Annotated in this window: 102 protein-coding genes, 2 tRNA genes and 1 riboswitch (1 of these 105 running past the window's edge); of the genes, 41 read left to right on the top strand and 63 right to left on the bottom strand. The window is 61.8% G+C overall.

Annotation, left to right across the window (positions count from 1 at the left end; all coding sequences use genetic code 11):
- Window positions 1-815 carry the 5' portion of a CpaE/TadZ family protein gene (locus MU551_RS08700; RefSeq protein WP_247042594.1) on the bottom strand. Its footprint begins 499 nt before the window's first position, so only the first 815 of its 1314 coding nucleotides appear in the window; it begins with the start codon at window positions 813-815; its stop codon lies beyond the left edge, outside the window.
- On the bottom strand, window positions 812-1456 hold the full coding sequence (locus tag MU551_RS08695; protein WP_247042592.1) for a CpaB family protein: 645 nt from the start codon (window positions 1454-1456) through the stop codon (window positions 812-814). The genes MU551_RS08700 and MU551_RS08695 overlap by 4 nt, the downstream gene beginning before the upstream one ends.
- 160 nt (window positions 1457-1616) lie before the next feature.
- On the opposite strand from MU551_RS08695, the gene MU551_RS08690 reads away from it, so the two are divergent.
- Window positions 1617-1832: a helix-turn-helix domain-containing protein gene (locus MU551_RS08690; protein ID WP_045729765.1), complete on the top strand. Its 216-nt coding sequence runs from the start codon at window positions 1617-1619 to the stop codon at window positions 1830-1832.
- Window positions 1833-1918: 86 nt separating this feature from the next.
- On the opposite strand, the gene MU551_RS08685 is transcribed toward MU551_RS08690, so the two are convergent.
- Window positions 1919-2491: a hypothetical protein gene (locus MU551_RS08685; protein WP_247042590.1), complete on the bottom strand. Its 573-nt coding sequence runs from the start codon at window positions 2489-2491 to the stop codon at window positions 1919-1921.
- Between the two features lie 128 nt (window positions 2492-2619).
- On the opposite strand from MU551_RS08685, the gene MU551_RS08680 reads away from it, so the two are divergent.
- Both MU551_RS08680 and MU551_RS08675 read left to right on the top strand, forming a co-directional pair.
- Window positions 2620-3396, top strand: a complete 777-nt coding sequence (locus MU551_RS08680; protein WP_247042581.1) for a LysM peptidoglycan-binding domain-containing protein — start codon at window positions 2620-2622, stop codon at window positions 3394-3396.
- A gap of 38 nt (window positions 3397-3434) precedes the next feature.
- On the top strand, window positions 3435-3950 hold the full coding sequence (locus MU551_RS08675; RefSeq protein ID WP_247042579.1) for an Rv3235 family protein: 516 nt from the start codon (window positions 3435-3437) through the stop codon (window positions 3948-3950).
- A 37-nt stretch (window positions 3951-3987) separates the two neighbouring features.
- Here MU551_RS08675 and secA read toward each other — a convergent pair whose 3' ends face one another.
- The 8 genes from secA to MU551_RS08635 form a co-directional block, all read right to left on the bottom strand.
- Entirely contained in the window at window positions 3988-6726 is a 2739-nt protein-coding gene (secA, locus tag MU551_RS08670) for a preprotein translocase subunit SecA (protein ID WP_247042574.1), read from the bottom strand.
- Between the two features lie 42 nt (window positions 6727-6768).
- Complete coding sequence (locus MU551_RS08665; protein WP_247042573.1) at window positions 6769-8043, bottom strand: winged helix-turn-helix domain-containing protein; 1275 nt, start codon at window positions 8041-8043, stop codon at window positions 6769-6771.
- A gap of 47 nt (window positions 8044-8090) precedes the next feature.
- Window positions 8091-8816 carry a ribosome hibernation-promoting factor, HPF/YfiA family gene (gene hpf, locus MU551_RS08660; RefSeq protein ID WP_247042572.1) on the bottom strand — a complete coding sequence of 242 codons (726 nt, stop codon included), beginning with the start codon at window positions 8814-8816 and terminating at the stop codon, window positions 8091-8093.
- 143 nt (window positions 8817-8959) lie between these two features.
- A complete protein-coding gene (locus MU551_RS08655) occupies window positions 8960-9640 on the bottom strand; it encodes a ComF family protein (protein ID WP_247042571.1) in 681 nt (226 codons plus the stop codon).
- 378 nt (window positions 9641-10018) lie between these two features.
- On the bottom strand, window positions 10019-11752 hold the full coding sequence (locus MU551_RS08650) for an LpqB family beta-propeller domain-containing protein (RefSeq protein WP_247042567.1): 1734 nt from the start codon (window positions 11750-11752) through the stop codon (window positions 10019-10021).
- A complete protein-coding gene (gene mtrB, locus MU551_RS08645) occupies window positions 11742-13592 on the bottom strand; it encodes an MtrAB system histidine kinase MtrB (protein ID WP_247042565.1) in 1851 nt (616 codons plus the stop codon). Before mtrB ends, MU551_RS08650 begins: the two co-directional genes overlap by 11 nt.
- 109 nt (window positions 13593-13701) lie before the next feature.
- Window positions 13702-14376: an MtrAB system response regulator MtrA gene (mtrA, locus tag MU551_RS08640; RefSeq protein WP_247042559.1), complete on the bottom strand. Its 675-nt coding sequence runs from the start codon at window positions 14374-14376 to the stop codon at window positions 13702-13704.
- 320 nt (window positions 14377-14696) lie between these two features.
- A complete protein-coding gene (locus MU551_RS08635; RefSeq protein WP_247042551.1) occupies window positions 14697-14924 on the bottom strand; it encodes a hypothetical protein in 228 nt (75 codons plus the stop codon).
- 71 nt (window positions 14925-14995) lie between these two features.
- Between MU551_RS08635 and MU551_RS08630 the strand changes: the two genes are divergently transcribed.
- The 6 genes from MU551_RS08630 to MU551_RS08605 all read left to right on the top strand — a co-directional run bounded on the left by MU551_RS08630 (window position 14996) and on the right by MU551_RS08605 (window position 21221).
- Window positions 14996-16069, top strand: coding sequence for a DUF7847 domain-containing protein (locus tag MU551_RS08630; protein WP_247042549.1), 1074 nt, complete (start codon window positions 14996-14998; stop codon window positions 16067-16069).
- 5 nt (window positions 16070-16074) lie between these two features.
- Window positions 16075-16770: a DUF4129 domain-containing protein gene (locus tag MU551_RS08625; RefSeq protein WP_247042548.1), complete on the top strand. Its 696-nt coding sequence runs from the start codon at window positions 16075-16077 to the stop codon at window positions 16768-16770.
- Entirely contained in the window at window positions 16767-18017 is a 1251-nt protein-coding gene (locus MU551_RS08620) for a DUF4350 domain-containing protein (RefSeq protein WP_247042547.1), read from the top strand. The genes MU551_RS08625 and MU551_RS08620 overlap by 4 nt, the downstream gene beginning before the upstream one ends.
- Window positions 18014-19081, top strand: a complete 1068-nt coding sequence (locus MU551_RS08615; protein WP_247042545.1) for an AAA family ATPase — start codon at window positions 18014-18016, stop codon at window positions 19079-19081. Before MU551_RS08620 ends, MU551_RS08615 begins: the two co-directional genes overlap by 4 nt.
- A 5-nt stretch (window positions 19082-19086) precedes the next feature.
- Complete coding sequence (locus MU551_RS08610) at window positions 19087-20379, top strand: DUF58 domain-containing protein (RefSeq protein WP_247042543.1); 1293 nt, start codon at window positions 19087-19089, stop codon at window positions 20377-20379.
- A 77-nt stretch (window positions 20380-20456) separates the two neighbouring features.
- Window positions 20457-21221 carry a DUF4166 domain-containing protein gene (locus tag MU551_RS08605; protein ID WP_247042541.1) on the top strand — a complete coding sequence of 255 codons (765 nt, stop codon included), beginning with the start codon at window positions 20457-20459 and terminating at the stop codon, window positions 21219-21221.
- On the opposite strand, the gene MU551_RS08600 is transcribed toward MU551_RS08605, so the two are convergent.
- The 7 genes from MU551_RS08600 to mnmA form a co-directional block, all read right to left on the bottom strand.
- Entirely contained in the window at window positions 21218-22261 is a 1044-nt protein-coding gene (locus MU551_RS08600) for a uroporphyrinogen decarboxylase/cobalamine-independent methonine synthase family protein (protein WP_247042539.1), read from the bottom strand. The two genes, MU551_RS08605 and MU551_RS08600, sit on opposite strands and share 4 nt — an antisense overlap.
- The gene (locus MU551_RS08595) at window positions 22262-22675 is read right to left on the bottom strand and encodes a chorismate mutase (protein ID WP_247042537.1); all 414 of its coding nucleotides are present in this window, start codon (window positions 22673-22675) and stop codon (window positions 22262-22264) included.
- An 87-nt stretch (window positions 22676-22762) separates the two neighbouring features.
- Entirely contained in the window at window positions 22763-24478 is a 1716-nt protein-coding gene (locus tag MU551_RS08590) for an ABC transporter ATP-binding protein (protein ID WP_247042535.1), read from the bottom strand.
- Entirely contained in the window at window positions 24475-25497 is a 1023-nt protein-coding gene (locus MU551_RS08585) for an ABC transporter permease (RefSeq protein WP_247042534.1), read from the bottom strand. Before MU551_RS08585 ends, MU551_RS08590 begins: the two co-directional genes overlap by 4 nt.
- 1 nt (window position 25498) lies before the next feature.
- On the bottom strand, window positions 25499-26590 hold the full coding sequence (locus MU551_RS08580; RefSeq protein ID WP_247042533.1) for an ABC transporter permease: 1092 nt from the start codon (window positions 26588-26590) through the stop codon (window positions 25499-25501).
- A 113-nt stretch (window positions 26591-26703) separates the two neighbouring features.
- Complete coding sequence (locus MU551_RS08575; protein ID WP_247042532.1) at window positions 26704-28335, bottom strand: ABC transporter substrate-binding protein; 1632 nt, start codon at window positions 28333-28335, stop codon at window positions 26704-26706.
- Window positions 28336-28566: 231 nt separating this feature from the next.
- A complete protein-coding gene (gene mnmA / locus MU551_RS08570; protein WP_247042531.1) occupies window positions 28567-29706 on the bottom strand; it encodes a tRNA 2-thiouridine(34) synthase MnmA in 1140 nt (379 codons plus the stop codon).
- A gap of 216 nt (window positions 29707-29922) precedes the next feature.
- Between mnmA and MU551_RS08565 the strand changes: the two genes are divergently transcribed.
- Window positions 29923-31179 (top strand): NAD(P)/FAD-dependent oxidoreductase, encoded by a 1257-nt coding sequence (locus MU551_RS08565; protein WP_247043156.1) that lies wholly within the window; start codon window positions 29923-29925, stop codon window positions 31177-31179.
- Here MU551_RS08565 and MU551_RS08560 read toward each other — a convergent pair.
- Together MU551_RS08560 and MU551_RS08555 are read right to left on the bottom strand one after the other, a co-directional pair.
- Complete coding sequence (locus MU551_RS08560) at window positions 31158-32387, bottom strand: cysteine desulfurase family protein (protein WP_247042524.1); 1230 nt, start codon at window positions 32385-32387, stop codon at window positions 31158-31160. The two genes, MU551_RS08565 and MU551_RS08560, sit on opposite strands and share 22 nt — an antisense overlap.
- A 73-nt stretch (window positions 32388-32460) precedes the next feature.
- A complete protein-coding gene (locus MU551_RS08555; protein ID WP_247042522.1) occupies window positions 32461-33198 on the bottom strand; it encodes a hypothetical protein in 738 nt (245 codons plus the stop codon).
- A 293-nt stretch (window positions 33199-33491) separates the two neighbouring features.
- On the opposite strand from MU551_RS08555, the gene MU551_RS08550 reads away from it, so the two are divergent.
- The 4 genes from MU551_RS08550 to MU551_RS08535 all read left to right on the top strand — a co-directional run bounded on the left by MU551_RS08550 (window position 33492) and on the right by MU551_RS08535 (window position 36570).
- Window positions 33492-34436 (top strand): J domain-containing protein, encoded by a 945-nt coding sequence (locus tag MU551_RS08550; RefSeq protein ID WP_247042520.1) that lies wholly within the window; start codon window positions 33492-33494, stop codon window positions 34434-34436.
- Between the two features lie 55 nt (window positions 34437-34491).
- Entirely contained in the window at window positions 34492-34959 is a 468-nt protein-coding gene (locus MU551_RS08545; protein WP_247042519.1) for a tRNA (cytidine(34)-2'-O)-methyltransferase, read from the top strand.
- A 203-nt stretch (window positions 34960-35162) separates the two neighbouring features.
- Complete coding sequence (sigK, locus tag MU551_RS08540) at window positions 35163-35768, top strand: ECF RNA polymerase sigma factor SigK (RefSeq protein ID WP_247042515.1); 606 nt, start codon at window positions 35163-35165, stop codon at window positions 35766-35768.
- A 1-nt stretch (window position 35769) separates the two neighbouring features.
- A complete protein-coding gene (locus MU551_RS08535) occupies window positions 35770-36570 on the top strand; it encodes an anti-sigma factor (RefSeq protein WP_247042513.1) in 801 nt (266 codons plus the stop codon).
- A 5-nt stretch (window positions 36571-36575) separates the two neighbouring features.
- On the opposite strand, the gene MU551_RS08530 is transcribed toward MU551_RS08535, so the two are convergent.
- The 4 genes from MU551_RS08530 to MU551_RS08515 form a co-directional block, all read right to left on the bottom strand.
- The gene (locus tag MU551_RS08530; protein ID WP_247042510.1) at window positions 36576-37352 is read right to left on the bottom strand and encodes a PIG-L deacetylase family protein; all 777 of its coding nucleotides are present in this window, start codon (window positions 37350-37352) and stop codon (window positions 36576-36578) included.
- Between the two features lie 3 nt (window positions 37353-37355).
- Entirely contained in the window at window positions 37356-38309 is a 954-nt protein-coding gene (locus MU551_RS08525; RefSeq protein ID WP_247042509.1) for an electron transfer flavoprotein subunit alpha/FixB family protein, read from the bottom strand.
- Between the two features lie 15 nt (window positions 38310-38324).
- Window positions 38325-39125: an electron transfer flavoprotein subunit beta/FixA family protein gene (locus MU551_RS08520; protein WP_247043154.1), complete on the bottom strand. Its 801-nt coding sequence runs from the start codon at window positions 39123-39125 to the stop codon at window positions 38325-38327.
- 263 nt (window positions 39126-39388) lie between these two features.
- A complete protein-coding gene (locus MU551_RS08515) occupies window positions 39389-41173 on the bottom strand; it encodes a trypsin-like peptidase domain-containing protein (protein WP_247042508.1) in 1785 nt (594 codons plus the stop codon).
- 285 nt (window positions 41174-41458) lie between these two features.
- Between MU551_RS08515 and MU551_RS08510 the strand changes: the two genes are divergently transcribed.
- Both MU551_RS08510 and MU551_RS08505 read left to right on the top strand, forming a co-directional pair.
- Window positions 41459-43504: a TPM domain-containing protein gene (locus MU551_RS08510; RefSeq protein ID WP_247042507.1), complete on the top strand. Its 2046-nt coding sequence runs from the start codon at window positions 41459-41461 to the stop codon at window positions 43502-43504.
- A gap of 110 nt (window positions 43505-43614) precedes the next feature.
- Window positions 43615-44406: a PspA/IM30 family protein gene (locus MU551_RS08505; protein WP_247042504.1), complete on the top strand. Its 792-nt coding sequence runs from the start codon at window positions 43615-43617 to the stop codon at window positions 44404-44406.
- Window positions 44407-44497: 91 nt separating this feature from the next.
- On the opposite strand, the gene MU551_RS08500 is transcribed toward MU551_RS08505, so the two are convergent.
- The 5 genes from MU551_RS08500 to MU551_RS08480 form a co-directional block, all read right to left on the bottom strand.
- Window positions 44498-45430 carry a cytochrome b/b6 domain-containing protein gene (locus MU551_RS08500; protein ID WP_247042503.1) on the bottom strand — a complete coding sequence of 311 codons (933 nt, stop codon included), beginning with the start codon at window positions 45428-45430 and terminating at the stop codon, window positions 44498-44500.
- Between the two features lie 264 nt (window positions 45431-45694).
- Window positions 45695-45771: transfer RNA gene (locus MU551_RS08495), tRNA-Met, on the bottom strand.
- 166 nt (window positions 45772-45937) lie between these two features.
- Window positions 45938-46011: transfer RNA gene (locus MU551_RS08490), tRNA-Met, on the bottom strand.
- Window positions 46012-46229: 218 nt separating this feature from the next.
- Window positions 46230-49220: a UPF0182 family membrane protein gene (locus tag MU551_RS08485; RefSeq protein WP_247043152.1), complete on the bottom strand. Its 2991-nt coding sequence runs from the start codon at window positions 49218-49220 to the stop codon at window positions 46230-46232.
- 157 nt (window positions 49221-49377) lie between these two features.
- Window positions 49378-50499 (bottom strand): YlbL family protein, encoded by a 1122-nt coding sequence (locus MU551_RS08480; protein ID WP_247042502.1) that lies wholly within the window; start codon window positions 50497-50499, stop codon window positions 49378-49380.
- A gap of 237 nt (window positions 50500-50736) precedes the next feature.
- On the opposite strand from MU551_RS08480, the gene MU551_RS08475 reads away from it, so the two are divergent.
- A complete protein-coding gene (locus tag MU551_RS08475) occupies window positions 50737-52182 on the top strand; it encodes a zinc-dependent metalloprotease (protein ID WP_247042501.1) in 1446 nt (481 codons plus the stop codon).
- A 46-nt stretch (window positions 52183-52228) separates the two neighbouring features.
- Here MU551_RS08475 and MU551_RS08470 read toward each other — a convergent pair whose 3' ends face one another.
- The 3 genes from MU551_RS08470 to nudC all read right to left on the bottom strand — a co-directional run bounded on the left by MU551_RS08470 (window position 52229) and on the right by nudC (window position 56235).
- Window positions 52229-52900, bottom strand: coding sequence for a M48 metallopeptidase family protein (locus MU551_RS08470; RefSeq protein WP_372489821.1), 672 nt, complete (start codon window positions 52898-52900; stop codon window positions 52229-52231).
- On the bottom strand, window positions 52897-55047 hold the full coding sequence (locus tag MU551_RS08465; RefSeq protein ID WP_247042499.1) for an ATP-dependent DNA helicase UvrD2: 2151 nt from the start codon (window positions 55045-55047) through the stop codon (window positions 52897-52899). The genes MU551_RS08470 and MU551_RS08465 overlap by 4 nt, the downstream gene beginning before the upstream one ends.
- Window positions 55048-55143: 96 nt before the next feature.
- Window positions 55144-56235: an NAD(+) diphosphatase gene (gene nudC, locus MU551_RS08460; protein WP_372489820.1), complete on the bottom strand. Its 1092-nt coding sequence runs from the start codon at window positions 56233-56235 to the stop codon at window positions 55144-55146.
- Window positions 56236-56380: 145 nt separating this feature from the next.
- Between nudC and MU551_RS08455 the strand changes: the two genes are divergently transcribed.
- The gene (locus MU551_RS08455) at window positions 56381-57718 is read left to right on the top strand and encodes a macrolide 2'-phosphotransferase (RefSeq protein WP_247042497.1); all 1338 of its coding nucleotides are present in this window, start codon (window positions 56381-56383) and stop codon (window positions 57716-57718) included.
- On the opposite strand, the gene MU551_RS08450 is transcribed toward MU551_RS08455, so the two are convergent.
- From MU551_RS08450 to MU551_RS08440, 3 genes are all read right to left on the bottom strand, one after another.
- The gene (locus tag MU551_RS08450) at window positions 57715-61347 is read right to left on the bottom strand and encodes an ATP-dependent helicase (protein ID WP_247042495.1); all 3633 of its coding nucleotides are present in this window, start codon (window positions 61345-61347) and stop codon (window positions 57715-57717) included. The genes MU551_RS08455 and MU551_RS08450 overlap by 4 nt on opposite strands.
- Window positions 61344-64706, bottom strand: coding sequence for an ATP-dependent helicase (locus MU551_RS08445; RefSeq protein ID WP_247043140.1), 3363 nt, complete (start codon window positions 64704-64706; stop codon window positions 61344-61346). The genes MU551_RS08450 and MU551_RS08445 overlap by 4 nt, the downstream gene beginning before the upstream one ends.
- Window positions 64707-64795: 89 nt before the next feature.
- Window positions 64796-65212, bottom strand: a complete 417-nt coding sequence (locus MU551_RS08440) for an MGMT family protein (protein ID WP_247042493.1) — start codon at window positions 65210-65212, stop codon at window positions 64796-64798.
- 95 nt (window positions 65213-65307) lie between these two features.
- Here MU551_RS08440 and MU551_RS08435 point away from each other — a divergent pair, with 95 nt between their 5' ends.
- The 4 genes from MU551_RS08435 to MU551_RS08420 all read left to right on the top strand — a co-directional run bounded on the left by MU551_RS08435 (window position 65308) and on the right by MU551_RS08420 (window position 68976).
- Window positions 65308-66018, top strand: coding sequence for a 3'-5' exonuclease (locus tag MU551_RS08435; protein WP_247042491.1), 711 nt, complete (start codon window positions 65308-65310; stop codon window positions 66016-66018).
- Between the two features lie 288 nt (window positions 66019-66306).
- Complete coding sequence (locus tag MU551_RS08430) at window positions 66307-67356, top strand: methionine ABC transporter ATP-binding protein (protein WP_247042490.1); 1050 nt, start codon at window positions 66307-66309, stop codon at window positions 67354-67356.
- The gene (locus MU551_RS08425; protein ID WP_247042489.1) at window positions 67353-68024 is read left to right on the top strand and encodes a methionine ABC transporter permease; all 672 of its coding nucleotides are present in this window, start codon (window positions 67353-67355) and stop codon (window positions 68022-68024) included. Before MU551_RS08430 ends, MU551_RS08425 begins: the two co-directional genes overlap by 4 nt.
- Before the next feature lie 109 nt (window positions 68025-68133).
- Window positions 68134-68976, top strand: a complete 843-nt coding sequence (locus tag MU551_RS08420; RefSeq protein WP_247042488.1) for a MetQ/NlpA family ABC transporter substrate-binding protein — start codon at window positions 68134-68136, stop codon at window positions 68974-68976.
- Window positions 68977-69069: 93 nt separating this feature from the next.
- Here the strand turns inward: MU551_RS08420 and hemL are convergent, their stop codons facing one another.
- The 10 genes from hemL to hemE form a co-directional block, all read right to left on the bottom strand.
- Window positions 69070-70419, bottom strand: a complete 1350-nt coding sequence (gene hemL / locus MU551_RS08415) for a glutamate-1-semialdehyde 2,1-aminomutase (protein WP_247042487.1) — start codon at window positions 70417-70419, stop codon at window positions 69070-69072.
- A gap of 38 nt (window positions 70420-70457) precedes the next feature.
- Window positions 70458-71573: an LLM class flavin-dependent oxidoreductase gene (locus MU551_RS08410; protein ID WP_247042486.1), complete on the bottom strand. Its 1116-nt coding sequence runs from the start codon at window positions 71571-71573 to the stop codon at window positions 70458-70460.
- A complete protein-coding gene (hemB, locus tag MU551_RS08405) occupies window positions 71570-72553 on the bottom strand; it encodes a porphobilinogen synthase (protein WP_247042484.1) in 984 nt (327 codons plus the stop codon). The genes MU551_RS08410 and hemB overlap by 4 nt, the downstream gene beginning before the upstream one ends.
- Before the next feature lie 78 nt (window positions 72554-72631).
- Window positions 72632-73594, bottom strand: coding sequence for a uroporphyrinogen-III synthase (locus MU551_RS08400; protein WP_247042481.1), 963 nt, complete (start codon window positions 73592-73594; stop codon window positions 72632-72634).
- A gap of 20 nt (window positions 73595-73614) precedes the next feature.
- The gene (hemC, locus tag MU551_RS08395) at window positions 73615-74613 is read right to left on the bottom strand and encodes a hydroxymethylbilane synthase (RefSeq protein ID WP_247042479.1); all 999 of its coding nucleotides are present in this window, start codon (window positions 74611-74613) and stop codon (window positions 73615-73617) included.
- Window positions 74610-75848 (bottom strand): ferrochelatase, encoded by a 1239-nt coding sequence (locus MU551_RS08390; RefSeq protein WP_247042477.1) that lies wholly within the window; start codon window positions 75846-75848, stop codon window positions 74610-74612. The genes hemC and MU551_RS08390 overlap by 4 nt, the downstream gene beginning before the upstream one ends.
- A complete protein-coding gene (gene hemQ, locus MU551_RS08385) occupies window positions 75845-76546 on the bottom strand; it encodes a hydrogen peroxide-dependent heme synthase (RefSeq protein WP_247042476.1) in 702 nt (233 codons plus the stop codon). The genes MU551_RS08390 and hemQ overlap by 4 nt, the downstream gene beginning before the upstream one ends.
- 99 nt (window positions 76547-76645) lie before the next feature.
- Window positions 76646-77260 (bottom strand): hypothetical protein, encoded by a 615-nt coding sequence (locus MU551_RS08380; RefSeq protein ID WP_247042475.1) that lies wholly within the window; start codon window positions 77258-77260, stop codon window positions 76646-76648.
- A 123-nt stretch (window positions 77261-77383) separates the two neighbouring features.
- Window positions 77384-78784, bottom strand: coding sequence for a protoporphyrinogen/coproporphyrinogen oxidase (locus MU551_RS08375; RefSeq protein ID WP_247043138.1), 1401 nt, complete (start codon window positions 78782-78784; stop codon window positions 77384-77386).
- Window positions 78785-78845: 61 nt separating this feature from the next.
- Entirely contained in the window at window positions 78846-79976 is a 1131-nt protein-coding gene (hemE, locus tag MU551_RS08370) for a uroporphyrinogen decarboxylase (protein ID WP_247042472.1), read from the bottom strand.
- 158 nt (window positions 79977-80134) lie between these two features.
- Here hemE and MU551_RS08365 point away from each other — a divergent pair, with 158 nt between their 5' ends.
- Window positions 80135-81505, top strand: a complete 1371-nt coding sequence (locus tag MU551_RS08365; RefSeq protein WP_247042471.1) for a glutamyl-tRNA reductase — start codon at window positions 80135-80137, stop codon at window positions 81503-81505.
- 15 nt (window positions 81506-81520) lie between these two features.
- Here the strand turns inward: MU551_RS08365 and moeB are convergent, their stop codons facing one another.
- Window positions 81521-82711: a molybdopterin-synthase adenylyltransferase MoeB gene (gene moeB, locus MU551_RS08360; protein ID WP_372489819.1), complete on the bottom strand. Its 1191-nt coding sequence runs from the start codon at window positions 82709-82711 to the stop codon at window positions 81521-81523.
- 93 nt (window positions 82712-82804) lie between these two features.
- Here moeB and MU551_RS08355 point away from each other — a divergent pair, with 93 nt between their 5' ends.
- Genes MU551_RS08355 through MU551_RS08345 form a run of 3 tightly spaced genes read left to right on the top strand, consistent with a single transcriptional unit; the run spans window position 82805 to window position 84076 of the window.
- Window positions 82805-83473, top strand: coding sequence for a TetR/AcrR family transcriptional regulator (locus tag MU551_RS08355; RefSeq protein ID WP_247042469.1), 669 nt, complete (start codon window positions 82805-82807; stop codon window positions 83471-83473).
- Window positions 83474-83531: 58 nt separating this feature from the next.
- Entirely contained in the window at window positions 83532-83756 is a 225-nt protein-coding gene (locus MU551_RS08350; protein WP_247042468.1) for a DUF3107 domain-containing protein, read from the top strand.
- 17 nt (window positions 83757-83773) lie between these two features.
- A complete protein-coding gene (locus MU551_RS08345; RefSeq protein ID WP_247042463.1) occupies window positions 83774-84076 on the top strand; it encodes a hypothetical protein in 303 nt (100 codons plus the stop codon).
- Window positions 84077-84136: 60 nt separating this feature from the next.
- Here MU551_RS08345 and MU551_RS08340 read toward each other — a convergent pair whose 3' ends face one another.
- The 4 genes from MU551_RS08340 to thiO form a co-directional block, all read right to left on the bottom strand.
- Window positions 84137-84817 (bottom strand): 4a-hydroxytetrahydrobiopterin dehydratase, encoded by a 681-nt coding sequence (locus MU551_RS08340; RefSeq protein ID WP_247042461.1) that lies wholly within the window; start codon window positions 84815-84817, stop codon window positions 84137-84139.
- Between the two features lie 90 nt (window positions 84818-84907).
- Window positions 84908-85717, bottom strand: coding sequence for a thiazole synthase (locus tag MU551_RS08335; RefSeq protein WP_281507009.1), 810 nt, complete (start codon window positions 85715-85717; stop codon window positions 84908-84910).
- 43 nt (window positions 85718-85760) lie between these two features.
- On the bottom strand, window positions 85761-85997 hold the full coding sequence (thiS, locus tag MU551_RS08330) for a sulfur carrier protein ThiS (RefSeq protein WP_247042459.1): 237 nt from the start codon (window positions 85995-85997) through the stop codon (window positions 85761-85763).
- The gene (thiO, locus tag MU551_RS08325) at window positions 85981-87300 is read right to left on the bottom strand and encodes a glycine oxidase ThiO (RefSeq protein ID WP_247043119.1); all 1320 of its coding nucleotides are present in this window, start codon (window positions 87298-87300) and stop codon (window positions 85981-85983) included. Before thiO ends, thiS begins: the two co-directional genes overlap by 17 nt.
- A gap of 78 nt (window positions 87301-87378) precedes the next feature.
- A riboswitch (TPP riboswitch) is annotated at window positions 87379-87498 on the bottom strand.
- A 26-nt stretch (window positions 87499-87524) separates the two neighbouring features.
- Here thiO and thiE point away from each other — a divergent pair.
- Window positions 87525-88211 carry a thiamine phosphate synthase gene (gene thiE, locus MU551_RS08320; RefSeq protein WP_247042457.1) on the top strand — a complete coding sequence of 229 codons (687 nt, stop codon included), beginning with the start codon at window positions 87525-87527 and terminating at the stop codon, window positions 88209-88211.
- Window positions 88212-88246: 35 nt separating this feature from the next.
- Here the strand turns inward: thiE and MU551_RS08315 are convergent, their stop codons facing one another.
- Window positions 88247-88960, bottom strand: coding sequence for a ferritin-like fold-containing protein (locus MU551_RS08315; RefSeq protein WP_247042456.1), 714 nt, complete (start codon window positions 88958-88960; stop codon window positions 88247-88249).
- A gap of 41 nt (window positions 88961-89001) precedes the next feature.
- Here MU551_RS08315 and MU551_RS08310 point away from each other — a divergent pair, with 41 nt between their 5' ends.
- The 3 genes from MU551_RS08310 (at window position 89002) to MU551_RS08300 (ending at window position 93384) form a co-directional block, all read left to right on the top strand.
- Window positions 89002-90501: an RNB domain-containing ribonuclease gene (locus MU551_RS08310; protein ID WP_247042455.1), complete on the top strand. Its 1500-nt coding sequence runs from the start codon at window positions 89002-89004 to the stop codon at window positions 90499-90501.
- A gap of 277 nt (window positions 90502-90778) precedes the next feature.
- Window positions 90779-92470, top strand: coding sequence for a DEAD/DEAH box helicase (locus MU551_RS08305; RefSeq protein WP_247042454.1), 1692 nt, complete (start codon window positions 90779-90781; stop codon window positions 92468-92470).
- Between the two features lie 8 nt (window positions 92471-92478).
- Window positions 92479-93384, top strand: coding sequence for a DNA-methyltransferase (locus tag MU551_RS08300; protein WP_247042453.1), 906 nt, complete (start codon window positions 92479-92481; stop codon window positions 93382-93384).
- Window positions 93385-93744: 360 nt separating this feature from the next.
- On the opposite strand, the gene MU551_RS08295 is transcribed toward MU551_RS08300, so the two are convergent.
- A complete protein-coding gene (locus tag MU551_RS08295; RefSeq protein WP_247042452.1) occupies window positions 93745-94593 on the bottom strand; it encodes a PHP domain-containing protein in 849 nt (282 codons plus the stop codon).
- Between the two features lie 112 nt (window positions 94594-94705).
- Here MU551_RS08295 and MU551_RS08290 point away from each other — a divergent pair, with 112 nt between their 5' ends.
- The gene (locus MU551_RS08290) at window positions 94706-96298 is read left to right on the top strand and encodes an aminopeptidase P family protein (protein WP_247042448.1); all 1593 of its coding nucleotides are present in this window, start codon (window positions 94706-94708) and stop codon (window positions 96296-96298) included.
- A 95-nt stretch (window positions 96299-96393) separates the two neighbouring features.
- Here MU551_RS08290 and MU551_RS08285 read toward each other — a convergent pair whose 3' ends face one another.
- Window positions 96394-97236, bottom strand: coding sequence for a YflT domain-containing protein (locus MU551_RS08285; protein WP_247042447.1), 843 nt, complete (start codon window positions 97234-97236; stop codon window positions 96394-96396).
- 77 nt (window positions 97237-97313) lie between these two features.
- Between MU551_RS08285 and MU551_RS08280 the strand changes: the two genes are divergently transcribed.
- Genes MU551_RS08280 through MU551_RS08270 form a run of 3 tightly spaced genes read left to right on the top strand, consistent with a single transcriptional unit; the run spans window position 97314 to window position 100456 of the window.
- Window positions 97314-98597, top strand: a complete 1284-nt coding sequence (locus MU551_RS08280; RefSeq protein ID WP_247042445.1) for a magnesium transporter MgtE N-terminal domain-containing protein — start codon at window positions 97314-97316, stop codon at window positions 98595-98597.
- A complete protein-coding gene (locus MU551_RS08275; protein ID WP_372489818.1) occupies window positions 98578-99318 on the top strand; it encodes a DUF1003 domain-containing protein in 741 nt (246 codons plus the stop codon). Before MU551_RS08280 ends, MU551_RS08275 begins: the two co-directional genes overlap by 20 nt.
- Before the next feature lie 10 nt (window positions 99319-99328).
- Entirely contained in the window at window positions 99329-100456 is a 1128-nt protein-coding gene (locus MU551_RS08270) for an Mrp/NBP35 family ATP-binding protein (RefSeq protein WP_247042437.1), read from the top strand.
- 24 nt (window positions 100457-100480) lie between these two features.
- Here MU551_RS08270 and MU551_RS08265 read toward each other — a convergent pair whose 3' ends face one another.
- The 3 genes from MU551_RS08265 to sigE form a co-directional block, all read right to left on the bottom strand.
- Window positions 100481-100873, bottom strand: coding sequence for a twin-arginine translocase TatA/TatE family subunit (locus MU551_RS08265; protein WP_247042430.1), 393 nt, complete (start codon window positions 100871-100873; stop codon window positions 100481-100483).
- A gap of 78 nt (window positions 100874-100951) precedes the next feature.
- Window positions 100952-101917: an anti-sigma factor gene (locus MU551_RS08260; protein ID WP_247042428.1), complete on the bottom strand. Its 966-nt coding sequence runs from the start codon at window positions 101915-101917 to the stop codon at window positions 100952-100954.
- Window positions 101918-101925: 8 nt separating this feature from the next.
- Window positions 101926-102555, bottom strand: coding sequence for an RNA polymerase sigma factor SigE (gene sigE, locus MU551_RS08255; RefSeq protein WP_247042425.1), 630 nt, complete (start codon window positions 102553-102555; stop codon window positions 101926-101928).
- Between the two features lie 312 nt (window positions 102556-102867).
- Here sigE and MU551_RS08250 point away from each other — a divergent pair, with 312 nt between their 5' ends.
- Entirely contained in the window at window positions 102868-103500 is a 633-nt protein-coding gene (locus tag MU551_RS08250; protein WP_247042416.1) for an O-methyltransferase, read from the top strand.
- Window positions 103501-103587: 87 nt separating this feature from the next.
- On the opposite strand, the gene MU551_RS08245 is transcribed toward MU551_RS08250, so the two are convergent.
- The 4 genes from MU551_RS08245 to MU551_RS08230 all read right to left on the bottom strand — a co-directional run bounded on the left by MU551_RS08245 (window position 103588) and on the right by MU551_RS08230 (window position 106644).
- Entirely contained in the window at window positions 103588-103755 is a 168-nt protein-coding gene (locus tag MU551_RS08245) for a DUF3117 domain-containing protein (protein ID WP_009357720.1), read from the bottom strand.
- Window positions 103756-103985: 230 nt separating this feature from the next.
- Window positions 103986-105188, bottom strand: a complete 1203-nt coding sequence (locus tag MU551_RS08240; RefSeq protein WP_247043115.1) for a putative hexosyltransferase — start codon at window positions 105186-105188, stop codon at window positions 103986-103988.
- Between the two features lie 74 nt (window positions 105189-105262).
- Window positions 105263-105685 (bottom strand): DivIVA domain-containing protein, encoded by a 423-nt coding sequence (locus tag MU551_RS08235; RefSeq protein ID WP_247042415.1) that lies wholly within the window; start codon window positions 105683-105685, stop codon window positions 105263-105265.
- 95 nt (window positions 105686-105780) lie between these two features.
- Window positions 105781-106644 (bottom strand): LOG family protein, encoded by an 864-nt coding sequence (locus MU551_RS08230; RefSeq protein WP_372489817.1) that lies wholly within the window; start codon window positions 106642-106644, stop codon window positions 105781-105783.
- A 161-nt stretch (window positions 106645-106805) separates the two neighbouring features.
- Here MU551_RS08230 and MU551_RS08225 point away from each other — a divergent pair, with 161 nt between their 5' ends.
- From MU551_RS08225 to MU551_RS08210, 4 genes are all read left to right on the top strand, one after another.
- Window positions 106806-107561 carry an amino acid ABC transporter ATP-binding protein gene (locus MU551_RS08225; protein ID WP_247042412.1) on the top strand — a complete coding sequence of 252 codons (756 nt, stop codon included), beginning with the start codon at window positions 106806-106808 and terminating at the stop codon, window positions 107559-107561.
- Window positions 107562-107618: 57 nt separating this feature from the next.
- Complete coding sequence (locus MU551_RS08220) at window positions 107619-108500, top strand: glutamate ABC transporter substrate-binding protein (RefSeq protein ID WP_247042410.1); 882 nt, start codon at window positions 107619-107621, stop codon at window positions 108498-108500.
- 95 nt (window positions 108501-108595) lie between these two features.
- Window positions 108596-109246 carry an amino acid ABC transporter permease gene (locus MU551_RS08215; RefSeq protein ID WP_247042408.1) on the top strand — a complete coding sequence of 217 codons (651 nt, stop codon included), beginning with the start codon at window positions 108596-108598 and terminating at the stop codon, window positions 109244-109246.
- A complete protein-coding gene (locus MU551_RS08210; protein ID WP_247042407.1) occupies window positions 109243-110082 on the top strand; it encodes an amino acid ABC transporter permease in 840 nt (279 codons plus the stop codon). Before MU551_RS08215 ends, MU551_RS08210 begins: the two co-directional genes overlap by 4 nt.
- 121 nt (window positions 110083-110203) lie before the next feature.
- Here the strand turns inward: MU551_RS08210 and dapE are convergent, their stop codons facing one another.
- Window positions 110204-111337 (bottom strand): succinyl-diaminopimelate desuccinylase, encoded by a 1134-nt coding sequence (gene dapE, locus MU551_RS08205; RefSeq protein WP_247042406.1) that lies wholly within the window; start codon window positions 111335-111337, stop codon window positions 110204-110206.
- A gap of 50 nt (window positions 111338-111387) precedes the next feature.
- Between dapE and dapD the strand changes: the two genes are divergently transcribed.
- A complete protein-coding gene (dapD, locus tag MU551_RS08200) occupies window positions 111388-112401 on the top strand; it encodes a 2,3,4,5-tetrahydropyridine-2,6-dicarboxylate N-succinyltransferase (protein WP_247042405.1) in 1014 nt (337 codons plus the stop codon).
- A gap of 74 nt (window positions 112402-112475) precedes the next feature.
- Entirely contained in the window at window positions 112476-113330 is an 855-nt protein-coding gene (locus tag MU551_RS08195) for a hypothetical protein (RefSeq protein ID WP_247042404.1), read from the top strand.
- Window positions 113331-113359: 29 nt separating this feature from the next.
- Here the strand turns inward: MU551_RS08195 and MU551_RS08190 are convergent, their stop codons facing one another.
- Together MU551_RS08190 and MU551_RS08185 are read right to left on the bottom strand one after the other, a co-directional pair.
- Window positions 113360-113971 (bottom strand): hypothetical protein, encoded by a 612-nt coding sequence (locus MU551_RS08190; RefSeq protein ID WP_247042403.1) that lies wholly within the window; start codon window positions 113969-113971, stop codon window positions 113360-113362.
- 63 nt (window positions 113972-114034) lie between these two features.
- Window positions 114035-114706: a TetR/AcrR family transcriptional regulator gene (locus MU551_RS08185; protein WP_247042402.1), complete on the bottom strand. Its 672-nt coding sequence runs from the start codon at window positions 114704-114706 to the stop codon at window positions 114035-114037.
- Between the last annotated feature and the right edge of the window lie 220 nt (window positions 114707-114926).

The following is a 114926-nucleotide window of genomic DNA, read 5'->3' as shown; positions in this document are numbered from 1 at the left end:
ATCTCCCTGGACTTCTCAAGCACAATGGAGAGTGCAGCGGCGCGCAACTCTGTCCAGCGGTCGGCCCGCGTAATTCCGGTTAGTACACGAAATGTGCCACCCTTTGTGACTACCCGCGTGGCTATGCGAAGAAGGGCATCGCTATCGAGGATCCCTTGGTCAGCCAGTCGGCACGCCTGTGCGAGCCCGGCCGTTTCGTCAAGCAATCCCAGCATGGCCGCGACGCTGGCGCCATAGCTGTCTGCGTCGACCAGCAGCACGGACTTGCCCTCAGCCGCCAACTCTCCGGCGATGTTGATAGCGACAAGAGTCCGTCCAGGTGACCCCGCAGGACCCCAAACAGCTATGATCTGTCCTGTCCCCGACGCCGGAGGGACGTCGGCGCCCTCATCCATCCTGATTCGGTTGGAGGCGCCCGGATCAGATATCCCGCTGTCTTGCCTGAACTGGGTCACGGATCCCGTCCCGGACAACAGAGCTACTGCTTCCGAGATCTTTGCTGCCAGCACCGCGGGGTCCACATCCGGCGCCGCACTCAACACACCCATTCCGCGCAGCCTGGTGACCTCGAGCGGATCGTCGGCCAAGGCGACTATTGCCACCCCCACGGCCCTGAGTCGGTCAACCAACGAGGCCGCAAGCTCCTCGCTGCCTCCTGCCACAACGGCTGCCCTGGCCAGCCCGCCCTGACATGCTGCCAACAGCTCTGTCAGCTCTGAGCACCGCCTGACAACTGATACCGGACCATGTAGCCGCTCAAGACCACCGACCAGGTCTTCCTCTGCATCACCAACTGTTACGACCGGGATGCTCACTTGGCAACACCGCTTGGATTCCACACAACCGAGATCTTCGCCTTGTTTGCTTGTGAACCCAAGAGCTTCGGCATCTGGTCGTCTCTGACCAGCACCATCAGGACAGTAGATCGGGAGGATCCGAGAGCAGTTGATCCTGGCGTCACCTGCGCGATTTCAGCACCGGGCAGCAGCATTGCAGGCTCGCTGAAACCATTCCGGGTATCCGGCTGGGCCACCCATACATCAACCCTTGAGCCGGCCCGCGCCTGGTCAGGAAGTGGTTCATCGATGGTGATGGCTACAGGTTTGCGGTCCAGCTCATCCGGCTTCCCCAAGCTCTCCTTGGGCAAAAGCTGGTCCTTGCCGATCCTCTGGACAGCCACAAGCCCTTCGGGGAGTCCGGCTTCGCCAGTGATGTAGTGCTCCTCCAATTCTCCCAGACGTACTTTAGCCCTGGCAGTGTTGTCCGATGTCAGTCTCTCTCCGACGGCGATAGCCTCTCTCGCGACGTAGACGTCAGTCGTCCTGTCGGCAGCACCTACCAGTGAAACGACTCCGACCACAGATGCAAGCACCAGCAGCAATCCGACGAGCAGCCGGGGATCCTTCCACGACGGTTTCTTCAGACGTGCTCCAGCGGATGTTGTGCTCACGCTCATGTGTACCGCTTCCCCCTTTGGGCGCTACCGGATCGGTGGATCGTGCGCCAGACATCCCTCATTGTCATTGGAAAGAGGCGGATCTGAAAGTCACTGCATCAAACTGCATCAAACTGTGGATAACGCACGCTCTTCGCCACATCGATGGCAAAATAAGTACATGCCCAGATTCCTGACGCTCGCTGACGTTGCCGAACAGCTGCAAATCAATTCCCCGGCAGCCTACGCCCTTGTACGAAGCGGTGAACTCAAGGCTATCCAGGTGGGCGGCCGGGGTCAGTGGCGGGTCGAGGAAAAGATGCTGGAGCAGTACATAGAGGAGCGGTACGCCGAGGCAAGCCGCATGATCCAGGAGTCAAAGTCGAAGTCGGTCTGACTACTCGCTCCCTCGATTTCGGCAGGCTCAGTTCCGGCACACAGGCCAGGGACCTGGGTCTTAGTCTTCAGGTCACCACTCAACCCTCAGGCCATCGCGGGTTGGGTGGACCTGATGGCCCTTAAAACTGTGAAGGGAACGGCCGCCATCTCAATGACGTTTGCCGCACGCCTGGCTTCCCCTGGGCCGGTCACGGCGAAGTCCACGTAGTCCCGGCCCACGCGGTCTATAACCCCGTGAAGTGTTACTTCGCCTTGGGATCCGCCAGCCAACGTCAGCGCAAGATTGGACCGATCCCGTGAAAGTGCCCTGAGCGCACGTCCTAGATCTGGCCTCTGCCGTACTACGGACGGTTCCGTCAGAGCATGCCGGGCAAGGCCGCTGCAACGGCCAATAGCCGCGTAGGGAACAAGCACCTGATGCTGCTGTTCATTCAAAACGAGCAACTGGCTGCCTGCATGGCTCAGCAACCCGGCAAGAGTGGATCCGGACACCAGATGCACCATGACCCTGAGGTTAATTGACGCCCGGAGCCGGTCAGCCATGCCCACTCCTGCCGCGTCTATCCGGACGCGCTCAGCAATTTCGGATTCCTGCAGAAGCCGGTTCTCGGCAGCGAACTGGGCCTCCATGTCTTCGAACAGAGCATCCCAACGCATGCCGTCAGCGTAGGTGTCCCTGGTCAACTGGTCAATTCGCAAGGATCCAGAAGAAAAATGACTGGACAAAACAGCGCCTTCTACATCAGACTGATCCAACAGCACCAAATGACATCAAACTGCATCAAATGACATCTAACGAACGGCAGGGGCACTCATTGAAATCCACGGATCACAGGCCTCTGCGTGCGGATGCTGCCTGGGCACTTCTGATTTTGCTGCTGGGTGTATTCCTTGCAGCGACAGGGGATGCCATGACGGGCCGCTGGCAACATTCCGCTGCCCGGAACCAGTCGATGGGCTTTGACGACATGTTGGGGTTCAGTGCCAACATACTTGGCTTGGTCCTGGTTTCGTGGTGGGTACTTTCCGTACTGATCGCTTTTGTTGCAGCTGCTCTTGAGCATTCCGGGAGCCGTCGGGCCGCGGCCATCACGGGTAGTTTCACTCCCCTCTATATGCGCAGGCTGGCACTTGCCGCGATTGGCCTCCAGTTGGTCACTGCGCCTCTGGCAAATGCCGCAACATCCCCCGATTCAGGTTTGACGGCCAGCCAGGGGTCGTCAGTATCAGCTGTCTGGAAGGCTGCACCGCCAGACGGCAACCACAGTCAGCCGTTGGATCCCCGATGGCAGCCGCGCAAGCCAGTTGTGGATCCGGGCCCGCTCGCTGCCACTCCGCTTCGGGCGGTCCACCATGGGCAGGAAACCGGCACCGCGCCGGTAGCAGTTGTGGACGGCGATTCCCTCTGGACCATTGTTGCCAACTATCTTGGTCCGCTCGCCTCTGATGTAGACGTCGCCCGGGAGTGGCCGCGCTGGTATCAAGTCAATCGTGCCGTTATCGGCGAGAACCCTGACTTTCTTAGACCCGGGCAACTGCTCACGCCTCCCGGTGCGGCCTGACCGGCGCTGGCCAATCCACCATCAATTGAAGGAACACTATGAGTGCAGTAACGGTTGTTCGGAGCAAGCAGGAACCAGTAGCCAACAGCGACCCGGCTGTCCAGCGTCTCTCTTCAGTCATCAACCCAGCCGGTCAACAGGCTTCGTGGCCGAAGCCTGCCAAGGAAATCATCAACAGCCCGGTGAGCAGTCTAAAGGCGGCCACCGACCATCGCGAGGTCTGCGCCATTGCCCGAGGAACCGTCCAGGCCGCCATTGAGGTGCTTGCCGGCACCCGTCCTGTCCACCAGCTGGCCCGGCGCCTGGACCAGCAGTGCCTGGCGGCCCTTCAACACCGGGCCGCCCTCATCCGGCTCAACAGGCAGAACATCTCCCCGTCCGCCACCGGTGTCTACCGAAATCCTGCAGTGCGCTCCGTACGCGCCTCAGAAGTGACGTGCGATATATACGAGGCCAGCGCCGTTGTCGTGGATGAGACGCGGGCACGCGCGGTGGCATTGCGGCTGGAACGGAACAATAAGGTTTGGCGGATCACCGTTTTGGAGATCGGCTGATTTCCCTGATTGTCAGGTCAGCGACCTGACTGTCAGGTCAGCGACGCTTCTTCTTGGTGCTCCGTCTTCCGATATCCTGAGCGGCAGCCTTCGCGGGGTTACCTGACCGGCCGGTTGACTTGCTCTCCACACGGGTCTGGCTGGATCCGTCCTCGCTCGGCGCCGTGTACTGCAGTTGGGCCGGTTTCTCGGGAGCTTGCAGGCCTGCAGCCTTTATCTGCGGTGTGTGATGTTCTGTATGCTCCCCGTCGGCATCCGCGACGACCACATCTTCGGCTGGCGTTACTTCGACCTCAAGGTTGAACAGGAATCCGATGCTTTCTTCCCGGATGGCTTCCATCATGGCCTGGAACATGATGAACCCTTCGCGCTGGTACTCAACGAGCGGATCGCGCTGGGCCATCGCCCGGAGGCCAATGCCCTCCTTCAGATAGTCCATCTCGTAGAGGTGTTCCTGCCATTTGCGCCCAATCACCGAAAGGACAACCCTGCGCTCGAGTTCCCGCATGCTCTCGGAACCAATGGATTCTTCCCGTGCCTGGTACACCAGTCGGGCATCGGAAAGAATTTCCTCCCGAAGGAATTCTGCTGTGATTCGTGACTTCCCACCGGCTTCATCGATGATGTCGTGAGGAGTGACGCTGACGGGATAAAGCGTCTTCAGGTTGGTCCACAACTGGTTGAAATCCCAGTCGTCACCGTTCCCTTCGGCGGTAGCTTCATCGATGAAGGAGTTGATGGTGTCTTCGAGGAAGTACTGCACCTTTTCGTGGAGGTCGTCACCCTCCAGGATCCGACGCCGATCGCCATAGATCGCTTCACGCTGGCGGTTGAGGACGTCGTCGTACTTGAGCACGTTCTTGCGCTGCTCCGCATTGCGGCCCTCCACCTGCCCCTGGGCAGAGGCGATGGCACGGGAGACGAGCTTGGATTCGAGGGCAACGTCGTCAGGGACAGAACTGTTCATCAGGCGCTCTGCGGCACCGGAGTTGAAGAGTCGCATGAGGTCGTCCGTGAGGGAAAGGTAGAACCGCGATTCGCCGGGGTCTCCCTGACGCCCGGAACGGCCGCGCAACTGATTATCGATCCGTCGCGATTCATGGCGCTCTGTGCCCAGCACATAGAGGCCCCCGAGGTTCAAAACCTCTTCGTGCTCGTCCTTGACTGCCTGCTGGGCAGCTTCAAAGGCAGCTGGCCATGCAGATTCGTACTCCTCTGAGTTTTCTTCGGGGTCCAGTCCCCTCTTCGCCAGTTCGGCCACTGCCGTGAATTCGGCGTTGCCGCCGAGCATGATGTCGGTACCGCGACCGGCCATGTTGGTGGCCACGGTGACGGCCCCCTTGCGTCCGGCCTGCGCAACAATGGCGGCTTCACGGGCGTGGTTCTTGGCGTTCAGAACCTCATGCCGGATGCCCTCCTTGGCCAGGAGACGCGAAAGGTACTCGCTCTTTTCGACGCTGGTGGTGCCGACCAGGATCGGCTGCCCCTTTTCGTGGCGATCGGCTATGTCCTTGACGACGGCGTCGAACTTCACCGTCTCGTTCTTGTACACGAGGTCGGACTGGTCGATCCGCTGCATGTCCCTGTTGGTCGGAATGGCAACAACGCCGAGCTTGTAGGTGCCCATGAATTCTGCGGCTTCGGTTTCGGCCGTGCCCGTCATGCCGGAGAGCTTGCTGTACATACGGAAGTAGTTCTGCAGCGTCACCGTGGCCAAGGTCTGGTTCTCGGCCTTGATTTCGACGCCTTCCTTGGCTTCGATGGCCTGGTGCATGCCTTCGTTGTAGCGGCGTCCGGCCAGGATGCGGCCGGTGTGTTCGTCAACGATCAGGACTTCGCCGTCGAGGATGACGTAGTCCTTGTCCCGCTTGAAAAGTTCTTTGGCCTTGATGGCATTGTTCAGGAAGCCGATCAAGGGCGTGTTGGCTGACTCGTAGAGGTTCTGGATACCGAGATAGTCTTCGACCTTTTCGATGCCAGCCTCAAGAACACCGACGGTGCGCTTCTTCTCGTCTACCTCATAGTCCCGTTCGGGCTGGAGGCGCGTCACTACTTTGGCGAACTCGCTGTACCAGCGGTTCGTGTCGCCCTGTGCCGGCCCCGAAATGATAAGCGGGGTACGGGCCTCGTCAATGAGGATGGAGTCGACCTCGTCGACGATGGCGAAGTTGTGTCCGCGCTGGACCAGTTCCGACTGGTCCCACGCCATGTTGTCGCGCAGGTAGTCGAAGCCGAATTCATTATTGGTGCCGTAGGTGATGTCAGCGGCGTACTGCTCGCGGCGTACGGAGGGATCCTGGTTCGAAAGGATGCATCCGCTGCTCAAGCCCAGGAAGCGGTATACGCGGCCCATCAGGTCAGACTGGTATTCGGCCAGGTAGTCGTTGACCGTGACGACGTGGACGCCATTGCCGGTCAAAGCATTCAGGTAGGCCGGAGCTGTGGCCACGAGGGTCTTGCCTTCACCGGTTTTCATTTCGGCGATGTTGCCCAGGTGCAGGGCAGCCCCGCCCATGAGCTGCACATCGAAGTGGCGTAGGCCCAGCGTCCGGGACGAGGCTTCGCGTACGGCGGCGAAGGCTTCGGGGAGAAGCTCATCCAGCTTCTGCCCGTCCTGGTGACGCTCCCTGAGACGATCGGTTTCTTCCCGCAGTTCAGCATCCGTGAAGGTTTTGAATGAGTCTTCCAGGGCATTAATGGAATCGGCATAGTTCCGCAGTTGCCTCAGGGTTTTTTTGTCACCCGTACGGAGAAGTTTTTCGATAAGTGATGCCACGTGAAGTTGCTCCCAGTCTCAAGCTGCCGAATTCTGGCGTGTTCAGTCTACGTGAGAGACACTGGCCACGCTGTTAGTGTTCCCTGAGAGCTGATACCCAATCCGGGGCCGCGCCATTTCATCTGCCAAAGCAGGTCCCAGATCCCCAACAGGGAAGACGACCACCTCCTCCAGTTCGAGCCACTCCGCCATGAGCCTCAGCTCGTCGGCAAGTTCGGCAGCAGTGTCATCAGGCGCATTCGGCTCTGCATAAGCTGCTCTCGCCAGCAGTCTTCCTGTTGTGCGGTCCGCCTTCAGGTCAACACGTGCCACGATTCCGTCGCGAAGCAGGAACGGCAGGACGTAGTACCCGAACCTCCTCTTGGCCTCGGGAGTATAGATTTCGATCCTGTAGTGGAACCCGAACAAGGCCTCCAGCCGTTGGCGCTCAAACACAAGCGAATCGAAGGGGCTCAGGAGCGCCCGGCCCGTAACGGCACGTGGAAGCTTGGCCTCGGCATGCCTGTACACGGGCTTATCCCAGCCTTCCACGCTGACAGGTTGCAGACGACCCTGCTCGACAAGACGCTCCACTGAGATGGCTCCGGCACGCAATGGTGTCCGGAAGTAGTCCGCGAAACAGCGTACAGTTCCGATGCCGTGAGCCCTTGCAGCAGCTTCAATGAGCCTGTCCATTGCGGTATCGGGGTCACGATCAGCCGACGGTTCAAGGGATGCTGCCGGCAGGATCTTTGAGGTCAGTGTGTAGCGGCGTTCAAATTGTTCTGTCCGGGACGCAGCCGAGACCACTCCTTCCTCAAACAGGTGCTCGAGTACCCTCTTGACGGCGTTCCAGTTCCACCCCCAGTTGTCCTGGCGACGGTCCTCCACATGGCCGATCCGGGCAGTGAGTTCCCCAGCTGTCAGGGGTTTACCCTTCGAAAGCACTGCCAGCACCTGGTTCGCCACATCCTCACGGAGCAAGGGGTCCATGCCTCCGGCGCCTACCCATTTCCGGTTTTGCCAGAGTACGAGGTCGTGGAAATGATCAGGCAGGATCAAGCAGGCCTCGTGCGCCCAGTACTCCATCATCCGTCGAGGATGGGTTCCGGCCATATGCTGCAGTATTTTCCGGTCATAGTTTCCGAGTCGGGAGAAAAACGGCAGGAAGTGACTGCGGGCCAGCACGTTGACCGAGTCAATCTGCACTAGATGCAGCCGGGCAAAGGTACGGCCCACGGCCCGTGATGTCACGGGGCCGGTGGGCCGTCCTTTGTCCAATTGCTGAGCTGCAAGTGCAATCCGCCTGGCCTGGATCAGGCTCAGCGATGCACTCACATCAGTCCTTTCTTTGGAGGCTTCCTGCAGCCTGGGTTACCGCTGCCTTACGCGTTCGCTGCCTGATCATCAGAGCGGTACGCGATGATCTTGTCTTCGAGCAGGTTTTCGCCCGGTTCGCAGAACTGATCCAGGGTGATGACGCCATAAGTCCAGCCGCGACGCCGGTAAACCACTGAAGGGGCGTTGGTCGCCTTATCGACGAAGAGATAAAAGTCATGGCCGACCAGCTCCATATTGTCGACAGCGTCGTCGAGACTCAGGGAGGCCGCAGGGAAGACCTTGCGCCTGATCAGCACCGGCGAATCACCGGCCGGAATGTCGTTGTCGACGTCGTACGGTGACTTTTCGACCGTAGGCGTGACAGGGGGCTTGCGGTCGCTGGTCTCCGCATAGAGCGGACCGCTGGGGCTTGCGGGTTCCAGTGCTGCAGTAGCTTCCCGGACAGCCTTGGGCGTGTGCCGTCCGTGGTGGACCTTCTTCCGGTCCTTTGCCCTCCGTAACCGTTCAAGGAGTTTGTTGTAAGCCAAGTCGAATGCAGCGAATTTGTCCGCGGCGCTGGCTTCGGCGCGGATCACGGGACCTCGTCCCAAAACTGTGACTTCAACTGTGAGCTGATCGCCGGTCTGCCGCGTGCCGGTCTCTTTCGAGACCTTTGCGTCTACCCTCTGGACCTTGTCCCCCAACGACTCAATCTTTGAAATCTTCTCGCCGGCATATTCGCGGAAGCGGTCTGAAACCGTCAAATTCCGTCCGCTGATCATGAACTCCATGGTGCCCTCCAAATGACTTCGGTGACACGACGGCGGCACTTCCGGGGGCCGATCTGATTGACAGTCGAGCCCCCTTTCGAGCCGCTATCGACAGGTACAACTGATCTTGGTACCCACAACCGACGTTAGTTCATAGCTACCCGTTATTCATCTTTTCGCCGTTTATTTTTTTCTAAGTCCTTGTGGCTATCGCTGACCTGAGGGGCCTCAGAAACCACGCCGCCGGCATCGGGCGCTCGTGTCGCGGAAAGGACCACTGCGCCCACTACGATACCCCCCGCGGCATGCAGTGCCCGGGCTGCTTCGGCCAGTGTTGCACCAGTGGTGAGGACGTCGTCGACAATGATGCAGGGCTGCCCCCGGATCAGCCGACGGCGGGGGGTCCGGGACATCATGGAGCCTCTCACCCGCCGCGCCCGCTGCCCCCGGCCCAGGCCTTTTTGCCCGCTGTGATTTGCCATTCCGGCTGCTCCACGGATTCCCCCCGGCGTCGTGCTTCCTCTGTTGATTCTGCTTGATTTTCTCAGGGCATCGACGACGACGAAGCCCCCCAACTCCCCATGCAGCCACAGGTTGCGCAGCAGGAGGTGGACGGGACTGAAGCCGCGCTTCCTATATGCCGATGCGCTGCTCGGGACAGGGACCAGCCTCACGTTGGCGCCATTTCCCAAGCTCGCACGGATGGCCCGGCCGAGGCCTTTGGCGAGAGCGTTCTCCAGTTGATACTGGCCATGTCTTTTGAAGGACAGGACGGCCTGGGCCATCTCCTCCCGATAAACCGCCGCTGCCACTACCGGCAAAATGACCGAGCCATCCACATCCATCAGCGCCGGAGCTTGGCCTTCAGCCCTGAATGGGGTGCGGGTAAGCCGAAGGATTTGCCGCCCGCATACCGCACAGAGGGAGCTGTCTTCAGCACCACAACAGACACAGTCAATTGGCGATATGAGAGCCAGCAGTTCTGCGAAAGAAGCAGCCAGCGCCTCCCCCCACCTCCAGAACCGGTTGGAGTAACTACCCCGATGCTTTGCGGCCGTCATCACTGAGGACGCCAGATCCGGGTCGGCGCAAACCGTAGGCGACTTCATCGTCCCAGTGTTCTTCCCAGAGGGATCGGATGACAGGGAGAACTGCTCCTGTGTGGAAAACCCTCTTCAGAGCCGGGTCAGCTACCCTCCGCGACATGTCCAGCACGGTTGACGTCAGCCTGGGAAGGAGGGGTCCACCGGTCCTTTCAGCTGTGGCGACCAGCCGTTTCCGAGTCGTTGGAAAATGCCTTCCGGAGACTGGCCAAAGATCTCATCGGCTCCGTTCCCTGCGCTGATGGCGGTCAGTCCCGGCCACGGTGCAAGCTGCTGCGGGGGCGAGGACGTCAACGACAGCAGCTCGGGCGCCACAGCGTCATTCGCATTCACTGCGGTCTTCATGACTGCCACCGTGGTCTCGTTCACCCAGACTCCTTGGTCCGCTTCCTTTGAGTTGACCAAGGTGATCGGTGCGGTCAGGTCACGGGGAGTCCCGTCTGCATTGCGGACGATGCCCGTAATCTGCACGCGTGTTTTCCCGTTCTGCTCCGAGATTACGAGGGCACGGACGCCTTCACGGGACAGCCTGAACTCCTTCACATTCCTGCCTGCAAGCCAGGATGGCGCCAGGGTAACGGTCGGAACCGCACCACCTTCGGCAACATTCACGGGCCGGAATGCCACCACCTCGCTGGAGCCGTTGGCACCGGGGCCGGCGGTCCACACCCAGTCGCTCCGCCCGAAGGATGGATGGGTGAGGGTGCTGCGTGTGGTCAGTGCCCTGGCAGGTTGTCCTGGAAGGATGGAATACAGCGTGGTTCTGCCCCCGTTGAGGAACGCTGCCGTCTGGGATACCGGCGACTCTGCAGGTGACCGTGGCCCCAGCCCACTGACAGACTGCATATCAGGCAGCGGCGAGACCCTGTTGTTTTCATAGCGGACGAGCTCATTGCCGTTGACGGCGATCTGGCGGGCAGGAACATTCACGTCACGAATCGGCGGAAGAACGGACCCGTTGTCTTCGACCCGCACCAGATCCTGATCCGCCCGCAGTTCCACATTGATGACATCTGGTTGGCCGCGGAAGGTCAACGCCAACTGCGTCTGCATCCGCAACCTGTCCTCGGGCGAAGACTCCCTCAGTTCCTTGGCCGTCAGATCCACCTGCGCAGCACCGGAAACGACAGGTACAGACTCACGTGCGAGCCGCATACCGGAAGGAAATGCACTCACCACCGCACCCCGGAGGTACGGTGCCGGGCCGGCCAAGAGCGCACTGGTCATGGCCTTAACCGTCTTCTTTTTGATGAACCAACGCATGTCCGGAACCGCGTAAGTGAAGCTGTGATCATAGAAGTAGATGGGGTAGGCGCCATAGATGATTCTGAAATTCTCTTCCGGGATAGCCGTACCGTCCGGTATCGCCGAAACCCGCCATTCGCCGTCGACCTGTGTCAATGTAGCTGGAATATTTTCCTTGGTCCCTTCGGGAAGGGGCGTGGCCACGCCGTCGGCGTCTACTGTGTAGGACAGGTCAAGCTCATAGTTGTAGACATTCTCAACGGCTGTTTTCACCACTCGGGCCGACCTGAAAACGAGAGTCTTCTGGTCGGGTTTCCAGGAGACGGCCGATGCCTGTGTGAGGAACTGGCGGGCCACCGCGTAGTCGGACTCGTAGCCGCTGCCGGCACTGAAGAAGCCCTCAAGGATGGATTCCGGGCTGGCGCCCTCAAGAGGTCCCGCTGGAAAAAACACCGGTGCGTCCGGATTGCCCGCGCTTTCGTCTGTGCTTTTTCCTACTGGCCCGGACCGGGGAATTTGCGCGCAGGCGGTGACGAAGAGCAACAGCAGGACCGTCAGCGACGCCACAATGGGACGGATGGCACGCCACCCGGGATTCTCAGTACTCACGAGAATCCTCCCGGCTGTTTTCTTTACCGACGGCGTTTCCCCGTACGGGGGCCTCCACAGCGGCTGTGGGACCCGCCGGGGCAGCAGAGTTGAGGATCAGTGTGGAGCGTTCACCGGCACGCCCGGAAAGTTCGACGTCGGCCGGCTCCAGTTGGAGAGGCGACTTTACAATGGCTTCGCCCTGCCGGAGGGGGAGCGTCAACCTGAAGTTGGATCCTGACCCCTTGTTGCCCCAGGCCTGAAGCCAGCCGTCATGCAGCTTTGTGTCCTCAGCTGCGATTGACAGCCCCAGTCCGCTGCCACCGGTGGTGCGCGCCCGGGCCGGGTCCGCACGCCAAAATCTATCGAAGACCCGGGCGGCCTCTGTTGGACTCATTCCAATTCCATGGTCCCGCACCGCGATTGCGACGGCAGACTCATTCGCCGCTACGGAGATGTGGATGGGTTTGCCCTCACCATGTTCGAGCGCATTGAGGACAAGGTTACGAAGTATGCGGTCGATCCGGCGAGCGTCCATCTCCGCAACGATGCTTTTTTCCCGGCAAATGACCACTATTTCAGAGCCGTATTCTGCGGCCACGGGAGCCACCCCGTCCAGCACATGGGTTACCAGCGGCAAGATATCAGTTGGCTCGGCATCAAGCCTGGCCACTCCGGCATCGAAGCGCGAGATCTCCAGCAGGTCCGCCAACAGTGACTGGAATCTTTCCACCTGGTTGTAAAGAAGCTCAGCGGATCTCTTATTAATGGGATCGAAGTCGTGGCGGGCGTCGTACAGGACTTCAGCAGCCATCCGGACTGTTGTCAGGGGTGTACGGAGTTCGTGCGACACGTCTGATACGAATCTCTGCTGCATCTGGGAAAGCGTCGCCAGCTGGGTGATCTGTTCCTGAAGGCTGGCTGCCATGTGATTGAAGGAAGCTCCCAGGCGCGCGACTTCGTCCTCGCCTTTGACCACCATCCGCTCCTGCAGTTGGCCGGCGGCCAGCTTTTCGGATACGAGGGCTGCATGACTGACCGGGCTCACCACATTCCGCGTGACATACCAGGCGATGGCACCAATCATCAGAACCAGGACTGCCCCGCCTGCCCACAGTACGTTTTGGATCTCATCGAGAGTCTTCTGTGCCGAGTTAAGGTCGTAGATCAGGTACAGCTCGTACGCCGTACCGTTGAATGTCACCAGGTTTCCGACCGCAATACCTGGCCGGTCCTCGGTACCGACCGGAAACTCCATCGACGCCCAGAACTGCTCCTTTCCGGACTCCTGCACCGCCCTTCGAAGTTCCGGAGGAATGACGTTTATGGTCAGCTGGTCCGATGCCCGCGATTCCACCCACCGGTTTCGGGGCTTGGTCTGCTCCGGCTTTGCTTCAAAGACGTAGCGCCTCTGAATCACGTTGCCACGGCCTTCGACGGCATTCAGTGTGTCGTAGACGAGTGTGATGACACTGGACTGATTGGTTACCTGCGCGCCGTCGAACGTTTCCTGGACCTGCTTCACGTTGTACAGGGTCTCGGACTCTGCCTGGGTCAGCCGTTCCTGGAACAGGTTGTTCGCGATTTGATTCGACAAATAGGCACCCACAACGGCAAAAGAGCTGATCGAAAGCAACAGCGTGGTAAGGACCGTTCGCAGTTGCAGGGAACGACGCCATCGCCGGCGCAGCGAGCGAAGCAGGAACCGGAACGCGGGCAAGGCCCGGCTTAGCGTGGTTCGAACGAGCCGGAGAATACGCAGCACGACGATTTGTGCCCGCCGCCCCCAGAGCCTGGCACGGAAAGACAGCCCGGCCACATTGGCCAACGCATCCGTATGTTCAGGGGCATGCTCAGGCACCGGCGATCTTTCGGTCTCCGGATGCAAAATTGGTTTGGTGGCGCTTGGCTCGGCAGCTTCAGCCGGTGGCGGCTGGGGGTCCGTTTCGCCGGAGCGTCCCTTGCGAGGCTCAGGAACCTGCTTTATAGCCGACACCACGGACCGTCAATACTACTTCGGGGGCTTCAGGGTCACGCTCAATCTTTGACCTCAACCGCTGGACATGGACGTTGACCAGTCGTGTGTCGGCTGCATGGCGGTAGCCCCACACCTGTTCCAGAAGGAGTTCACGGGTAAAGACCTGCCAGGGTTTGCGGGCAAGGGCCACCAGCAAGTCGAACTCCAATGGAGTCAACGAGATCCGTTCGCTGCCTCGGCTCACCAGATGGCCTGCAACGTCGATGGTGATGTCCGCGATGCGCAAGGTTTCGGGCGCCTTCTGGTCGCCCGGCCGCAGCCGGGCCCGCACGCGGGCCACGAGTTCAGCGGGTTTGAAGGGCTTAGGCACATAGTCATCGGCCCCTGACTCCAGTCCACGGACCACGTCAGAGGTGTCGGATTTAGCCGTTAGCATCACAATCGGAACGTCGGACTCACCCCGGATCTGACGGCATACCTCTATTCCATCGACTCCGGGGAGCATGAGATCGAGCAGCACGAGGTCCGGCTTGGAGGAGCGGAAAATTTCCAGAGCCTGACCGCCGTCGGCACAAAATACCGGCTCGAAGCCGTCATTGCGCAACACAATGCCAATCATCTCGGCCAACGCCTCGTCATCGTCCACTACCAGAATGCGTGCCTTCATAGTTACATATTCCCTTATTGTATTGGCTTTGTCCTGTTGGGTGGCTGGGACGGCATGGCGCGGGTGCCTCGGCTGTCTGCTCCGGTCCCTTTCGTACACCGGGACACCGCGGCTAATTTGGACCCGCAGGCTTGGCCGTGGTGCTATGACGCTGCCCGCTGGAACTATAGGCTGGGGACAGGCCGGGTCTGGCCGGATGACCTTGACCTGGAACCGGAACCGGGACCTTGGATGGCGCGGTGCCTGGGGACGCGGCCGCTTGGGGAGGAACAGCTTGTCAGAAGAGGAACGGAACGCTTCGGCGCCGAGGGAGCAGCATCCTACGGGAAATAAGCCTGCGTGGGGATCCCAGCCTCAATGGGGTCCGCCGGCATGGCAACAAGGTCAACAACCCTGGGCGCCACCACAAGGGCCCGCACCACAGGGCCAACAGCCGTGGCCCGCGCCACAGGGGCAACAGCCGTGGCAGCAAGGCCCACAGTCCGCACAACAGTGGCCTGGACAACCTTGGCCCTCACAACAGGGGCCTGGACAACCTTGGCCCTCACAACAGGGGCAGCATCCCTGGCAAGGACAACCAGGACCGTATGGTTCCCCGGCGGGGTCCTATGGGAGGCCGATGTACATTGCTCCGCCGAAGCCCGGAGTGGTGCCCCTGCGGCCCCTGATGTTCGGGGAAATCATGGATGGTTCCTTCCAGACGGTGCGCCGCAACCCGCAGGCAATGTTCGGCGCTGCCCTGCTGGGACAATCCCTCACCATCATCGCCGCCGCTTTTGTGGGCTTTTTCGGTTTCGGTTCGCTTGGGGAAGAATCCATGCCTTCCTGGATGTCGGGACAGAACCAATCCGAAATCGTCGGCATGTTTATAGGCATAGCAGCCGGCGGTCTGCTGCTGGTCCTCTTGAGCGTGTTCCTTAGCGCTGTGCTTCAGGGTGTCATGGTGATCCCGGTAGCGCGGGCACTGCTCAACAGGCGCACCACCTTTCGTCAGATGTGGCAGTTGGCCAAGGGACGCGTCGGGGCCTTGATCGGGCTGGCCGCACTCCTCCTCGTCGGATACCTGGGAGCAATTGCTCTCCTCGTGATCCTCGCCATTGTCTTGGCGGAGACGATGGGGGGTGTATCGGCGGCGATTTCCGTTCCCCTTTTTATTGGACTGATCGTTGCAATGGTCTGGGTTTACATCCGTTTTATGGTCGCCCCCGCCGCCATTGTGATTGAGGAACTCGGTGTCTTGGGTGGTCTAGGCCGTTCCTGGACGCTGACACGCAACAACTGGTGGCGGATCCTGGGCATCTCGCTGGTGATTTCCATTCTCATCAGCATCATCAGTCAGATAGTTACGATGCCGTTGGGTCTCATTTCTGGTGGCACCGGTTTTCTCACGCCTCATGCAGGCGCAGAAGAAGCGGCTGCGGCCGGCGTGGGTATCCTCATTGCTTCGACCATCGTTTCCGCCTTGGTTGGGGCGGTGGGATATGCCTTCCAGACATCAGTCATGGCTTTGCTGTACCTGGATCTTCGGATGCGCAAAGACGGACTGGACCTGGTGCTGATCCGTTCGCTCGAATCGGGCGAGGACCCTGACGGCGTGCCCGGACGAGGAGCAGCGGTCTATTCTGCGGGCCGGTCCGGCTACCCAGGCACCGGACCCCAATCCGCGGGCGGCTCTCCCCCGATGTACGGATGATCATTATGGCTGCCGCACACCTGGCTGGGGCATTCCCTTCCCTTGGTCCGTACCAGGCAGAGCCGCCGGTGCTTCCCGACCGGGATGAGGCCCGTCGTAGGGCCGAGGAGGAACTGTCCAAGCCTAAATATGCGGAATCAGCTCCTGGTTGGATAGAAGATGCCTGGCGGAATTTCCTGCGCTGGCTGGACTCGCTGGGCAGCAGTGATGGCACCGACACCGGAGCGCTGCCCCTCATCACGGTTGCGGCGGTCATCGTGATTGCCGTGGCGATCGTGCTGGTTCGTCCCCGCCTGAACGCGCGCCGGAAGAACAGCAGCAAGGCCGTTTTCGACGCCGACCCTTCCGTCAGCCCTGACACGTACCGCCAGAGGGCGGCAGCTGCAGCCGCCGTCGCCGATTGGGGAACGGCTGTTGTCGAGCAATTCCGGGCAGTGGTACGCTCCGCCGAAGAACGGACCATTATTGATCCGCTGCCCGGTCGAACGGCTGACGAAGTTGCAGCAAGTCTTGGAGCGGCCTTCAGCCCCGTCGTGTGGCGGCTGGAGCGGGCAGCAAATGTCTTCGACGCAGTCCGCTATGGACATGCACACGTGGACCAGCAGGATTTTGCAGACATCGTGACATTGGACGAGTCCATCTCCGGCCTCCAACCGGACTTCAAGGGTTCACCGTCCCATACGCTGGCGCGTCCGCTGTGAGCCTTGATCTTGAGGGCGGCTCTCCCGATTCGCCGGCTTCGAACCCCCAGGCAAGCAATATTTCCGACGCGTCCTCCCCTCGGCTGGCGGGAGTCATTTCCAACCGTCTGCGCCGGCATCGGGGCCTCATTCTGATCAGCCTCGTGGTCGTTGCCGCCATGGTGTGGACCATCGTGGCTCAGCTGTCGCCAAAAGCTGACGGTGCTGTCCTCTCCATCCGTAATGCCGCCCCTCACGGGGGGATGGCGGCAGCAGGGATCCTTGAGGACCACGGCGTTGTCATCCAGCAGACCGATTCGTTCCAATCCACGCTTTCGGTGTTGGACAGTTCGGCCGACAGGGGCGAGGGAGGCAGTACCGTTCTCCTCTACGATCCCAACGGCTTCCTGGAGGAGGACCGGTTGCAGGAGCTCCTTGAGTCCTCTGACCGTGTGGTTGCGGTGACCCCGCATTTTCAAACGTTGCGGGGCCTCGGTGGTGAAATCCGACAGGCCGGAGTCGCACCCGAAGCCCTGGATACTGTGGAGCCTGATTGCGATGCGGCCGATCCCCGGGCTGCCGGAGACATCTCCGCTGAATCCGCCTTCCTCTACACCGGCGACGGCGGGGGCTGGACCTGCTACCGGGCCGTTGAGTCCGACGGAGGGATCTACGCCACAACCGAGGACGAACGGCTCATCGTGCTGGGGAGTACCGGGATCATCAGCAATGACCTGCTCGAGGAGCATGGCAATGCGGCCTTGGTATTGCGAACGCTGGGAGCTAGCGACACCCTCGTCTGGTATCTTCCCGGCCTCTCAGACATCTCACCTACGGACTCGCCGCCAACGCTCAATGAGCTCGCCCCGAAATGGGTGGGGTTTCTGGGTCCATGGCTGGCCCTGGTGGCCCTTCTGTCCATGTTCTGGCGCGGACGACGCCAAGGACCGCTCGTAACGGAGCCCCTTCCCGTGGTGGTGAAGGCGGCCGAAACAGCGGAGGGCCGTGCCCGTCTCTACCATGACGCCCGGGCAGTGGACACAGCCTCTGAAAGCCTCCGCGCCGGGACCCTGGTACGGCTGGCCAAGTCCCTGAGGCTTGGCGCGGACGCAGAACCGGACGACGTCATCGCCGCCGCGGCCCGCAAACTGGGACGGAGCCCGGAAAGCGTGGCTGAAACACTCAACGGCCGTCCGCGTACTGAAGGCCAGCTGGTGCACTGGGCACAACAACTTCAAGGACTAGAGAAAGAGGTAATCGAACAATGAGTGAGCAGCGTGCGGGGTATCCTGCCAGCGGTATGACCGGAGCGTCACAGACAGTAGCCCCATGGCCCTCAGGACAGCATGCGGCTCCCCGGGATGAGGAGCACGCTCGTCTGGGTGATCCCGTTCGTCAGTCACTGTTGGACGTCCGGCATGAAGTAGCTAAAGCAGTGGTTGGTCAGGACTCCACCGTCACCGGCATGCTGATCGCCCTTTTGTCGCGCGGTCATGTGTTGCTTGAGGGTGTTCCCGGCGTGGCAAAAACGCTCTTGGTCCGCACGTTATCCGCAGCCTTGAATCTTGATACCAAACGTATCCAGTTCACCCCCGACCTCATGCCTGGCGACGTCACGGGATCGCTGGTGTACGACGCCCATTCATCTGAATTCACCTTCAGGGAAGGACCCGTCTTCACCAATATCCTGCTGGCTGACGAAATCAACAGGACACCTCCCAAAACACAGGCGTCGCTGCTGGAGGCCATGGAGGAACGTCAGGTATCTGTGGACGGGGTCTCGCGCCAGCTTCCCGTGCCGTTCATTGTTGCCGCCACGCAGAACCCCGTGGAGTACGAAGGCACCTATCCCCTGCCTGAAGCCCAGCTTGACCGGTTCCTCCTGAAACTCACCATGCCGCTGCCCGGGCGCGACGACGAAATAGAGGTCATCCGGCGACACGCTGCAGGCTTCGACCCGAAAAATCTGGCTGCCGCGGGAGTCCGTGCGGTTGCCGGGATCGAAGAGCTGGAACTTGCCCGGCGGGCCGTCGCCGAGGTAACTGTCGCACCGGAAGTGCTCGCCTACGTCGTTGACATCGTCCGTGCGACGAGGTCCGCGCCGTCCTTCCAGCTGGGCGTATCCCCTCGAGGTGCCACGGCCTTGTTAAGCACATCCCGCGCCTGGGCGTGGCTTTCGGGACGGCAGTTCGTCACGCCCGACGACGTCAAGGCCCTTGCGCTCCCGTGCCTGCGGCACCGGGTGGCGCTTCGCCCGGAAGCGCAGATGGATGGAGTCCACGTTGATGGGGTGCTGGGCAGCATCCTTGCTTCTGTGCCAGTTCCCCGCTGATCCTCATGGCGATTTCCGGACGTTTTGTTCTCCTGGCATTGCTGGGCGTTGTTCCTGTGCTGATGTATCCGGACTGGGGAACGGTCTTACTGGTATGCCTTGTGCTTTGCGCAGTCCTCGTTTTTGATCTGGTGACCGCAGCATCCCCGCGCAGCATCTCGTTCGAACGTTCCGTCGCTGGCAGCGTCACGCTCCTCACAGGCACAGATTCCACGCTCACCATCACAAATTCCGGTCCACGCCGTCTCCGCGCGACCGTGCGCGACGCATGGCAACCATCCGCTGGAGCCCAAAACCCGGTTCAAAGACTGGACATACCTTCCGGAGAACGACGGCGGATGACCGTAAGTCTGCACCCGACCAGGCGCGGGGACCTGAAGGCCGACAACGTCACCGTACGGTCGTTCGGATCATTGGGCCTGGCCGCCCGGCAAAGAACATTCCCGTCCTCCGCTTCACTTCGTGTGCTCCCGCCGTTCCACTCGCGCAGGCATCTGCCGTCCAAACTGAGAAAGCTTCGGGAACTTGATGGCAAGGCAGCGGTGCAGATCCGCGGCGCGGGAACGGAATTTGACTCCCTCCGGGACTACGTTCGCGGCGATGACGTGCGTTCCATCGACTGGCGCGCTACGGCACGACGATCCGCCGTCGTGGTACGCACCTGGCGCCCCGAAAGGGATCGCCGTGTCGTCATCATGCTGGACACGTCCCGGACCGCAGCGGCACGTATCGAGGACGAGCCGCGCCTCGATACCGGCATCGAAGCAGCCCTCCTGTTGGCTGTCCTGGCGGAACGTGGCGGCGACAGAGTGGACTTCTTCGCCTTTGACCGGAGAGTCAGGGGAAGGGCTGCGTCTGCGTCGAGGGGCAATCTTCTCGAACAGTTGGTCCAAGCCATGGCGCCACTGGAAGCGGAACTCATCGAACTGGACTGGAGCCAGATTCCCGGCCAGGTCCGGGCGGTGTCGGCGCACCGCTCCATGGTGGTGCTCCTGACGGCGCTCGATGGCGGCGCACCCGAAGAAGGACTGCTGCCCATGGCTGCGCAGCTGATGCAGCAGCACGTTGTTGTGGTTGCCTCAGTGCGCGATCCGATGCTGGCTGAGATGCAGAACGAACGCACGACGGCGGCCCACGTCTTCCGTGCGGCTGCCGCCGAACGCGCGCTTTTGGAACGGGAGGCCGTGGCGAACCAACTCCGCCACCTCGGTGTGGAGGTGGTGGATGCTGAACCACATCAACTGCCGCCTGCGTTGGCCGATATGTACATCAGGCTCAAAGCGGCAGGACGTCTCTAGCCCGGCTTGATGAGGGCAAGTGTGAACCAGTCTTTGAGTGTTTGAAAGACAAGAATCAGAACTATCAGGAGGCCAGCGTGACAACCCCGATTTACCGGCGTGCCATGGGCAGCGACTTTGAACGCCTGCAGCCGGAGCTGCAGGAATACTTCACGCTTGCCCCCGGAATGGGCAAGTATGGCATAGGCGAAGGGGTGTTCGAGATTGTTGGTTGCCGCCAGTCCTGGCTCCGGCCACTCTTGAAGCTAACCGGCAGCGAGGAGGCCTTCTTCCCCGAGTACGGGGAAGGCATCCGGTTCCGGATCGAAAACCACGCCCACCTTGACCCCTTTGGGCGATCAAGCCTTACTGCGCGGCGAGAGATCTTTTTTCCTGGAATCACGCGTCTCTTCCATGACACTACGAGCCTGGTTGAATCCCCTCAGGGAGCACAGGCTGATTCCCTCGCTGCATCACCACAGGATGCACCGATGGGTCCGCCCCGGAATCCCCGGCTTGTTGACTACGTTGGCCGCTACCGGAGACTCGTAACGGATCTGGACCTCGGAGTCACCGAGGACGGCCGGCTGCGTGGGATTTCCGGAAACTCCCGGCTGTTCCTGGGCCCTCTGCGGATTCCGCTTCCCAAGGCCCTCGATGCAAAAGCCTATGCAGAACAATGGTGGGATGCCTCTGAGCAGAAGCACCGGATCCAGGTCAAAGTGATCCAGCCCCAGGTTGGCCTCGTCCTGGTTTACGCGGGGCATTTCGACTACCGTCTGCTCAGCTATCCTGGGCGCGGCAGCACTCCCGGGTTCCTCCCGGCCTATGCCCAGCCGGACAAGTGGGAAAGCCGAACCTAGCCCAAGGCCAGCTGGTTGAGGCCGTCTGCCACTTGGGTGAGGCGGGTGAGGACCGCTGTTGCGCTTGATGGGGTGTGCCCGGCCAAGCCTGCCGACGGCGTGACGCGGAGCGATCTGAGGCTATGGGCCGGAAGCCCGAGCTGCCGCCATGGCCGCCAGACGTTCTCCACCACCTCCGGCACGCGAGGGAGACGTCCCGAGTGGATTTCAACGGGCAGGACTCCCGCCCATAACCGCTTACCGGATTCCACGGCAGCCGCCAACTGCTCCCACTGGCGGGATGTGAGCGCTTTAAGAGGAACGGAAATACCATCGGCTCCGGCAGCGATGATGCGGTCAAACGGTGCTTCGACTTCCGGAACTGCCACGACAATCTCCACGGCACCCGCAACACGCAGGGCCTCAATCAGCGAGCGCCACGATTCAGTAACTTCATGCCCGGGGACGGAACGGAGGGTCCGGTAACCACTGGACGTCGGGATGGTCCCGGCCATGATTGCAGCAACATCCGGCTCGTCGATCTGGACCACCAAACGGGCACCGGGGACCGCCGTCGAGATCCGCGCGAGCAATTCGTGGACGCCTGCTGCCAACGAGTCAGCAATATCGCGTCGTGCCCCGTAGTCCAACAGGGCCCGCTCGCCATTGTGCAGATGGAGCCCGGCGGCCAGGGTGAGCGGACCAATGAGCTGGACCTTGAATTCTTCGGCCGGGGCCTCTTCTGACCCGGCTACATCTGCGAGCACATTGATATCGGTCGAAAGGGCCGATTCCGCCCTGCGCATGTCCTTGCCGGGCCGGTCCACGATTCTCCAGCCGTAGGGCTGCGCGTCAACGGCCAAATCCACAAGAACGGAGGCAGTGCGTCCCAATGAATCGGAACCAACCCCGCGTTCCGGGAGCTCAACCAGAAACGGCAAGTGCGGGGAACCGAGTTCGCCGCGGACGATACGGCTGGCTTCCAGGGGGTCCTCCCCCGGCCATGGGCCGAGGGCTGTTGCGGTGACCTGGCTTTCCTGCTGTGGTTTGTCGAGCGGCATTTAGGCGTCTACCTGCTGTGATGAGTTCAGGGCGCCGTTCGTGGCCGCTTCATGGTCCTCGGCAATCGCTTCGTGATGGCGGATGACCTCGCCAATGATGAAATTAAGGAACTTCTCCGCGAAGGCAGGATCCAAATGGGCCTCTTCCGCCAGGCGCCTGAGCCTTGCGATCTGGGCCAGTTCCCGCCCGGGATCGCCCGCGGGCAGTTTATGCGTTGCCTTGAGAAAGCCCACCTTTTGCGTGGCCTTAAAGCGTTCGGCCAGGAGGAACACAAGCGTCGCATCTATGTTGTCGATGCTGGACCTGATGGACAAAAGTTCCGCCATCACCGAGCTATCCACCTGGCCGGCGAGGGAACTGGCCGAAGGATCGTAGGATTCAGCGTCGGGGTGGTCATGGTTCTGCTCGCTCATGGTTCCAGTCTAGGGGTACGCCCTACCCCGCCGCCGTCCGGCAAAGAACTGGTCCGGAACGGCGGCGGTTTCCTGCCTGCGCCGGGACTACGTTGCGAGCAGTGCCCGGTTCTCTTCCCGTCGCCGGGCCTGTTCTTCAGGATCAGGCACAGGCAAGGACGCGATGAGCCGCCTGGTGTAGTCATGCTGCGGGGCGCCCATCACCACGTGGCCCAGACCTTGTTCCACCAGCCTGCCTTTGTAGAGCACACCTACCCAGTGGGACAGGATGTCAACGACCGCAAGGTCGTGACTGATGAACAAGGCCGCAAAGCCGAACTCCTGCTGGATCTCTTTGAAGAGCTCCAGCACTTTGGCCTGGACTGAGACGTCCAAGGCTGACGTCGGCTCGTCTGCAATGAGCAGCTTGGGGTTCAGGATGAGGGCACGGGCCAAGGAAGCCCGCTGCCGTTGCCCTCCGGAGAGCTCATGCGGATACCTGCCTGCGTACGACGCCGGCAACTGCACCGATTCGAGCAGCTCGCGAACCCGCTGGCGTACCTGGGCAGGCGTCGGGTCACCATGGATGATGAGTGGCTCAGCAACGCAATCGCCAATGGTGAGATGCGGGTTGAACGAGGCGGCAGGATCCTGGAAAACAAAGCCAATATCCTTGCGGTGCGGCTTGAAAGTGCGCTCCTTGAGGTTGAGCATTTCGTAGCCAAGGACTTTCAGGCTGCCTCCGGTGGCCCGGTTCAGCCCCGCGATCGCCCTGCCGATAGTCGTTTTGCCGGATCCTGATTCACCCACCAGGCCAAAAACTTCGCCCTCGGACAGGGTGAAGCTGACACGGTCCACCGCCTTGAATCCCGGGCTGCCAAGCCTGCCGGGATATTCAATGGTCAGGTCCTTGGCCTCAACCAGCACCTTGCCATGTTGGTGCGCCCGTTCCTTCATGCCCTCGGACGCAGAATTCCTGCCGAGATGGGGAACAGCCGCGAGCAGCTTCTGCGTGTACTCCTGTTTTGGTTGGGCGAAGAGGACCCTGGAAGGAGCTTCCTCCACCACATCGCCCTGATACATGACCACCACGCGGTCGGCAAGGTCAGCCACGACTCCCATGTTGTGGGTAATCAGGACAATTGATGTGCCATAGATGTCCCTAAGGTCCCTCAGCAACTGCAGTATCTCAGCCTGCACGGTTACATCAAGGGCGGTTGTGGGTTCGTCCGCAACAATGAGTCCCGGGTTCAAGGCCAGGGCTGCCGCGATGACAACCCGTTGTTTCTGACCGCCCGAAAACTGGTGAGGGTAGTAGTTGACCCTGTTTTCAGGATCAGGGATGCCCACCCTGCGCAGCGCATCGATCGCCAGCAGTTTCGCCTCCCGCTTGCTGATGCGGTGACCGCCCTCTCCCCTGCCGGCATGGGCGCGAAGACCCTCCGCTATCTGCCAGCCGACGGTAAAGACCGGGTTAAGGGCAGTCGACGGTTCCTGGAAAACCATAGCGACGTCGTTGCCACGGATCTGGCGCAAACGCGCGGCGCTCACGCTGATGACGTTGTTGCCATTGATAAGCACAGCCCCTGAACTGGTGGCGGTTTCCGGGAGGAGCCCAAGGATCGTCTTGGCTGTCACGGTCTTACCGGACCCGGACTCCCCCACAATGGCCAGGACCTCGCCCTGCTTTACCTGCAGGCTGACGTCCTTTACCGCATGCACGTCACCCCCGTCGGTGGCAAAGGTAACCTTCAGATGGTCGATATCAAGCACCGGTCCGGAGCCGCCGGCGTCGTCCTTTATGGGATCGATGTTGATGGTCATAACGTCCTCGCTTCGTCTTCAAACGCAGCCTGGGAAGCGGTGGGAGCATCTGCTCCACCCTTGCCGCCGGCGCGCTTGCGTCCCCGTAGACGGGGATCGTTGAGATCATTGATGCTTTCGCCCACAAGGGTCAGGCCCAGGACTGTGAGGACAATGGCGAGGCCAGGGAATACGCCCGTCCACCAAATTCCCGACGTTGTATCAGCCAGGGCCTTGTTCAGGTCGAACCCCCACTCAGCGGCCGACGTCGGCTCGATGCCGAAGCCCAGGAAGCCCAGGGCCGCAAGGGTGAGGATGGCCTCTGAAGCGTTAAGGGTGAAGATGAGCGGCAGTGTACGTGTGGCGTTCCCGTAGATGTGCCGAGTCATGATCCGAACATTCGAGGCGCCCACAACCTTGGCTGATTCCACAAATGGCTCGGCCTTCAAGCGAATGGTCTCCGCCCGGATTACGCGGAAATACTGAGGAATGAACACAACGGTTATGGAGATCGCCGCAGCAAGGATTCCGCCGATGAGGCTGGACCTTCCCCCGCTGATGACGATAGCCATGACGATAGCCACGAGGAGGGAGGGAAAAGCGTAGACAGCGTCCGCGACCACAACGAGTACCCGGTCCAGCCAGCCCCCGAAGTAGCCGCTCACCAGTCCGAGAATGACCCCGACAAAGAGGGACATCACGACGGCGACGATGATCACCATGATTGCCGTCTGCGTGCCCCAAACAACCCGTGAGAAAACGTCGTATCCACCCACGGTGGTACCCCAGAGGTGCTTGCCGCCTGGCGGTTCCTGCGTAGGGAAGCTGCCGTCGGCGTCGGAGATCTGTGAAAAACCGAAGGGCGCAATCAGGGGGGCAAGGATCGCCGTCAGGACAAAAATTCCCGTCAGCACGAGTCCGGCCACCAGCATTCCGCGCTGGAGGCCGACACTCTTGTTGAAATGCGAAATTACCGGCAGCCGCTTGAACAGGGGTTGCCTGGGATCCGCCGCGATCGGCAGGGGGGAAACTGTGCTCATGTCAGTACCTCACACGGGGGTCGATCAGCGCGGCCGCGATGTCCACGATGAAGTTGGTGACGGCCACGATGATTGCCAGCAGGACCACGATGCCTTGGACAGCCACAAAATCACGGGCAGTCAGGTATGAAGCCAGCTGGAAGCCCAGCCCCTTCCATTCGAAGGTGGTCTCAGTCAGCACCGCTCCCCCAAGCAGCACTGCGATCTGAAGCCCCATAACGGTAATGATGGGGATCAGGGCAGGCTTGTAGGCGTGTTTGGTCACCAGTCTGAATTCGCTGACGCCACGTGAGCGTCCGGCTTCGATGTAGTCCTTGCCCAGTGTGCCGATGACGTTGGTCCGGACGAGCCGAAGGAAGATTCCGGCTGTCAGGAGGCCCAGGGCGATGGCGGGAAGAACGGCGTGGGCCACGACGTCGCCAAGGGCTGCCATGTTCCCGCTGCGGAGGGCATCGAGCCAGTAGATTCCGGAAGGGGCGGACAGGGCAGTCAGCGAAAGCTCACTGGAGGTCGTGGCGCGACCTGCCACGGGCAGCCAGCCCAGCCAGACTGAGAACGTCAGTTTGAAGAGTAGTCCGGAGAAGAACACGGGAGTCGAATAGCAAAGGATGGCGAAAATGCGGAGCACGGCATCCGGTGCCTTGTCACGCCGGTGAGCGGCGATCATTCCCAGGGGAATCCCCACTACCAGGGCAACGAGCACCGCGTTAATGGACAGTTCCAGGGTGGCCGCGCCATAGGTGGTCAGCATCTCAGAAACCTTGCGGTTGTCCGACAACGTAGTGCCGAAATTCCCGGTGATGAGTTGGCCAAGATATTCCAGATACTGCACCAGAATTGGCCTGTCGTAGCCTGCGGCGTGGATCCGCTCCTGCAGTTGATCAGGGGGAAGCCTGCCGCCCAGGGCTGACGTTATGGGGTCACCGGTGATCCGCATCAGGAAGAAAACCATGGTGACGAGGATAAAGATCGTGGGGAAGATCAGGAGAAACCTGACCAGTATGTACTGGCCAAGACCGCCACCCGATGACTTCTTTTTCGACGGGAGGATGCCGTCGGCGTCGCTTGGCGGCGCATCAATAAGGGTTGTCATTCGTACCTAAAATCTAGAGATTCCCGGCGTTGTTGGGGACCGGGCGACCAGCAAAAGGCGGGACGCCGTGGTGGCGCCCCGCCTCCGTGGCTGGTCAGGACCTGATGGGACTCTTACTTGGAAATCACGCCAAGACGGGTCTTGAAGGAAGCATCAAGGGTGGTATCAACGCCCTTGACATTCGCACCGGCCACCATCAGTTGTGCACCCTGCAGGAGCGGCAAGGTGGAGAGATCCTTGGCAACGGCCTCCTGGGCTTCACCCAGGACTTTCTCGCGTTCGGCCTTATCAACGGTGGTCAGCTGCTTGCCGATCAGCTCGGTCACAGCCGGGTTCTCGTAGTGGTTGCCCAGGAAGTTGCCCGGGACGAAGAACGGCGTCAGGTAGTTGTCGGCGTCTGAGTAATCCGGGAACCAGCCCAGCTGGTAAACGGGATAGGCGTCGGCCGTCCTGTCCTTGGAGTACGTGACCCATTCAGTCGACTGCAGGTCCACCTTGAACAGCCCCGACTTCTCCAGTTGCTCCTTGATCATGGCGTATTCGTCGCCTGAGGACTCGCCGTAGTGGTCAGGGTTGTACTGGAGCTTGATAGTCACGGGAGCGGTGACGCCAGCATCCGAGAAGGCCTTCTTCCCCTTGTCAAGGCTGGGCTTGCCGGTGCCGTCACCATACATTTCCTTGAGCGGTTGGGTAGCGCCGACAAAGCCGTCCGGAACAACCGAGTACGCCGGCAGGTACGTTCCCTTGTAAACCTGCGTAGCAAGCGCTTCCCGGTCTACGATGTGAGCCATTGCCTGCCGGACTGCGAGCGCCTTGGCAGGATCCGCATCAGGTGCTTTGGCGCCGAACGGCATGGTGTCAAAGTTGAAAACGATGTACCGGAGCTCGCCACCGGGCCCCTTGTGAACCTTGACTTTGGAATCCTTCTCAAGGTCAGCGACATCAGTGGCTGTCAGGCTGCGGCCCGCGACGTCGATCCCGCCCTGCTGCACTTCCAGCTTGAGGTTGTTGGCGTCCGCGTAGTACTTGATGTTGGCGCCGTCATTGGCCGGCTTGCCCAAGAGGCCCTTGTAATCGGGATTGGGTTTGAGGCTGATCAGTTCGTTTTTCTTGTAGCTTTCGATGGTGTAGGGACCGGCAAAGGGCTTGCCTTTGACGATTTCGTCGTCGGTCATGACCTTGTCGGCCGGGAATACCTCTTCATCGACGATGGGTCCCGAGTTGGCAGCGAGTACACCGGGGAAGACCTGGTCGTTACCGTCCTCCAGCGTAAAGACGACTGTCTGGTCGTCAGGGGTGGCCACGGAGGCGAGGTTCCCCAGAAGGGAGGCCGGGCCGTTGGGGTCAGCGATTTTGACGACGCGGTCGAAGGAGAACTTCACGTCCGACGACGTCAACGCGTGGCCGTTCGCAAATTTGAGATCCGACTTCAGCTTGACGGTGTATTCCGTGGGGCTCGTGAATTCTGCTGACTCAGCGATGTCAGGGGTGGAGTCAGCGGTTCCGGGCTTGGCGTTCATCAGGAACGGGTAGATCTGGTTCATCACCATGAATGAACCGGCATCGTAGGAGCCTGCGGGGTCCAGAGTGACCACCTTGTCAGTGGTGCCATACGTAATGGTTCCACCTCCCGCTCCGCCGGTGTTTGTTCCGCCGCCTGACGGGCCCGTGCAGGCAGTCAAGGCGAGTGCGGAAACGCCCGCAAGCGCGATAGCACTCCGCAGGGCTTTCTTAGTTGTTGGCATCTTTGAACTTTCTGTTCGATGACTACCGCGCGCCGCCTGAGGTACGGCGGAAGTACTTTCTTGCTCGAAAGTTACTCCGTATTACGGCGCGCCGTGCTGATGCCTTGATTCAATCAGAGAATCCGGTACCGAAAGGTCAGATCACGTGATTTGAAACACAATATTTACCGGATTGATGCATGACTATCGTTTTCTTCGGCCTGAAGGTTGACCGGCAGGATATCCCGCGGCTTAGAGGGCTGCGCGCTGCAGGGAACGGGCCGTATCAATGGTCGCCTGACCAAGGACCCGGCTCCCCTGGTACAGAACCACCGTCTGCCCGGGCGCAACTCCCCGCAGGGGGTTGATGAGGGTGACCACGAGGTTTTCCTGGCTGCGACCATCCTCGTTGGTAGAGCGCTCCATCCATGCGCGCGCAGGTACGGGGTCACCGTGGGCACGGACCTGGGCGTGGCAGTCAAAGTGCTCACCTGTATTGACCTCGTCGATGGGGAGGCCGGCCCAGGACACCTTGATACCCCGGATTTCGTCAATGGCAAGCAGCGCCTCCGGCCCCACAACCACTTTGTTTTCCTTGGGGCGGATCTCCAGGACAAAGCGCGGCTTGCCGTCGGCAGCGGGAGTGCCCAGCTTCAGTCCGCGGCGCTGGCCGACGGTGAAGGCGTTGGCGCCAGGGTGTTCGCCTACTTTAGAGCCGGTTTCATCAACGATGTCCCCTGTAGTCATTTCGATTTTCTCAGCCAGCCAGCCAGCGGTGTCGCCGTCCGGAATGAAGCAGATGTCATGGCTGTCCGGCTTGTTTGCCACAGACAGGCCCCGCCGCTCAGCTTCGGCGCGGACCTCGGCCTTCGAGGGCGTATCTGCCAGCGGGAACATCGAATGCTTCAGCTGTTCGTGCGTCAGCACACCCAGCACATAGCTTTGATCTTTGGCCCAGTCTGCAGCGCGGTGAAGCTCCCGGTTGCCGTTCGAATCCTCAATCACCTTGGCGTAGTGCCCGGTGCAGACGGCGTCAAAACCCAAGGCGATGGCCTTTTCCAGCAATGCGGCGAACTTAATGCGCTCGTTGCAGCGCATGCACGGATTTGGCGTGCGGCCGGCGGCGTATTCATCAATGAAGTCCTGCACGACGTCTTCTTTGAAGCGCTCGGAGAAGTCCCAGACATAATAGGGGATCCCGAGGACGTCACAAGCCCGCCAGGCATCGCGCGAGTCTTCGATCGTGCAGCAGCCCCGGCTGCCAGTGCGGAGGGTTCCCGGCATGCGGGAGAGCGCCAGGTGCACACCGACGACGTCGTGCCCGGCCTCAACGGCGCGGGCGGCGGCAACGGCGGAATCTACTCCACCGCTCATGGCTGCAAGAACTCGCATACTGGCTTTCTCCAGGAAAAATTCGGGGATTTCGGGGCGGCTTTCCGGTTTGATATACCGGTAGGTACAGAGCCCGCTTACTTATTCTACTGTCCTTGCGAATCAGGGCCCAAAGTCTCTTGACCGTCGGCTGCCCGTCCTTCTAAAGTCAAAAGTAATAGTTTTAGAAATCAGCATACGAAGGCTGCCGTGTTGCAGCCGGAATCGAGGCGCATCATGGTTGCCGGACGCATCGTTATCGTGGGAGGAGGGCTGGCGGGGGCAACGGCGGCAAAGACACTCCGAGGCGAAGGCTTCGCCGGTTCCCTCACGCTCATTGGCGCAGAGAAGCATCATCCGTACCTGCGGCCGCCGCTCTCGAAGGAATACCTCCTGGGTAAAGAGGGCGAAGAAGCCCTTCCCGTGGTGCCGGAGTCCTGGTACCGGGAGAACGACGTCGACCTCCGCCTGGGCGTCACGGTCACTGAAATCGACCCGTCCGGTCATGGCGTAACCCTGGCCAATGGCAGCAGCCTTCAGTTCGACTCGCTGCTCCTCGCCAGTGGCGCCCAACCCCGGACCATACCGCTGCCAGGTAGCGGGCTTGACGGCGTAACTACCTTCCGGACTGTCGATGACAGCCGTCGGCTCCGGGACAGGCTGTCCGACGGCGGCAGGAATGTTGTGATGATCGGCTCAGGCTGGATAGGAATGGAGTTGGCCGCGGCCGCGAGCACCTACGGCAACCAGGTGACCCTGATCGGGCTTGAGGACATTCCGCTGTCTGCTGCGATCGGGACGGATCTGGGCAAATTCTTCCACAGCCTCCACGAGGCCAACGGCGTAGGTTTCAGGCTTGGGGCATCCGCTGTAGAAATACGAGGAAGCTCAGGCAAGGCAACGGGCGTGCTAACCGACTCCGGGGAGTTCCTTCCGGCAGACACTGTCGTGATCGCCGTCGGAGTAGTCCCGGACGTGGAACTTGCCAAGGAAGCAGGCCTGGAGCTGGACAACGGCATTTTGACTGACGCGTCGCTGCGGACTTCGGCTCCGGACATTTATGCAGCCGGGGACGTCGCCAATGCCCTCCACCCGTTCACCGGCCAGCACCACCGCAGCGAGCACTGGTCCAATGCGTTGAACGGTGGCAAAACTGTAGCCAAAGCCATGCTGGGGCAGGACGCGGTGTTCGACACAATTCCTTATTTCTATACCGACCAGTTCGACGTCAGCATGGAGTATTCGGGATTCCCGTCGCTGGCCCAAGAAAGTCCCGTGCTGCGCGGCTCGCTCGAAACCAAGGAGTTCATAGCATTTTGGCAACGTGAAGGGCGGGTGGTCGCGGGCATGAGCGTCAACTGGCCAAAGGCAGCCAAACCCAAGCCCTCCGCCCAAAAGGTGATTAAAGAACTGATCAGTTCACGGAGGCAGCTGGCAGCCGATACCCTGGCCGATGCCGGAGTGCCCTTGGATCAGCTGCTTGCTGAACCCTGACGGGCTACAGTCGCGGCCGTCTGGATGGAGGATACATGTCCCGCCATACCGGCCTGGGCGGCGCGATTGTAAGCATCAGGCAATGCCTTCAGCAACACATCGACATCCGCGTCCGTGGACGCATGCCCCAAGGTGAAGCGCTGCGCTCCCCTGGCAGTCTCTTCGTCCAGGCCCATGGCAAGGAGCACATGGGAGGGACGCGGAACACCGGCAGTGCAGGCCGAACCTGTGGACGATTCCACTCCCGCCAGATCCAGCAGGAACAGCAGAGAGTCCCCTTCACATCCGGGGAAAGTGAAGTGCGCGTTACCCGGCAGGCGGCCGATGCCAGGCGCCCCTCGCAGGACTGCCGCCGGTATCGCTGCCTGCACTCCTGCAATAAGGCGGTCGCGGAGGCCCGCGATGCGTGCGGATTCGGCCGAAATGTTCCGGGTGACGGTTTCGGCAGCTGCGGCGAAGGCTGCGATGGACGCCGTGTCCAACGTTCCCGAGCGGACGTCCCGCTCCTGGCCTCCGCCGTGCTGCACGGGGGTCAGCTTCACCGATCTCCCCAACAGCAGGGCCCCGACACCCACCGGGCCACCTATCTTGTGTCCTGAAATCGACATGGCATCCAGGCCGACATCCCTGAAGGCCACTGGCAGGGAGCCAAATGCCTGGACAGCGTCGGAATGCACCGGAACACCTGCGGCGTGCGCCAGCTCCACGATCTCCGCAATCGGCTGGATTGTTCCTACCTCGTTGTTGGCCCACATCACCGTGACCAAGGCAATGGAACCTGGATCGCGCGCTAGCTCGGACCTCAAAGCATCCAACCGGACCACGCCGTCACTGTCCACCGGAAGCCAGCAGGCCTCGGCTCCCTCATGTTTTTCCAGCCATTCCACCGTATCCAGGACTGCGGGATGCTCGACGGCGGAGCACAGTATGCGCGTGCGCGAAGGATCTTCGCCGTGGCGGGCCCAATACAGTCCCTTACCTGCAAGGTTGTCCGCCTCGGTACCTCCCGAGGTAAAGATGACTTCTGAGGGGTGCGCTCCGGCCGCTGCGGCAAGCGCTTCACGGGCATCCTCGACTGAGCGACGGGCCCGGCGCCCGGAGCCGTGCAGCGAAGAGGGGTTGCCGGTGCGGGAAAGTTCCCGCGTCAGTGCAGCCAACGCCTCCGGGGACAAGGGCGTAGTAGCGGCATGATCAAGGTAGGCAGGCACATACCAATTCTAGCGTTGGGGCCCCGCCGCTTCGGCTGGAGGCAGCTCAGGGGGAGCCTTATGGAAGGTGGCGTCAGTTCGATGGCGGCACAACGGCCACGCTTTGGACCACATCGGCCTTCGCAGCTGACAACGTCGCCTGATCCGGACAGGAAATGGAGATATAGACGGAAGAGCCGGTCTTGGCGAACATTCTCGCCATTATCGAGGTGGCCTTGGCCCCGGAAGTTGGCCGGCTTTCAAGGACCAGGACCTCCACCTTGGGAGCAGGCTTGTCCGGTTCGCCTCCCCAGCGCAGATTGGCCGGCGTCAGGTAGTCCGGCAGGATGGTGGAATCGAGGTAGGTGAAGAGCTCGGCCGTGGACGTTTTGTCATTGCCGCTGGAGGTCAGGGGCCACTGGTTTGTCCGCACTTTAGCGGCCACAAGACAGCCGTCGGCTTTGATGTACTGATTTTCGCCCGCCACATCCTGCTTCCCGGGCTTCCAACCCGGGGCTTTGGCCAGCCCGTCAGAAATCCCTACAGGAACCCCTGCAGGCAGCGTATCGCCTGCCGCGAAGGGCATGTCCTTACCGGCCACGGCAGCGGCATCGTATCCCGGAGTTATGGTCGGTGTGGCTACTACCGGGGTGGGGGGAACAATCTTGGGAGCAGCAGGGTCCGGTACGTCCAGGCTGCAGCCCGCCACTGTCAACGCCACACCGGCTGAGAGCAGGACAGCTCGAAGAACACTCCCCCGAGGCCCCGCCAGGCGGCCAGCCCGCTTGGCCGATTTATCCCGCTGCATCTCCCGGCGCGTCTTGCCGTTCATGTCCTGCACCCAGTCCCCCCGCTGCCCTGCCGAAGACGCCGTCCTGCACGGGCCTCCGCAAAAGTCTAATCTCCGTCGCCGCCACAACCGATTCGCACGGACCAGCCTCGCCACCGCAGTCGGTCTGCCTCGGCCGCCCCGCCACCTCTTCCAATGCCGCCTGACCCCGCAGCCTGGTCCCGCCGCCACGCGGGAACCAAGAGCGACCGTGCAGTCGTTGTGTTCCTAGCCGGTTAAACTGGCCGGACCGGACTGCCTGAGCGGGCTGGCACCATCAAGAAAAGGATCCGTGGTTGACCCAGGGCAGCAGCTCCCACTATCAGGTTCTCCGTATAGCCGTCACGGCAACGGAGAAGGAGATCAAGGTGGCTTACCGGAAGGCCGCACGCCTGTCCCATCCTGACCAGGGCGGTGACGCCGCCGCTTTCCGCCGGGTTACTCTCGCATACGAGACTCTCATGGATCCCAAACGCCGTTCAGCATACGACCGCGCCTATGCGATGGGAACGTCAGAGGACGACGACGGCGCGCACTTCGACGCTCCAGCGGCAGGCAGCCATGCCGCGTCCACCGTCCGGCGCCCCAACACTCCCCGGAACACGGCAGGTGACCCCGCCGTCTATATTCCGCCGTTCGACTCCCCCGACCAAGAGGGATACGTTCCCCTCATACCCTTTGAATTGGCCCGCCAACAGGTGCATGGGATGCCCCGGAAACGTGGGATCTTCGGAGCCGAGGCCCGTATCCAGCGTGAAATGCGTACCGTCCAGCTGGTCACCCGCCAGATCCTTCCTGCCATTCCCGCCGCCAGGCTCATCAACGGCCTTCAGTCCCCCGCTGACAACAGCCACATCGATCACGCTGTCCTCTCCGGATACCGGCTTGCGATCATCGGATCCATGCTGCTTCCAAAAGGTGCCTATGCGTGGAACGGCAGTACCCTCAACCACGGCGGCCGCTCCATCGCGCCACCACAGCTGGCGCATGTGGTAAGGCGCATGCAGGACATTTTCCCTGAATTGAACGTCACAGGCTGGACAGTCATACACAGCCCCGACGGTAACCTCCATGAGCCCGTCATCGACCACCACCGGCGGTCCCGCAGCAGCCTGGACATGGTGCAGGTGGTCAACGCTGCCGGGCTGGCACGGGGGCTCAAGCAGTTCTTGAGTTCAGGACCGGCTCCCAACACCGTGAACGTGCCGGTACTGGCCAGGCTGCTCCGCGGAATGCACTGACGCGGCGTACACCTGTCCGGCCAACACCGGCGGCAGGGGTAGCTACTATGGGACAGTGTTCCGCATCCTCTTCCATACCCCTGAAATTCCCGGCAATACCGGCAACGCCATCCGCCTGGCTGCCATAACCGGCGCAGAGTTGCACCTCATTGAGCCTCTCGGGTTCGATTTTTCCGACGCCAAACTTCGCAGGGCCGGGCTGGATTACCATGACCTCGCCGTTGTCACCATCCATCAGGACCTCGACGCCGCGTGGAAGGCCCTTGAGCCGGAGCGGGTTTTCGCGTTCACCTCCGACGGCGAGGCGTCCTATGCAGACATCAGCTACCGCCCGGGCGACGTCCTGCTGTTCGGCAAGGAATCCGTGGGACTTCCGGAATCCATCAAGTCCGATCCCCATGTAACCTCGCGTGTCCGCCTGCCGATGCTCCCATCCCTGCGCTCGCTGAACCTGGCCAACGCTGCGTCCATCGCCGTCTATGAGGCATGGCGACAGAATGGATTCGCGGGAGCCAAGCTGTAGGAAACAGCAACTGCCTTCTTCCCATCCGAACTTCCGCCGGCGCCGAATCCCTAGTACGAAAGCGAGCGGAGGGAACGTGATAGCGGAAGGTGAGAATACTGACAGCACTCCCTGGCGGGGATACCGAAACCGCACCTCACGGCAAATCTTCCGTCAGCCTCCGCGCTCCCGCACCGTCTCCGGCCGACATATGCTTGACGGTGATGGACACTCCCAACGCGCCAAACCCTGAGGCCACAGCCTCGGCTGGCACCAGTGTTGAACTGAACCGCCGTCTGAGCTCCCTGCTCGCCCAGATAGCGGCCGGAAGCCAGCCCGCCTTCGCGGAGTTTTATGAGCTCACCTCGAGGCGTGTGTATGGAATGGCGCGGAGGGTGCTGATCGATGCGGAGCTCAGCGAGGACACCACTCAAGAGGTCTTTCTGCAGGTTTGGCAAAATGCGTCGAAGTTCAACGATGAAGCTGGAAGCCCCCTGGCTTGGCTGATGACCATTTCCCATCGCCGCGCGGTGGACAAGGTGCGCTCCACCCAGTCCGCCACCGACAGGGAAGCCAGGTACGGAGCCCGCAGCCAGGACATTGACCACGACTCCGTTTCGGACGAAGTGGACAGCCGGATGGAGGCAGAGGCCGTAGTGCGATGCCTGGGCACTTTGACTGAAACCCAGCAGGAGTCCGTGCGCCTTGCCTATTACGGCGGACTGACGTACCGCGAAGTAGCCGAAAGGCTGAACGCCGCCGTGCCTACCATCAAATCCCGCATCCGTGACGGACTGATCCGGCTGAAGACCTGTTTGGGTGTGAGTTGAGATGACTGAAAACAACAGCGATCGTGATCCGATGATCTTTTCCGTAGACATTGCCACCGACCTGGCTACCGGACGTGCAGCGGAACTGGCTGAACTCTACGCACTGGACGCCCTCAGCGAGGAGGAGCGGGCGGTGGTGGACAGGCACATAGCGGCAGCGACGCCCGAAGAGCGCCAGGCCTTCAACGATCGTGTGCGCCAGGCACGCGAGACGCTCGCCATAAGTTTTACCGTGGAGGAGGAGCCGCCGTCCGACCTCTTTGGCCGCATCATGGCTCAGGTGCCTGCACAGCAGGAAGCTGCCGCCATCCCCGACGCCTTGGCCGCCGCGCGCCAACGGCGTGAGGAACGGCGCCGGCCCGGCTCAATGAGGAACTGGATCATCGGCGTGGCGGCTGCCGCCGCGCTGGCTTTGGGCGGAGTGGGGATCGGAGCTTATAACGCATACCAGAACGATCCCCTCAACCAGGTACTCCAGGCCCAGGATCTCCGTAAGGCGAGCGTGGGTGTAACAGGCGGTGGCACGGCCAACCTGGCTATCTCGCCGTCGAAGAACGCCCTGGTGGTCACCATGGACGGCGTTCCTGCGCCTCCCGAGGGCAAGGTCTACCAGATGTGGCTGATCCCGAAGGATGGTTCTGCGCCGGTCTCAAAGGGACTCATGGACGCGGAAGCCTTATCGAAGCCCGCGGTGGTTGACGGCATTCAGGCGGCTGCGTCGCTGGGTATTACTGTGGAACCGCTGGGCGGGTCCGGGTCCCCCAGCACCCAACCAGTCGCCGAAGCTACTTTGGGAGCCTGACTCCCTCAGAAGCCGGCGATGGTACTGTCGCCGTTGATTCTGACCACGTGGAAGGCCTCAGCGCTGCGACCTTCTTTCATGCCTCCGCGCTGACCGTTCTGCAACATCATTCCGCGCACGGTTCTGTCCATGGCCTGAACATCGGGATGCTGGCTGGTGTGGACATGAATGGCGGCGAGCTTGTCCTCAACGTGGTCTGTGATGTCCACAAAGTGGTTCTCCCGCTCCTCGGGTCCCGCGAAAAGCCATAGCCACGGCAATTTGTACGCCTCAAGCCCGGCCTCGGCCAATTCAGGATAGGCGAACGGGTTTTCGAGGGCCGGGTACACGGCGCGGGTCACGGCTTCCCCGACCGCCAGATGATCCGGGTGGCTCTTCTGGATCCGGTTCCAGTTACGCTCGGGGTGCATGGAGAGTACGACGTCGGGGCGGACTTCCCGGATCACTTTTACCACTCCCCGCATCACGTCATGCGAGGGTTCCAGGAAACCGTCACGCTCGTGGAGGTAGTGGATCTTAGAGACTCCGACCAAGGCAGCCGCCCGGCGTTGCTCCTCCGCGCGAAGGGCCACAATCGCTTCACGTTGGGAAGGGTCGAACCCTCCAGCGTCGCCGTCGGTCATGATGCAGTAACTGACCTCTACACCTGTCGCGGTCCACGCAGCGACCGTGCCCGCAGCACCGAAGTCGATGTCATCGGGGTGGGCTCCAAAACAGAGGACCCGTTCAACCCGGACAGCAGGGTTGAACGGGCTCTGCGCTGATCCAGGATCAGTGCTCAATCATCAGCCTTTGCGTTTCTTGATTTCCGCGGTTGCCTGCGGCAGGACCTCGAAGAGATCCCCCACAATCCCGAAGTCCGCGATCTCGAAAACAGGAGACTCGGCGTCGTTGTTGATTGCCACGATAACCTTGGCCGTTTGCATGCCGGCCTTCTGCTGCACGGCCCCCGAAATTCCGGCGGAAATGTAAAGCTCGGGAGAAACCGTCTTTCCGGTTTGACCCACTTGGGCGTCGTGGCTGATCCAACCGGCGTCGGTAGCGGCGCGGGAAGCTCCCACTGCTGCGCCCAGTGCGTCCGCCAGTTCCTCCACCGGGCCAAAATCGCCGTCCACGCCACGGCCGCCGGCCACCACAATACGTGCGTCCAGAAGGTCAGGACGCCCGCTGGTTGCCTTGTTGCTTCGTCCGGTGATGCGCGCTGCGTTCGCCGTGGCTGCGGCCGGAACCTCGATGGTGACGGACTCTGGCGTCGTTGCCGTGGGAGCAGGTTCAGGGGTCACCGAGTTCGCTTTGACTGTCAGAATCGAAACCGGCGTGGTGGCGCGGCATACCGTTTTATAGGAGCCAGCCAGCACTGATTTGTGAGCCCCGCCGTCTGCTTCAACTCCTACGACGTCGGTGACTACGCCTGCTCCGAGCTTGATGCCCAGCCTCGCGGCGATCTCCTTGCCGTCCGATGAGTTCTCGATGAGCACTGTGCCTGCACCGGTTGCGGCAACAGCTTCGGCCAGGTAGGCGGCCTTCGGAGCTACGAGGTAGTCATCGAGGTCTGCACTCCCCGGACGGTACACAGCAGTGACCCCGTAGGAACTTAATGCAGCCGCGACGTCGTCGTTGAATTCGCCGTTAAATGCCGCAACCGGCTCGCCGAGCGTCCGGGCAATGGTGAGCAGCTCGAGGCTGCTCTTCTTGAGAGTGGGGCTCTGATTGTCAATGAATACAAGTACATTTGCCATATTCGTGGATTCCCCTTAGAGCAGCTTCTGGGCGGCCAGGAAGTCAACCAGCTGGATGCCGGCGTCGCCCTCGTCGGTGATGATGGTGCCGGCGGTGCGCGGTGGACGCGGTTCGGCATTCTGCACTGCTGTCCAGGAACCGGACAGGCCCACCTCAGCGGGATTGACGCCGATATCCGCGAGGGACAAGGTGATGATGGTTTTCCGCTTCGCAGCGATGATGCCCTTGAAGTTGGGGAATCGCGGCTCGTTGATCTGGTCCGTCACGGACACCACGGCAGGCAAAGGGGCCTCAATGGTGTCGTAGTGGGTGTCGCTGTCGCGCCGGGCGGTAATCCGGCCGGCGGAAATCTCAAGCTCCGACGCGAAAGTCACCTGCGGGAGGCCCAGGCGTTCGGCCAGCTGCGCGGGCACGAGGGAAGTTTCGCCGTCTGTGGAAGCCATACCGGTAAGGATCAGGTCGACGGGGCTGCCAGCACTCAAATACCGGACAGTTGCGGCCAGTGCCAACGACGTGGCCGCAGCATCCGAGCCCGCGAGAGCGTCGTCCTTGAGGTGGACGCCCTCAGTGGCGCCAATCTGCAGCGACTTCTTGATGGCGTTGGCTGCCCCTGCCGGGCCCATACTCAAGGCGATGACCTGGTGGCCGGCTCCCTTGCCGCCTTGGGCCTCTGTCAGTTGCAGGGCGGCTTCGAGCGCATATTCGTCCAGTTCGGACAGGATGCTCTCAGCACGGTCTGTTGTGTAGTCCGCGCCGTTGAGGTGACGGTCCAATTGGGCGTCAGGAACATGCTTGACCAGCACGATGATCTTCAATGTCTCTTCCACTTTCTGTTCAGCGGCACTCCATGTCCATGGAACGCCAGCCGGGTGGGGTCATGTCCGCGGATTTCCCAGGGGTGCGGGTAAATCCTAGCTAACCATATAGCGGCTCATACCCACGGCCTGCGTTAACGCCTGTTTCAGACCCATTTGCCGTCCCGGCCTGGTTCCCCACAAATCGAGCGCCCGCGAGCAGCCGCGGACAAAGCGACGGCGGGGCACCAATGGGCGCCCCGCCGTTGTTCCTGCTCGGTTTTCTATTGTTCAGCCGCTGCTCCGAGCGTCACGTCCAGCTGCTGCTCCTGGCCGCCTCGAAGGATGGTGACCTTGACTGAGGCTCCCGCCGGCTGTTCGCGCACCGCCGCCGTCAGCTGGTTCGGATCACTGATGGCAAGGTCATTGAACTTGGTGACCACATCTCCGACCTTGATCCCGGCCTTGGCTGCGGCCGAACCGGACTCCACGGTGGCCACCTCAGCGCCTACTGAAAACGCTGATGCTGCACTACTTGCTGACTTTGCCTTGACGCTGACGCCGAACTGGCCATGGCTGGCCTTGCCGGTGTCAATGATCTCCTGCGCAACTCGTTTGGCGTGGTTGATCGGAACACTGAAGCCGACGCCGATGTTGCCGCTGCTGCTGGAGTCGCCCCCTGCGGAAGCGATGGCCACGTTCACGCCGATGACTTCACCCTTGCTGTTGACCAACGCCCCGCCGGAGTTCCCCGGGTTGATAGCCGCGTCCGTTTGGATCACGTTGAGGGAGATGGAGCCCTGGTCAGCACTGCTCTGGCCCTGCCCGCCGTCCGGTGGTGCGAACTTGAAGCCGCCTTCGTCGTCGCCCTGGGAATCGTCGCCGCCATCCTTGGGTGCGGCAGACGAGGCGACGCTGATGGTGCGGTTCAGGGTGGAGACGATGCCGTCCGTGACGGTGCCGGTCAGGCCCAGCGGGGATCCAATTGCGACGGCGGTGTCCCCCACGTTGAGCTTTGCCGAGTCGCCCAGCGTAGCCGGGATCAGGCCGGAAGCGTTGTCCACTTTGATGACGGCGAGGTCGGACAACGGATCGGTACCGACGATGCTGGCCGGCAAGACCCGTCCGTCGCTCGTACGCACTTCCACAGTGGCATTGGCGGCCTTGCCGTCAAGCGTCACGACATGGGTATTGGTCAGGATATGGCCCTCGGTGTCAAGAATGATGCCAGATCCCGTTCCGCCTTCTCCGCCACCGGTGGCTTTGATGGTCACGACGCTAGGGGAAGCCTTCTGCGCCGCCGCAGTAATAACGTTGACGTCATCCTTGTTATTGACGATCACGGTGCCCTGCTGGCTGCTGCTGACCGCTGCAGGAGAGTTCTCGTCAAGGAAAGCGTCACTGGCCGCTACAACGCCGCCGCCCACAAGGCCGGCAGCCAAGATGCTGGCAACCAGAGTGCCGACGCCGAAGGTTGCCTTGCGCTTAGGGGCGTTTGCGGGGTGGGATACGTGGGCCGGGCCGTAAGGAGGCTGGGCACCGCTTCCATGTGATCCGCTCTGGGAACCGTAGAACGGCGTGGGCTGCCCATACGGGGATCCGTTGCCTCCGTGCGCGGGGTCGTGGCTTTGGTGGCCGGGCGTGGGGCTTTGGTGGCCAAAAGTCTGGCTGTTCGGCGTGTGGTGACCAGCGTGCTGCCCAGTTGACTGGCCGCTTGACTCGGGGGTTTCCGGCTCGCGGGTCGGAGAGGCGAACTGCGCAGTGGGCGCGTCCTGTGCGGGACCCGCCGGCGGGGCGAACTTCTCAGTGGGGGCACTCTGCCCCTCGCCGCCAGTCGGCACATTCGCATCGGCCGCGTGGCCTATGGCGTAGGGCGGCTGCTGGCTGGCGGGGCCGGCAATGTCGCGAGAGTGTGCAGGACCTCCGACTGAACGCTCTTCGCCTGAGGCCACAGCTCCGGCGTCAGGGGCACCCGGTTCTCCTGCTGCCTTGCGGTACCTGGCGTCCTCGACGCCCGGTTCCAGCGGTTCCCGATTCTCGGGCGAACCGCCTTGTGGGTTCTCAGTCATTGGACTTCCTTTCATCCGTGTCTACATTAACTATGGATGCTGCGACTGAAACTAATGCGGACGTTTGCTGGGAGGTTCCTGAAAGACTCTCTCACTGCTGCCACAAGGCTTTAAGCGCGTTTCGCTGGTGGCATATTCCCTCATGTGGACGGCCCAATAGGTGCACCATAGAATCAAATGGAAATGCCTCAGCGACCCTGCGGCTAGACATGCGTGGGGGCGCTGGTGCTTTCTGTGACGGCTGGTTCAGCCTGGACCGGCCGCGGAAGTGCTGAAGGGTTGCACATGCGGTCAAACTATAGACGTGTTCTCGCCGTGATCGGTCTGGCCGGCTTGCTGGCGCTTCCCGCCACCGCAGCCTGGGCCGAAGATCCGGTGACGCTGAATCCGGCGTCGAAGGTTGCAGATTCTGCCGGCGTGTTGGGGAACCGCAAGGCTGATGTCGAGGAAGCCATTAAGAAACTGGGGACCGACCATCAGTTGAACCTCTACGTGGTTTACGTCAAGTCCTTCACCAACCCGGACGACTCGGCCCTTTGGGGCCAGGCAGTCGCAGAGAAAGCGAAGCTGAGCTCCAACTCGCTGGTCCTCTCCATAGCTACCGATGCACGCAAATACCAGCTGACCAAACACAGTGCCAGCAAGATAACCAACGAGCAGCGTCAGAAGGTACTTGATTCCGCCGTCTACCCGCAGGTTCAGAACGGTGACTATGCTCAAGCGGCCGTTAACGCAGCGGCAGCCATCGGTGATGCGGCCGGTGGTGGAAGCGGTACAGTTCCGTCCGGCGGCGGCGCCGGAACGGCTGTCCTCGTTGGAACCGGAGTGGTTGCGGCCGGTGGCGTAGGAACGTACCTGTATCTCCGCAATCGACGGAAAAAAGCTTCCCAGGCATCCAGCGCCAGCTACGGCCCCCAGGGTGCCGAGCTTGACCCCCTGGCTTCGCTGACCGTCGAGGAGTTGCGCCGAAAGAGCGGTTCCCTCCTGATCGAGGCTGATGACGCCATTAAGTCCAGCGAGCAGGAACTCGGTTTCGCCGAGGCCCAGTACGGCGAGTCGGCAGTTGGCAATTTCACCAAGGCCTTGCAGGACGCCAAGGGCCACATGTCCGAGTCCTTCAAACTGCAGCAGCAACTGGATGACCACATTCCGGACACCGAGGAGCAGCAGCGCACCTGGCTGGGCGAGATCATCCGCCGCTCCGAAGCTGCTCTGGCTTCTCTCCGGGAACAGAAGGCAGACTTCGATTTGCTGCGGGAATTGGAGAAGACCGCACCTCAGGCTCTTGCCGCGGTGAATGCAGGAGCCCGAGAAGCAGAGGCGAAAATCGCCAACTCCGAACAGACCTTGGCGGGCCTCAGGGCCAAGTACGCAGACAGCGCCCTGGTGCAGGTCTCGGATAACATCACCCAGGCCAAGGAACGCCTCGCCTTCGTTCAGAATGCCACCGAGACGGCCCAGGAGAAGCTTGGCGTCGGTGAAGGAAGCCTCGCGGCTGCGGCAGTACGTGCTGCCGAAGAGGGCCTACACCAGACGAATGTTCTGATCGATGCCATATCCAAGGTGTCCGGCAGCCTCGACGAGGCCCGTAACGGACTGGAAGCCGCCGTCGTGGACATCTCCCAGGATCTGGCCCAGGCCAAGGCGATGATTCAGCAGGGGGCCCATTCGGAGCTGGCTGGACCTGTAGCGCGTGTCGAAGCTTCACTGGCTCAGGTGAAAGAGGAAATCCAAGGGGGCAAGATCGATCCCATCGCAACCTTGGAGCGCGTGGAGGCTGCCCATCAGTCCTTGGACCAGTCGCTCAGCGGCATCAGGGACCAGCAGGAACAGGCCCGCCGGGCACAGGCTTCCCTTCAGCAAACCATCATGTCCGCCCAGGCCCAGATCAGCGCTACGTCGGACTACATCACGGCGCGCCGTGGAGGAGTGGGGACCGAGGCGCGTACGCGCCTGGCTGAGGCACAGCGGAACCTTGACTATGCCCTGTCCATCTCCAGGAACGATCCCGTCACCGCCCTGACCTACGCCCAGCAAGCCCACGCTTTGGCTGCCCAGGCAGCCCAGCTGGCCCAGACCGACGTCGACCATTTCGGTGGTTACGCGAATCAGGGCTACGGGGGTGGCGGGATGTTCGGCGGAGGAGGAGGCGGCGGCTTGGGTGGCGCCATTCTCGGTGGAATCCTCATCAACTCCATCCTCAACGGCGGAGGCGGCGGCTGGGGCGGCGGCCACAGCGATGGTGGAGGGTGGGGCGGAGATTCCGGCGGCTTCGGCGGAGACTCCGGCGGTGGCTGGGGAGGAGACTCTGGCGGCGGTGGAGATTTCTAGCCCTGAATGACTAGGCGCCGAATGGGCTTGCTCCTTGAGGCGGATAGAGCGGTACATCAACTGTTCACTGAAATCAGTGAGAACAACCGAGCAGGACGAAAGGTAACACCATGGTTAAGCAGTCCATTTTCGGCCGCATGGCGCAGCTTGCGAAGGCGAATATCAACTCCCTGTTGGACCAGGCCGAGGATCCGCAGAAGATGCTGGACCAGATGGTCAGGGACTACTCCAACAACATCGCCGAGGCTGAATCTGCGGTTGCGCAAACTATTGGCAACCTGCGGATGCTCCAAGACGACTACAACGAAGACGTCAAGAACGCTCAGGACTGGGGCAACAAAGCCTTGGCCGCTTCACGCAAGGCGGATGAGTACCGAAGCGCCGGCAATGCTGCTGATGCCCAGAAATTCGATAACCTCGCCAAGGTAGCACTGCAGCGCCAGATCTCCTCAGAGAACGAAGCGAAGTCTGCGGAGCCCAGCATTGCGTCCCAAACTGAAGTTGTGGACAAGCTCAAGTCCGGCCTGGACATGATGAAGGGCAAGCTCAACGAGCTCACCAGCAAGCGCAACGAGCTGGTTGCCCGGTCCAGGACTGCCGCCGCACAGTCCCAGGTCCACGACGCTCTTAAGAGCATCGATATCATGGACCCCACCAGTGAAGTGGGTCGCTTTGAACAAAAGATCCGTCGGGAAGAAGCCAAGGTCCGTGGCCAGCAGGAACTGGCAGAATCCAGCCTGGACTCACAGTTCAACCAGCTTGAGGACCTCGGCGAACAGACCGAGATCGAAGCGCGCCTGGCCGCTCTGAAATCCGGCGGCGCGAAGCCTGCCATCGCCGCCGGAAACGGCTCCAGTGCATCCGAATCAACTGTCGAGGAAGCAGACTTCGACAAGCTCTAGAAAATGTCTCGCGGCTGTCCGCCTGCGAAGTAAAGGCAAAGTGAAGGCCGGGGTTCCAACGGAATCCCGGTCTTCAGTCTTGGAAAATGCGCTAGCGGGTGACCTTGCCCATAAGGGAAGCTATCGGGCGCAGGAAGAGCGGCCTGGCGAGGAACCAGGCGCCGACCATGACGGCTACAGAGACTGCGAATATCCAGAAGCCCACCCAGTTCTCGTCGTCGCTCCCGCCGTACATGTGGTTCAGGTTCCGCAACGCCCCTGTGGCCAGAACCAGGAAAACATGGACCGCGATAAAGGCAACGAAGTAGATCATGACGGGGAAGTGCACTGCCCTTGCCGCCTCGATCGGGAAAAGCCTGTTGAGCGTGGGCGCTTTTTTCGGCCAGACCGACGACATCCTCAAACCCGTGACGAAGGCAAGCGGTGCTGCGATAAAGACTGTGGCAAAGTACGTCAGCAGCTGAAGTGCGTTGTAGTTTATCCAGCCGTTCTCAGTGGGCCAGTTCAGCGACGCATACTGGAGCGCAGCCGAAAGCGCGTTGGGGAAGACGTCCCATGATGTAGGAACAATCCGCATCCACTGACCCGTAGCGAACAGAAGGATGGCGAAGACTACGCCGTTCAGGATCCACAGGACGTCCAAGGTGAGGTGGAACCATAGATCCAGGCTGATTTTGCTCGGGGGGTTCTTGGTCCTGATGAACCCCTTGTTGTTCCTGGTCCAGTGTGCAGCGGGCCTCGCTGTGGTGCGGACCTGCCACCCCGTACGGATGATGAGAAGGAGGAAGAAGCCGTTCAGGAAATGCTGCCAGGCGAGCCAGGCAGGAAAGCCAACCGGAGCCCCGCTCGGGAGCTCTGAATGGCCGGGGTACTGCTCAAGAAAGTCTTTGACCCCGGGCAGCCCCGTCAGCCACTTCGTCAGAAGCACGATCAAGAGCAAGGCAACCAACGCTGCCGGTACGGCCCAATAGCGCTGCACCCACTTGCTCTTCGCGGTTCCGGACTTCTTCGTTGGCACTGACATCGAAAAGCATTCCTCTCGAGAATGATCGACCGATAGTAATTGCTGCTTGCTTCCGCCGGCGGCAGGAGCGCACGGTCTATGCTGACCGCCTTAATAGCTTGGATCATCAAAGGTCGTCGGAGCGAAATATGGCGAGTGCTTCAGTCATGCCCCGCAACATATTCTTCCCCGGCATCCTGCGATCGAGAATACTAGGAAATGCTACTAAATGAGGGATCCAAAGGAGAGGCCCCGACCGGTCGTATTGCCGGTCAGGGCCTCTAGTGGTTGCGGGGACAGGATTTGAACCTGTGACCTCTGGGTTATGAGCCCAGCGAGCTACCGAACTGCTCCACCCCGCGTCGCAAGATCAAGCCTACCCTAGATTTAGGGCCGGAAAGTCCACGTCGGAGATGAGCCCACTCCAGCGGCAGGCACCGCTCCCGCACTGGCCCGAATTCTTCAATCGGGTTGTTAAAGCAGAAAGTCCGGAATGCTTTTTCAAGCATTCCGGACCTTCCTTTTCAGTTGCGGGGACAGGATTTGAACCTGTGACCTCTGGGTTATGAGCCCAGCGAGCTACCGAACTGCTCCACCCCGCGTCGCAAGATCAACTCTACCCGGCGCCCAACGGGAGGCCAAATCGAAGCGGGGTGATGTACGTCTCCGCCCAGGGACTGCTCGTGTTGAGGCCCGGAACGCCCGAGGCTGGGAACACCCGTAGCCGGGACGATGAAGGCCGGCTCTGCCACCACGTTGTGGAGGGAGAACCGGCCTTCTGTTAGTGCCGCGTCGCTACAGCCCGCTAGGGCATGCGGGGTCAGCCGGTGGGGCTGGGTGAGGGTGTCGGCGTCGCTGTGGCTGTCGCAGATGCTGTTGGCGAAGTAGCGGGCGCTGCTCCGGGAACAGCCAACTTAGCCTCCGCATCGATTGCCCTCTTCAACGCTTCGGACAGTTTCTTCTGCTGCTCGCCATAGGCCGCAAAATCGCCGTCAGCCAGTGCTGCCTGGCCGGCTGTGATGGCGGCATTCGCTGCCTCCAGTGCCGCCTTCAGCTCTGCCTTGGCATCCGTGGTGCCCGGCGCCGGAGGGGTTGTACCGCCCGGAGCAGGAGGAGCCTGGCCATTGTTGGCGGAGTCGCCTGCAGCAGCACCTGAATCGCCTCCGAACAGCTGCTTCAGGGCTGCGTCCAAGGTGGGAGCAAAGCCTATCTTGTCACCGAAGGCTACGAGCACGCGCTGAAGCGTGGGGTAGGAGGTCTCGCCCGTGGACTTGAGGTAAACCGGCTGGACGTAGAGGATACCGCCGCCCACAGGCAACGTCAGCAAGTTTCCATTGAGCACATCAGAAGCGCCTTGACGCAACAGGTTAAGGGCTTGCGACACAGTTGGATCAGAGTTGAACTTATTCTGCGCCTGTCCCGGACCGGGCACCTGAGTTTCCGGCGGAATCTCCAGCAACCTCAACTTGCCATAGCTCTCCGCCTTGACGCCCTTCTCTTTGCCGGCATCCGAGTCAGCGGCCAAGAAGCCATAAAGCACATTCCTTGCACTGCCATCAACGATCTGGGGAATGAACGAGGATGTGAGCTGGAATGCTGAATTTTCCTGATCCGGCATCTGGAGCGACATGTAGAACGGAGGCTGCTTCACCTCGCGCTCCACGGTTGGATCATTGGGCACGCTCCATACGTCATCGCCTTGGTAAAAGCTATCGGGCTGGGTGACGTGGTAGCGGCCTAGAAGCTCACGTTGAACCTTGAATAGGTCCTCCGGGTACCTAACGTGACTCATCACGTCTCCGGACATTTCGGAGTAGGGCTTCAGTGATGCTGGGAAGACCTTCTGCCAGGCCTTCAAGACCGGATCCTGGTCGTCCCACGCGTATAGCTCCACCGAGCCGTCGTAGGCGTCGACAGTTGCCTTCACCGAGTTGCGGATGTAGTTCACAGAGCTGTTGGGCAACGCTACAGACCTTCCGGCCACCGTCTGCGAGTCCGCAGTTGCTTCAGAAAGCTGCTCCTGCTGTGAATACGGGTAGTACTGGCTGGTGGTGTACCCGTCAACGATCCACTTCACTCGTCCATCTACAACCGCAGGATAAGCGTTCCCATCCACCGTCAGGTAGGGCGCTACTTTTTCGACCCGCTCACGGGGACTACGTTCGTACAGAATCTGCGACTCGGAGTTCACAGCGTCGGACAGCAGGAGGTCAGAGGACTGGAACTTTATTGAGTAGAGGATCCTGTTCAAGAAATTGCCCACGTTTGGGCCGCCGTTGCCTGTGAAGGTGTACTGGGTGTCCCCACCGCCTTCTCTCGCCGAGGGACGGTCCTGTTCACGATGCGGTGAGCCGTCCGGCGCCCCGACAATGGAGTATTCAGGGGAGTTCTCGCCGAAGTAGATACGCGGCTCGTATGTGGAGTCATCCCCAAGCACGCCCGTGGAAGGGATACCTGCCTGCAGGAAGTCCGGCTTTCCGTCCACTGTGAACTTGTTGCCCTTGGCGGCAACCACGCCGTAACCGTGGGTGTAAACGGCATGCGTGTTCAGCCACGACTGCTGGTTTGCGCTCAGCCCGCCTGGATTGAGTTCGCGGACCGCAATAACGGTGTCCTGGACTTTGCCGTCCACCTCATAGCGGTCCACGTTCAATGTCTCAGGGAATGTGTAGTACGGCCTGTACTGCTCCAGCTGCGCAAATGCGTCCGAGATCAGGTTTGGATCGAGGAGGCGGATGTTCTGCGTTGTCTGGGCGTCCGGGGCCAAAGCACCTGATGTTGCCGTATTGGTGGCGTTGTACCGTTCCACCTGAATCTTGTCCAGACCGTAGGCTGTCCTGGTCATTCCGATGTTCCGCTCGATGAATTCCTTCTCGAGGGTCTGTTCGGATGGCCGGACCTGGAATTGCTGGATCACCCACGGATAAACTCCACCCGCAAGAATGGAAGTGATAACCAACATTGCAGTGCCAATGACAGGCAACCGCCACTTGCCGATGATCGCAGCGACGATGAAGAGGATCGCAACCAGGACGGCTGCCACGGCGAGGATCGCCTTTGTGGGAATGACCGCGTTGACGTCGGTGTAGAGCGCTCCCGCCCAGCGTCCGCCGTTGTTTTGGAGGGCGGTATACCTGTCCAGCCAGAAGTTCACGCCCAGCAGCAGAAGGAACGTTCCGCCGGTTACAGCAAGATGGATCTGCGCTGCCCTGCTGGTAAAGATGCCACGTTCCATGATGCGGATACTGCCGTACAGGTAGTGAGTCAGAATCCCAGCGATACCTGCGACAACAGCCACACTGATCAGGAAACCCGTGACGAATCCCAGGAACGGCAAGGTCATGAGGTAGAAGCTGATGTCCAGACCAAATTCGGGATCAGTTTGACCGAACTGAACCTGGTTGAAGTACAGGAGGACTTTCTGCCACTGGCTTGCAGCGGCACTGCCGGCAAAAAGGCCAAAGAGTATGGGGAGGCCGATCATCACCACCCGGCGCACTGGTTCAAGCTGCGCCTGATAGCGGTTCAAGTTGTCCCGTATTTCCGCGTCAGGAGCGTAAACAGGCCTGGCGTTGTAGGCCACCCGGATGGCGAAGTACATAGCAGCCGCCATGACGGCGAATCCCGCAACAAATATGCCGATGCGGGCCAGGTTCTCCGTCAGGAAGACTTCAAAGTATCCGAGCTGCTGGTACCACAGGACATCCGTCCAGGTGTTGGCGAAGAAGATGAATCCGACCACAACCAAGGCAACAACGATCAGGGTGGGTGTCAGGGCGCTGCGCCTCGACTGAGTGGTTGTGGGCGGCATGGAGCTGGCGGGACGGGACAAACTTTGTACCTCATAGCTGGTCGTCTGAATCGCGGGTGTTGCTGGAGTGGTGCAGGTGCCGGCTCCCGTCCTCAGACTGGCGCTGACTGGTTATATATGCCACGAGTGGCAGTGGAGCTAAGTTCCTCGATTTAGTCTAGTCGGTGGTGCACGTCGGGAGGGCGGCCGTGTCCTGTCCGGCGCCGACCAACTCGACCGCTTTCTTCGCCTCGGCCAGATTCTCGATTTTCACCACCCGGAGGCCATCGGGAATATGGCCCAGAACCTGCTCACAATTTGCCGCCGGGGCAAGGAAGACGGTGGCGCCGGCACGTTGTGCACCCACCATCTTTTGCCCTATGCCTCCAATCGGGCCCACTGATCCATCGGGGGAAATGGTCCCGGTTCCGGCAATCTTCCGGCCGCCGGTGAGGTCGCCGGGAGTCATGGTGTCCACAATGCCCAAAGCGAACATCATGCCGGCGCTCGAACCTCCCACCTCTTGCAGGGAGATGGTTACCTCAACGGGAAAAGTGAAATCGTATTGCAGTTGGACGCCCAGGATGTAGCGTCCCGCGGCGTTCTTACCTGGGGTGATCGTTTCGGTGACACTGTTGCCGTTACGGTCAACGACGACGGTGACCGGCTGCCCTGCCTCTGCTGCCAGTTCATCCTGAATAACCTTCAAGGCCGTCACGGGTTTTCCCCCGACGGACACAAATACGTCGCCGGGTTCCAGTTTTCCTTGCGAGGGAGAGGACTCCGGAACGCCGGCTATCTTCAGCTTCTGGTCAAAGGGGATGTCGAGCTCGTTCAAGGCTGCAGCCACCGCGTCCTCCTGGGACGTAGCCATCGCCACGGCGTTTTCCTGGTCCGACTGTTCTTTGGTGACGCCCTCGGGGTAGATCATTTCGACGGGATAGACGGCCTTCGACTTGTCCACCCAGGCGGCAAATGCCGATAGCACTGAGACGTACCCTTCAGGACCGCCCTCGACGTAGACCGTGGTGAGATCGAGGTTTCCATTCGCCGGGAAGGTTTCGCGTCCCTTAACACTAATGACGGGTTTCCCGGCCTTGTCCACACCGATGGTGTTGTACGTCGGGCCGGGAGTTTCCACCACGTAGGGCACGGGAAGGGTGAATAGCCCGATGCCCAGCACGAGTGTCAGCACGGCCGAGACAGCCATCGCCGTGAACCTGTTGTCCTCTGGCGGTGTACTGCCTTCGAGGCCGGATTCGGGCCAGCCCGCGTGTTGGTCACCCTCAGTTAGCGTCAATGAAGAACCTCTCCCCTACCGGCTTTCGACCCTCGGGAGCGCCGCTGTCAGCGCTACTCATCACAGGGTCACGCGCAATCACAGGCGTGCCTATATGTCCAGCCTCTAACATTACGCGGTCTATCTGCGGGGAGGCTCTTTGCCTAGAGCGAACGAAGCACGCTTTCGGCAGACAGCCTGTCGTTGGCCGGGGTACCGTGAACTTGATCAACAGTCACACCGACGATCGGCGGGATCATGACCTCCAACCCACTCAATCCGTCCAATGGCGACGAGAACCCGAAGGATCCGCTGGCAGAGATGCTGCAGAACCTGATGGGTGGCAAGGGTATGGGCAATATCGATCCCGCGGAACTTGCCAAAGCAGCAGGCCTTCCCGAGGACCCGAACCTGCTGGCCCAGATGTTTTCGCAGGTCCAGGCCATGATGAGCGCTTCCTCAGAAGGTCCTGTCAACTGGCAACTGGCTCACGAGAACGCCCGTAGAGTAGCGGCCAGCGGCTCAGACCCGTCAGTAACCTCGCAGCAGTCCCGCGAAATCGATGAAGCTCTTCGCCTTGCCGAGCTGTGGCTTGACCAGGTCACTGAGCTTCCGGCTACAGGGCTCATCGGCCGGGCCTGGTCCCGCGCAGAGTGGGTTGAAGAAACCCTCGGCACGTGGAAGCGGCTTACGGAACCCGTGGCAAACAGCATCGCCAACGCCCTGACGAACGCTTTGAGCGGTCAGCTTCCCGAGGAAATGAAGTCCATGATGGGTGGCGCTTCCTCGATGCTTCAGAACATGGGCGGGGCAATCTTCGGCATGCAGTTGGGTCAGGCCATCGGCGCCCTCTCAGCCGAAGTGGTCAGCTCTACCGACATCGGGGTTCCCCTGGCCGATCTGGAGATGGCACTGCTGCCCGCCAACGTGGCAAAGTTTGGTGAGGGGCTCAGCCTGCCTGAGGGAGACATCCGCCTATTCCTTGCGGTCCGCGAGGCTGCCCATGCCCGGCTGTTCGTGCAGGTGCCGTGGCTTCGTGGGCATCTCCTGGGAGCCATTGAGGCCTACGCCCGCGGGATCCATATCGACATGACCAAGATTGAAGAGCTGGCGAGGGAACTGGATCCCGGCAATCCTGAAGGTATCCAGGAGGCACTCTCCCAGGGAGTCTTTATGCCCCAGCGGACACCTGCCCAGGAACAGGCCCTTGAGAAGCTGGAAACCGCTCTGGCCTTGGTTGAAGGGTGGGTGGATGAGCTCACTGCGGCGGCCACGGAGAAGATGCTTCCGTCAGCCTCTGCGCTTCGCGAGACGGTCCGGCGCCGGCGGGCAACCGGAGGCCCCGCCGAACACGCCTTCTCCTCATTGGTGGGACTCGAGTTGCGTCCGCGCCGGCTCCGTGAAGCTGCCACCCTCTGGGCCTCCCTAAAGGCCGAGCGGGGCGTTGCCGGCAGGGACGCCATATGGCATCACCCCGATTTGCTTCCCACAGCCGAGGACCTTGATGATCCGCAAGGCTTCAGCAGCCGCCGCAAACTTGCAGAGGCCAGTGAAACGGAAGTGGACGACGCGCTCCAAAAGTTGCTGAGCGGCGGGTTTGATAAGGATGAGCAGGGGAAGCCGGAAAGTTCAGCTGAAGCTGAAGTCAACGACGACGACACCGGGGATGACTCCAACGACGACGCCGGCAACGCCAAGAGCTGACGGGTTTCCGGGCAGCCCGAAAAGACCCGGGTTAGTCCGCAGCTGTTCAGTCAGCGTCGGCGAAGCCTGGATCCACAGCGCCTGACGGTGCGCAGCCGTCTGACGGCTCCCCGTCCGAGGGCGCCCCGATGCCGCGGGATGTGGCAAAGGAAACACCCTCCAGGAAGGCTTTAGCTCGGCCCGTCTCCGGATAGGACTCCAACAACCGCCAGAAGGCGGCATTGTGTCCGGCAACCAGTAGGTGGGCCAGTTCATGGAGCAGGACATAGTCAATAACCCATTGGGGCATCGGTCGGAGCTTGTCCGACAACCTGATGGTGCCATCGGATGGAGTCGCTGAGCCCCACCTCGAGTTCTGGTTGCTGACCCAGCGAACAGACGTAGGAACCGCACGTCCCGCCAAGTAGCGTGCAGACAAAACCGCAGCATGGGCCGCCAGTGCGGTGTCTGTGGCGGGCTTCCGTTTCCCGGCGCCCTCCGACCGACGCAAACCCTGGCGTCGGAGTTTGTCCAGCATCCGGCCGACCCACTCCTTCTCCTGCGCCCGGCTGAAGTGCGCCGGGATCGCCACGACGGCTTTGCCGTCTTCCCAAAAAGCAGCGACAGTCCGACGACGGCGGGCCGAGCGGCGGACGACCACCGGCGCGCCGTCGTGCGTCATCTCCGAATCCGCTTCCCCGGGGGTTTCCGGCTTTTCCCGCGGGCCTTTCGGAGTCATGCGGTGCTGCTTTCCACCAGCACCGCCAGGACAGCCTGGCCATAGCGTTCGAGTTTGGAAGGACCAACACCCGCAAGTTGCGCCAGTTCTTCCAAGGACGACGGGCGTGCCTCAGCAATGGCCGTCAGCGTCGCATCCGTGAAGACGACGAATGCCGGTACGTCGGCGGTCAGCGCAACGTCCTTCCGCCATTGCCGTAGTGCCTCGAAGGTCTGTTCCTCGTAGCTGGGCGGGCACTGGCTGCAACGGCCCACCTTACGTTCGGCTCCTGTTGACAGCATGCTTCCGCACGCCCTGCACATGGACGGTACAGCGGCTTTCCGGCGCGGCGCTGCTCCTGTGCCCCTGGTTGAGGAAGTGACTACGGAATCCGGCCTCAAACCGTCAAGAAAGCGGGACGGTTTGCGGTTGGCCCGGCCGCCCGGCGTCCTGGCAGAGGACCAGGACAGGGACAGGTGCTCGCGTGCGCGGGTGATGCCGACGTAGAGGAGGCGGCGTTCCTCGTCCACCGCCTCCGGGGTATCGGCGAAGGAAATCGGCATGAGCCCTTCGCTCAGACCGACAAGGAACACGGCGTCCCATTCCAGGCCCTTGGCCGCGTGCAAAGACGCCAGCGTGACGCCCTGAACCGTAGGCGCATGCTGGGCGAGGGAACGCTCCTGCAACTCGTTGACGAAGTCGGAAAGATTGAATTGTGGCCCACGGCTGAGCACCAGTTCGTCGGCCAGCGCAACCAAAGCAGCCAACGATTCCCAGCGTTCCCGTAAAGCCCCGCCGCTGTGCGGTGCAGAGTCTGTGTACCCCAGGGAAGCCACGATGTCCCGTACGAGCTGGCCGAGCGGTTCCGCTGCGGACGACTCCGCCGCGGCCCTGGTGGCAGCGCGCAGTTGGAGGATGGCGTCGCGGACTTCCTTGCGGGCAAAGAACCGCTCCCCGCCTCTGAGTTGGTAACCGATGCCTGCAGAGGCGAGCGCCTGCTCATACGCCTCCGATTGCCCGTTTGTCCGGAACAGGACTGCGATCTGGCTTGCAGGCACGCCGGAGTCCAGGAGTGCGCGGATCTTCCCGGCCACAGTGGCTGCCTCCGCTTCATCGTCCGCGCATTCAGTGAACTGAGGAACGGGTCCCGGCGCCCGCTGGGCCACGAGCTTCAGGGGTGCAGCCCAAGCCGCATCTGCTGCCGGTCCCCCGCTCCGACGGTTGGCAAGAAGGTCGTTCGCCAGTTTCACCACCTGCGGCGTGGAACGGTAGTCGCGGATAAGCTTGACCACGTTCGCCGTCGGATACATCGTCTTGAAGCCCAAAAGGTGTTTCGGCGATGCGCCGGTAAAGGAGTAAATGGTCTGGCTGGCGTCTCCCACAACGCACAATTCGTCGCGTCCGCCCAGCCAGAGCTCCAGGAGTCTTTGCTGAAGCGGCGAGACGTCCTGGTACTCGTCAACCACGAAATGCCGGTATTGCTCGCGAACGGTCGCTGCCACCTTCGGATCCTCCTGAAGGATCCCTACAGTGATGAGAAGGACATCCTCGAAGTCGATGACATTCCGGTCCGTCTTTACGTCCTCATAGGACTGGAAAACCCGTGCGACGGCGGTGAGGTCGAACCCGCCAGGGGCCCCTCTGTCCTGCGCATTCTCCAGGTAGTTGGCGGGCGTAAGCATTGAGACTTTGGCCCATTCAATTTCAGATGCCAGGTCACGAATGGACGCCCGGTCCGTGCTCAGCCGAAGGCGCCGCGCCGCCTCCGCAATCATCTGCGCCTTATGATCCAGCAGATTCGGCAACGCTCCCCCCACTGCCTGCGGCCAGAAAAACTGGAGTTGCCTCAAAGCGGCTGCGTGGAAAGTCCGGGCCTGGACATTGCCGACTCCGAGGTCGCGGAGCCTGCTCCGCATTTCCGCCGCTGCCCGGGCGGTAAAGGTGACTGCCAGCAGCCGTTGGGGGCTGTAAACACCGGAATGCACGCCGTAGGCGATTCTGTGTGTGATCGCCCTTGTCTTTCCCGTTCCCGCACCTGCAAGCACGCAGAGGGGTCCGTTCAAGGTGCTGGCGACTTCACGCTGTTCGTCATCCAGGCCGCTGAGGATACGCTCCTCAAGGGTTGCGCCATCGAGGGGCGCTGTTCCGTCCAGGTTTTCTGTTGTCACTTCTGCTGCTCAATTGATGGATGGGCGATGATCGGTGGTGCGCATTGATGTCATGGGAAGCTGCGGTTCAATGGCGCGTTCAAGAGTACAGCCCTTTCAGGAATCGGCCGGGCGGTCCTCGATCAATCCGCCGTACCAGTGCTCAATGAGGGACCTCGAGATGGACAGCCTGCTCGAAATAACGATCTCGCCCCGGAGTACTGCGTCCTGGAGCTCTGCACGGTTAAACCAGCGGGCCCTGGTGACTTCAACGCCGTCGGGCCGTGGCTCGACGTCCTGGGTTAAGGCAGTAAAGCCCAGCATTAGTGAGGCTGGGAAGGGCCAGGGCTGTGAGCCGAGGTACTGGCAGGCAGTTACGCGGACCCCTACTTCTTCATAGATTTCCCGGACCACGGCCTGTTCAAGGGATTCCCCCGGCTCCACAAACCCAGCGAGGGTTGAGTAGTTTTTGGCATCCACTGGACCCCCGCCGCCAAGAAGCAGCCGGTCGTCCGGGCCAATCACCGTGACGATGATCGCCGGATCTGTCCGGGGATAATGCTCAGAGCCATCCGCAGGGCACCGGCGGACCCAGCCGCCGGCCTCAACAATGGTCATGGCTCCGCAGCGGGGACAGTGTGTATGGGTGCTGTGCCAGTTGGCAATTGCGCTTGCCTCGACGAACAGCGAGGTATGCAGCGCATCCAACTGCGCCGCTACATCCCGAAACCCAGCCCACTCCGCTTCCTTCGGGATACCCGGGCTGCCAGGAGCCACGGTATCTGCCAGGACAAAAAGGACGATCCCGGTGCCCGGGGCGATGTGTTCATCCTCCACTGGGGATCCGAGATAAATGGTGTACTCGGGCTGCACGCCCGCCTGGGCCAGGCTTTGCGCCAGGGAGGCAGCATCGAGGAGTACAAGATGGTTTGCCTGTACCAGTGCTTTCCTGCCAGCGAGGATCATGGCCAGGGCGTTTCCCGATTCGATGAGGGCCTGCACCATTCCTGGTTTGAGGCGCTCCGAGGACCCACGGTCCATGAGGGCCGGGCGGACGGGAAGAACGTTGTCCGTTAAGTAGTTGGCCCTGCTGGAGTCTGCCGGAAGCCCGCCCGGCTCCTGCCATTCCGGCGCCCGGTGTTGGAGGGGCGCAGGTCCATGCTGCGGTGCGGGTCCGTGCTGCGGTGCAGGTGGCTCAGCAAGACTCATGTACCTACCGTACTGATTCGGGCTGACAATTGATATTTCGGCCCCTTCACTGAGCTGCGGCGCAGAACTCTGTGATTTATTCCTTATCTCAGGACTCGCCGGACCACATCATTGTCTCGGGCGCGGGTCAATCTACCGTGGAACCGTGAGAAGAAAACCGATCGAACTGGCAGCCGTAGCAACTGCAGCAGTCCCAGGACTGACTCCTACTGCCGTGTCGTCTGCCCCTGACGACCCCGCGGACTTCGACTCGGCTCTTCTCCTCGACTCCGAGGGAAAACGCTGGCGGGTACGTTCCCCCCGGCATGCAGAGGCCAGCACCCGGCTGGAGACCGAGTTTATGGTACTTAAGGCTTTTGCGCCCGGTATCCGGGCAGAGCTCCCCTTCCTGATGCCGACTGTGGCAGGAACGGTGCGGCAAGGCGCGCTCACGACCTTCGTCTACTCACACCTCGCCGGAGCTACCCGGAGTGTTGAGGAACTCAGTTCAGGTTCCGACGAGTTGGCGCAGGAGATCGGTGCGGCCCTGGGCGCGATCCATGACCTGCCGCACTCGCTGGTCAGCAATGCTGATTTGCCGAGCTACACCCCCAATGAGTTCCGTCAGCGTCGCCTCAACGAACTCGATCAGGCTGCGACCACAGGCAAAATTCCTGCCGTCCTGCTGCGCCGGTGGGAGCATGCACTTGAAGACGTTTCGCTGTGGCGCTTCAACCCTTGCGTGGTGCACGGCGATCTGCACGAAGACAATCTGCTGGTCGAGGGACAGCGTGTAACGGCGGTAACAGGCTGGACTGACCTGCGCATCGGCGACCCGGCGGATGACATCGCTTGGCTCGTAGCTTCCAATGAACAGGGTTTCGTTGACGCCGTTCTTCGCCATTACACCAGCGCCCGGCGGGACTCTCCGGACAACCATCTGCTCCGGCGGGCAGCATTGTCAGCGGAATTCGCGTTGGCGCAGTTCCTGGTTAAGGGCGTGGCCTCAGGGGACCAGAGCATGATTTCCGAAGCAGAAGAGATGCTGTCCGCCTTGGCGGGGGACATCGTCGAACACGGCGGACAACCGATCAGTGTCGAGCCCCTGCCTCCCGCGACTGGGACCACCGCCGGGGTAGAAATCGCAGAGGGAAACGGATTTACGGTCACACCTATCCCCTGTGACACTCCCGATGGGGCTGGGGCGGACAAGGTCCTCCCGGCAGTCCACGTGACACCGATCCCGGCTGGTGAGGCACCACCGTCGAAGAACAATGCCCCGCTGCTTACGCCTTCGGATGAAAGCCTTGGCGACGCGGCCCCTTCTGAAAAAGATGTAGCTGCTGCGGCTCGCGCTGAGGAAGACGTACTGGCAAACGGCAGCACAGAAAAGGACCGGGGCGACCGCGACGGAAGCACCCCCTATCCTTCGTCAGCCGTGGCAGGTTCCGCCGATGACACCTCCACCGCGGCCCTGAAGATCGTTGACCTGAAGACTTCTTAGTGCTGTCCCTCCGGGTCGCCGGAGCTGATCGCCGCCGTGATGATTTTTTCGAGCTGCCCGGCCGAACCGAGGTCGTGCGGACGGACAACCAGGTTTTCTGACACGTAGTAAAAGGCAGCCCTGACATCTTCGAGGGGCACCCCCTTCAAACGGGACCACGCGAGCCGATAGACCGCCAACTGGACTGCCTTGGTCTGAAGTTGCCGGGCAGACGGTGGGCGGCCCGTCTTCCAGTCAACGAGGTCCCAGCGTCCGTCTGCATCCCTGAACACAGCGTCAATCCGGCCCCGCACCACGACATCGCCGATACGGGTTTCCACGGGAATTTCCACGTGGACAGGTGCCCTGTTCGCCCACTCGGAGGAGCGGAAAGTTTCCACCATGCTCTCCAGCCCGTAGGCCTCGTCGATATGTTCGTCAGATCCAGCCGCCTCATCAAGATCCAGCATTCCCGCCGTGCCGAAATACTCCTCCACCCACGCGTGGAAGGCCGTGCCCTTCCGTGCGGACATCCCCGGTTCTCGGGGGACGGGCCGTCGAAGCCGGGCAAGAACGGCGCCCGGATCGTCATTGAGATCCACCAAAGTCGAAGCAGAAATATGGCCGGGGAGGTGCACATCCTGCACAGATGACCGTCTAAAGCGGCGCTCCAGCAGCATCGCGGCTTCCCTCGCCCAGGAACCGGCAACTCCCTTGAGCTCTTTGTCAGCACTGTGCTGATTCAGGTCAGAACTGTACTGCTTCGCTGTCCCTGGCGGCTGTTCTTCGCTGCTGGAACCTACACCTTTGTCCAGACCCGCCAAGATGCGGGCCGCGGCAGCCTCCATGACCTCGCGGCGCCCTGGAACCAGGCTGAGCCGTGTCCCGGTACGTGGATCAATCGGTCCTTCGAGCGGGTCATAAGGCCACTCCGCCACCTCGAGTTGCTGCGTCAACGGGCTTTGTTCGGGCACGGACGCCTCCTCTATGGAGGAAACGTGCACAACAGCGTGCCCCTGTGGCGATTCCCTCCGGTGCGCACCGCCGTCGGAATCCCCAGCGCCAGGCGGCGTAAGTGTCGTCAGAGGGGCAAGGTCGGATAGGAAAGGCGACATCTCCGCCAAACCCGAGCGGGACCCCACCCAAGCGGCACTTGATACCCACAAGACAAATTTTGCGCGTGTATAGGCAACATAAGCCAACCTTCGCTCCTCCGCCTCGGAGTGCGTCTGGACGGCTGCCTTGAAGTCTTTTTCAGCCTCAAGCCACCCCTTCTGATCCGGCTGGTCGAGATCCCACTGCGGCAGGTCTGCATGGTCGCCCCGCAAGGGCCAAGGGAGGGCGGCGCTCCCGCTGCTCCATCTCGAATCACGGTTGCTGGGAAATGAACCGGCGTTCAGGCCCGGGACGAAAACGACATCCCATTCGAGCCCCTTGGATGCATGAACGGTCAGGAGTTGCACGGCCTCGTGGTTCACGTCCGGCGGGGCGGCGTCCAATCCTCCCTCCTCTGCGGCGGCGGCTTCCAGCCAGGCAAGGAAGGCGAGGACATCTACCCGCTGGGAGGTGTGCAGAAATCCAACGGCGGCATCATGGAAGGCATCCAGATTCCGGCGGGCCTGATGGATACTGATTCCGGGACGGGCAGCGACCTCGATATCGAGCAACATCGCTCGCTCCACTTCTCCGAGCAGGGTGGTGAGGTCATCACCCATGAAGCCACGCAATTGCCTCAGCTCAGCCGAGAGCCGCCTAAGCCGGTGCAACCCGTCATTGCTGATCACTCGTCCTTGGGCTGACACCCAACCTTCCCTTGGTAATCGGTCCAGCGCTTCGACGAGACTGGCAGCATCGGTAAGGTCGCTCTCGATCACCGTTACCGAGTCATCTGATTCAGTGTCTTCGGGAGCAATGGAGCCTTCGTGAGACCTGCGCCGTGCGAGGAATCCGGACCAATCCCGGAAAGCCATGAGGTCTGCCGGGCCAATCCGCCAGCGGGCGCCGGCCAGCAAACGCATGAGGGAATCGGAACGCCCCGGGTCGGCGAGAACTCTCAGCGTGGATACAAGGTCCACGATTTCCGGAGTATCAAGGAGTCCGCCAAGACCAATGATTTCGTAGGGTATCCCACGCACGTCAAATTCCCGGCGGACACATTCCATCTGTGCCCGCCGCCTGCAGAGCACAGCCATGGATGGCGGCACTCTGTCCTCCTGCACTTTCTCTTCAAAGTCGGTTACCCGATATCTCAAAACGTCCCCGGCGATAGCCACAGCCTCGTCTTCATCGGTCGCGAAGCGCCCGATGACCACTTGTCCGGAAACGGCAGCAGGGCTGGGCTGCAGCGGGGGCACCTCAATCGCTGCACCGGTACCACGTTGACCCGCTGGCCCCTTATGCGCGGCAGCAGCACTGAGGGGTGCTGAAATAACGTTGGCAGCAGCGAGTATGTTCTTGCCGTTGCGCCAGGCTGTAGTCAAGTATGAGACCGGCGCCGGCGTCCACCCCTTCGCCGGCTCGCCAGTGCTGGCTTCTCCTGGACCGGGGCCAGAAGACCCAGGGGCAGGTGCAGGCACCGGAAATTCCCGGACGAAGTGGAACAGTTGCCCTGCGGAGGCGCCCCTGAACCCGTAAATGGATTGGTTGGGATCTCCCACGGCCGTTACGGCATGGCCGTTTCCGAACAGGCGTGAAAACAGCACCAACTGCGCATGTGATGTGTCTTGGAATTCGTCGAGAAGGACGACTTTGTATCGCTCCCGCTCCAGGGCGGCTGCGAGGGGAATGTCGCTCGCCACCCGGGCCGCAAGCGCGACCAGATCTCCGAAGTCCAAAGCACCCTTTGCCCGCTTCGCCTGAGAGTAGCGTGCCACCATGTCCGCCACGCTCGCCCTCGTCCGCAGCATGGCCTCAAGCTCCGCTGCTGCCTGTGTGGCATTTTTCTTCGCGCCTTCGACGTACGGCAAAGCTGCAAATTCGGCCACGCGGGCCATCAGCCACTCCTGAACGTGCGCGGGCTCCTGGAGGTGTTCCGCGCATTCTCCCGCCAGCTGGATGACGGCCTTCACCAGGGTGGACTTGGCGGCACGGAAGTGTGCGTATTCGCCGTCGTAAGCCTCCACCACTTCACTGGCGAGCTGCCAGGCCTGTGCACCGCCAAGAAGCACAACATCCCGTTCGACGCCCAGGCGAAGTCCGTAGTCCGACACGATGCCACTGGCGTAGGAATGGTAGGTCGAGACTTTGGGTTCAAGGGCATCGGTGTTCACCAGACCCGCCGGGAAAATCCGCTGTTGCTTGTCCTCCGTGGCCATGCGTTGCAGCACCGATAACTTGGCCCGGATTCTGCTGGCCAGTTCCCCCGCGGCCTTGCGGGTGAAGGTCACACCGAGTATTTCCTCGGGACTTACCCAGCCGTTTGCGACCAGCCAGACCACCCTGTCCGCCATCGTGGCCGTCTTTCCGGAACCAGCCCCCGCAATCACGAGTCGTGGCGAGAGCGGGGAGGAGATGATGGCCGACTGTTCCGGCGTAGGACTGTTCCTTTCCCCCAGGAGGGCCGACAGTTCCTCCGGGGTAAAGCGTGGTTCCGGCGTTGTTGAAGGTTCCGGGGCCGACGGAGACGTTGCGGGGATCGTTTGGATGCTCATTGGGTGACCTGCTTTCCGCGGAGACACAGCGGACAAACCTCGGGCAACCTGCAGCCGTGGCCGCCGTGCCCGCCCTTGGAAGGATCGTGGCGCGCTTCAAACGTGCTGCCGGACATGGCCCGGGCAGCCTCCATCACCAGATCCAACGCCCAGTTGCCAGCGGGATCCAAGGCGTCCTGCTGCTGAACGGAAGGGCTCTTGCTGCTGGTTCCCAGCTGCGCGAGAACCGCTCCCCCGGGCTGGAAGGAAGGCCTCGCAACTCCATCTGCCGAGGTGTTAACGGAGTCGAATCCACCGGCGAGCACGGCTGCCTGATAGGCACCCAGCTGGGGATGTCGCCCGACTTCCGCCTTGGCCGGTTGCCGTTTACCGGTTTTCAGATCGACCACCACCAACTGCCCCTCGGCGTCGATCTCCAACCGGTCCACCTGGCCACGGAGAATGGCATAACGCACCGCTTCGGAGGCTTCGCCCACCACAGCGCAGTTGTCGCCAAGGACGTTCTCCCCAGCACCGTTGTCTCCACGAACCTTTTCGCCAGGAACCGCGCCCACCACGTCCGGAAGCTTGACTTCAAAATTCTCTTCGACGCCCACCAGGCTCCGGCCTTCGCTCCGCATGAGCAGCACATACTGGGCAAGTTTGCGTACCATCGATTCAGCCCGCTGGAAGTCAAGCTTGCCTTCCCAGTTCTCCTTCATGCCCAGCCTGGGCCAGCGGCGCACCAGTTCGGCCAGGTACTCACCCCCTGAAGCATCAGGCAAATCCTGAGCGATCGCGTGCACGAGGGTTCCAAGACTGCGGGCAAAGTCCGTAGCAGGCTCGCCTCCAGCAGCCTGGATGAACCAGTCCAAGGGCGATTTATGGACCGTTTCGACCTTTGACGGCGACACCGAAACTGTCCCGCCCTCCGGCACTACCGGTCGATCAGACGACAGCGGAGCCAGGCCCCACCAGGTATCGGGGTGAGCACCGGGGACAGGCGGTTCCGCCGAGGCGAGTTTGGCGAGGATTCTGGCTGCTTCATCGGCTTCGGGCGCAAACCTGCCCTGCAACTGTACGTACTGCCGGAGTTCCGCCACCAGGGCGCGCAGTGTCAGGGGCCGCTCCACCGTGGTAAAGCCCCGCCGCTCCTGCCCTGGGCGCAAGGGCGAAACATAGTCCAGAAAGGAGGAAGGCTGTTCGTCTTCAGAGGAAACGGCAGTGCAAATCAACAAATTCCGTGCCCGGGATACGGCAGTTGAAAAGCTTCGCAGTTCGTCGTACCTGATCTCATGCAGTCTGCTCAACGGGCCAAGCTGCAGCGCATAGTCCACTCCGTGCTCCACTGCATCGGCAAAAAGGGTGCTACCCAGCAGTTCGCCGCGTAGTCGGGTATTGGGCCAGACGCCTTCCTGCAGGCCTGCAATGATGACCATTGGCCATTCCCTGCCCGCAGCACTGGCGGGAGTCATAAGCTCAACTGCGTCCTCAAGTTGGGCGCGGGCAGCCAGGGTGTCCATGGGCAGCTCCTGGTTCAACAGGTATTCCAGGAACTGTTCGGGACCTGAGCCTGGCAGCTGGTCAACAAAACGTTCAGCCGTATGGAACAGCGCCATCATGGCATCAAGATCCCGATCCGCGCGGGCACCCGCCGCCCCTCCGTTCAAGGCGGCCTCGGTCCACCTCGACGCCAGTCCCGTCGAGCTCCAGAGCGCCCAAAGAACCGTTTCGGCATTCGCCCCCGGTTGCCCGGCAGCCTCCTTACCGGCCTGGATCATGCGCGCCACCCGGCGGGCAGACTGCCCCTCGATACCAAGACTTCCCAGTGAGCCCGGTTCCAACAAGGCTTCGACCAGGAGTGCGTCGCTGGAACGACCTCCTCCCCCCAGAAGCTCCTCGGAGCGAAGGGCCTGACGGAGACGCCTCAGCTCAATCGGGGTGGAGCCGCCGATGCGTGAAGTAAGCAACGACACAGCCGACTCCGGAGTGAGGTCATCTGGCTCCAGCGCAACCGCATAGGCGTCCAACAGAGGACGGACAGCCACCTCGTCACGTACCGCTGACTCGGCGACGGGGACCCGCACCGGAATCCCCTGCCCTGACAAATAGCGCTGAAGCTGGCTGAGCTGCCCGCCGTTCCTGACAATTACAGCGATATCGCCGAGTTCGCGCCCGTCTTTCAGCTGTGCTTCGAGGATGCGTTGCGCCACATAACGGAGCTCATGAACAGGGGATGGCAAGAGGTGCGCCTCCACCCGTCCACCGGTTTTTCGGCTGTCGCCCGGTTCCAGGCGCCGTGCGGACTCCCCACCGGCACGACGGGATATCCGGGAAGCAACCGACAACCAGGCCTGGGCAACGCCGGGACAGTGCCGGTGCATGCGGCTGAGAGGACGTTCCAAAACACTGTGACCGTCCGTCGCCAGCAGCTCAGGCAGTTCTGCGACAAGGTCCGGGCGCGCGCCTCGAAACCCCTGCACCACTGTGTCCGGGGACGATGCGACGTAGACATCCTTCCCCGCACCTATGTCAGTGAGCAGTTCGAAAATGGCGGGGTTGGCCTCTTGCATGTCATCCACCAGGATGAGCTGAAGACGGTCACGTTCGGCTGCAAGAAAGCCTGGATGGTCCTGAAAAATCTGACGCGCAGCCGTGATGATCCCCGCAGGATCAAAGGCTTCAGGCATGCGCAAGTCCAGCACATCCCGATACTCTCCGTAGAGGGCTGCGGCCGCGGTCCAGTCAGGACGGTTGCATTGCACCGCCAGGTCAGCCACATCTTCCGCAGTCCGCCCCGACTCGATGATGCGATCGAAAAGTTGCCGCACCTCCTGCCGGAATCCCCGGGTTTCCAGCGCTGCGCCAAGATCCCCTGGCCATGGCAACTCCAAGCCGGGCACCGAGTGGCCTTCCAACAGTTCCTTGATGATGAGGTCCTGCTCCGGCCCCGAGAGAAGCTTGGGTGGCCTTGGCAATGGAAGGATGCCTTCCGCCTTGGCCCGCCGGATCACATCGAAGGCATACGAGGCCCAGGTGCGTGACGGCGTCGTACTCAGGCTCCTGTCCAGCCGTGCAGTGAAGCGATCACGAAGGGAATCGGCGGCAAGCCGCCCAGGTGCCAGGATCATGATCCTCTCGGGATCCACTCCGTCCTGTTCCACGCGTCGGACTGCGGCTTCCACGAGGACGGTGGTCTTTCCGGTCCCCGGGGCTCCGGGCAGGAGGACCGGCCCGGAGCCCTGACGAACGGCGACGGCAGCAAGCTGATCAGGAGAGAGTTCCGGGATGCGCTGATGGACCTTCTTGGGCGCAAGGAGCCGGAGGCGTTTACCCTCGACCTCGGATGAGCTCGTTCCAGCTGCCCGCGGTCCCGCCAAAGGGCCTTCCGCTCTCCGGATGCCGGCATCCGTTGGTTGACGTCCGGGTGAGGGAGATGAGGCGGATTGCTGGTCGTGGATAGTTGCCGTCACCCAGACATTCCATCATCCGCCACTGACAATTCGTGAAGTCGGCTCTCAAGGCGCCGGGCAATGTCGTCTATTCGGTCAAAGTCATTGTCGGAAGGCGCCCAGCGCGCGGCCTTGAGATCCACCCGCCAGCGTCCCTCACCCGTCCGCAGATACTCCTCGACATCCCCGCGTAGCGGGGTCCGCTCTTTGACGTAGTGCCGGAGGGCTTTACCTTCGAGTCCGGGAGGTGCTTCGCCGCTGGCCCGAAGGATCCTCCACCAGGGAACCGGGTTGCCATGGTGACTCATCACCGCTCCGACTTGTCGCGGACCGCCTGAGCCCAGCAACTCCGATACATCACCGTATGCCAGCACACGGCCTGCCGGCACGAGTTCCACGAGGGCGATGACAGCCTCCACATACTCTGTCCGCATGGCGTCCAGACTAGCTGCTGCCGGCTGCGGGATCGGGTTCCGTCGCCCGGCGCGGCACGCCAAATATTGTCGGTGCCGGCAGGTAGCGTAATGGCATGACCACCTGGAACACCCGCCCCCGCGCCGCCTTCGATCTTGAAACCACTGGTCGGAACTCACGTGCGGCAAGGATTGTGACAGCCTCAGTTACGCTCGTGGATGGCGATGGCGAAGTCGTCAGGGAGCACGAATGGCTGGCTGACCCTGGTGTGGAGATTCCGGCAGAGGCCAGCGAGGTACACGGTGTTACCACGGAGCGCGCCCGGGCTGAGGGCCGGCCGGCACCGGAAGTCACCCGTGAGCTTGCGGCCGTGCTTCGGGAGCTTTTTAACGACGGCGTTCCGGTCATCGCTTTCAACGCCAGCTACGACTTCACGGTGCTTGCTGCAGAATCTGCACGCTATGGCGTTCCGCAACTCACGCGTTTCCCGGTGCTGGATCCCTTCATTATGAATAAGCAGGTAGACCGCTACCGGAAGGGTAAGCGCACGCTGACAGCCCTCTGCGAGGAGTACGGGGTGAACCTGGACAATGCCCATACCTCGGCAGCCGATGCCCTTGCTACCCTCCGCGTCCTCGATGCCATGGCGGGCAAGTTTCCCAAACTCAGGATGGCGGCCAGTCAACTGCATCAGCTCCAAGTGGACTGGGCAGCCACTCAGGCGACCGACTTCCAGACCTACCTGCGGAAGACAAAACCGGCAGCAGTCATTGAAGGCGAGTGGCCCGTTCTTCCGCCCGAGGATGCCAGCCGCGGGGACTTCTAGCCCGCAACCGTAGGCCAGGTTTCAGGTAGCTGGGGGGTTTCTATGGGACAGATATCACAGCCTCATGCTGCTCTGACTACAGCAGTTTTGGCTCCCAACAATTCAGCCATGGTCGCAATCCACGGACCCTCCAAGGTGGCATGAGCCGAGTAGGCGTCGCTTATGCGGGCAATGACCTGCATCACCGAATTTTATGCGGAATCGACTCCCCTACAGGCCCGCTGACATAATTTAGTGCAGAAGCGAGCTTGTGCTATGTCCTGCTCAAGCCCTACCGCCTGAGGATAAATGATCACAGTTACCGACCTTCGTAAGGTCTACCGCCAGGGGAAAAAGGAAGTGGTTGCCCTCGACGGCGTCACCCTTTCCGTTCCCAAAGGGTCCATCCATGGCATCATTGGCCATTCCGGCGCCGGAAAATCAACCCTTGTGCGCTGCCTGACCCTCCTGGACCGTCCAACGTCCGGCTCAGTCAGCATTGACGGCACCGAGTTGAGCTCCGTAAAGGACTCCGAGATCCGGACGGCGCGACGACGGATCGGCATGGTGTTCCAACATGCAAACCTTATGGACTCCCGCACGGCGGCCGGCAACGTGGCGCACCCCCTGGAGCTCGTCAAGACGCCCAAGGACCAAGCCCAGGCCAAGGTTGCCGGACTCCTGAAGCTCGTGGGGCTCGAGGGGTTCGAGAACGCCTACCCGTCGCAGCTTTCCGGTGGCCAGCGCCAACGTGTCGGCATCGCCCGCGCACTGGCTTCGGACCCCGACGTCCTATTGTGCGATGAGCCAACCTCTGCGCTCGATCCCGCCACGACGGACGAGATTCTGGACCTTATTCAGGACCTCACCACGCGGCTGCAACTGACCGTACTGATCATCACCCACGAGATGAATGTGGTTAAGCGCGTGTGCGATTCAGTGTCATTGCTTTTCAAGGGCCGCATCATTGAGCATGGCGCCCTGCAGGACGTCGCCGGCGATCTGGAAAGCAAGCTGGCGCGTGCGCTCCTGCCGCTGCCGCCGTCGGAATCCCTCCACGGTTCCCTTGAGGATGGACCTGTACTGGAAATCCTCTTCGCCGGAGACAGTGCCAAGGAACCCGTGATCACCGGCGTCGCACGGCATTTCGACATCGACCTGAACGTCCTCGCCGGCAGTGTTGAGACGTTGGGAGGCCAGCAGTTCGGGCACCTCCGCGTGCAGCTTGACCGGAATGCTGACTTCGAAGCCGTACTGGACTATCTGCACGCCCGCGGGATCAGCGCCAAGCGCGCCACTTCCGACGCCCCTGCTCCCGAATCCCCGGTGCAGTACCTGGCGACAGGAGAGAAGAAGTGAACGAAATCTTCGGCAACCCTGTACTCGCGAAGGCACTTCCGGAGGCCATCGTGGAAACACTCCAGATGGTGGGAATCTCAGCATTCTTCACCGTGCTGATTGGCCTGCCCCTTGGTGTCTTCCTGCACGTGACCGCCCCGGGCGGCCTGCGTCCCATGCCCGTCACGAACCGGGTCATGAGTGACGTCATCGTCAATATCACACGTTCCATCCCGTTCGCGATCCTGATGGTGGCGCTTATCCCGCTTGCCCGGCTGCTGACCGGTACCAGCCTGGGCCCGGTGGCGGCATCCGTGTCTCTGTCCATCGGTACGATTCCGTTTTTTGCCCGCTTGGGTGAAACCTGCCTGCGCGACGTCCACATCGGAAAAATTGATGCTGCCCAGGTTATGGGATCCACCACCATGCAGGTCATCAACAAAGTAATGCTGCGCGAATCGCTTCCGGCACTCGTGGCCGCGGCCACCACCACTGTTGTCACCCTCGTGGGGTATTCCGCGATGGCTGGTCTGGTAGGCGGCGGCGGACTCGGCAAACTGGCATACAACTACGGTTTCCAGCGCTTCGACGTCACAGTCATGGTCGTCACTATCGTCCTCATCATCGTCCTGGTGCAGATCATCCAGCTCCTGGGCGAATGGATCGCCCGCAGCCTCGATCACCGCTAGGCCCTCCAAGATCACTGCAGCGGTAATCACCGGCTGCATTTATGCCGGAGCGCCATGTCGGTAACAGCCCTGCCTGCGTGCTCCCAGCTATTCGAAAGGAACGCATCAAATGCGTAAGTCACTCACCCTCCTGGCGTCAGGGATCGCCACAGCATTGGCGTTGACCGCTTGCGGCGGTTCAACCACTTCCAGCTCCGAGGTCAAGGAACTTGACCCGGCAAACCCGGTCACGCTGACGGTCGGAGCAAGCCCCGTCCCGCACGCCAAGATCCTCGAATTCGTGAATACCGAACTCGCTCCCAAGGCCGGCCTCAAGCTGGACATCAAGGAAATCGAGGACTACCAGACCCCCAACACCGCGTTGAGCGATGGCTCCCTGGACACCAACTTCTACCAGCACCTGCCGTGGTACGAGGACCAGGTGAAAACCAAGGGTTATGACTTCGCCCACGGTGAAGGCGTCCACATAGAGCCGTACGCCGCCTTCTCGGAAAAGGTCAAGGACGTCAAGGACGTCGGCGACGGCGCCAAGGTTGCCATCACCAACGACCCGTCCAACCAGGTACGCGCACTCAAGGTCCTGCAGGTTGCCGGCTTGGTCGAAGACATCAAGGACGACTCCTCTGTGTTGACTTTGACGGATGCCCAGAACCCGAAGAAGCTGAAGTTCTCGGAAAACCAGCCGGAACTGCTGATCAACGACCTCAAGGATCCGTCGGTGGATCTGGCCCTGATCAACGGCAACTTCATCCTCAAGGCCGGGCTCAGCACGAAGGACGCCCTGGCTGTCGAATCCACGGACAGCAACCCGTACGCCAACTTCCTCGCGTGGCGCGCGGAGTCCAAGGATGACGCACGCATCAAGAAGCTCGATGAACTCCTGCACTCCCCCGAGGTGAAGGCCTTCATCGAGAAGGAATGGCCTAACGGGGACGTGACGTCGGCCTTCTGAGGCGCTGGCCTTTGAGCTACCCACGTTAAAAGCCTTTGGCACCCGCTACAGCGGGTGCCAAAGGCTTTTAAGAGCCACTACTTCGGACGGAACCTAGACGTTGAGGCTGATGGGGGCCTTCGCTGCTGCAGCCGCCCGGGCAGCTGCAGGAAGCGCGTCGAAGATCCTGTTCATGGCTGTGTCGTCATGCGCAGCTGAAAGGAACCAAGCCTCAAAGACTGACGGCGGCAGGTAGACCCCCGAATCCAGCATTGAGTGGAAGAAGGGGGCGTAGCGGAACGATTCCTGCGCCTGCGCCTCCTCGTAGTTGCTGACTCCATTCGCTGACGTGCCAAAGGCCAGCGAGAACAGATTCCCGGCGCGTTGTATGGAGTGGTCCACTCCCGCCGCATCCAAGGCCGAGGTCAGGGCCGCAGAAAGCTCCAGCGAGCGCGCATCCACAAAGGAGTAAACGTCTGCCGTCGCGTGGGTCAGGGTGGCAACTCCCGCGGCCATCGCGACGGGATTGCCGGAGAGCGTACCTGCCTGGTAGACGGGACCTGTAGGAGCGAGATAGTCCATGACCTCGGCGCGGCCGCCCAGCGCCGCCGTCGGCATTCCTCCGCCGATCACTTTTCCGAAGGTCAGCAGGTCCGGGCTCCAAGGCTCGACCGCTCCCGCTGCGCCGCCGGTAAGGCCCCAGTACCCGGAATACCCGGTGCGGAAGCCTGTGAGGACCTCATCGAGGATCAGCAGCGCCCCGTGTTGGGTGGTGATCCGGGAGAGACCCTCATTGAATCCGGGTCCGGGAGTCACCACGCCCATGTTGGCCGGCGCCGCCTCAGTGATCACAGCCGCGATGTTCGGACCGTGCTTGGCAAAGGCAGCCTCGACGGCTTCAAGATCGTTGTACGGCAGGACCAGGGTTTCGGCTGCCGTTGCGGCCGTCACGCCTGCTGATCCAGGCAGGGCGAGCGTCGCCAGTCCCGAACCTGCCGCAGCCAGCAGTCCGTCAAGGTGCCCGTGGTAGCAGCCCGCAAATTTGATCACCAGGTTGCGGCCTGTAAATCCGCGGGCCAGCCGGATGGCAGTCATGGTGGCCTCGGTGCCGGTCGACACCATCCTCACGCGCTCCACCGCGGACACACGTTCCTTGACGATCGCTGCGAGGTTCGCTTCATCCGGCGTCGATGCGCCGAAGGACAGTCCCCGGTCCACCGCGGCGTGGACGGCCTCGAGAACCGCAGGGTGGGCGTGGCCCAGAAGTGCCGGTCCCCAGGAGCAGACCAGGTCCACATACTCGTTGCCGTCTGCGTCGGTCAGGTAGGGACCCTGTGCCGAGACCATAAAGCGCGGTGTGCCACCCACCGATCCAAACGCCCGGACAGGAGAATTCACACCGCCAGGCATGAGCTGCCGGGCGCGGTCAAAGAGTGCCTCGTTGCGAGGAGTGCTGGAAATCATGGGTCCTATTCTTTCAGTTCAGGGCAGCAGGTTCGGCGTTACTGGTTCGTCTGCTGCGGAGCCGGAGAGTTTGCCGCTGCAGCCTTGGTAAGGAGTTCGGCCACTCTGGGAGCCACAACTGTGCCGAACAGTTCAATCGAGCGCATCATGGCCGGGTGCGGCAAAGAACCGCTGCTGTACTTGAGGTCGAAGCGGTCCACCCCAAGGTTCCTTTTCAGCAGGGCGATCTTCTGGGCCACGGTCTCGGGAGAGCCCACATACAAGGCACCTTCGGGCGTACACATGGCGTCAAACTCCCGGCGGCTTCCCGGTCCCCAGCCACGCTCTGAGCCAATGCGGTTACGGAGTTCCAGCCAGTGCGGAAAGTACTCGTCCCGCGCTTCTTCATCTGTGCCGGCGACGTGGCCGGGCGAGTGCGTGGCGATTTGCCGCATGGGATGCCCGTACTTGGCCATTGCCTCCCGGTATAGGCCAACCAGCGGAGCGAATGAACGGGGCTCACCGCCAATGATGGCGAAGATGATCGGATAACCGTATTCTGCGCAGCGAAGGACGGATTCGGGTGTGCCACCGACCCCGATCCAGGTCGGCAGGAGATGATGCTCAAGCGGTGGGTAGACGCTGAGGCCCTTAACAGGAGGCCTGGTCCGCCCCTCCCAGTGAACCGGTTCCTGTGAACGGACCTTGTCGAAGAGCCCCACTTTTTCTTCGAAGAGGATGTCGTAGTCAGCAAGATCCAGTCCGAAGAGGGGGAAGGACTCGATGAAGGAGCCCCGGCCCAACATCACTTCAGCCCGCCCGTTGGAGATGGCGTCTACTGTCGAGAAACGCTGGAAGACCCTGATCGGGTCATCAGAGCTCAGGACGGTCACGGCCGATCCAAGCCTGATCTGCTTCGTTCGGGCAGCAGCGGCGGCAAGGAAGACTTCGGGGGCCGAGACAGCGAAATCCTTGCGGTGGTGCTCTCCCACTCCGAAGGCATGAAGTCCGACGGCGTCCGCGAGTTCCGCTTGTTCCAGCACCTGCCGCAGCACTTGTGCGTGCGGAACCGGGTGACCGTCGGGGTAGGCCCCAACATCACCGAAGGTGTTCAGCCCCAGGAGAATCCGCTCCGGCCCGACAGGGGCCGTCGGATCAGCCTTGTCGGTGGTCATCGTGATTCCTTCAGCCAGCCTGCGAGCTCCGCCGCCCAGTAGGTCAAAACCATGTTTGCTCCGGCGCGCTTGATACCCAGCACTGACTCCAGGATGGCCGCCTGCCGGTCGATCCAGCCATTCGCTGCTGCCGCTTCAATCATCGAGTACTCCCCCGAGATCTGATAGGCGGCGACGGGCACCGGGCTCATTGCAGCCACGTCGGCAAGGATGTCCAAGTAGCTCATGGCGGGCTTCACCATCACGATGTCAGCCCCTTCAGCCAGGTCCAGCTCCACCTCGCGGATGGCTTCCCGGCGGTTGGCCGCATCCATCTGGTACGTTCGGCGGTCTCCCTTGAGCTGCGAGTCCACCGCCTCGCGGAACGGCCCGTAGAAGGCGGAGGCATATTTGGCAGCATAGGCCACTACAGCAGTATTGCTGTGTCCGGCCGTCTCCAGAGCCTCGCGGATGGCCGCAACCTGCCCGTCCATCATTCCCGAGGGCCCGAGCATGTGGGCGCCGGCGTCGGCCTGGGCCACCGCCATCCTGGCGTAGATGTCCAGCGTTGCGTCATTATCGACATAGCCGTCGGCGTCCAGGACACCGCAATGTCCGTGGTCGGTAAATTCGTCAAGGCAGACGTCGCTCATGACCACCAGTTCGTCGCCCACTTCAGACCTGACATCACGGATCGCCTTGTTGAGGACGCCGTCCGGGTCCAGCGACGCACTTCCCTCTGCGTCCCGTACCGATGGGATACCGAAGAGCATGATGCCTCCCAGCCCCAGGTCTGCTGCTTCGGCCGCTGCCCGTTTGAGGGAGTCGGTGGTGTGCTGCACCACTCCCGGCATGGACGCGATGGGGTTGGGCTCTGACAGCCCCTCCCTGATGAACGCCGGAAGGATGAGTTCGGCCGGCGCGAGACGGTGTTCAGCCGTCATCCTTCGCATGGCGGGTGTGGTGCGCAGCCGACGTGGTCGTTGATTCGGGAAGCTCATGGTGTGGTCCTTCACGTGTCCTGGCTGCGGGCGGTCTGATGGTGCAATGTCATGGAGTGCGATGTCATGGGAGAACGGTCAGTGGGGGAAGTCTGGGGAGAGGGCATCCATGATGGCTTGAACCAGGCCCTCGGTGGTAGGGGTACTTGCCGTGGCTGCGACGGGCAGCCCCATAGAGTCCGCCTGGGCGGCTGTGGACTGTCCAATCGCTACCAGACGGCAATCACCCAGCGGCCGCAGGATTGAGTGGATGCGCTCCACGGCGCTCGGCGAAGCAGCTACCACCACGTGGAGCCTGCCCGCGGCCAACTGGGCTTTGGCCGCAGCCGGGGTCAGTGCGGCGGCTGAAGGCGGTCCGGATTCCCCTGCACGTGCGCCAACGCCTACGTCCGGGCCGAACCTTTCTGAGCCAAGCCTTGCGTCTATGCCAACCCTTGCCGCCAGGGAACGGCTGGGGTCTGCAGGGTAGTTTACGGTCCGGTATGCAGTCACTGCCTGCACACTCGCCCCCCGCGACTGTATCCCCCGGGAAAGTCCCGGATCGGCAAGGTCAGCCTGCGGCAGGAACACCATGCCTTGGTTCGGAGGCCAGATGTCCAACAGCCCTGACGCGGACTGCTGATCCTCCTCTGGCCAGAGATCCACGTGGAGCCCGCTGGCGCGCAGGACGTCGCGGGACCGGGTACCGACAGTGGCAACCCGCACGGACCCCGGAAGCCAGCGACGAAGGTCGGTCCCACGCTCCGCGGCCTTGATCTCCAGGGCCCATACTGTCGTCGTGCTCGTGATAACAAGCCATTGGTAAGCTCCGGCGCCCAGCGCGTCGAACGCTACGTCAAGTGAGTGCTGGTCGCTGGCCAGTTCAAAATCAATCAGGGGCAGCACCAGAGGCTCGGCACCAAGATCCCGCAGGGCGGCGGCCAGGGGTTCCGCACGCTCTGCGCTGCGGGTAATCAGGATCCGCGCTCCTTCGAGCAGCCGTGGGCCCGAACCCGCGCCAAGTACGCTGCCTGGCGTGGACTCCGCGCTGTGCCGTCCCATTCTGCTGGATGCCGTCCGGCTCAGGAAGCAGCCAGATCGGCGATATCGGCTGCGCCCCGGCCCAGCAGTATTTCGGCGAGTTCGATGCCCAGGAGCGTGGCTCCTACTTCAGTCAATCCATCGGTGGCCCGTTGATCCCGTACTGTTGCGGTGCCGTCCACGGCGCACACCACAGCCTCCAGGTACAGCATGCTTCCCTTGCGGTAGGCGTAGGCCCCTACTGGAGCCGCACAACCGGCTTCCAGCCGGGCGAGCAGGGCACGTTCGGCCGTCACCGCAAGGCGCGTGTCGACGTCGTCGAGTGCCGCGAGTGACTGGGCCAGCACCCCTCGCGATCCATCGTTGGAGCCCGGCCTTGGTGGAGCGTCGGCGATACGGCATTCAATGGCCAGCGCCCCCTGCCCTGCGGCTGGAAGCATAACGTCCGTCTCGAGGAATTCACTGACCGCGTCCAGCCTGCCGATTCTTTCCAGGCCCGCGGCAGCCAGGACGACGGCGTCGAGATCGCAGGACTTCCCACTGACGACGGCGTCAGTGGTGTTTCCCGGCAAGCCCGGAACACGACCCAAACGGGTATCGACGTTGCCGCGGATGTCCACGATCTGAAGATCAGGCCGGGCAACGCGAAGTTGGGCGGCTCGACGAGGGGAGCCTGTTCCGACGCTGGCCCCCCTGGGCAGATCAGCCAGTTTGAGACCGTCGCGGGCGCACAGGACATCCCGGACGTCCACGCGCTTGGGAGTGGCAGCGAGAGCCAGCCCGGGAGTGCCTCCCGTGGGCAGGTCCTTGAGGGAGTGCACGGCCACATCGCAGGCTTCCCGGAGGAGGGCATCACGCAAGGCGGCTACGAAGACACCGGTTCCACCCATCTGGGACAGCGAGCCCGTCAGGACGTCGCCCTCGGTCTTGATGTGCACGAGCTCCACGGTAAATCCCCCGACGGCGGCGAGCTGGTCTGCTGTCTGCTGCGTCTGGGTGAGGGCCAGTTTGCTGGCCCTTGTACCAATCCGTACTGTCATGGGGCAACCCGCTCTGAAGGGTAAGGGTCGTGTCCCATACCCACTCTGGTGTCAGCTCCCGCGATGGTCGGCTTCTCGCCGCGGAAGTTGGCACAGCAGCCAGGCCGGCATACGTCGTACCAGGGGCCCAGCTGCGTGAGGGCGGGACGGTCCTTGATGTTGTTGCGTGCAGTTCGCTCACAAATCAGATCAACGAGACCTGTGACGAACTTCCGGTGGGTACCCGGCGTCGGAACACGCTTGGCCGCTATCCCCAGATTGGAACATGTCTCCAAGGCTTCAGTGTCGAGGTCCCAGACCACTTCCATGTGGTCACTCACGAAGCCAAGAGGCACGATCACTACGCCCTTGACTCCCTGTGCGGCGAGTTCTTCGATGGCGTCGTTGATGTCAGGCTCCAGCCAGGGAACATGGGGAGCGCCTGAGCGGGACTGATAGACGAGCGACCAGGTCGCCGTTTGTGCGCTCTGCGATTCCATCCGGCGCATCACTTCTGCACCCGTTGCCAGGTGCTGCGCCACATAGGCGGAATCTTCGGCAAAGTGACGGGGCTCGTCGACAGAGCGGCCGGAAGCCTCGGCGTCGCGGGTGGGGATGGAGTGCGTGGCGAACAGGATATGGATGGGAGCGTCCGGGGTTCCGGCGGCAGCCAGCTGCGCCTGGACATCTGCGAGCCCGGCGGCTGTTCCTTCGATAAAAGGTTCAACAAACCCTGGGTGGTCAAAGTACTGGCGGACCTTATCCACTTCAAGCTTGCCGTCCAGGCCGGATTCCGTCAGGGCGATGCCGATGTCCTCACGGTACTGGCGGCAGCTCGAGTAAGACGAGTAGGCGCTGGTGGTGATCATCAGCAGCCGGCGGTGGCCGGCGTCGTACGCATTCTGCAGAGTCTCCGGAATGTACGGATCCCAGTTTCGGTTCCCCCAGATCACCGGAAGGCTGATGCCTCGGGCAGCCAGTTCCGCCTCCAATGCGGCTTTGAGTTCACGGTTTTGCTGGTTGATCGGGCTGATTCCGCCGTTGGCCCGGTAATGATGTGACACTTCCTCGAGCCGCTCGTCGGGAATTCCGCGTCCACGCGTGACATTGCGAAGGAACGGGATGACGTCGTCTTGCCCTTCAGGGCCACCGAACGAGGCGAGCAGTACGCCGTCGTACTCTTTGGGTCCCATCCGGCCCGCTTCAGTAACAACATTCACTGCCGTCAACTCATCCCGGGGATCAAGCGGGTTCACGAAAGGACCTCGGCAATCTCTGCAGGGGAAATCCGCCGTCCGGTGTAGAAGGGGATTTCCTCGCGGACGTGATTACGTGCTTCAGTAGCGCGCAAGTGGCGCATAAGGTCCACGAGGTCAACAAGCTCCGGAGCCTCGAGGCCGAGAATCCATTCCCAGTCACCTAGAGCGAAGGAGGAGACCGTGTTGGAGATGACCTGCGGAAATTCACGTCCGAGCATTCCGTGGTCCCGCAGCATCTTGCCGCGCTCGGCGTCGGGCAGCAGGTACCACTCGTAGGAGCGGACGAACGGGTAGACGCAGAGCCACTCAGCAGGCTCCACACCACGGGAGAAAGCAGGGGTGTGATTTTTGGCGAATTCAGCTTCACGGTGCACACCCATGGCCGACCAGGCGATTTCCGTACCGGCGAAGAGCTTGCTGCGACGGATTGCCCGCACGCCCTGCTGCAGCGCTTCGGGACTGGACCCATGGAGCCACACCATAACGTCTGCTTCTGCGCGCATGGCGGACACATCGTAGCTTCCGCGCAGCGTCACACCGTCTTCACCAAGTCGCGCAACAAGAGCTTCGAAGTCGGAGGCAGCGTCACCGCTGCGCAGGACGTCCGCAGAGCGCTTGAATACCGTCCAGAGAGTGAAAAACTGCTCTGTTGATTCTTCGGTTTTGGTGACAGATTCGGCAGAAGTGTGGCTCATGGGTACAAGTCTGCCCCCTGCTGCCGCCTAAGTCGAAACCGATTACTTCTACGGCGTGTAGAAGTGGCGCAAATCACAAACTGGCCGCTTTTTGCGCTTTTATGCCCTGCGTAACCTGTAATAAATGACAGCCGAAACGCCGGCTAAAAGAACCAGCGCAACGCCACACCAAAGCAGTCGGGAAGCTTCGGCCTGGTCAACGTTGGAGACCTGCTTCATGGGCTGCTTTACGCTGTTGCCTTGTGCCTGGACCTCTCCATAAGAACGATTCTGAGAGGCCTGGCCGTAAACGGAATCAGCAGGCGACGGGGAGGACATGGCCTCCTCAGTAGCGCCAGAAACAGCGGCGGCACCGTCAGGGTCAGGTTGAACAGGTTCAGCGGCCGGAGGGGCAGGCTCCGCCGTCGGGGATTCAGCCGGTACCGTCACGGGTTTGCCACGCTTCGGCTCCTGTGAAGATGGCGGCGCGGGAGTACCCTTGGCGTCGGCCGGAAGCTGAGTGTCCGAGGAATCAGTCGTCAGTGTGGGCGACTCGGTTGGAGCAGAAGATATTGCCGAAGACTGGGTCGCCGGGACCGCGACGACCGCGTTGGAGGCAGGCGTGCCTGCGACGAAAACCAGAACCGCTCCGAGCGAGGCTGCTGCCGTACCGCGTCGAAGACCCCCATGGAAACCAGTCAGCGTCCTGAAAATGATGGACCTCTGAATAACCATAGTTAACGACCCTAACGACTGAAGCTGGACTATGGGAATCGGGAGTGATCCGATAATCATGGGAGACGGCGGGATTCCAACCTCGCAGCGAGGGACTTTCCCTGCTTCAGCACACCCCTTGCTTCAGGACAGCAGGGCCCGGACCTGCCTGGGAGTATCCGCAACAACCGCCGCAAGGCCGTTGCCTGAAAGCCAGCCGCCAACAACGGCCAGGTTCCCGGTTGCGGCACAGATGGACCTGATGGCGTCAACCCTCTGCTTGTGGCCCACCGAAGCGAACGGCAGCGAGCCGGGCCAACGCACGACGTCCCAGCCCACCACGTCAGTTTCGCTGAGGTGTACCTCCAGCAGGGCAGACGCATCAGCAAGGGCTGCCTTCAACAACTGTTGATCGGTTCCGGCCTCCCCCCTGCCATCAGACGCATCCAGGGCAGCATCGTCAGACGCATCCCCGCTGCGGCCATAGGACAACCTGAGAACATGGGTCCCGGGACCGGCCTTGGCTGCCAGCCACTCCCATTTAGCGGTTGCATGCGTGAGCGCCTTGGCTTGAATTCCGGGTGTCTGCGGTGCCACCAGGATGCCGGTGCCCCTGGGTTTGCTGTCCAGTTCGGGAAAATCAAGCACCAAGGACACCAGCCGGATGTCCGGGCCCTTCGCAGGCCTGTGGCTTGCCAAGGCAGGAAGAGCATCTTCCAGGAGTGACACTGCCGACGGACCATCAAGGGCAACCACGAGGACTTCGCAGTCAAAGGCGCGGCCCGACCCGGAAACGAACCAACCCACCGAAGTGCGTGTCACTGCATCAGCGCGCACGCCGGCTTCCAGGTGCACGCCCCTGCCTTGAAGATCCTCGACAAGAGCCGCCACCAGGGTATGCATTCCGTCTTTGAGCCCTGCCACGGCGGACCCGGCTTTCACGCGGCCCCCTGTAGGGCCTGACTTGCGCTGGGCAGCCACAGCAGCCGCCAGCGAACCGTGTTTGCGGACACCTTCGCGGAGGCCTGGGGCCACCACATCGACGTCGAGCAACCCTGGATCCGCGGAGTGGACGCCTCCCACGACAGGCTCCACCAGCCGTCGCAGTACTCTACGGCCCATCCGCGCCCGCACCAAGGAGGAGACACTGGCAACGTCCTTCGAGGTTCCCACTGTCGCAGGCAGCCACCTGTCCAAAGATGCACGGATGGCGCCAAGCAATCCAAGGGACCTCCGGACCTCCGGATCCCAAGGGGACGCCGGAATGCCGAGGATCCCCGTCTTTGGAAGTTCGCGAGGACCATCGGGCAACTGCACCCAGGCACCCGACGGATCAGGCGAAACAATGTTTCCGGCCAAGCCCAGCTCTGCGGCCAGGTCTGCCACCGCCGAGGAACGGGTAGCAAATGATTCCGCGCCGCTGTCCAGTTTCAGCCCTGAGACAACATGGCTGCCGACACAACCACCCCATGAATCACTGGCTTCCAGCACTGTCACCTGGAAGCCCGCCCCGGCGAGTTCGCGCGCGGCCAGGAGCCCGGACATTCCACCGCCTACCACCACCGCAGTCCGGTTGGAACGGATTACTTGAGCTGCTGCCACGGCCTTATTCAGGGGAAATCGAATGAATAAGTTCGACGACGCGGGTCAGGACGGCGGGATCGGTTTCCGGCGGTACGCCGTGTCCCAGATTCAGCACGTGGCCAGGTGCGGCCGAACCGGCATCGATGACTTCGCGGACGTGGGCTTCCAGCACGGGCCACGGAGCCGAGAGAAGCGCAGGGTCGATGTTGCCCTGCAAAGGTACTGTTCCGCCCAGGCGGCGGTTTGCCTCGTCCAGCGGCAGGCGGTAGTCCACCCCGACGACGTCGACGCCGACGTCGCGCATGGCCACCAGGAGTTCGGAGGTTCCGGTGCCGAAGTGGATGAGGGGTGCGCCAAGATGCCGCACGTGGTCCAGGGCGCGGGCGGAGGCCGGAGCAACAAAACGTTGGTAGTCGGCAAGGCCAAGGGAACCGGCCCAGGAATCGAAGAGCTGGCCGGCGGAAGCCCCGGCTTCCAACTGCGCCCTCAGGAAAAGGCCCGAGGCGTCGGCTGCCCAGTTGGCCAGAGCCTGCCACGTTTCCGGGTCAGCGTGCATCATGGTGCGCGGGCCCAGGTGATCCCGGGACGGCTTGCCCTCCACCATGTAGGCAGCGAGCGTGAACGGCGCACCTGCGAATCCGATCAGAGGGGTCTTGCCCAACTGGGCCACCGTAAGGCGTACTGCTTCCCGGATCGGCTCCAGCGATTCCCAGGTCAGCTTGGGCAGCGCAGCTACGTCCGCTGCCGTCCGTACCGGCTTGTCCAGCACGGGGCCAACCCCCGGGACAATATCGACGCCGACGCCGGCAAGCTTGAGGGGAATGACGATGTCCGAAAAGAAAATGGCGGCATCCACGTCATGGCGCCGCACCGGCTGCAGTGTGATTTCAGAGGCAAGCTCTGGCCGCAGGCAGGACTCAAGCATCGCGACGCCCTCGCGGACTTTCAGGTATTCGGGCAGCGACCGGCCAGCCTGGCGCATGAACCACACGGGGCGCCTCGACGGCTTCCCGCCGCGGTAGGCGGTAATGAGGGGCGAGTCCGATGTGCGCCCATCCATTAAGGGGTGGCCTGAGTCGAGGCTGCCCGGGTGGGTGTTGCCCACCGTACCGTTGGATGCCGTGCCGTCTGAAGTTGCAGCGCTAGAGATCATGCCTTCGATTGTGCCCAAATTCCGTCCTAAAAGATAACGACAGCTTGTCATCTGTTGACGCCGGCAATACATGGTGGCGGGGATCACAAGGGGCGGTGCTGCACTCCACTTCACGGAGTTGTTCTACACGGGCACGAAAAAGCTATGATTGTGCTGCTGTGGTTCTTTTTTCATTGGTGGCTACACACGCCGACATCGACCTTGAAACCGTTGCTCAGTTGAGCACCGGCGCTTCAGAGCTCGCTACATCCGCACTCTCCGGATCGCCGGAAGTCACGGGTGCGATAGTCCTTGCCACCTGCAACCGCTTCGAGATTTATGGCGAAGCCGTCCATGCGGATGATGTTGAGGCCGCCCGTGCTGCCCTCGTGGCACAGATCAGCGGAAGCAGCGGACTCAGTGAGCAACTCGTGTCCAGGTCATTCAGCACACGCACCGGAACTGAAGTGACCAAGCACCTCTTTGCGGTCAGCTCCGGACTGGATTCCGCCGTCGTGGGAGAACGCGAAATTGCCGGCCAGGTCCGCCGTGCCCTCATCCAGGCGCAGCATGAGGGAACCGCAAGCTCAGGGCTGGTCCGCTTGTTCCAGGCCGCCTCCAAAACCGCCAAGGACGTCGGTGCCCAGACCGCACTCGGATCGCGGGGGCTATCCATCGTTTCCGTTGCCCTCGACCTGGCTGCGGATCTTTCCGAAAACGCTGATTGGGCAACCAAGAAGGCCGTAATCTTCGGAACCGGCGCCTACGCGGGAGCCACGATGTCCCTTTTGCGTGAGCGCGGCTGCACAGACGTTTCCGTCTTTTCCTCCTCAGGCCGTGCCGCAGGTTTTGTCGCCACTCGCGGGGGTGTGGCGTTGGACGAGGAATCCCTTCCTGTGGCGGTCGCCGCCGCGGACGTCATGATCGGCTGCAGCGGATCAGATACCCGGGTGGAAGCCGAGGAGCTGGCGCGTGTCCGTGCTGACTCTCCACAGCCGCTGATTGCGATCGACCTCGCCCTGACCCATGATTTTGACCCTGCCGTGGGAGAGCTCGACGGCGTGGAACTGCTGACGCTTGAATCCGTAAGACTCGCAGCCCCGCAGGAGCAGGCCGAGTCACTCTCACAGGCCAGCAGCATCGTTACGGCAGCAGCCAAAGCATTCGAGCAGGAGCGCGAGGCCCGGTCGGTCGATTCAGCCATCGTTGCGCTGCGCCGCCACACGATGAACGTCCTCGACGCCGAGATGGAAAAGGTACGCGCCCGCCACGGCTGTACGGCAGCTGCCGAAGAGGTGGAGTTTGCCCTCCGCCGCATGGTCAAGCAGTTGCTCCACGTCCCCACGGTCCGGGCCCGCGAACTCGCTGCCAACGGCCAACAGGACGAGTATGTTGCCGCCCTCGAAGCCCTCTACGGCATCAGCGTGGACCAGCCAGCCGCACCGGTCCAGGGACCAGTGCCAGCCCCACTGCAGGCTTCAGACGCCGAGGCAGAGTGCCCGGTGGACCACACTAATATCTCCATCGAGGACAGGCGCGAGTCCGCCTGACAGCCGCCAGTCCGCCTAGTAGACGGGCTTACCCGGCTCCACGTCCTTAACCCAGGCGAGAATGCCGCCGTCGAGATGGCTTACCCGTTCGTACCCCGCCTTTTTCGCTGCAGCCAGTACAGCGGCTGAGCGGCTTCCGGCTTTGCAGTGGAACACAATGTCACGGTCCTGGGGCAGTTCTGACCACGCCTCACCGGCGAGGATCCTGCCCTGCGGGATGAGCACTGATCCATCGATGCTGACGATGTCGTGCTCCCCTGATTCGCGGACGTCCACGAGGTCGAACTCCTTAAGGCCGGCCTTGCGTGCGGCCAGCATTGTGGCCAGCTGCTTGGCGGTGACAGTGTTCTCGTTCGCTGTGGATGACGCCGGGAGGATCCCGCAGAAGGCCTCATAGTCAGTCAGCCCCGTGATGGGCTCGGCCGCAGGATCCTTGGAAACCTTGATCTCGCGCCAGCTTCCACCCAGGGCGTCAAAGAGGGCCACCCGCCCCAGCAGGGAACGTCCGACGCCGGTGATGAGCTTCACTGCCTCCGTCACCATCAGGGAGCCCACAGCCGCGCACAGCATGCCGAACACTCCCCCCTCCGCGCAGGAGGGAACAGATCCGGCAGGCGGCGCCTCCGGATAGAGATCACGGTAGGTGGGGCCATATTTTTCCCAGAAGACGCTGACCTGGCCGTCAAACCTGAAAATGGAGCCCCAAACATAAGGCTTGCCGAGGATGGCGGCAGCGTCATTGACGAGGTAACGCGTGGCGAAGTTATCGGCACCGTCCAGGATGAGGTCGTAGTCCGCGAAAAGTTCAAGGGCGTTGGACGCATCCAGCCGGACGTTGTGGAGCCTGACATCAACCAGAGGATTCAGGGCCGCGACAGCATCCCGCGCCGACTCAATCTTCGGCCTGCCGACGTCCGCTACTCCATGGATGACCTGGCGTTGAAGATTGCTGAGATCCACGACGTCGTCGTCAACGATCCCCAGCGTCCCCACCCCGGCAGCAGCCAGATACAGCAGGGCAGGCGAACCAAGTCCTCCGGCACCTATGACCAGCACTTTTGCGTTTTTGAGCCGCCGTTGGCCCATTGTCCCGATCTCGGGAATGATGAGATGCCGGGAGTATCTCTCCACCTCCTGGGGGCTCAGCCCTTCCGCCGGTTCCACCAAAGGTCCGATGGCCGTAGGGGCAGCTGTTGTGGAGATCATGGAAGCCATACTTCAATGTATGCCGAAGATGCCGTCAGGTCATGTTACCCCCGCGTAAAGTAGAGGTAACTGCAAGGGAAGGAAGGCCAAAAAGTGGCTCATCATGCACCCGTCGACCGGGTTCAGGACGGAAAGCCCCTTGGCGGGCAGGCGCGTACTTCCGGTTCCCGCTCGGCGCGGCTACCCCGTGATGAACGCCGGGCCCAGTTGCTGTCTGCAGCCCAGGAGGTCTTTGTTGCCAACGGCTACCACGGGGCTGCCATGGACGAGATCGCCGAGACGGCCCGCGTCAGCAAGCCGGTGCTCTACCAACACTTCCCTTCCAAGCGGGAACTGTATCTCGCCCTGCTGGACAGCCACCTGACCGCACTGACAGAACTGCTGCTCGGCGCCCTGAACTCCACCACGGACAACGACGAACGTGTCCAGGCAGTGATGCGAGCCTACTTCCGGTTTATTGCGAATGATGACCAGGCTCACCGCTTGGTTTTCGAATCCGACCTCATCAATGATCCGGATGTCAGTTCCAGGCTTGAAACCTTCAACAAGACCTTTGCCGACGCCGTTGCCCGTGTCATCGCCGAGGACACGAAACTTCCGCCACTTGAAGCACAGCTGCTCGGCCGTGCACTTGCTGGAATGGCCCAGGTCAGCGCACGCTATTGGCTCGAAACAGACGGCAACCTGGACCTCGATGTTGCCAGCGACCTGATTTACCGTTTAGCTTGGCGCGGAATCAGTCGCTTCCCCAAAGAGACCTAGACTACAAATAGAAATTGTCTTCGGAATTTTTTAACTTTGATTGGCTGGGAGGCCTCGCGTGGAAGTAAAGATCGGCATTCAGAACATCGGCCGGGAAATTGTGCTGGAATCGGCTCAGGATGCTGACGAGGTCGCCAAGGTTGTTGCAGAAGCCATTTCCAAAGGCACTGAGCTCAGGCTGAAAGACGACAAGGGCCGTTTGGTCATCATTCCCTCCAACACCCTTGGCTATGTAGAAATCGGAGCGGAAGAAGTCCGCAGGGTCGGATTCGGCGCACTCTAACCTGGCAGGAGTTCCACATGCTTTCTCTCGTCATCGTCTCCTTCGTGACGGTAGCTGCAGGCTTCATCATCTGGGCGAATGACCGCAGGCATGCCAAATACGGCATTCTGATGCCGGCGGGAGTGGCAACGGCGGTAGGGCTTTTGAGCTGGATATTGTTCATTACTGCCGGTTTCGGCTTCCAGCCGGGCCTCACGTGGATTCCCTGGATCCTTCCGATGGTTCTGGGGACGGCGGCCGCCCTGGCTGCTGCCATCTACCTGGGGAAGACCCGGGCCCGGCACGACACCGCACGCCTCACTGCCGCACTGAGGCTCTGAGGCTCTGAGGGAACAGGCTTTGAGGGCTCATGCCCTCAACGGGTAGGGCTGCAGCCGGCCTCACAGGTCCGGCTCGTGGCCCTCTTCCGTGCACAGGCACAGCCGGTTACCCTGGCTGTCAGTCACAACAACCCAATGAGGGGCGTGGCCGTAGTCCATCAGGGCACCGGTCCCCGCGGTCTTCTCCAGCACACCACCGGATTCCTCCTTGCTCCGGTGAATGTCCAGATGAAGCCTGTTCGGGCTTGGCGTGGACGTCTTCTGGAACCAGAGGCTGGGCCCCCTTCCATAGGGGTCCACCAGGTCTCCGTAGCGGCCCTTTTTGTAACCGAGCGCGACGCGCCACACCTCAGAGATTTCGGCCGGATCGGCTGTGTCTATGGCGACTTCGATGGTTCTGTAGAGGCCCGGTTCGGGGGTTGCGCCTGCCGCTTCCGCCTCTGAGCTCGCCGATTTTGCGGCGGTGATATCCCGCTGGGTGACTTCGGTTCCCGCGTCATGGGAGGTGAAGCGGATGAATACCCTGTTGAACCGCCAATCGAGGTCAGGGTGATGGTTCTGCTCCTCCGCGGAACGTCCGACGGCGGCGATGAGGTCCAGCGCTTTGGCGGCGGTGGGCAGTTTGTAGACCGTCACCAAGCCGCCGAGGCGGTATCGCCAGTCAGGCAACCCGGCAAGTGCTTCGTCGATCTGCGGCCGGGTCAGCACGGCCGGCTTTTCGGGTACGACTGGTTCAGGCATGACGCGCTCCTGGAACTGATAGCAGGCGGACAGGTCCGCCGTCGACCGTGCCGGAAAGCGGAGCCAGGCGGCCGGGCCCGGAAGAACGGGCTAGAGGAACTCGGCCCGGCCTTCCATGGCAGATGACGCCAAGGCGTGCTCACGGCGCGGAATCCGGCCGGCGGTTTTCGCCAGCCTACCGGCGATGACGGCGTGTTTGAAGGCCTCACCCATCCGGACCGGGTTCTGGGCACGCGTGACGGCGGTAGCCAACAGCACGGCGTCACAGCCGAGCTCCATGGCCAGTGCGGCATCCGAGGCGGTGCCGATTCCGGCGTCGAGCACTACCGGGACGGAGGCTCTGGCAACAATCAGCTCTATGTTGTGCGGATTCAGGATGCCCAGTCCGGTCCCGATCGGCGAGCCCAAAGGCATCACTGCCACGGCGCCGAGGTTCTCGAGGCGCAGCGCAAGCACGGGGTCGTCATTCGTGTAGGCAAACACTTTGAACCCCCGATTTACCAACTGCTCAGTCGCTTCGACCAGTTCCACGGCGTCGGGCAGGAGGGTGTGTTCGTCGGCTATGACCTCCAGTTTGACCCAGTCCGTTTCAAGGGCCTCGCGGGCCAGTTCGGCCGTCATGACGGCGTCCCTGGCAGTGAAGCAGCCCGCCGTATTGGGCAGCACCCGAATGTTGTGGTCGACGAGGAGCTGGAAGAGGGAACCCGTTTGCGCCGGTGAGTACCGGCGCATTGCCACTGTGGTCAGTTCCGTTCCCGAGGCCAGCAAGGCGGCGCCGAGCCCGTCAAGGCTTGGAGCGCCGCCTGTCCCCATGATGAGCCGTGAACTGAACGCGACGCCGTCGATGGTCAGCTCGTCGGTCGCCTTGTCGGCCGGACTGGAAGTGGTGGCCAGCGTCATGTTTCCTGCATTTCCTGTTGGAGTAGGGCCTTCGTGCACGTGCCTAGCCTCCCTGAACTGCAGTGACCAGTTCGACGTCGTCGCCGTCAGCGAGCGCCGTCAGTGACCACCGGCTCCGGGGAACCACCTCGGAATTGCGGGCAACCGCAACGCCAAGTTTCTGGCCGTCAGCTGCCTGGCCGTCGGGGCCAAGACTTTTGCCTGTTACGAGGGCTACCAGGGTGGTCACCGAGGTGCCTTCATCGATGGCACGCTCCGCACCATTAAGGGTGATATTCATGCTGTTCCTTACTACAGAGAGGGGTAGCGGCTGTTGCCGGATCGGGGTGGCGCGGGATGTGGCTGGCGGAGAAGCCCGGGGAGAATCGCCCGGGTTGGAAAACTGCCCAGCGGGGATCGGACCTGCCCTCCATCAGCTGCAGGCAGATTGACGCGGCGGCGGGAGCCAGCAGTATGCCGTGGCGGAAGAATCCTGTCGCAACAATAAGGCCCAGGACGTCGGAGTCGCCTGTCCGGTCCTGCACCCTGCCGAGCAGCGGCGCGTTGTCAGGAGTTCCCGGCCTCCCCCGGGCGGTGCATTCCAGCAGCTCCAATTCGGCTACTGCCGGAAGAAGCGCCTGCGCGTCCCGCAACAGCTGGTATATTCCTCCGGCGGAGACTGCCTCTGCCGCATCTTCTTCCAGGGCTACCTCCCGTTGCGTGGCTCCGATCACTACAGTCCCGTCATCCCTGGGAACGATGTACACCGGCACGCCGTGAACCAGGCCCCGGACAGTGGAGCTCAACAGCGGCTGGAGGTGAGCCGGAACGCGGAGCCGGATAATATCCCCGTACACAGGCCGCAAGGGAAGATTTAGCCCCGGCGGAAGGCCATTCAGGTTTCCGGTTCCAAGTCCGTTGGCCAGGACAGTCTCGCCGGCATGAATGGCTATCCCGTTGTCCAGGACGACGCCGGCTACGCGATCACTTTCCCATTGCAGGCCGGAGGCCCTCGCCGGGATCATTTTGCAGGTTCCCCCGGCGCGCTCGGCATTGACAAGAGCTGCAGCAATCCGGGCCAGGAGCCTTCGAGGGTCCACCTGATGGTCGGCGGCAATTCGATAGGCACAGGAGACCCCCGGACTGAGCAACGGCTCAATGGAGCGCGCCTCCCGAACTGTCAGTTGCTCGACCGAGAGCCCGTTCGCTGCTTGGACCCGCCTGAGATCGTCCAGCGCCCGGCGGTCTGCAGGATCAACACCGATGGCCAGCGTGGGAGTGGTGATGTATCCGGTACCTGCGGCCGTTTCAGCCGCCTCATCGGTGCGATCGACGTCAGGGGCAAGCCCGGCCGCGAACTCCGGCCAGAGGGACGAGGCCTCGAGCATGAGTTCCAGCAGGTCTTCTTCCTGGTAGTGCAGTTCACTGACCGGGGCAAGCATCCCGGCGGCGGCCCAACTTGCGCCACAACCGGGCGCATCGTCAACCAGGGCCACGGAGCGCCCGCTCCTTGCCGCTTCCCATGCGATGGCGTGGCCCACCACTCCGCCACCAATGACTGCGACATCCACGCTGATATCCGTTCCGGAGGCGGGCTCACGCATTGAGCTGCTGGACTCTGAGCTGCTGGACTTTGAGCTGCTGGAAATCGTGCCAGTGGACGACGGCGGGAGTGCTGGGTGGGAGAGCACTGGATTCCTTCCCTACGCCGGTACTAACCGGATCAGGTCAAGCGGTCGGCTCTGACGCCCTCTCAGCCCGGCAGTTTGTGACAGCTGCGGCGGGCTCCCGCGGTACTCCCCCAGTTTAGAGGAACTAGGCTGGTGCCATGACCGAGCATGCCGTCCACACCACCGCCCGCTTGTACCTCTGCACCGACTCCCGCCAGGGTCGGGGGGACTTTGAGGACTTCATCGACGCCGCCTACGCAGGGGGCGTCGACATCATCCAGTTGCGGGACAAGCAGCTGGAGGCGGCGGAGGAACTGGAACTGCTGGAAGTACTCCAAGCCGCCGCCCATCGGCACGGACGGTTGTGGGCAGTCAACGACAGGGCTGACATCGCGTCACTGTCCGGCGCCCCGGTCTTGCACCTTGGCCAGAAGGACCTGCCGCTGCATTCGGCAAGGACGTTCGTCGGCAGTGAAACAGTGATGGGCCTTTCCACTCACACCCCAGGGGAAATCGATGCCGCCATCGCCGCTTCACCAGGCAGAAGCGGCCTGGACTACTTTTGTGTCGGGCCGATCTGGTCCACTCCTACTAAACCCGGACGGGCCGCCGTCGGGCTTGAGCTCGTCAGTTATGCCGCAGACGCGATCCGCGCAGCCGACCGAATGACTGTTGACGGCATACTCCTGCCGTGGTTCGCCATTGGCGGCATCGACCTCGCAAACGTGGAGCAGGTGGTGGAGGCCGGGGCCTCGCGTGTTGTGGTGGTCCGGGCCATTACCGAGGCTGACGATCCTGCGGCCGCCGCCAAGGCTATTCTCCAAGTGCTCGACGCCGCAGCCTGATCCGACTGACGGTCTGATCATCCGAAGCCCCTCAACTAGCCTGTGAGGCCAAGTTGGGTCATGCGTCGGGAGTGGTTCCCTGCCAGCTCCTTCATTAAGGCAGCAACCATGAGTTTGGCTTCTGCCTCGTCCTTGACCGCTGGGGAGTCCGCATCTATTGCCTCATTGCCAGGGCTGACCATGAGGCCTGACAGGAAAGCACGTTCGAAACCCACCCGCTGAGCCTGGGTGAGAGCCTCCCCCAGCAACCGTCTGCCCCACAACGCCAGCCTCGACGCCAACCTGGGATCATCGGACAACGCTTTCTTGAGCCGTGCACGAAGGATCTCCGTGATCTCTTCCGTCGACTGGACCTGCTGGATCAGCTGCCGGCTTTCCGGCTCAACATACTCGGACACTGCACGGTAGAAGTCAGCCGAAACTGTGTCAATCACATACGCCTTCATCAGGGATTCGTACCAGTCAGCAGGGCGCGTACGGTCGTGGAAATGGTCAATGGCGGGCTGGAAGGGCAACATGGCTTCCTCAGCATCGACTCCCATCCCCGCAAGCCGTGCACTGACCAGTTCGTAGTGCTCGAATTCCAGCACGGCGATCCTGCCCAGAACGGCCCGGTCATGGAGGGTGGGCGAGTAACGCGCGTCCGCAGAGTATCTCTCAAAGGCGGAAAGCTCCCCGTAGGCCATGACTCCGAAGAGATCCGTTAGGAAGCGGTCCCGGCGAGCGTTGTCTGTGGGGGAAGTGCTCATGATCCAAGACTAATGGGGCAAATCGGGCTAACCTGATTTTCGTGTCACATCATCGTCTGGCTCCAAGTGTTCATGCTCAGGGCAACCAGTTGGCCGCGGCGCTCAGTGCCTTGCGCGTCCGCCTGGAGCTGCCCGGAGCGTTCCCGGACGAGGCCCTCAAGGAAGCCGAACAGGCTGTCGCGGACCACCGCCTGCCGGACCTGGATTTCACCGGCATCGAATTCATCACCATTGACCCGGCGTCGTCGACTGATCTTGACCAGGCTGTTTTTATAGATAGGGCCGGTGAAGGCTACAAGGTCTATTACGCCATCGCCGACGTGCCGTCCTTTGTGGAGCCGGGCGGTCCCCTTGACGCAGAAACCCGACGGCGAGGCCAGACGTTTTACGCACCCGACGGCCGTATCCCGTTGCATCCCGAGGTAATCAGCGAGCAGGCCGGCAGCCTGCTGGAAGGTCAGCTTTGCTCGGCCTTCGTTTGGGAATTCGACCTCGACCACGCGGCTGAAGTTTCAAACGTAGTGGTGCGGCGGGCAACAGTCCGGAGCCGGTCGAAGCTCAGCTACAGGCAGGCCCAGACACAGCTTGATACAGGAACCGCGCCACCCATGTTGCAGCTTCTCAAGGAGGTGGGGATCAAGAGGGTCGAGCTGGAGCGGGGCAGAGAGGGTGCAAGCCTGAACATGCCCGAACAGGAAATCCAACAGCTTCCCGACGGCGGCTACCGGATCATTGCAACACCCCAGCTTCCAGTGGAGGACTGGAACGCACAGATCTCCCTCATGACAGGGATGGCAGCCGCGAAACTCATGCTGGCCGGCAAGGTGGGTATTCTCCGGACCATGCCAGCCCCCGACGAGCGGTCCCTTGATAATTTCCGGACTCAAACGCAGGCTCTGGGCAAGCCCTGGGACGGTCAATTCAGTTACGGGGAATACCTGCGCACCCTCGATCCCCAGGATCCCAAGCAACTGGCCATCCTGCACTCGGCGGGGATGTTGTTCCGCGGCGCAAACTACACTCCCTTTGATGGAACTGTCCCGCAGAACGCCGTTCAGTCGGCCATCGGTGCCAGTTATGCGCACACCACTGCACCGCTGCGCAGGCTCGTGGACCGGTTCGTCCTGGTCATCTGCGAAGCGCTGAGCAACGGCGCTGACGTCCCCCGCTGGGCGCGCGAAGCCCTTCCGTCGCTGCCGGCCATCATGGCCGCTTCCGACCAACTCGCAGGCCGCATGGAACGCCTCGCCCTCAACACTGTTGAGGCCGCCCTGCTGGTCAACCACATCGGACAGGAATTCGAGGCCGTGGTTATCTCCGCATCCAGGCAAGGCAAACTCAACGGCAATGGCGGCAACGGGAATGGCAGTAACGGCAACGGCAACTTAAACGGGTCAGGGCCTTCCGGAATCGTGCAGATTGCAGAGCCTGCGGTCACGGCCAGATGTACGGGAGAGCTTGAACCCGGCACCAACGTCCGGGTCCGGCTCGTGGCCTGCGACATCTCCGCTCCGGAGGTCCTGCTGGAGCTCGTGGGCTGACCAAATCGGGTCGCGTCCGGTGCTTTTCGTCTCAACAGCTAGACTGAGTGTGTAGTAATGGATGCCCGGTCGTTGATTTCCTTCCTTTTAATGAATCAACAAGCCCGCCCCTACGCGATCTTGAGACACACCAGTTGGTCACCAGTGCCAGCATAGATAGCCCGCGATCGGCTTCCACTGGATTTGCTAGCGCGCCCGAGCGTGCTCCGGAACGGCTCATCAAACCGCCCCGTTGAGCAGGCAGCGCCTAAGCCCAAATGAATAAGGAAACTCCACTGTGAGTGAATTGCACACGCACCAACTTCTTATCGACGACACCGGAACGGAATCGATCGAGCCCGAAGAAACCATCATCTCGGACGAGAAACCGCACGAGATCGAAGAAAAGTCCTTCGCTGATTTTAACGTCCGCGCCGACATCGTCGAATCCCTCGCCGACGCCGGGATTACCCATCCGTTCCCTATCCAGGCCATGACGCTGCCGGTGGCCCTTTCCGGCCACGACATCATCGGTCAGGCCAAGACAGGTACCGGCAAAACCCTGGGCTTTGGTATTCCAGCCCTGCAGCGCATCGTGGGCAGGGACGATCCCGGCTTTGACAAGCTCGCGGTTCCGGGAGCACCCCAGGCACTGGTCATCGTCCCGACGCGCGAACTCGCAGTCCAGGTGGCCAATGACCTCCAGAACGCCTCCCGGAAACGCAACGCCCGTATCGCCACCATTTATGGCGGCCGTGCCTATGAGCCCCAGGTTGACGCGCTGCAGAAGGGCGTCGAGTTGGTTGTAGGCACGCCGGGTCGCCTGATCGATCTCTACAAGCAGAAGCACCTCAGCCTCAAGAACGTCAAAATCGTGATCCTCGACGAGGCCGACGAAATGCTTGACCTGGGCTTCCTGCCGGACGTTGAAACCCTCATTGCAGGTACCCCGGCAGTGCGGCAAACCCTCCTGTTCTCCGCCACCATGCCCGGTCCGGTCATCGCCATGGCCCGCCGCTACATGACGCAGCCCACGCACATCCGCGCTGCAGACCCGGACGATGAAGGCCTGACCAAGCGCGATATCCGCCAGTTGATCTACCGTGCCCACAGCATGGACAAGATTGAGGTTGTGGCCCGCATCCTGCAGGCCCGGGGCCGTGGCCGTACCATCATCTTCACTAAAACCAAGCGCACCGCCGCGAAAGTCGCCGAGGAACTCGTGGACCGCGGCTTCGCGTCCGCCGCGATTCACGGCGATCTCGGTCAGGGTGCCCGCGAGCAGGCGCTGCGGGCTTTCCGCAACAACAAGGTAGACGTCCTTGTCGCCACGGATGTCGCCGCCCGCGGCATCGACGTCGACGACGTCACCCACGTCATCAACTACCAGTGTGTTGAAGACGAGAAGATCTACCTGCACCGTGTTGGACGCACAGGCCGCGCCGGCAACAAGGGCACGGCCGTTACGTTCGTGGACTGGGATGACATGCCCCGCTGGGGCCTGATCAATAAGGCCCTCGGCCTGAGCGTTCCGGAACCGGTGGAAACCTACTCGTCCTCGCCGCACCTGTTCGAGGAACTCGACATCCCCGAGGGCACCAAGGGAAGGTTGCCTCGCAGCAAGCGGACCCTTGCCGGTGTGGATGCCGAGGTCCTGGAGGACCTGGGCGAAACCGGCAAGAAGAACAGCCGCTCCGGTGGCAGGGACGGTGGCGGCCGGGACGGCGCACGTTCCGGAAACCGCGACGGCGCCCGTTCAGGCAGCCGGCGCAGCGGCGGCGATACAGGCGGACGCACAGGTGACCGCCGTCGTCGTTCTCCCGAAAACGAAGCAGCCAGCGGCGCTGCTGCCCCGGCGGCAGCCGAAGCACCGGCGCAGGCTGACACGGACCGTCCCGCACGTGCGCGGCGCACCCGGACCCGCACCCGTCGCCGTAACGGTGAAGTGGTGGCTGGCGGCGACGCGCAGTCCAACACCACTGAGGCCTAAACCCCTCAATGACTGACACTGTCTGGGCGCCGGACGGCAGCAACCTGGTGGTACACGCGGATAACGCAGCTTTCCTCCCCACGCTGCCGGACGGCGCCTTCACACTCATCTACGTGGATCCACCCTTCAACACCGGCCGCTCCCAGCGGCGACAGGAAACGAAGATGGTGGTGAATCCCGATGGTGCCGGGGACCGCGTGGGTTTCAAGGGCAGGTCCTACGACACCATCAAGGGCGCACTGCACAGCTACGACGATGCGTTCAGCGACTACTGGTCCTTCCTTGAACCGCGGCTGGTGGAAGCCTGGCGGCTCCTGGCGGACGATGGAACCCTGTATCTGCATCTGGACTACAGGGAAGTGCACTATGCCAAGGTCATGCTGGATGCCATTTTCGGCCGGGAGTGCTTCCTCAACGAGATCATTTGGGCCTACGACTACGGGGCGCGGGCCAAATTCCGTTGGCCCACAAAGCACGACAACATCCTCGTCTACGTAAAAAATCCTGCGAAGTACCATTTCGACAGCGCGGAAGTGGACCGGGAGCCGTATATGGCGCCGGGCCTGGTCACGCCGGCGAAGAGGGAACTTGGGAAGCTGCCGACTGACGTCTGGTGGCACACCATCGTCTCTCCGACTGGTAAGGAAAAAACGGGCTACCCCACGCAAAAACCGGAAGGGCTCCTGCGTCGCGTAGTAGCCGCATCCAGCCGTCCGGGCGACTGGTGCCTTGATTTCTTCGCTGGTTCCGGGACCCTCGGAGCGGTAGCTGCGAAGCTGAACCGGAAATTCGTGTGCGTGGACCAGAACCTTCCGGCCATCGACGTTATGACCAAGCGGTTCGGTAGCTCCGCCGTTTTCACTTCTTACCCGTTGACGCCGGAACCGGCGTTGACACCGGAACCGGCACAGTAGCGGGTAAGCGAGGTCCTGCCCGGCAGGCGAAGTCCCGGCGGCAACGCCACGGGACCGACCAGTCTTGCACCTCTGGTGCTGTCAGCAGCTTTCCATCAGCTGTATGCCGTGAGCCATCTGCCGATGGGCAAGAACAGATCCTTGCGAGTCACAAATTGCATTGACGAGCAAGGCAAAGCCTTCCCCATTTTGAAAGTTGCCTCTATGACCGGGGATAAATTCTTCAGGCACCGTTCCCGGAGGAACGAAAACCCACCACAGATCGCGGCGCTCCCCCATGCGCAGGGTTACTCAGGCGATTCCGGCAGTCAATAGAGGTGAGTATCTGTTGGGAAGATTCAGGTACCCAGCAGACCCGATTCAGGTACGGACCACGGTGCACCCCGTGCCCATTTCCTCGATCCGGACCAGAACTTCGGGGGCCGTAAGGTTTTCACCGAGCAGGTTCGGCTTTCCCGTTCCGTGATAGTCAGAGGAGCCTGTCACGAGCAAATCGTGGCGTTCCGCCAGCCGCCGAAGGAACCGTCTGCCCTCCTCCGGATTGTCCCGGTGCTCGATCTCGAGCCCGGCCAGCCCGGCGTCAATCATTTCCTGGTACGTCTGCTCCCCCACGATCCTGCCCCGTGCTGATGCCACCGGATGAGCGAATACCGGTACGCCGCCGGCTGCCCGGACGAGTTCGACGGCGACGGCAGGGTCCGGCGCATAGTGCTGGACGAAGTACCGGGAACGGGATGTCAGGATCGAGGAAAAGGCCTCTGAGCGGTCTGAAACGACTCCGGCGGCCACCAGGGCGTCTGCGATATGCGGGCGGCCGAGGGTTGCCCCGGGAGCGACATGGTGAATAACGTCATCCCAGGTCAGCGGATAGTCCTCCGCAAGCAACGTCACCATGTGTTCTGCACGGGTGAGGCGCGCGTCCTTTGCCTTGGTAATCTCTTCCAACAGGCCAGGGTGCGCGGGGTCATGGAGATAGCTCAGCAGGTGAACGCTGATTCCTTTAGCAGTCCGGCACGAGATTTCAATTCCTGGCACGAAAGCAACCCCGGCCACGAGGGCAGCCTCGGAGGCTTGTGCCCAGCCGTCGGTCGAATCATGGTCGGTCAAGGCGATGGCATCCAGCTTTGCAGCTGCCGCCGCCTGCATCACCACAGCAGGGGTTTCGGTGCCGTCGGAAACGTTCGAGTGGGCATGCAGGTCTATCCTCACCAGCCCAGCCTAGTAGATGACTCCAGCGCCGCCGGTCCTCGCAACTTCAGCGGGCGGGACAAAGGGACGGCACGGTTGCCAACCCCGGGTCCGCTGGTGAGACGATGGGACCGTGAACGATGCTGAAACCACCCAAAACTCTGCTTCCCAGCCACTTGAGGAGCGTGTCAACAACCGCTCTCAACGGCCAAGTTCCGATGCCTTCAAGGCCTTTATGGCCAGTAATTGGGCCCCCACCCCTGAACACAGCCCTGAGCGTGAAGCAGTGGCGGGCTATGCGGCTACCAGGCGACACGCCATCTCAGGCCAGTTCAAAGGCGAGCGCCTGGTCATTCCGGCTGGGCCTTTGAAGGTCCGCTCCAACGACACGGACTACCGCTTTCGCCCGCACTCAGCGTTCGCGCACCTGACCGGCCTTGGCGTGGACCACGAGCCGGACGCCGTCCTGATTATGGAGCCGGTAGAAGAAGGCAAGGGCGACGACGGCGGTCACCACCACGCCACCCTCTACTTCCGGCCGCTGGCCGGCCGGGACACGGAACAGTTCTACGCGGACTCCCGTTCGGGAGAATTCTGGATCGGACCGCGTCCCACCCTGGCGGAATTCAAAGCCCGCTTAGGGATCGCCACGGCGCACATAGATGAACTCGAGACAGCCATCACCAAAAACGTGGGCGCTCCGGAAATCGGTGGGGTATCCGTCCGGCTGGTCCGCAAGGTGGACGAGAACATTGATGCCCTCGTGGACACCGCCCGCTACAACACTGCCAAGGATCCGGACACGCTCGATCTTGGAGTCCTGGATGCCTTGGATGACAAGCTTGCTGAGGCGCTGTCGGAATTGCGGCTGATCAAAGACGAGTGGGAAATCGCGCAGATGAAAATCGCCGTGGCAGCCACAGTTGAAGGCTTCACCGAAGTGGTCAAGTCGCTTCCCCGCGCCCTGACCCATCACCGCGGCGAGCGCGTTGTGGAGGGAGCCTTCTTTGCGCGCGCCCGTGAAGAGGGCAACGAACTCGGCTACGACACCATCGCGGCTTCAGGGAACAACGCCACCGTGCTGCACTGGACCAGGAACACCGGCAAGATCAATGCCGGTGAACTCCTGCTGCTGGACGCGGGGGTGGAAGCAGAGTCCCTTTACACGGCCGACATCACGCGCACCCTTCCTGTCAACGGTGTTTTCTCCGACATCCAGCGCAAAGTCTACGAAGCAGTCCTGGAGGCCGCAGATGCCGGATTTGCCGCCGCCCGGCCCGGCACGAAATTCCGCGACATCCATACTGCCGCCACCACTGTTCTGGCCCAGCGGCTTGCGGAGTGGGGTCTGCTCCCCGTTTCTGTTGAGGAGGCCATCAGTCCCGAGGGGCAGCAGCACCGGCGCTGGATGCCGCACGGCACCAGCCACCACCTTGGCCTTGATGTCCACGATTGTGCACAGGCCAAACGGGAGCTCTATCTGGATGGCGTGCTCACGCCGGGAATGGTGTTCACCATTGAGCCTGGCCTCTACTTCAAGAATGAAGACCTCGGCATCCCGGAGGAGTATCGGGGAATCGGCGTCCGCATCGAGGACGATGTCCTGATGACGGCTGACGGCCCTGTGAACCTGAGTGCAGCCCTTCCCCGCGGCTCCGCTGACGTGGAGGCCTGGATGGCCGGGATCTACCAGGACGTGGAAGCCCAGTCGGCAACAACGGACTGACTGCAGGAACTGACGAAGGAAGGCCCGTCGGATCTGAACTGCTCAGATCCGACGGGCCTTCGTGCGTCCTGTCTTTGGCGCTGAATCCTTGGTGGCTAGGACTTGCCCTCAGTGTTGTCCTGCGGCGCCTGCGGCTGGCTCTGCTGTTGCGCCACTTGCTGCTGCGGCTGCGGGCCGTTAACGCGGACGCCGTACTGGGGACGCCCGTCGGGAAGGTCCGGGTAGCGGACCGCCGCAGGCCTGGTCCCGGCAGGCATCTTCTGCCCTTCCTCCTGTGAAATGGCAGGCGCCTGGCCGGGCTCCTGGGTGGCGCCGGGGGCTTGCTGCTGCCCTGCTCCCGGAGCCTGACCATAAGGATCGTTCCAGCTGGCCGGACGCTGCGGAGCCTGCCCTTGGGGTGCGTTGTAGCGAGGTGCGCCGGAAGAAGCGTCCGACGGCGTCATGGGCAGTTGCTGCAGCAGCCGGCGCGCCTCACCTGAGGCTTCGACGGCGACCACGACGTCGTAGTTGGTGGCCACGACCTGGCTGGTGGACGTGAAGTCACGCTTCCCGCGCTGCATCGCATAAGTGACGATGCCGAACAGCATGAAGAACGCAGCACCCATCAGGACCGAGGCAACGATGGAGAAGTAACCGCCCGTCGGGGAGAAAAAGGAGAGCATGACGCCCACGAACAGGCCGAACCACATACCGCTCAGGGCACCGGACAACGCGACCCTGGGGTAGCTCAGCCTCCCGGTGACGCGTTCCACCATCTTCAGGTCGTTGCCCACGATGGATACAACCTGCACCGGAAACTGCTGGTCGGCGAGGTAGTCCACCGCCTTTTGGGCATCCAGATAGGAGTTATATGACCCGACGGTGTCCCCGGTGGGGACAGTGCGGGACTCTTCGGACCCCGGAACGCCCGACTTAGGAGCACCAAAAATATTTGACATACCCCCATTCTTGCCCATGATCATGTGTGGCGGCTGTAAATTCAGCTAAAAGAGAGCAGACTCGGTAGCCTGTACAAGTGAGCACCAATCATTCGCGGGTATTTGTCGCGCGCTTACTTGGACTGGACGTCTTCGACCCCTTGGGCGATCGTCTGGGCAGGTTGCGCGATGTCGTGGTGCTGTCCCGCGGCAGCCGCGGCGCCCCCCACGTGGTGGGCATCGTCGTCGAAGTTCCGGGAAAGAAACGGGTCTTTGTACCGATGACGCGCATCACCTCGATCGACCAGACCCAGATCATCTGCACGGGGCTGGTGAACCTGCGCCGCTTCGAGCAGCGCGGTGCAGAAACGCTCGTGGTGGCCGAAATGTTCGACCGCCGGGTAACCCTCGCTGACGGCAGCGGCGACGCCACCATCGAGGACATCGCAATGGACCGGCACCGCTCCGGCGACTGGTTCGTCAGCAAATTGTTTGTCCGTCGAGGTCATTCACTGTCCCCACTGAGCAGGCTCCGCCGCAATGAGACCATGATCATCGACTGGGCCGATGCTTTGCAGGTAGCCAAAACGGAGCCCCAGGCCGCAACCCAGTTCGTGGCTACACACGAAGACCTGAAGCCGGCCGACTTCGCCGAAGCACTCCAGGAGATGAGCGACAAGCGCCGCTTTGAAGTGGCAAGTGAACTCCAGGACGAACGGCTGGCGGACGTCCTGCAGGAGATGCCCGAGGGCGATCAGGTGGAAATCCTCTCCGCCCTCGATGTCGAGCGTGCTGCTGACGTTCTGGAGGAGATGGATCCCGACGACGCCGCGGACCTGCTCGCCGAACTGCCTTCAGCGCAGGCCGAGGAGCTGCTGCAGCTGATGGAGCCCGAGGGGGCAGAGGACGTCCGGCGCCTGCTGGAATACGACGAGGACACTGCAGGCGGGCTCATGACTCCCGTCCCGGTGATCCTTCCGCCGGAAGCGACTGTCGCAGAGGCGTTGGCCCATGTCCGCCGCGAGGAACTTTCTCCTGCTCTGGCATCGTCCATCTTTATCACCAGGCCTCCGCTGGAAACACCCACAGGCCGGTTCCTGGGTGTTGTGCACATTCAGCAGTTGCTGCGCTATCCTCCCCCGGAGCCCCTGGGCAATCTTGTGGACAAAAACCTTGAACCGTTGTCGGACCAGGCGCACATCAGTGAAGTTGCCCGCGCGCTTGCCACGTACAACCTGAACTCGCTTCCCGTGGTCAATGACGACGGCCGGCTCGTGGGGGCGGTGACTGTTGATGACGTGCTTGATCACCTGTTGCCTGATGACTGGCGTGCCCACGAGGATGACGTCCCGATAAGGAAACTTGGAGGCCGCATTGGCTGATCAGAACGCCCCCCGGAAGCTCAATGGCCGGCTGGTCGGCAGGCAAAGCGTCACAGGCGGCCTGGATACACCCCTAAGCGGGCGTCAGCGGATTCTCCCGAAGTTCTCGCCCAACCCGGACGCTTTTGGCCAGAGCACTGAGGGCTTTGCCCGCTTTATGGGTACTCCCCAGTTCCTTGTCTACATGACGGTGTTCGTTGTCGTCTGGCTCGTCTGGAACACCTGGGCCCCAGTGGAGTGGCAATTCGACTCCCGCGCCCTTGGCTATACCTTGCTGACCCTGATGCTGTCCCTGCAGGCCTCATATGCTGCTCCGCTACTGTTGCTGGCCCAGAACAGGCAGGACGACAGGGACCGCGTGTCCCTGCAGCAGGATCGCCAGCGTGCCGAGCGGAACCTGTCCGACACGGAGTACCTGACCCGGGAACTGGCATCGCTGCGAATTGCCTTGCGTGAAGTGGCTACCCGTGATTACGTTCGAGCCGAACTCCGCAGCCTGCTGGAGGACATGCTGGAAGCCCAGGAGGAACTCCGGAAGCACGATCCCTCGGGCGCCGGCAGCCACGAGTCGCCCAAGGAAAAGGTCCGCGAAAAACTGAAGGAACGCCGGGAGAAGCAACGCAATCCCCGGACCCAGCAGATCCCCAAGATCAAGCCGGAAACCTCCAGCAAGCCTGCGCATCTCAACCCGCCGGAAAGCCCCAACCACCCTGAAAGCTGAGTACCGCTCCATGAGTAGCTCATTGGCCCCGGCAGTTGACGCTGCTTTGGCCACAGTCATCGATCCCGAGCTGCGCCGACCCATTACGGAGTTGGGCATGGTGGGCGGAGTCGATATTTCAGAGGCTGGGTTGGTTCGCCTCACCGTGCTGCTGACCATCGCCGGATGCCCCCTCCGGGGAACCATCACCGCAGACGCCGAAGCTGCCCTCGCAGCGGTCCCGGGGGTGTCCGGCGTCGAAGTCGAGCTCAAGGTGATGACCCAGTCGCAGCGGGATGCCCTGAAGGAGAAGCTGCGCGGTCCAGGCGGCCAGCGCGGAATCCCCTTCAACCAGCCCGGCTCATTGACCAAGGTCTACGCGGTAGCCAGCGGCAAGGGCGGGGTGGGCAAGTCATCCGTAACGGTGAACCTCGCTTGCTCCCTCGCGGCCCAAGGCCTGCGCGTGGGCATCATCGACGCCGATGTTTACGGCTTCTCTGTCCCGGCGCTGATGGGCATCAAACAGGCACCCACCCGGGTGGACGATATGATCCTGCCGCCGGTGGCTTACGGGGTCAAAGTGATCTCCATCGGGATGTTCGTTTCCGGCAACCAGCCGGTGGCTTGGCGGGGGCCCATGCTGCACCGCGCACTCGAACAGTTCCTCACCGACGTCTACTTCGGCGACCTCGATGCACTCTTCCTCGATCTGCCTCCCGGAACCGGCGATATCGCCATCTCCGTTGCCCAACTGCTGCCCAAGGCCGAGATCCTGGTGGTGACCACTCCTCAGGTTGCCGCTGCTGACGTCGCTGAGCGAGCCGGGGCCATCGCAACCCAGACAGGACAGTCGGTGGCGGGCGTCGTGGAAAACATGTCGTATTTGGAGATGCCCGACGGCAGCCGGATGGACCTCTTCGGTACCGGAGGCGGTGCAGTGCTGGCCGAGCGTCTCTCTGCCACCGTCGGTACCGACGTCCCCTTGCTCGGACAGATTCCGCTGGACATTCTTCTGCGGGAAGGCGGAGACGCAGGTGTTCCGATCGTTCTCAACCGCCCCGAGACACCTGCCGCATCCGCCTTGAACAGCATCGCCGGCAAACTGGCGGCGAGACCACGAGGACTCACGGGTCTATCGCTGGGGCTACAGCCCCGCTGACCGGGTAAGTCAGGGTATCTGCCCCTAAGTGGCCTCAGAGTCGAAAGGCGCGGCTGCACCGTCAGCAAGACGTTCGACGACGCGTGCGGGGCGCGATTCCGAAGCAGTTGCAGCTGCAGCGGCGGCAACCGCTCCAGGAGCGCCTTCGCTGACCGCTTTGGTGTCATCCTCCAACAGCGCTTCTTTGATGATGCGGCGGGGATCGTACTGCCGGGGATCGTACTTCTTCCAGTCGACATCATCGATGTCGATCCCCACCTCGTCTTTAATCTGTTCCCGGGCGCCGGACGCCATCCGGCGGACTTCCTTCACCAGGTTCGCGAGTTTCTGGGTGTATTCGGGCAGGCGCTGGGGACCGATCACCATCACACCGATGATCAGCAGAAGTAAAAACTCCGGGCCATTGATTCCAAACACTTTAGGAAGATTACCCTCTCCGGGAGCCCGGTGACGATTCCTGCGAAAGGCAGAGAAGCATACAGGTGTGAATGTCCGTCATGAGGGGGTGATGCCGCCAAAGATGCGGCCTATCCCCCTTTGAAACCGGGCCATCAGATCCTCGTCCCCAGCACGCTCCTCCAAGGACCCGGGTCCGGCTGAAGAACCCGTCAAGGAGGCGCCCGGAGCAGACTGGGTCAGCGCGGCCAAAGCGGTCGCTGCCTGCTGCTGCGGCAGATCCGACACATAGGCGAAGGTGACGCCATTGACCTGGTAGATCGCTCGTTGCGGGTTACCCGAAAAGACCCAAAGGCTGCCAGCATCCAAACCGTCCCCGGTGGTCACCTGGGTAAAACCGTCCTCTGAAGCGGCATGCCCGGTCAGAGGGTTCACAGGCTCGCGTAGACCCGCGGGAAGCCCCGGAGACGCTCCGGCAGAAGAGGAGTGCTGCTCAATGATGGTCGCGTGATTCGTCCCATTCGAAAGGCGCAACTCCATCGCCGGTTCCCCCGCCATGACGTCGGCCTTGGCTGAAACCACGTGGAAACCCGCACGGGACAGTTCAGGGCAAATCCATCCTTGGCTCCGTAGCTCCTGCACGCTTCCTGCCGCCAAGGTGTTGCCCTTGTCTGTCAGGGAGCCAGCGGCTGCTGTTCCCGCCTGGGGAACCGGATCGCCTCCCACGATGAACGCGGCCACACCCATCAATCCGGCCACGGCCGCAGTGCAGGCCAGCAAGAGCTGAACCAGCTTCATTCTGGAGCGCATCCTGGAAACCGGTTCAGGGACAGCCATGGCAAGTTCCTGGGTCCTGGACAAAAGCCTGGCGACGAGATCATCGGGCGCGGCAGGCACAGCCGCGCTGTGCAGCCGCTCCAGGTACTGCCGTTCGCGATGCACGGCAGAGGAGCAATCAGGGCAGGCTTCCAAGGTTGCCCTGCAGGCACCGTGCTTCTTGCCGATGCCGGACTTTACGGACTGAACCAGCCGTAGAAACAGACCAGGATGACGTGACCGACCCATAAGGCCGATCAGAGGACGCCGGCGATGCGGGGCATGTTGAGACGAGGCTTCAAACTTTGGGCCGGACGCGGATCGCGGTGCGCCAGCTTCTCCCGCAGCATGGTGCGTCCTCGGTGAATCCGGGAGCGCACGGTGCCCAGTTTGACGCCGAGCGCCAAAGCCACCTCGTCATAGGAAAGGCCCTCAAGATCGCAGAGCACAACGGCCGCCCGGAAGTCGGGAGGCAACTCTTCCAGAGCCGCCTGGACATCGAGATCGAGGTTGTTGAGCTCAAAGCTCTGCTCCGGCCCGGGTTCACGGCCAGGCAAGCGGGACTCGGCGTCGTCGGCAAGGGCATCGAAACGGATCCGGTTCTTGCGCCTCGCCTGGTCGAGGAAAAGGTTGGTAGTGATGCGGTGCAGCCAGCCATCAAGGGTGCCCGGCTTGAAGTTTTCCAAGGAACGGAACACCCGCACGAACACTTCCTGGGTAAGGTCCTCGGCGTCGTACTTGTTGCCGGTCAGGCGAAACGCAAGGCGGTATACCTTGGCTGAGTGGTTGGTGACCACTTCTTCCCAAGTTGGCCTGACCCATACGGCGTCCGCCGGGGTTCCCGAATCTTCAACTGCAGGGACAGGTGCCACAACTGATGCTGACATCGTCCACTCCCCTCGTGGATGGGTACTAACGCCGATTGGTGCTCTGACACCAATGATTCGGTGCCGCCCATCTGTTGGATGACCGGATAATTATCATGTCAAATTTGGCTGGGAGTTTCCTGAAATCCAAAGCACTTCAGCCCAAGGCGCAATTGCGATGAGAGCACTCTTCGCCAAGAGCGCCGTTTCCGCCCACCCGAACCGGTAGACAACGTAGTCTCCAGGCTGCAACGCCGTCACCTTCCCGGTCAACAGCGTCAGACACAGTACTCTGTTACAAACGCCCCCTGCCGCCCAGAAAGCGAATCCTCCATGAGCGCCGATAAGTCCACGAGCTGGTCCTATGCAGAAGATCTGCCTGCTGAGGATGAGGTGCTGCTGCACGCTCGTGAACGTTCCTTCGAACTTGGTGTAACGCCGATCGGTCCCGGTGTCGGTGCCGCCCTCACCGTGCTTGCAGCGGCGTCAAAGGCACAAACTGCTGTCGAGATAGGCACGGGAGCCGGCGTCTCCGGTGTCTGCATACTCAGAGGGTTGGGACCGCAATCGGTGCTGACAACCATCGACGTGGATGTGGAACACCTCAAGGCAGCACGCGAAGCCTTCCAGGAAGCCGGCAGCCCGGCCAACCGCACGCGCACGATCTCCGGCCGCGCAGCCGACGTCCTCCCGCGTCTGACGGATGCTGCCTACGACCTTGTGTTTGTGGATGCGGACAAGCAAGGGCTTCCCGGCTACGTCGAACAGGCGATCCGCCTGCTCAAGTCCCGTGGCCTCCTTATCGTGAACGACGCACTCGATAAGGACAGGGTCTCCAACCCCGCAGCCCGGGACGCCAGCACCGTGGTCCTGCGCCAGGTAGGCAAGGCAATCCGCGACGACGAACGTCTGGTGTCGGCAATGTTGCCCACTGGCGATGGATTGCTCGTAGCCGTCAAGAAATAGCGCGGGGTCCGTCGAGCAACTCTAGGGCCGGGAATTAAAAAGGACAGGGCCGCCAGCCACTTGGCTACCGGCCCCGCCCCGGAGAATCTATTCGGTAACGCCCACCAGGCATTCCTTCAGGTTCGCCGCCTCTGCAGCGTTGAGCTCAACTACAAGCCGTCCTCCGCCTTCGAGCGGCACACGCATGATGAGGCTGCGGCCTTCTTTGGTTACTTCCATCGGGCCGTCGCCGGTGCGTGGTTTCATAGCCGCCATGAGGAATATCCCCTCCAGTAGTCCCAGGACATACCAGCCCGGACGGGCTGTGTCCGCATGGTCAAACAAGCCGCTATGACGGCCGCTACCGCAGCCGCCATGGCTGAACACTGTCGAATGCCATTTGTCCTTGCTTACCTCTATTATCCCGTAATTGACCGCGCACAGCTAATTGATGGACTTTCGACACGCAGTCCAAAACACGCCGGGGAAGAGCCGCGAATCAGGGCTCAGGGCGGGTAATCTCCGCCTCCTGGCAACTGTGCCCAGGCCCAGAGCCACACTATCCAGACGATTTGCAGGAGGACGAACATGATCGCAACAACAGTCCGGTAGGCGCCTGATCTCGAAACCAGCGCGGCGCTGAGTGCCAGTGGAAACAGAGGGAGGAGCATCCTGAAGGTACTGGTCTGGGGATGCAGGAACACCAGCAGGTACCCCATGTAACAGACACACCAGAGGCGCAGCTCGACACCGAGTGCACGCACAGGCCGAGTCACCATCACAAGGCCGAAAATTGCAACGAACACGAAGGGGGCCAGAATCCCCAGGACCGGCCCGAACAGCAGTGTGCCTGTGTCGAACCACGGCATGAAGGGTACGAGGTCATGCCCGCGCCAGACTGTCTCGGTCTTGGTATACGCCCGGATGTCACCAGTCACCAGCCAGGCGATTCCGGGCCACATCAGGGCCCCGAGGCAACTGACCACGGTAAGACCCGCCAGGCTCCACAATTCAGCGACGCTGTGACTACTGCCCCCTCTCCGCTCTGCAGGCCGGAAATGCTGCCAGAGGTGGTAGCAAAGGATGAGCCCAGCCGTCGCCGCGAACGGCACTCCCGTGGGCCGGGAGAGGCACATCAGCAGGACAACGGGCATCGCCCACAGGTACTGGCGCCGGACCAGGAGCAGCAAGGCTGAAGCCAGCAACAGCAGGTTTAGGGACTCCGCATAGGGAATCTGGAGCACAGGAGCCACGGGAAACGTGGAAAAGAACACGATCCCCCACAGGGCAGCAACATGGGAGGCCTTGTGGCGGAAGAGCCGATACGTCACCAAGGCAGCGCCAAGCCCTGCGGTCATTGCGATTGCAGTCAGCGATGCCGCCGGTGGAAGCCCGGTAAGCCCTGAGACCGCCCGGCCAAGCACCGGGAAGAGGGCATAAAAGGCCCAGGCGTTTTCCTGGACGTTACCCGAATCATCCAGGGGAAGTTCGGAGGGATAGCCGTTGGTGGCAATCTCGCCGTACCAGCGGGCATCCCAGATATTGATGAAGTTCCAGTAATCCGGCTTGGCCGGAAACCAAGGATTAGTGCCTTGGTGCAGGGCGGCTGCCATGAAAATGCAAGCACTGATCAGCCTGGCCCCAAGGTACACGGCGCCCACTTGCAGCCACCACGGCCATCGGCCGGCCGCGGCAAGGGCATCAGCCATGATCCTGTCCAGACGCCTCCCGGAGCGCGGGCGAGTAAAGCTCCAGTTCCTGCCAGGAGCCGTTTCCTGTCCGCTCAAGAGCCTTCCTCCTGCACCGTTCGCATGCCGGAGCCGGGGGAAGCAGCGGAGCCGGGGGAAGCAGCGGAGCCGGGGGAAGCAGCGGAGCCGGTGGAAACAACGGCTGCGCGGAGCCTGGCGATTTCGGCATCCTTCTCCGCGAGCTTGTCACGGAGTTCATCCAGCACCTGGTCCACCTGGTCCATCCGGTATCCCCGCAGGCCAAGGGCAAAACGGAGGTGGTCGACGTCGGACGGTTTCGGATCCGCTGGCAGCAAAACCGGGGGGAGCGATGCCACCGGCTCATCAAAGCCCTCCTCAAGCACGCCGTTGACGGCGCTCCTGCTGCGGAACTTGGTGCCGACGCCTGTGCCGAAGAAAACTGTGACGCCGAGCAGTGCGACGGCGAGAAAAACCAGGAAGAAACTCACAGCACCCATCGTGCCAGATATCGGGCGCCCGCCTAAGTCTCTCCCGGCTGCACAGAATTGCGTTTACCCTGACAACGCCGAGCGAGGCGGTTCAGGAACTACTGCTATTCAGGCCGCTGCTCTCCGTTGGGCCGGCCGTTCGCACGGCCGCTACCTGAAGCGCCCGGCACGGAACCGTTCAGAACCAGGTCAACGGCATCACTGGGGTCGTCAACCACCTGGATGAGGTCCAGGTCCTTCTCCGACACCATGCCTTCCTCGACCAGCGTCCCGCGGATCCAATCGATCATCGGTCCCCAGAAGGCCGTTCCCAGCAGGACGATCGGAAAGGACGTGACCTTCCGGGTCTGGACCAGCACCATGGCTTCGAAGAGTTCATCAAGGGTGCCGAGGCCACCTGGGAGCACAATGAATCCCTGGGCGTACTTAACGAACATCGTCTTGCGGGCGAAGAAGTAACGGAAATTGATCCCCAGGTCCACCCACTGGTTAAGACCCTGCTCGAAAGGCAGCTCGATCCCCAAGCCGACAGAAAGCCCGTTGCCTTGCACTGCTCCCTTGTTGGCCGCCTCCATGGACCCTGGTCCGCCACCGGTGATGACGGCAATGCCGGCTTCTGCCAGCTTCCTTCCGACGTCGACACCCAGGTCGTAGTAGGACGTACCGGGTTTTGTTCGTGCCGAGCCGAATACGCTGACTGCCGGACCGATGTCCGCAAGCGCGCCGAAGCCCTCCACAAATTCACTTTGGATTCTCAGAACCCGCCATGGATCAGTGTGAATGAACTGGCCCGCACCTTTGGTATCCAGCAAATGCTGGTCGGACATCTCGACGGCGGCCTGCTTGCGCCGCAACTCCAGAGGACCTTTATGCCGTGTCGCCACATGGTTGTTTGCGCCCTGCTCGGGGGCTGGGAAAGACTCTCCGGTGATGTCCGGGACTGGCTGCGGCTGCGGATCGGTACTCATCCACCAAGGCTAGCGCGGATCGGAGTGTCCACCGCTTATCCATTCCCTATTCGCGCTTACCTTCCCGCGCCCGGACTCCGCAGGTATCTCTTGAATTACGATCTGCAGGAAGTGGGAGTGATTCGGGTCATAAATGTTCAATGTTCGCTAGATTCATTCCTATGACTACTCAAGTGCCCGGCGATGCCCTCGTCTCCCTTAATGCTGTCAACAAGCACTACGGCCAGTTGCACGTCCTCAAGGACATCAACATGAACGTCCGCAAGGGCGAAGTAGTCGTAGTCATCGGGCCCTCAGGCTCCGGCAAGTCCACTTTGTGCAGGGCCATTAACCGCCTTGAAACTATTGATACCGGCGAGATCTCCATCGATGGGAAAAAGCTCCCGGAAGAAGGCAAGGAACTCGCGCGCCTTCGTGCCGACGTCGGTATGGTCTTCCAGTCGTTCAACCTTTTTGCCCATAAGACCATCCTGGAAAACGTGACCCTCGGTCCCATCAAGGTCAAAGGGCTCTCCAAGGCTGAGGCAGACAAGGAAGCCATGGCGCTGTTGGACAGGGTCGGCGTCGGTCATCAGGCACCGAAACTGCCGGCCCAGCTCTCCGGTGGCCAGCAGCAACGTGTGGCCATCGCACGCGCTCTGGCCATGAAGCCGAAAGTCATGCTTTTTGACGAGCCCACCTCTGCCCTTGACCCGGAAATGATCAATGAGGTCCTGGACGTCATGATCCAACTGGCCAAGGAGGGCATGACCATGGTCGTGGTGACTCACGAAATGGGATTCGCCCGCAAGGCTGCAGACCGGGTCGTCTTCATGGCCGATGGCCAGATTGTTGAAGACGCAACCCCTGAAGAATTTTTCACGAACCCCCAGAGCAACCGGGCCAAGGACTTCCTGTCCAAGCTCCTGACTCACTGACACCCACTGAATTCGCACCCTGGCCGTTAGCTTCGGCCGCCCAATGAAAGGAATGTCATGAAGGCATTTATGACCCGTCGGAAGTCCTTGCTGGTTGCAGCTTCCGCAGCCCTGGCCTTGAGCCTGAGCGCGTGCGGCGGCGGCACTGCCACCACCAACCCGACAGTGGCAGAGAAGCCGACCTTCGCGGCCGGCTCCACCATGGAGAAGCTCTCTTCAGCCGGAGCCATCAAGATCGGTACCAAGTTTGACCAGCCGCTGTTCGGCCAGAAGGGCCTGGACGGCAAGCCGGTCGGGTTCGATGTCGAGATCGGTAAGCTGATCGCGGCCAAGCTGGGCATCGCCGCTGACAAGATCGAGTGGGTCGAAACGGTCTCCGCTAACCGCGAGCCGTTCATCGAGCAGAGCCGCGTGGACATTGTAGTTGCCACCTACACCATCAATGACAAGCGCAAGCAGGTTGTCAGCTTTGCAGGCCCGTACTACGAGGCCGGCCAGGCGCTGATGGTCAACAAGGACAACACGTCCATCACCAAGCCGGAAGATGTCAAGGGCAAGAAGGTTTGTTCGGTGACCGGCTCGACTCCTGCCGCCACCATCGTGGAGAAGTACGGAGCAGAGCTGGTGCCGGCCGCTACGTACTCCGCTTGCCTGGAGCCTCTGCGCAACAAGCAGGTTGAAGCGATCACCACTGACAACGTCATCCTCGCCGGTTTCGTCAACAAGGAACCGGACGCCTTCAAGCTCGCTTCAGACGAAACCTTCACCAAGGAGCCTTACGGCATCGGCCTGAAGAAGGACGACACGGTGTTCCGAAACTGGATCAACGACCAGCTGGAAGCGTTCGCCTCTGACGGATCCTACAAGAAGGCCTGGGAAGGTACTGCGGGCTCAGTCATCAAGACTGCCCCTGAACTTCCTGAGCTGAACCGCTACTAAGCACTAACCGGCGGTTATCGGGGCCTCCATCCGGGTCCCGATAACCGCCGTTCGCACGATTCGTTCCATTTACCCCGACGCAGCTGAAGGATCCCATGGACGTCATTATCGAAAACCTACCGCTGTACTGGGAAGGTTTTCTTAGAACCCTCTTTCTGTCCGTAGTCTCCGGAGTGATCGCCTTGGCGGTGGGCACGCTCCTCGCCGCGGCCAGGGTCTCCCCCATCGCAGCCCTCCGCGGATTCAGCATGGCCTATGTTGAGGTCGTTCGAAACACTCCGCTCACTATCGCATTTTTCTTCTCGGCCATTGTGCTCCCCCGGCTTGGCGTCACCTTTCAGCAGTTTGAAGTGGCCGCCATTATCGCCCTCAGTGCCTACACAGCCGCTTTCGTTGCCGAAGCCGTGCGCTCTGGCGTGAACAGTGTTCCGCTTGGTCAGGCTGAGGCTGCCCGCAGCATCGGCATGAAGTTCTCGCAGGTACTCTCGTTGATCGTCCTCCCCCAGGCGGTTCGCTCCGTGGTGCCGCCGCTCATCAACATCATGATCGCCCTTGTCAAGAACTCCTCTGTTGCCGGCGCCTTCTTTGTCCTCGAACTTTTCGGCTACGGGCGTCAGCTCGCCAACGCCAATGGTGACCAGGTCTTGATGGTGTTGATCGGCGTGGCCTTCTTCTATCTGCTTATTACCGTTCCGTTGGGCATAGTGGCCAGCACCGTCGAACGAAAGGTGGCGATCGCACGATGACTTCTGTTCTCTACGATGTCCCCGGACCAAAAGCCCGCCGCATTTCGCTCCTTGGTTCGGTGGTCGGAATTGTCCTTATTGCCGGGTTATTGGGCTTCGCCATCTATACCCTTGCGCAGCAGGGCATCTTCGAAGGTCAACGCTGGGCAGTGTTCGGTCTACCCGATGTCTGGGCCCTGATTGGTAACGGCATAGTTGCTACTCTGAGCGCTGCGGCAGTTGCCGCCGTCATTGCGTTCCCTTTGGGCCTGCTGCTGTGCCTCCTCCGCATTTCGGAGGTGGCCTGGATCAGAGTCCCGACCCGCGTCGTGCTGGAGTTTCTGCGCGGTATGCCCGTCGTCTTGATGATGTTTTTTGTGCTGCTCGTCTTCGCTACAAATCCTTTCGTCGCGGTGGTCACGGGTCTGGTGCTTTACAACTCAGCGGTCTTTGCTGAAATCATCCGCGCCGGCATCCAGTCGCTGCCCAAGGGTCAGCGCGAGGCTGGACTCACAGTAGGACTGACGAGTTTCCAGTCGCGACTCATCATTGAGCTCCCGCAAGCGATCCGACGAATGATGCCTTCTCTTGTGGCGCAGCTGGTGGTTCTGCTTAAGGACACCTCGCTCGGCTACATCGTGTCCTACGAGGAATTGCTGAGGAAGGTACAGCTGATGGCTGACGTCCTGGGCTTCCAGTTCCTGTTCCCGGTGTTCTTCGTGGCTGCCGCGATCTACATTGCCATTAACTTCTCAGTGTCTCGGCTCGCTATCGGGATCGAGCGTCGTGGCTCCAAAAAGGCCGCCGGTGGCGTCGCGAAGGCTGAGCCGGCAATAGTCGAAGCCTCTGCAAAGTAACAACGGTCCGAACACCAAGGATTCAGGGCGTTCAAAAGGAAGGGGATGGACCGCATGAATGCGGTTCATCCCCTTCCTTTTGTCATAAGCCGATCCCGGGCTGAAGCAGTCTTGCCAGCCGTCAGGCCAGCCAGATCTTGAGCGCGCGAAGGCATTCGCGGATGGCCTCCGCCTGAACGTGCTCGTTATTCTTGTGCGCCAGCAGTGCGTCTCCGGGACCAAAGTTCACCGCCGGTATCCCCAGTGCACTAAAGCGGGCGACGTCGGTCCACCCATACTTTGGCTTGGGTTCAGCCCCCACGGCAGCCACGAAGGACGCGGCAGCGGGGTGCGTTAGGCCCGGGCGGGCGCCGGGGGCCCCGTCCGTGCGGACCACACTGAAGCCGGACAACAGCTCCCGTACGTGTGCCTCTGCCTGGTCAAGGGATTTGTCGGGCGCGAACCGATAGTTGATTTCCACCACACAACGATCGGGAATGACATTGCCAGCGGTGCCGCCATGGATCCGCACTGCGTTAAGGCTTTCCCTGTAGTCCAAGGCATCCACCGTAACCGTTGCCGGCTCATACGCCGCGAGCCTCTCCAGAATGGGTGCGGCAGCATGGATTGCGTTAGTACCCATCCAGGCACGCGCGGAGTGGGCTGCCTCGCCTATGGTGGTCACCTCGAAACGGGACGTCCCGTTGCAGCCGCCCTCCACGGTTCCATCAGTTGGTTCCAGGAGGATCGCAAAATCCCCGTCGAGAAGATCGCCATGGTTCCTGACCAGTCTTCCAAGGCCGCTCTTAGCCTCTTCCACTTCTTCATGGTCGTAAAAAACGAACGTCACGTCCTTGTTGGGCTCCGCGCCGTCGTCGAACATTGACGCTGCGAGAGCGAGCTGCACGGCAACCCCGCCCTTCATGTCAGTGGTCCCTCGCCCGTAGAGGATGCCGTGGCCCGGTGACCCGGATACCCACGTGGACGGAACAGTACCCAAAGATCCCTCGGTGATGGGGAGCGGAACAGTGTCCAGGTGACCTGCGAGGATAACGCGCTCAGAACGGCCCAGCTCGGTTCGGGCGATGATCGCATCTCCGTCACGGACCAGCCGCAGTTGGGGAACCTTCTGCAGCGCGGCCTCAACTGCGTCAGCCAAAACCGTCTCATTGCCGGAGACGCTGTTGATGTCGATCAGGGCCGCTGTGAGGAGCGCAACATCCTGGCGCAGGTTCAACGGAGCAGGCAAGGACACTGGAGTGGTTTGAGCAGTCACGGTGACAGTCTAGTTCGAGTCCGGCGCCCAGCTCTCGATACACTGGGGCCATGACTGAAACCGTTGCTGATTCCGCTGCGCCCTCTGCCACCCGTTCCGCCCATGGCTATGGAGTGGCCACCATCTTCACACGCAACGGTGATTCCACTGTGCTGGACGTCTGGTTCCCCGCTCCTGCCTTGGGAGTTGCAGCCGAGCATCTCCGCGATGTGGCCAATGCAGATGGTGTCTTGGCGGAAATCGCTGCCAGCGGAACCGACCCGGACCGCGGAACCGAACAGAAGGTTGTCTTCGTCCAGATTGACCTTGACGAATCTCCTGCCGACACCGCAGACGCGTATCTGCGGCTGCACCTGCTGTCACACCGCCTGGTGCAACCGAACACGATCAACCTCGACGGCGTCTTTGGCAAGCTGCCGAATGTCGTATGGACCAACTTCGGACCTGCAGCAGTGGATGGATTTGAGCTCACGCGGGCCAAACTCCGCCGGCGTGGAGCCGTGACAGTCTACGGCGTGGACAAGTTCCCGCGGATGGTGGACTACGTTGTGCCCAGTGGGGTGCGCATAGCCGACGCCGACCGGGTGCGCCTCGGCGCCCACCTCGCGGAAGGCACCACTGTTATGCATGAGGGTTTCGTGAACTTTAATGCCGGCACCCTGGGAACCTCAATGGTCGAGGGCCGCATATCAGCCGGAGTGGTCGCAGGAGACGGTACCGATGTTGGCGGCGGCGCGTCCATCATGGGCACCCTTTCGGGCGGCGGCAAGGAAAAGATCGCCTTGGGTGAGCGGGTCCTCCTGGGTGCAAATTCCGGCGTTGGGATCAGCATCGGCAGCGACTCGGTGGTCGAAGCCGGCCTCTATGTCACCGCGGGAACCCGTGTACTTGTAGTTGGCCCCAAGGACCCCGACGGCGAGGACACCAGCAAGGTTGTCAAAGCAGTGGAACTTTCCGGAGTCCCCAACCTTCTGTTCCGCCGGAACTCTTCCACAGGCGCCGTGGAGGTGCTCCCGCGCAAGGGACAAACTGTAGAGCTTAACGAGGCTCTACACGCCAACTGAGGCGGCAGCCTCAGGACGCCATCAACTCACCGCACATCACCGGACCGGCCCCAAGGGCCTGAGGGAGCATCTCCGTGGCACACAGACGTGGCCGTCGCCGCGCATTAGTGCTGGTGCTGGCAATGGCCCTTGTGGTTGGCGGCATCTACATCGCAGTGTCCATTGTGCAGCGGTCAGAAAATGTGATCGTTGAGCGCTGCACTGCCACTGCAGGTTCCCAGCGCACCGAACTGGCAACGGACCAGGCAGCGAACGCGGCGTTGATTTCCGGGGAGGCTGTCAGGCGCGGCCTTCCCCCACGTGCAGCAACGATTGCCCTGGCTACGGCAATGCAGGAATCCAAGCTGCGCAACATCAGGTATGGAGACGAGGCAGGGCCGGACTCCCGAGGGCTTTTCCAGCAACGGCCCTCCCAAGGTTGGGGAACTGAAGAGCAAGTCATGGACCCGCACTACGCCAGTGGCGCGTTCTACGCCGCCCTGGTCAAGGTCCCGGACTATGAGGGGTTGGAAATAACTGCTGCCGCCCAGCAGGTCCAGCGCTCAGCCTTCCCGCGGGCCTATGCCCAACATGAGGGCATGGCGAGGGCCTTTGCTTCTGCTTTGACGGGGCAGTCCACAGCTGCCCTGGACTGCACCCTGCGCGCACCGGAAGAAGCAGGTGACCCCCAGGCTGTGCTGGACGAGCTGACGTCCACGTTCGGCGACGTTCCAGCGTCCTTCGAGGGTTCCGTCCTTGTGGTCCAGTCCAGTGACAGCCAGGCGTGGGCCATCGCCCAGTGGGCTGTGGCCAACGCCAAGCTGAGATCCCTGACGGCAGTCGATGTCGGCGGTTACAGCTGGCTGAGGGAATCACGGAATGGCTGGCAGCCAAGCGGCGCACCAAACGGTCAGGTTTCCATCACCGTTGCTCCCCGGGATTCCCCGTAGCCACCCGGCAGTAACCAGTCCAGCCGTAGTCAGGCGAGCATCTCCACCACGGGCTGGACATAGCTTCTGAACGTTTCCGGGTGCGACAAGAGGTCCTGGCTCATCACTATTTTGTCGGGCTCCAGGTACCACGCCCGTGGCTCGTCAAGGGGCAGTTCAATAATGGTCAGGTTGAAATCCCTTGACTCCCTGCCAACCTCCATGAGCCTGTCCTCCACGATGTCGCCGATAAGCTGGCAGGCGCCACCCGCCTCCCGTTCGGCTTCCAGGGTGGCGTAGTCGCTCCTGCGTTCACGCGCCCAGCTGAGCGCACCGCCAAAATGTGCCTGCAGCACACGCTGGAGGGCAGGTGAGTTGGCGAACGCCTCGAAGGAAGGAGGAGTCAGGTCCGGCGTCATCTGCGGGTGCGATCTCAGCAGCTTCTCCCACCAGGCCTCCCACTCGGTCTTGAGCGCGCTGATCCCACCGACATCGGCAGTGAGGTGGTTGTGGTTGGCCCGGTGAACCTTTGGGGCTGCATGCGAAAGGGCAGGCCGACCGGCACCATCAAGCCCTGCGGCGTCCCGTACATAGAGGGCAATGAGCATGGGACCTGAGGTGTCCATGGTGATCCCCCAGGCGGAACCGCCTGTCTGGTGCATCCGAATGGCCTCCCTTGATGTTGGATCTCCCCCGTCCCAGTGTATTCCCGATACAGGGCGGCGTTAATGGTCTTTGGCGGGAGGGCCAAGGGTCCGCAGATGGGACTCGAGGACGTCGTGGCACATCTGGGCTGTCATCCACTCCGGCTGGAGCAGCGCGTGCATGCTCAGGCCCTCAAGCACGGCAAGCAAGCGCTCAGCCTCCGTAACGAGGGCCTGCCTATCGACAGTGTGGCCCCCTGGGTCGCTGTCAGTGGCGTCCTCGAACATGTCCGACGCTGGTGCGGTCAGCTGCATGACCAACTGGCCCATAGCGGCAGCAACGGCACGGTGACTCCGGTCAGCTTCTGGCAACAGGAAGGGCCTGATGCGGGCCGCGTTCTTGAAAGCGAGCCAGACACAGCTATCCACAGCGCGCTCCTCATCGAGAGGCAGGATTTGGCCCAACAGGGTTAACACGGCCTCCCGGTGCTCGCTGGTAGCAGGGGTGCATGCTGCGACGGCCTGTGCTGCTTCACCCAGTCGCCGCGTTATGCGGTCCACGACCACTCCAAACGAATGCACCAGCAGCTCTTCACTGCTGGAAAAATAGTGGCGGACTGAACCCACTGCCAGGCCGGCTTCGTCCGCCACTTCCCTCAGCGATGCGCGCTCAAGGCCGTCACTCGCGATAATCCTGAATACTGCTTCCACCACATCTTGCCGGCGCTGGTCGGCATCTACGTATTTGGGCACCAGTCCTATCTAGCACACATGTGCGGGCAACCGTCGGTGGCACACCGGCTGCCCGTCCTAGCGGCGGTTGCTCCGTAACTGCCGTTATGAGCGTCGAAAAGGGCATCAGGGCCCACGCCGGCAGGGTTGCCTGGCCGAGCTTGCGAGGCGAGGGGGGGCCGGTGGGGATCTCGATGACAAAAGTACGACGCCGGCCGCCCACCTGGGAAGGTGAGCGGCC

Origin of the sequence: Arthrobacter rhizosphaerae (assembly GCF_023062595.1) — a bacterium.
GTDB lineage: Bacteria > Actinomycetota > Actinomycetes > Actinomycetales > Micrococcaceae > Arthrobacter > Arthrobacter rhizosphaerae.
The sequence above is the reverse complement of the archived record's forward strand: the minus strand, read 5'-3'. Positions and strand labels throughout refer to the sequence as shown.

What these genes read in the sequence shown, in the direction of transcription:
- MU551_RS08510 (WP_247042507.1), top strand. Translation starts at nt 41,459, where the DNA reads ATGCGGTCAAACTATAGACGTGTTCTCGCCGTGATCGGTCTGGCCGGC.
- MU551_RS08410 (WP_247042486.1), bottom strand. Translation starts at nt 71,573, where the DNA reads ATGACCACCGACAAGGCTGATCCGACGGCCCCTGTCGGGCCGGAGCGG.
- MU551_RS08600 (WP_247042539.1), bottom strand. Translation starts at nt 22,261, where the DNA reads ATGCCGCTCGACAAACCACAGCAGGAAAGCCAGGTCACCGCAACAGCC.
- MU551_RS08595 (WP_247042537.1), bottom strand. Translation starts at nt 22,675, where the DNA reads ATGAGCGAGCAGAACCATGACCACCCCGACGCTGAATCCTACGATCCT.
- MU551_RS08235 (WP_247042415.1), bottom strand. Translation starts at nt 105,685, where the DNA reads ATGGGTGCTGTGAGTTTCTTCCTGGTTTTTCTCGCCGTCGCACTGCTC.
- MU551_RS08240 (WP_247043115.1), bottom strand. Translation starts at nt 105,188, where the DNA reads ATGGCTGATGCCCTTGCCGCGGCCGGCCGATGGCCGTGGTGGCTGCAA.
- MU551_RS08690 (WP_045729765.1), top strand. Translation starts at nt 1,617, where the DNA reads ATGCCCAGATTCCTGACGCTCGCTGACGTTGCCGAACAGCTGCAAATC.
- MU551_RS08225 (WP_247042412.1), top strand. Translation starts at nt 106,806, where the DNA reads ATGACTACTCAAGTGCCCGGCGATGCCCTCGTCTCCCTTAATGCTGTC.
- MU551_RS08585 (WP_247042534.1), bottom strand. Translation starts at nt 25,497, where the DNA reads ATGAGCACAGTTTCCCCCCTGCCGATCGCGGCGGATCCCAGGCAACCC.
- MU551_RS08230 (WP_372489817.1), bottom strand. Translation starts at nt 106,644, where the DNA reads ATGAGTACCGATCCGCAGCCGCAGCCAGTCCCGGACATCACCGGAGAG.
- hemB (WP_247042484.1), bottom strand. Translation starts at nt 72,553, where the DNA reads ATGAGCTTCCCGAATCAACGACCACGTCGGCTGCGCACCACACCCGCC.
- MU551_RS08695 (WP_247042592.1), bottom strand. Translation starts at nt 1,456, where the DNA reads ATGAGCGTGAGCACAACATCCGCTGGAGCACGTCTGAAGAAACCGTCG.
- MU551_RS08430 (WP_247042490.1), top strand. Translation starts at nt 66,307, where the DNA reads ATGATCACAGTTACCGACCTTCGTAAGGTCTACCGCCAGGGGAAAAAG.
- thiS (WP_247042459.1), bottom strand. Translation starts at nt 85,997, where the DNA reads ATGAATATCACCCTTAATGGTGCGGAGCGTGCCATCGATGAAGGCACC.
- MU551_RS08220 (WP_247042410.1), top strand. Translation starts at nt 107,619, where the DNA reads ATGAAGGCATTTATGACCCGTCGGAAGTCCTTGCTGGTTGCAGCTTCC.
- MU551_RS08450 (WP_247042495.1), bottom strand. Translation starts at nt 61,347, where the DNA reads ATGAGCATCCAAACGATCCCCGCAACGTCTCCGTCGGCCCCGGAACCT.
- MU551_RS08610 (WP_247042543.1), top strand. Translation starts at nt 19,087, where the DNA reads ATGGCGATTTCCGGACGTTTTGTTCTCCTGGCATTGCTGGGCGTTGTT.
- MU551_RS08400 (WP_247042481.1), bottom strand. Translation starts at nt 73,594, where the DNA reads ATGGGACGGCACAGCGCGGAGTCCACGCCAGGCAGCGTACTTGGCGCG.
- MU551_RS08580 (WP_247042533.1), bottom strand. Translation starts at nt 26,590, where the DNA reads ATGACAACCCTTATTGATGCGCCGCCAAGCGACGCCGACGGCATCCTC.
- MU551_RS08380 (WP_247042475.1), bottom strand. Translation starts at nt 77,260, where the DNA reads ATGGTTATTCAGAGGTCCATCATTTTCAGGACGCTGACTGGTTTCCAT.
- MU551_RS08485 (WP_247043152.1), bottom strand. Translation starts at nt 49,220, where the DNA reads ATGCCGCCCACAACCACTCAGTCGAGGCGCAGCGCCCTGACACCCACC.
- nudC (WP_372489820.1), bottom strand. Translation starts at nt 56,235, where the DNA reads ATGAGTCTTGCTGAGCCACCTGCACCGCAGCACGGACCCGCACCGCAG.
- MU551_RS08440 (WP_247042493.1), bottom strand. Translation starts at nt 65,212, where the DNA reads ATGCGGACAGAGTATGTGGAGGCTGTCATCGCCCTCGTGGAACTCGTG.
- hemC (WP_247042479.1), bottom strand. Translation starts at nt 74,613, where the DNA reads ATGACAGTACGGATTGGTACAAGGGCCAGCAAACTGGCCCTCACCCAG.
- MU551_RS08565 (WP_247043156.1), top strand. Translation starts at nt 29,923, where the DNA reads ATGGTTGCCGGACGCATCGTTATCGTGGGAGGAGGGCTGGCGGGGGCA.
- thiE (WP_247042457.1), top strand. Translation starts at nt 87,525, where the DNA reads ATGACCGAGCATGCCGTCCACACCACCGCCCGCTTGTACCTCTGCACC.
- MU551_RS08575 (WP_247042532.1), bottom strand. Translation starts at nt 28,335, where the DNA reads ATGCCAACAACTAAGAAAGCCCTGCGGAGTGCTATCGCGCTTGCGGGC.
- MU551_RS08630 (WP_247042549.1), top strand. Translation starts at nt 14,996, where the DNA reads ATGTACATTGCTCCGCCGAAGCCCGGAGTGGTGCCCCTGCGGCCCCTG.
- MU551_RS08590 (WP_247042535.1), bottom strand. Translation starts at nt 24,478, where the DNA reads ATGACCATCAACATCGATCCCATAAAGGACGACGCCGGCGGCTCCGGA.
- MU551_RS08500 (WP_247042503.1), bottom strand. Translation starts at nt 45,430, where the DNA reads ATGTCAGTGCCAACGAAGAAGTCCGGAACCGCGAAGAGCAAGTGGGTG.
- hemE (WP_247042472.1), bottom strand. Translation starts at nt 79,976, where the DNA reads ATGATCTCTAGCGCTGCAACTTCAGACGGCACGGCATCCAACGGTACG.
- hemL (WP_247042487.1), bottom strand. Translation starts at nt 70,419, where the DNA reads ATGATTTCCAGCACTCCTCGCAACGAGGCACTCTTTGACCGCGCCCGG.
- MU551_RS08515 (WP_247042508.1), bottom strand. Translation starts at nt 41,173, where the DNA reads ATGACTGAGAACCCACAAGGCGGTTCGCCCGAGAATCGGGAACCGCTG.
- MU551_RS08625 (WP_247042548.1), top strand. Translation starts at nt 16,075, where the DNA reads ATGGCTGCCGCACACCTGGCTGGGGCATTCCCTTCCCTTGGTCCGTAC.
- sigE (WP_247042425.1), bottom strand. Translation starts at nt 102,555, where the DNA reads ATGTCAGCATCAGTTGTGGCACCTGTCCCTGCAGTTGAAGATTCGGGA.
- MU551_RS08245 (WP_009357720.1), bottom strand. Translation starts at nt 103,755, where the DNA reads ATGGCGGCTATGAAACCACGCACCGGCGACGGCCCGATGGAAGTAACC.
- MU551_RS08340 (WP_247042461.1), bottom strand. Translation starts at nt 84,817, where the DNA reads ATGCCTGAACCAGTCGTACCCGAAAAGCCGGCCGTGCTGACCCGGCCG.
- MU551_RS08615 (WP_247042545.1), top strand. Translation starts at nt 18,014, where the DNA reads ATGAGTGAGCAGCGTGCGGGGTATCCTGCCAGCGGTATGACCGGAGCG.
- MU551_RS08655 (WP_247042571.1), bottom strand. Translation starts at nt 9,640, where the DNA reads ATGGATGTGGATGGCTCGGTCATTTTGCCGGTAGTGGCAGCGGCGGTT.
- MU551_RS08375 (WP_247043138.1), bottom strand. Translation starts at nt 78,784, where the DNA reads ATGTCCGGGCTCCTGGCCGCGCGCGAACTCGCCGGGGCGGGCTTCCAG.
- MU551_RS08260 (WP_247042428.1), bottom strand. Translation starts at nt 101,917, where the DNA reads ATGGGTCGGTCACGTCATCCTGGTCTGTTTCTACGGCTGGTTCAGTCC.
- sigK (WP_247042515.1), top strand. Translation starts at nt 35,163, where the DNA reads ATGGACACTCCCAACGCGCCAAACCCTGAGGCCACAGCCTCGGCTGGC.
- MU551_RS08555 (WP_247042522.1), bottom strand. Translation starts at nt 33,198, where the DNA reads ATGAACGGCAAGACGCGCCGGGAGATGCAGCGGGATAAATCGGCCAAG.
- moeB (WP_372489819.1), bottom strand. Translation starts at nt 82,711, where the DNA reads ATGATCTCCACAACAGCTGCCCCTACGGCCATCGGACCTTTGGTGGAA.
- MU551_RS08315 (WP_247042456.1), bottom strand. Translation starts at nt 88,960, where the DNA reads ATGAGCACTTCCCCCACAGACAACGCTCGCCGGGACCGCTTCCTAACG.
- MU551_RS08285 (WP_247042447.1), bottom strand. Translation starts at nt 97,236, where the DNA reads ATGTCAAATATTTTTGGTGCTCCTAAGTCGGGCGTTCCGGGGTCCGAA.
- MU551_RS08525 (WP_247042509.1), bottom strand. Translation starts at nt 38,309, where the DNA reads ATGGCAAATGTACTTGTATTCATTGACAATCAGAGCCCCACTCTCAAG.
- MU551_RS08250 (WP_247042416.1), top strand. Translation starts at nt 102,868, where the DNA reads ATGAGCGCCGATAAGTCCACGAGCTGGTCCTATGCAGAAGATCTGCCT.
- MU551_RS08535 (WP_247042513.1), top strand. Translation starts at nt 35,770, where the DNA reads ATGACTGAAAACAACAGCGATCGTGATCCGATGATCTTTTCCGTAGAC.
- MU551_RS08475 (WP_247042501.1), top strand. Translation starts at nt 50,737, where the DNA reads ATGACCTCCAACCCACTCAATCCGTCCAATGGCGACGAGAACCCGAAG.
- MU551_RS08345 (WP_247042463.1), top strand. Translation starts at nt 83,774, where the DNA reads ATGCTTTCTCTCGTCATCGTCTCCTTCGTGACGGTAGCTGCAGGCTTC.
- MU551_RS08435 (WP_247042491.1), top strand. Translation starts at nt 65,308, where the DNA reads ATGACCACCTGGAACACCCGCCCCCGCGCCGCCTTCGATCTTGAAACC.
- mtrA (WP_247042559.1), bottom strand. Translation starts at nt 14,376, where the DNA reads ATGAAGGCACGCATTCTGGTAGTGGACGATGACGAGGCGTTGGCCGAG.
- MU551_RS08215 (WP_247042408.1), top strand. Translation starts at nt 108,596, where the DNA reads ATGGACGTCATTATCGAAAACCTACCGCTGTACTGGGAAGGTTTTCTT.
- MU551_RS08335 (WP_281507009.1), bottom strand. Translation starts at nt 85,717, where the DNA reads ATGACGCTGGCCACCACTTCCAGTCCGGCCGACAAGGCGACCGACGAG.
- MU551_RS08470 (WP_372489821.1), bottom strand. Translation starts at nt 52,900, where the DNA reads ATGACTCCGAAAGGCCCGCGGGAAAAGCCGGAAACCCCCGGGGAAGCG.
- mnmA (WP_247042531.1), bottom strand. Translation starts at nt 29,706, where the DNA reads ATGCGAGTTCTTGCAGCCATGAGCGGTGGAGTAGATTCCGCCGTTGCC.
- MU551_RS08675 (WP_247042579.1), top strand. Translation starts at nt 3,435, where the DNA reads ATGAGTGCAGTAACGGTTGTTCGGAGCAAGCAGGAACCAGTAGCCAAC.
- MU551_RS08270 (WP_247042437.1), top strand. Translation starts at nt 99,329, where the DNA reads ATGAGTAGCTCATTGGCCCCGGCAGTTGACGCTGCTTTGGCCACAGTC.
- MU551_RS08685 (WP_247042590.1), bottom strand. Translation starts at nt 2,491, where the DNA reads ATGCGTTGGGATGCTCTGTTCGAAGACATGGAGGCCCAGTTCGCTGCC.
- MU551_RS08420 (WP_247042488.1), top strand. Translation starts at nt 68,134, where the DNA reads ATGCGTAAGTCACTCACCCTCCTGGCGTCAGGGATCGCCACAGCATTG.
- MU551_RS08210 (WP_247042407.1), top strand. Translation starts at nt 109,243, where the DNA reads ATGACTTCTGTTCTCTACGATGTCCCCGGACCAAAAGCCCGCCGCATT.
- dapD (WP_247042405.1), top strand. Translation starts at nt 111,388, where the DNA reads ATGACTGAAACCGTTGCTGATTCCGCTGCGCCCTCTGCCACCCGTTCC.
- MU551_RS08300 (WP_247042453.1), top strand. Translation starts at nt 92,479, where the DNA reads ATGACTGACACTGTCTGGGCGCCGGACGGCAGCAACCTGGTGGTACAC.
- hemQ (WP_247042476.1), bottom strand. Translation starts at nt 76,546, where the DNA reads ATGAGCCACACTTCTGCCGAATCTGTCACCAAAACCGAAGAATCAACA.
- thiO (WP_247043119.1), bottom strand. Translation starts at nt 87,300, where the DNA reads ATGCGTGAGCCCGCCTCCGGAACGGATATCAGCGTGGATGTCGCAGTC.
- MU551_RS08505 (WP_247042504.1), top strand. Translation starts at nt 43,615, where the DNA reads ATGGTTAAGCAGTCCATTTTCGGCCGCATGGCGCAGCTTGCGAAGGCG.
- MU551_RS08190 (WP_247042403.1), bottom strand. Translation starts at nt 113,971, where the DNA reads ATGCACCAGACAGGCGGTTCCGCCTGGGGGATCACCATGGACACCTCA.
- MU551_RS08680 (WP_247042581.1), top strand. Translation starts at nt 2,620, where the DNA reads ATGACATCTAACGAACGGCAGGGGCACTCATTGAAATCCACGGATCAC.
- hpf (WP_247042572.1), bottom strand. Translation starts at nt 8,816, where the DNA reads ATGGAGTTCATGATCAGCGGACGGAATTTGACGGTTTCAGACCGCTTC.